Annotated in this window: 80 protein-coding genes, 2 tRNA genes and 1 riboswitch (1 of these 83 running past the window's edge); of the genes, 53 read left to right on the top strand and 29 right to left on the bottom strand. The window is 41.4% G+C overall.

All coding sequences use genetic code 11. The features are described from left to right. The first annotated feature begins 87 nt into the window (after nucleotides 1–87). Nucleotides 88–164: transfer RNA gene (locus L4C37_RS08760), tRNA-Asp, on the top strand. Nucleotides 165–657: 493 nt separating this feature from the next. Here L4C37_RS08760 and L4C37_RS08755 read toward each other — a convergent pair. Beyond that, nucleotides 658–1,932, bottom strand: a complete 1,275-nt coding sequence (locus L4C37_RS08755; RefSeq protein ID WP_429768356.1) for a cation:proton antiporter — start codon at nucleotides 1,930–1,932, stop codon at nucleotides 658–660. Nucleotides 1,933–2,126: 194 nt separating this feature from the next. On the opposite strand from L4C37_RS08755, the gene metH reads away from it, so the two are divergent. Next, nucleotides 2,127–5,804 carry a methionine synthase gene (gene metH / locus L4C37_RS08750; protein ID WP_429768355.1) on the top strand — a complete coding sequence of 1,226 codons (3,678 nt, stop codon included), beginning with the start codon at nucleotides 2,127–2,129 and terminating at the stop codon, nucleotides 5,802–5,804. A gap of 78 nt (nucleotides 5,805–5,882) precedes the next feature. Here metH and lysC read toward each other — a convergent pair whose 3' ends face one another. Then, a complete protein-coding gene (lysC, locus tag L4C37_RS08745; RefSeq protein ID WP_429768354.1) occupies nucleotides 5,883–7,253 on the bottom strand; it encodes a lysine-sensitive aspartokinase 3 in 1,371 nt (456 codons plus the stop codon). A 104-nt stretch (nucleotides 7,254–7,357) separates the two neighbouring features. Further along, nucleotides 7,358–7,534, bottom strand: a riboswitch (Lysine riboswitch). A 174-nt stretch (nucleotides 7,535–7,708) separates the two neighbouring features. Between lysC and L4C37_RS08740 the strand changes: the two genes are divergently transcribed. Then, complete coding sequence (locus tag L4C37_RS08740; RefSeq protein ID WP_429768353.1) at nucleotides 7,709–8,848, top strand: pyridoxal-phosphate-dependent aminotransferase family protein; 1,140 nt, start codon at nucleotides 7,709–7,711, stop codon at nucleotides 8,846–8,848. 126 nt (nucleotides 8,849–8,974) lie between these two features. Here the strand turns inward: L4C37_RS08740 and L4C37_RS08735 are convergent, their stop codons facing one another. The 4 genes from L4C37_RS08735 to L4C37_RS08720 form a co-directional block, all read right to left on the bottom strand. Beyond that, nucleotides 8,975–10,723, bottom strand: a complete 1,749-nt coding sequence (locus tag L4C37_RS08735; protein ID WP_429768352.1) for a PglL family O-oligosaccharyltransferase — start codon at nucleotides 10,721–10,723, stop codon at nucleotides 8,975–8,977. Between the two features lie 110 nt (nucleotides 10,724–10,833). Beyond that, on the bottom strand, nucleotides 10,834–13,662 hold the full coding sequence (gene uvrA / locus L4C37_RS08730) for an excinuclease ABC subunit UvrA (protein WP_429768351.1): 2,829 nt from the start codon (nucleotides 13,660–13,662) through the stop codon (nucleotides 10,834–10,836). Between the two features lie 136 nt (nucleotides 13,663–13,798). Then, on the bottom strand, nucleotides 13,799–14,671 hold the full coding sequence (gene galU / locus L4C37_RS08725; RefSeq protein WP_137374387.1) for a UTP--glucose-1-phosphate uridylyltransferase GalU: 873 nt from the start codon (nucleotides 14,669–14,671) through the stop codon (nucleotides 13,799–13,801). 106 nt (nucleotides 14,672–14,777) lie between these two features. After that, the gene (locus L4C37_RS08720; protein WP_137374388.1) at nucleotides 14,778–15,425 is read right to left on the bottom strand and encodes a LuxR C-terminal-related transcriptional regulator; all 648 of its coding nucleotides are present in this window, start codon (nucleotides 15,423–15,425) and stop codon (nucleotides 14,778–14,780) included. Nucleotides 15,426–15,702: 277 nt separating this feature from the next. On the opposite strand from L4C37_RS08720, the gene L4C37_RS08715 reads away from it, so the two are divergent. The 25 genes from L4C37_RS08715 (at nucleotide 15,703) to tldD (ending at nucleotide 42,379) form a co-directional block, all read left to right on the top strand. Then, the gene (locus L4C37_RS08715; RefSeq protein ID WP_137374389.1) at nucleotides 15,703–16,260 is read left to right on the top strand and encodes a single-stranded DNA-binding protein; all 558 of its coding nucleotides are present in this window, start codon (nucleotides 15,703–15,705) and stop codon (nucleotides 16,258–16,260) included. A gap of 168 nt (nucleotides 16,261–16,428) precedes the next feature. Continuing rightward, nucleotides 16,429–18,420 (top strand): RNase E specificity factor CsrD, encoded by a 1,992-nt coding sequence (gene csrD / locus L4C37_RS08710; RefSeq protein ID WP_429768350.1) that lies wholly within the window; start codon nucleotides 16,429–16,431, stop codon nucleotides 18,418–18,420. Nucleotides 18,421–18,427: 7 nt separating this feature from the next. Continuing rightward, nucleotides 18,428–19,870, top strand: a complete 1,443-nt coding sequence (locus L4C37_RS08705) for an MSHA biogenesis protein MshI (protein ID WP_429768349.1) — start codon at nucleotides 18,428–18,430, stop codon at nucleotides 19,868–19,870. Continuing rightward, a complete protein-coding gene (locus L4C37_RS08700; RefSeq protein WP_137374392.1) occupies nucleotides 19,870–20,517 on the top strand; it encodes a type IV pilus inner membrane component PilO in 648 nt (215 codons plus the stop codon). The genes L4C37_RS08705 and L4C37_RS08700 overlap by 1 nt, the downstream gene beginning before the upstream one ends. A gap of 13 nt (nucleotides 20,518–20,530) precedes the next feature. After that, complete coding sequence (locus L4C37_RS08695) at nucleotides 20,531–20,845, top strand: MSHA biogenesis protein MshK (protein ID WP_429768359.1); 315 nt, start codon at nucleotides 20,531–20,533, stop codon at nucleotides 20,843–20,845. A 15-nt stretch (nucleotides 20,846–20,860) separates the two neighbouring features. Further along, nucleotides 20,861–22,525 carry a pilus (MSHA type) biogenesis protein MshL gene (gene mshL / locus L4C37_RS08690; protein ID WP_137374393.1) on the top strand — a complete coding sequence of 555 codons (1,665 nt, stop codon included), beginning with the start codon at nucleotides 20,861–20,863 and terminating at the stop codon, nucleotides 22,523–22,525. A 16-nt stretch (nucleotides 22,526–22,541) separates the two neighbouring features. Next, complete coding sequence (locus L4C37_RS08685; RefSeq protein ID WP_429768348.1) at nucleotides 22,542–23,381, top strand: ExeA family protein; 840 nt, start codon at nucleotides 22,542–22,544, stop codon at nucleotides 23,379–23,381. After that, nucleotides 23,372–24,571 (top strand): tetratricopeptide repeat protein, encoded by a 1,200-nt coding sequence (locus L4C37_RS08680; RefSeq protein ID WP_429768347.1) that lies wholly within the window; start codon nucleotides 23,372–23,374, stop codon nucleotides 24,569–24,571. Before L4C37_RS08685 ends, L4C37_RS08680 begins: the two co-directional genes overlap by 10 nt. Then, nucleotides 24,561–26,285 (top strand): MSHA fimbrial ATPase MshE, encoded by a 1,725-nt coding sequence (mshE, locus tag L4C37_RS08675; RefSeq protein WP_429768346.1) that lies wholly within the window; start codon nucleotides 24,561–24,563, stop codon nucleotides 26,283–26,285. The genes L4C37_RS08680 and mshE overlap by 11 nt, the downstream gene beginning before the upstream one ends. A gap of 11 nt (nucleotides 26,286–26,296) precedes the next feature. Beyond that, entirely contained in the window at nucleotides 26,297–27,517 is a 1,221-nt protein-coding gene (locus L4C37_RS08670) for a type II secretion system F family protein (protein ID WP_137374397.1), read from the top strand. Between the two features lie 3 nt (nucleotides 27,518–27,520). Continuing rightward, the gene (locus L4C37_RS08665; protein ID WP_273294701.1) at nucleotides 27,521–27,976 is read left to right on the top strand and encodes an MSHA biogenesis protein MshF; all 456 of its coding nucleotides are present in this window, start codon (nucleotides 27,521–27,523) and stop codon (nucleotides 27,974–27,976) included. 79 nt (nucleotides 27,977–28,055) lie between these two features. Beyond that, the gene (locus L4C37_RS08660) at nucleotides 28,056–28,631 is read left to right on the top strand and encodes a prepilin-type N-terminal cleavage/methylation domain-containing protein (RefSeq protein ID WP_273294695.1); all 576 of its coding nucleotides are present in this window, start codon (nucleotides 28,056–28,058) and stop codon (nucleotides 28,629–28,631) included. A 35-nt stretch (nucleotides 28,632–28,666) separates the two neighbouring features. Beyond that, nucleotides 28,667–29,137, top strand: a complete 471-nt coding sequence (locus L4C37_RS08655) for a prepilin-type N-terminal cleavage/methylation domain-containing protein (RefSeq protein ID WP_273294693.1) — start codon at nucleotides 28,667–28,669, stop codon at nucleotides 29,135–29,137. Between the two features lie 130 nt (nucleotides 29,138–29,267). Further along, entirely contained in the window at nucleotides 29,268–29,765 is a 498-nt protein-coding gene (locus L4C37_RS08650) for a type II secretion system protein (protein WP_273294691.1), read from the top strand. Beyond that, nucleotides 29,762–30,130 carry a type IV pilus modification PilV family protein gene (locus tag L4C37_RS08645; protein ID WP_429768344.1) on the top strand — a complete coding sequence of 123 codons (369 nt, stop codon included), beginning with the start codon at nucleotides 29,762–29,764 and terminating at the stop codon, nucleotides 30,128–30,130. The genes L4C37_RS08650 and L4C37_RS08645 overlap by 4 nt, the downstream gene beginning before the upstream one ends. Further along, nucleotides 30,130–30,852 (top strand): PilW family protein, encoded by a 723-nt coding sequence (locus L4C37_RS08640; protein ID WP_429768343.1) that lies wholly within the window; start codon nucleotides 30,130–30,132, stop codon nucleotides 30,850–30,852. Before L4C37_RS08645 ends, L4C37_RS08640 begins: the two co-directional genes overlap by 1 nt. After that, nucleotides 30,842–31,285 (top strand): MSHA biogenesis protein MshP, encoded by a 444-nt coding sequence (locus tag L4C37_RS08635; protein ID WP_273294685.1) that lies wholly within the window; start codon nucleotides 30,842–30,844, stop codon nucleotides 31,283–31,285. Before L4C37_RS08640 ends, L4C37_RS08635 begins: the two co-directional genes overlap by 11 nt. 277 nt (nucleotides 31,286–31,562) lie before the next feature. Then, nucleotides 31,563–32,606: a rod shape-determining protein gene (locus L4C37_RS08630; protein ID WP_017062957.1), complete on the top strand. Its 1,044-nt coding sequence runs from the start codon at nucleotides 31,563–31,565 to the stop codon at nucleotides 32,604–32,606. A 94-nt stretch (nucleotides 32,607–32,700) separates the two neighbouring features. Next, a complete protein-coding gene (gene mreC, locus L4C37_RS08625) occupies nucleotides 32,701–33,588 on the top strand; it encodes a rod shape-determining protein MreC (RefSeq protein WP_137374404.1) in 888 nt (295 codons plus the stop codon). Continuing rightward, the gene (gene mreD / locus L4C37_RS08620) at nucleotides 33,578–34,066 is read left to right on the top strand and encodes a rod shape-determining protein MreD (protein WP_137374405.1); all 489 of its coding nucleotides are present in this window, start codon (nucleotides 33,578–33,580) and stop codon (nucleotides 34,064–34,066) included. The genes mreC and mreD overlap by 11 nt, the downstream gene beginning before the upstream one ends. A gap of 4 nt (nucleotides 34,067–34,070) precedes the next feature. Next, the gene (locus L4C37_RS08615; protein WP_167494060.1) at nucleotides 34,071–34,640 is read left to right on the top strand and encodes a Maf family protein; all 570 of its coding nucleotides are present in this window, start codon (nucleotides 34,071–34,073) and stop codon (nucleotides 34,638–34,640) included. 21 nt (nucleotides 34,641–34,661) lie between these two features. After that, nucleotides 34,662–36,131: a ribonuclease G gene (gene rng, locus L4C37_RS08610; RefSeq protein ID WP_137374406.1), complete on the top strand. Its 1,470-nt coding sequence runs from the start codon at nucleotides 34,662–34,664 to the stop codon at nucleotides 36,129–36,131. Nucleotides 36,132–36,141: 10 nt separating this feature from the next. Continuing rightward, nucleotides 36,142–40,038, top strand: a complete 3,897-nt coding sequence (locus tag L4C37_RS08605) for a YhdP family protein (protein WP_273294668.1) — start codon at nucleotides 36,142–36,144, stop codon at nucleotides 40,036–40,038. A gap of 61 nt (nucleotides 40,039–40,099) precedes the next feature. Then, nucleotides 40,100–40,912: a carbon-nitrogen hydrolase family protein gene (locus tag L4C37_RS08600; RefSeq protein WP_429768342.1), complete on the top strand. Its 813-nt coding sequence runs from the start codon at nucleotides 40,100–40,102 to the stop codon at nucleotides 40,910–40,912. A gap of 21 nt (nucleotides 40,913–40,933) precedes the next feature. Next, nucleotides 40,934–42,379, top strand: coding sequence for a metalloprotease TldD (gene tldD, locus L4C37_RS08595; RefSeq protein ID WP_137374409.1), 1,446 nt, complete (start codon nucleotides 40,934–40,936; stop codon nucleotides 42,377–42,379). A 154-nt stretch (nucleotides 42,380–42,533) separates the two neighbouring features. Here the strand turns inward: tldD and L4C37_RS08590 are convergent, their stop codons facing one another. Then, entirely contained in the window at nucleotides 42,534–43,937 is a 1,404-nt protein-coding gene (locus tag L4C37_RS08590; RefSeq protein WP_429768341.1) for a PhoH family protein, read from the bottom strand. 436 nt (nucleotides 43,938–44,373) lie between these two features. On the opposite strand from L4C37_RS08590, the gene rapA reads away from it, so the two are divergent. After that, nucleotides 44,374–47,283: an RNA polymerase-associated protein RapA gene (gene rapA / locus L4C37_RS08585; RefSeq protein WP_429768340.1), complete on the top strand. Its 2,910-nt coding sequence runs from the start codon at nucleotides 44,374–44,376 to the stop codon at nucleotides 47,281–47,283. Nucleotides 47,284–47,389: 106 nt separating this feature from the next. Here the strand turns inward: rapA and L4C37_RS08580 are convergent, their stop codons facing one another. Then, nucleotides 47,390–48,664 (bottom strand): NRAMP family divalent metal transporter, encoded by a 1,275-nt coding sequence (locus L4C37_RS08580; protein WP_429768338.1) that lies wholly within the window; start codon nucleotides 48,662–48,664, stop codon nucleotides 47,390–47,392. Nucleotides 48,665–48,888: 224 nt separating this feature from the next. Here L4C37_RS08580 and rluA point away from each other — a divergent pair, with 224 nt between their 5' ends. Both rluA and L4C37_RS08570 read left to right on the top strand, forming a co-directional pair. Continuing rightward, nucleotides 48,889–49,623 (top strand): bifunctional tRNA pseudouridine(32) synthase/23S rRNA pseudouridine(746) synthase RluA, encoded by a 735-nt coding sequence (gene rluA / locus L4C37_RS08575; RefSeq protein ID WP_429768337.1) that lies wholly within the window; start codon nucleotides 48,889–48,891, stop codon nucleotides 49,621–49,623. 68 nt (nucleotides 49,624–49,691) lie between these two features. Beyond that, nucleotides 49,692–50,645, top strand: a complete 954-nt coding sequence (locus L4C37_RS08570) for a D-2-hydroxyacid dehydrogenase (protein WP_429768336.1) — start codon at nucleotides 49,692–49,694, stop codon at nucleotides 50,643–50,645. Between the two features lie 90 nt (nucleotides 50,646–50,735). On the opposite strand, the gene L4C37_RS08565 is transcribed toward L4C37_RS08570, so the two are convergent. From L4C37_RS08565 to argR, 4 genes are all read right to left on the bottom strand, one after another. Continuing rightward, nucleotides 50,736–51,173: a universal stress protein gene (locus L4C37_RS08565; protein ID WP_137374414.1), complete on the bottom strand. Its 438-nt coding sequence runs from the start codon at nucleotides 51,171–51,173 to the stop codon at nucleotides 50,736–50,738. 88 nt (nucleotides 51,174–51,261) lie between these two features. Then, nucleotides 51,262–53,841: a TRAP transporter permease gene (locus L4C37_RS08560; protein WP_429768335.1), complete on the bottom strand. Its 2,580-nt coding sequence runs from the start codon at nucleotides 53,839–53,841 to the stop codon at nucleotides 51,262–51,264. Between the two features lie 258 nt (nucleotides 53,842–54,099). After that, nucleotides 54,100–55,068 carry a TAXI family TRAP transporter solute-binding subunit gene (locus tag L4C37_RS08555; RefSeq protein WP_137374416.1) on the bottom strand — a complete coding sequence of 323 codons (969 nt, stop codon included), beginning with the start codon at nucleotides 55,066–55,068 and terminating at the stop codon, nucleotides 54,100–54,102. Between the two features lie 364 nt (nucleotides 55,069–55,432). Then, complete coding sequence (gene argR / locus L4C37_RS08550; protein ID WP_137374417.1) at nucleotides 55,433–55,903, bottom strand: transcriptional regulator ArgR; 471 nt, start codon at nucleotides 55,901–55,903, stop codon at nucleotides 55,433–55,435. A 332-nt stretch (nucleotides 55,904–56,235) separates the two neighbouring features. Between argR and mdh the strand changes: the two genes are divergently transcribed. Then, the gene (mdh, locus tag L4C37_RS08545) at nucleotides 56,236–57,171 is read left to right on the top strand and encodes a malate dehydrogenase (protein ID WP_273296959.1); all 936 of its coding nucleotides are present in this window, start codon (nucleotides 56,236–56,238) and stop codon (nucleotides 57,169–57,171) included. Between the two features lie 177 nt (nucleotides 57,172–57,348). On the opposite strand, the gene ispB is transcribed toward mdh, so the two are convergent. Continuing rightward, nucleotides 57,349–58,320, bottom strand: a complete 972-nt coding sequence (ispB, locus tag L4C37_RS08540; protein ID WP_273296960.1) for an octaprenyl diphosphate synthase — start codon at nucleotides 58,318–58,320, stop codon at nucleotides 57,349–57,351. Between the two features lie 269 nt (nucleotides 58,321–58,589). On the opposite strand from ispB, the gene rplU reads away from it, so the two are divergent. From rplU to folA, 6 genes are all read left to right on the top strand, one after another. Continuing rightward, nucleotides 58,590–58,901, top strand: a complete 312-nt coding sequence (rplU, locus tag L4C37_RS08535) for a 50S ribosomal protein L21 (protein WP_004740823.1) — start codon at nucleotides 58,590–58,592, stop codon at nucleotides 58,899–58,901. Between the two features lie 19 nt (nucleotides 58,902–58,920). Continuing rightward, complete coding sequence (rpmA, locus tag L4C37_RS08530; RefSeq protein WP_004735905.1) at nucleotides 58,921–59,178, top strand: 50S ribosomal protein L27; 258 nt, start codon at nucleotides 58,921–58,923, stop codon at nucleotides 59,176–59,178. Nucleotides 59,179–59,477: 299 nt separating this feature from the next. Continuing rightward, nucleotides 59,478–60,650, top strand: a complete 1,173-nt coding sequence (gene cgtA, locus L4C37_RS08525) for an Obg family GTPase CgtA (RefSeq protein ID WP_372264369.1) — start codon at nucleotides 59,478–59,480, stop codon at nucleotides 60,648–60,650. A gap of 124 nt (nucleotides 60,651–60,774) precedes the next feature. Beyond that, nucleotides 60,775–61,545 (top strand): threonine/serine exporter family protein, encoded by a 771-nt coding sequence (locus L4C37_RS08520; RefSeq protein WP_273295020.1) that lies wholly within the window; start codon nucleotides 60,775–60,777, stop codon nucleotides 61,543–61,545. After that, the gene (locus L4C37_RS08515; RefSeq protein WP_273295022.1) at nucleotides 61,542–62,015 is read left to right on the top strand and encodes a threonine/serine exporter family protein; all 474 of its coding nucleotides are present in this window, start codon (nucleotides 61,542–61,544) and stop codon (nucleotides 62,013–62,015) included. Before L4C37_RS08520 ends, L4C37_RS08515 begins: the two co-directional genes overlap by 4 nt. Nucleotides 62,016–62,076: 61 nt before the next feature. Continuing rightward, a complete protein-coding gene (gene folA, locus L4C37_RS08510; RefSeq protein WP_273295024.1) occupies nucleotides 62,077–62,559 on the top strand; it encodes a type 3 dihydrofolate reductase in 483 nt (160 codons plus the stop codon). A 56-nt stretch (nucleotides 62,560–62,615) separates the two neighbouring features. Here folA and L4C37_RS08505 read toward each other — a convergent pair whose 3' ends face one another. From L4C37_RS08505 to lptD, 6 genes are all read right to left on the bottom strand, one after another. Then, the gene (locus L4C37_RS08505; RefSeq protein WP_372264373.1) at nucleotides 62,616–63,419 is read right to left on the bottom strand and encodes a symmetrical bis(5'-nucleosyl)-tetraphosphatase; all 804 of its coding nucleotides are present in this window, start codon (nucleotides 63,417–63,419) and stop codon (nucleotides 62,616–62,618) included. A gap of 13 nt (nucleotides 63,420–63,432) precedes the next feature. Then, nucleotides 63,433–63,813 carry a Co2+/Mg2+ efflux protein ApaG gene (apaG, locus tag L4C37_RS08500; RefSeq protein ID WP_273295028.1) on the bottom strand — a complete coding sequence of 127 codons (381 nt, stop codon included), beginning with the start codon at nucleotides 63,811–63,813 and terminating at the stop codon, nucleotides 63,433–63,435. Between the two features lie 63 nt (nucleotides 63,814–63,876). Further along, nucleotides 63,877–64,695: a 16S rRNA (adenine(1518)-N(6)/adenine(1519)-N(6))-dimethyltransferase RsmA gene (rsmA, locus tag L4C37_RS08495; protein ID WP_273295029.1), complete on the bottom strand. Its 819-nt coding sequence runs from the start codon at nucleotides 64,693–64,695 to the stop codon at nucleotides 63,877–63,879. Next, nucleotides 64,692–65,699: a 4-hydroxythreonine-4-phosphate dehydrogenase PdxA gene (pdxA, locus tag L4C37_RS08490; RefSeq protein WP_429768334.1), complete on the bottom strand. Its 1,008-nt coding sequence runs from the start codon at nucleotides 65,697–65,699 to the stop codon at nucleotides 64,692–64,694. Before pdxA ends, rsmA begins: the two co-directional genes overlap by 4 nt. Further along, on the bottom strand, nucleotides 65,689–66,984 hold the full coding sequence (gene surA / locus L4C37_RS08485; protein ID WP_429768333.1) for a peptidylprolyl isomerase SurA: 1,296 nt from the start codon (nucleotides 66,982–66,984) through the stop codon (nucleotides 65,689–65,691). Before surA ends, pdxA begins: the two co-directional genes overlap by 11 nt. 45 nt (nucleotides 66,985–67,029) lie before the next feature. Further along, entirely contained in the window at nucleotides 67,030–69,384 is a 2,355-nt protein-coding gene (lptD, locus tag L4C37_RS08480; protein WP_429768332.1) for an LPS assembly protein LptD, read from the bottom strand. Nucleotides 69,385–69,532: 148 nt separating this feature from the next. Here lptD and djlA point away from each other — a divergent pair, with 148 nt between their 5' ends. Together djlA and L4C37_RS08470 are read left to right on the top strand one after the other, a co-directional pair. Next, entirely contained in the window at nucleotides 69,533–70,387 is an 855-nt protein-coding gene (gene djlA, locus L4C37_RS08475) for a co-chaperone DjlA (protein ID WP_137374430.1), read from the top strand. 57 nt (nucleotides 70,388–70,444) lie between these two features. After that, nucleotides 70,445–70,990, top strand: a complete 546-nt coding sequence (locus tag L4C37_RS08470; protein ID WP_429768331.1) for a DUF924 family protein — start codon at nucleotides 70,445–70,447, stop codon at nucleotides 70,988–70,990. 95 nt (nucleotides 70,991–71,085) lie between these two features. Here L4C37_RS08470 and L4C37_RS08465 read toward each other — a convergent pair whose 3' ends face one another. The 5 genes from L4C37_RS08465 to leuA all read right to left on the bottom strand — a co-directional run bounded on the left by L4C37_RS08465 (nucleotide 71,086) and on the right by leuA (nucleotide 76,973). Further along, nucleotides 71,086–71,868 carry a DUF547 domain-containing protein gene (locus tag L4C37_RS08465; protein WP_429768330.1) on the bottom strand — a complete coding sequence of 261 codons (783 nt, stop codon included), beginning with the start codon at nucleotides 71,866–71,868 and terminating at the stop codon, nucleotides 71,086–71,088. A 170-nt stretch (nucleotides 71,869–72,038) separates the two neighbouring features. After that, complete coding sequence (gene leuD, locus L4C37_RS08460) at nucleotides 72,039–72,641, bottom strand: 3-isopropylmalate dehydratase small subunit (protein ID WP_372264386.1); 603 nt, start codon at nucleotides 72,639–72,641, stop codon at nucleotides 72,039–72,041. 14 nt (nucleotides 72,642–72,655) lie between these two features. After that, nucleotides 72,656–74,068 (bottom strand): 3-isopropylmalate dehydratase large subunit, encoded by a 1,413-nt coding sequence (leuC, locus tag L4C37_RS08455; protein WP_429768328.1) that lies wholly within the window; start codon nucleotides 74,066–74,068, stop codon nucleotides 72,656–72,658. Nucleotides 74,069–74,196: 128 nt separating this feature from the next. After that, nucleotides 74,197–75,288: a 3-isopropylmalate dehydrogenase gene (gene leuB, locus L4C37_RS08450; RefSeq protein ID WP_137374435.1), complete on the bottom strand. Its 1,092-nt coding sequence runs from the start codon at nucleotides 75,286–75,288 to the stop codon at nucleotides 74,197–74,199. Between the two features lie 137 nt (nucleotides 75,289–75,425). Next, a complete protein-coding gene (gene leuA / locus L4C37_RS08445) occupies nucleotides 75,426–76,973 on the bottom strand; it encodes a 2-isopropylmalate synthase (RefSeq protein ID WP_137374436.1) in 1,548 nt (515 codons plus the stop codon). Between the two features lie 580 nt (nucleotides 76,974–77,553). On the opposite strand from leuA, the gene L4C37_RS08440 reads away from it, so the two are divergent. From L4C37_RS08440 to L4C37_RS08390, 11 genes are all read left to right on the top strand, one after another. After that, nucleotides 77,554–80,637, top strand: a complete 3,084-nt coding sequence (locus tag L4C37_RS08440) for a thrombospondin type 3 repeat-containing protein (RefSeq protein ID WP_429768327.1) — start codon at nucleotides 77,554–77,556, stop codon at nucleotides 80,635–80,637. A gap of 163 nt (nucleotides 80,638–80,800) precedes the next feature. Then, nucleotides 80,801–81,502, top strand: a complete 702-nt coding sequence (locus tag L4C37_RS08435) for a TetR/AcrR family transcriptional regulator (protein WP_273296971.1) — start codon at nucleotides 80,801–80,803, stop codon at nucleotides 81,500–81,502. A gap of 19 nt (nucleotides 81,503–81,521) precedes the next feature. Beyond that, complete coding sequence (locus L4C37_RS08430; protein ID WP_429768326.1) at nucleotides 81,522–82,841, top strand: efflux RND transporter periplasmic adaptor subunit; 1,320 nt, start codon at nucleotides 81,522–81,524, stop codon at nucleotides 82,839–82,841. Continuing rightward, nucleotides 82,838–85,945: an efflux RND transporter permease subunit gene (locus tag L4C37_RS08425; RefSeq protein ID WP_273295093.1), complete on the top strand. Its 3,108-nt coding sequence runs from the start codon at nucleotides 82,838–82,840 to the stop codon at nucleotides 85,943–85,945. Before L4C37_RS08430 ends, L4C37_RS08425 begins: the two co-directional genes overlap by 4 nt. Nucleotides 85,946–86,122: 177 nt before the next feature. Then, complete coding sequence (locus tag L4C37_RS08420) at nucleotides 86,123–86,647, top strand: phosphatase PAP2 family protein (RefSeq protein WP_273295095.1); 525 nt, start codon at nucleotides 86,123–86,125, stop codon at nucleotides 86,645–86,647. A gap of 95 nt (nucleotides 86,648–86,742) precedes the next feature. Next, complete coding sequence (locus L4C37_RS08415; protein ID WP_137374441.1) at nucleotides 86,743–87,798, top strand: MJ1255/VC2487 family glycosyltransferase; 1,056 nt, start codon at nucleotides 86,743–86,745, stop codon at nucleotides 87,796–87,798. A 347-nt stretch (nucleotides 87,799–88,145) separates the two neighbouring features. Then, nucleotides 88,146–89,105, top strand: a complete 960-nt coding sequence (leuO, locus tag L4C37_RS08410; RefSeq protein WP_137374442.1) for a transcriptional regulator LeuO — start codon at nucleotides 88,146–88,148, stop codon at nucleotides 89,103–89,105. Between the two features lie 201 nt (nucleotides 89,106–89,306). After that, nucleotides 89,307–91,115 (top strand): AMP-dependent synthetase/ligase, encoded by a 1,809-nt coding sequence (locus tag L4C37_RS08405; RefSeq protein ID WP_429768324.1) that lies wholly within the window; start codon nucleotides 89,307–89,309, stop codon nucleotides 91,113–91,115. 458 nt (nucleotides 91,116–91,573) lie between these two features. Beyond that, nucleotides 91,574–93,349, top strand: coding sequence for an acetolactate synthase 3 large subunit (locus L4C37_RS08400; RefSeq protein ID WP_180033731.1), 1,776 nt, complete (start codon nucleotides 91,574–91,576; stop codon nucleotides 93,347–93,349). A 1-nt stretch (nucleotide 93,350) separates the two neighbouring features. After that, nucleotides 93,351–93,845 (top strand): acetolactate synthase small subunit, encoded by a 495-nt coding sequence (ilvN, locus tag L4C37_RS08395; RefSeq protein WP_137374444.1) that lies wholly within the window; start codon nucleotides 93,351–93,353, stop codon nucleotides 93,843–93,845. Nucleotides 93,846–93,970: 125 nt separating this feature from the next. Next, nucleotides 93,971–95,854, top strand: coding sequence for a sensor domain-containing diguanylate cyclase (locus tag L4C37_RS08390; protein ID WP_429768323.1), 1,884 nt, complete (start codon nucleotides 93,971–93,973; stop codon nucleotides 95,852–95,854). A gap of 515 nt (nucleotides 95,855–96,369) precedes the next feature. Here the strand turns inward: L4C37_RS08390 and L4C37_RS08385 are convergent. Both L4C37_RS08385 and pykF read right to left on the bottom strand, forming a co-directional pair. Beyond that, on the bottom strand, nucleotides 96,370–97,029 hold the full coding sequence (locus L4C37_RS08385; protein WP_137374446.1) for a GntR family transcriptional regulator: 660 nt from the start codon (nucleotides 97,027–97,029) through the stop codon (nucleotides 96,370–96,372). A gap of 189 nt (nucleotides 97,030–97,218) precedes the next feature. Then, nucleotides 97,219–98,628, bottom strand: coding sequence for a pyruvate kinase PykF (gene pykF, locus L4C37_RS08380; protein ID WP_137374447.1), 1,410 nt, complete (start codon nucleotides 98,626–98,628; stop codon nucleotides 97,219–97,221). A gap of 430 nt (nucleotides 98,629–99,058) precedes the next feature. Here pykF and L4C37_RS08375 point away from each other — a divergent pair, with 430 nt between their 5' ends. Both L4C37_RS08375 and glmS read left to right on the top strand, forming a co-directional pair. After that, entirely contained in the window at nucleotides 99,059–99,829 is a 771-nt protein-coding gene (locus tag L4C37_RS08375; protein ID WP_429768322.1) for a DeoR/GlpR family DNA-binding transcription regulator, read from the top strand. A gap of 105 nt (nucleotides 99,830–99,934) precedes the next feature. Beyond that, nucleotides 99,935–101,767 (top strand): glutamine--fructose-6-phosphate transaminase (isomerizing), encoded by a 1,833-nt coding sequence (gene glmS / locus L4C37_RS08370; RefSeq protein ID WP_137374449.1) that lies wholly within the window; start codon nucleotides 99,935–99,937, stop codon nucleotides 101,765–101,767. A gap of 326 nt (nucleotides 101,768–102,093) precedes the next feature. Here glmS and L4C37_RS08365 read toward each other — a convergent pair. From L4C37_RS08365 to dnaG, 3 genes are all read right to left on the bottom strand, one after another. Further along, a tRNA-Ile gene (locus L4C37_RS08365) sits at nucleotides 102,094–102,169 on the bottom strand. Between the two features lie 184 nt (nucleotides 102,170–102,353). Then, nucleotides 102,354–104,201: an RNA polymerase sigma factor RpoD gene (gene rpoD, locus L4C37_RS08360; protein ID WP_137374450.1), complete on the bottom strand. Its 1,848-nt coding sequence runs from the start codon at nucleotides 104,199–104,201 to the stop codon at nucleotides 102,354–102,356. Between the two features lie 98 nt (nucleotides 104,202–104,299). Then, nucleotides 104,300–104,351, bottom strand: partial view of a DNA primase gene (gene dnaG, locus L4C37_RS08355; RefSeq protein ID WP_137374451.1) — the final stretch only. It continues 1,700 nt past the right edge of the window; the window shows 52 of its 1,752 coding nt (coding positions 1,701–1,752); its start codon lies off the right edge, out of view — the gene reads right to left on this strand; it ends in the stop codon at nucleotides 104,300–104,302.

Raw genomic sequence — 104,351 nt, 5'->3', positions numbered from 1 at the left:
GAGTAGGACATCGCCAGGCTTTAAATTATAATCTTTAGGTTGACCAACCTGGAGATATGGACGCTCACTTAGTGAGTTGACCACTGCGGAGTGGTAGTTCAGTTGGTTAGAATACCGGCCTGTCACGCCGGGGGTCGCGGGTTCGAGTCCCGTCCACTCCGCCACTATTTGAAAAGCCCTAGTCTTACGACTAGGGCTTTTTTACGTTTAAGGTATTAGTAGTTAAATTCATAATTTTTCTAACGGCACTTTTGCTCTTCAAACAATTTTCTAGGTAGGGGTGATAGCTCTTAGAGGCTTACTAGCTATGAAAGATATATTTTGAATATATACTCGGTTGCTAATTTCTCAGAGCTTAATACCCCGTCTAAATTTACCCACCAGAACGATAGAATTAATTAAGCGCACATGCTTGGCTCTCACTTATTTAAAAAACAGGTACAGTAAAGTTATGGACTTTCATGTGCCCCAAGTTTCGATCGAAGAATTCTTTACCATTAATTGTAGCTGTAGATCTTCTGGATATAAGGGGGATCTTTACACAGACATTTTGCTGTGCCTTTTAAACGATGAATATCTGCTTAGCTAATGGGTTTTAACTATAAGGTTATATGTAACATAGCAGCTCATGGCTGCTATGTTTGTGGTTATCTTACGCTACTCTCTTTCAGCAAGTTTTGCTTTTTCTATCATAGGAGTGATTGTTGAGCCTTGAATCAAAATAGAAAAAACAACAACTGAGTAGGTCATCACAAGAATAATCTCTTTTACATCGATGAGTTTATCAGGAATAACAAGGACTCCTGATGGTATCGATAATGCCATTGCAAGAGCTAATCCACCCCGTAACCCGCCCCATGTCAGTATCTTTACCGCCCAAGGGTTATACTCTCTGTAGCGTTTAAACCCTAAGTATGAAATGTAGACACTTAGGTAACGTGCTCCTAAGACTAACGGAATTGAAAAAGCCATTAATATCCAGTCTTCTTTATGAAAATCAAAAAGCAGCATAGACATACCGATAAGTAAGAATAGGACACCATTTAGGAATTCATCGATGAGCTCCCAAAAATGATCTAAGTGTTCTTCGCTTTCTTTAGAGAAGCCAATAAAGCGTGTCCAATTTCCTATCATAATGCCAGATACGACCATGGAAAGAGGACCTGACACATGTATAACGTCTGCAAACACATACCCAGCAGTTGGAATTCCTATTGTCAGTAACAGTTCCATTGAATGGTCATCAGTTGCACTGATTAGGTAATGGAATAGGAGACCCAATGCGAAGCCATAAACAATGCCACCAATTGCTTCCTGTGCGAATAACATACTGACACTGCCTAGCGTTGGTGTTTCTGTGCCAAAGGCTATGGTGAAAATAGTTACGAAGATCACTAAACCGAATCCATCATTGAATAATGATTCTCCTTCAATTTGAGTTGAAATACGTCTGGGCGCATCCAACTTTTTAACAATGGCGAGAACGGCAATCGGATCGGTTGGCGATATTAATGAACCAAACAATAGGCAGTATATAAAATCAAATTCAATTCCGATGAGATGACAAAATCCATATAGGGCTCCTCCAATGAAAAATGTAGAAAAGAGTGTTGCCCCTAAAGCAAGCACTGTAATTTCCCATTTTTGATCTTTTAGGTTTGGAAGCTTAATGCCTAATCCACCTGCAAAAAGTAAAAAACCTAAAATCCCCTTAAGTAAGAAGTCTTCGAAATTAATACTTGATACTGTTTCTGAGGCGAGTTGGGATAGTTGAAACCAATCGTTTTGCCCTGCAATTAAAATCAGTAGCGACAGCATCATTGACCCTGCTGTAATTGCGATAGTTGTTTGCATCTTACCTATTTTGCTATTTATAAATGCTATGAGCATTGCTGCTGCAGAAAGGAAGCAAAGCGTATAGTAGACCGACATATTGAGCTCTTATTGTGTAACAAATTATTACATGAGATTCTCATTTTTAAGTGAGTAAATAGCAACCACTTTTTGTCATGCTATTGTGAATTTGGCTTATTAGTCTTTTACAAAATTAAAGCTATTTTAGACGTCTAGATTTCTACTTTTTATATGGTAGGATGGATGGATAACTAAAGGAATGAGGCTGTACTGTGGGAAGTAATATTAGACAACAAATTGTTGCTCAATTAGAACAGAGAATTTTGCTGATTGATGGTGGTATGGGCACCATGATTCAGGACTACAAGTTAGAAGAGAATGATTATCGAGGAGATCGTTTTGCTGATTGGCATTGTGATCTTAAAGGTAATAATGACTTGCTTGTGCTTTCTAAGCCTCAACTCATCAAAGATATTCATAACCAGTACTTGGAGGCTGGGGCTGATATCTTAGAAACGAACACATTTAATGCAACTACCATTGCCATGGCTGACTATGACATGGAAAGCCTTAGTGAAGAGATCAATTTCGCTGCGGCAAAACTCGCTCGTGAAGCTGCAGATGAATGGACTGCTAAAACTCCAAATAAACCTAGGTATGTTGCAGGTGTTCTTGGACCTACTAATAGAACCTGTACGATATCTCCGGATGTGAACGACCCTGGATTTCGGAATGTTACGTTTGACGAATTAGTTAAGGCTTACTCTGAGTCAACCCGTGCACTTATTAAAGGTGGTGCGGACCTTATCTTAATTGAAACTATCTTTGATACTCTCAATGCTAAAGCTTGTTCTTTTGCTGTTGAAACCGTATTCGATGAAGATGGTATTATTTTACCAGTGATGATCTCCGGTACAATTACCGATGCTTCAGGGCGAACTCTTTCTGGCCAAACAACAGAAGCTTTCTACAATGCTTTACGCCATGTAAAACCGATATCCTTTGGTCTTAACTGTGCATTAGGTCCGGATGAATTACGTGAATACGTGAGTGAACTCTCTCGTATTTCTGAATGCAGTGTTTCTGCTCACCCAAATGCTGGTTTGCCTAATGCTTTTGGTGAGTATGACCTTTCTCCTGAAGATATGGCAGAGCATGTTAAAGAATGGGCTGAAAGTGGCTTCCTCAACCTAATTGGTGGTTGTTGTGGTACTACGCCAGAACATATTCGTCAAATGGCAGAGGTTGTTGAAGGAGTTAAACCTCGCCAGTTACCCGACATTCCAGTAGCTTGCCGGTTGTCAGGCTTAGAGCCTCTTACTATTTCAAAAGAATCTTTATTTGTTAACGTTGGTGAACGAACCAACGTAACTGGTTCTGCACGTTTCAAACGATTGATAAAAGAAGAGCTGTATGATGAAGCATTGAGTGTTGCTCGAGAACAGGTTGAAAATGGTGCTCAAATCATCGATATCAACATGGATGAAGGTATGCTTGATGCAGAAGCTTGCATGGTTCGCTTCTTAAATCTATGCGCTTCAGAACCTGAAATATCTAAAGTACCAGTCATGGTTGATTCTTCAAAATGGGAAGTAATTGAGGCAGGTCTTAAATGTATTCAAGGTAAAGGCATCGTAAACTCCATCTCTTTGAAAGAAGGCAAAGAGAAATTTGTTGAACAAGCCAAGCTTGTGCGACGTTATGGCGCAGCTGTCATTGTGATGGCATTTGACGAAGTTGGTCAGGCTGATACAAGAGAACGAAAATTAGAAATCTGTACGAATGCTTATAACATTCTTGTCGATGAAGTTGGTTTCCCACCTGAAGATATTATCTTTGACCCGAACATTTTCGCTGTTGCTACTGGTATTGATGAACATAACAATTATGCGGTTGATTTCATTGAGGCTGTCGGTGATATCAAACGAGATTTACCCCATGCAATGATATCAGGCGGCGTGTCTAACGTTTCATTCTCATTCCGAGGAAATAATTACGTACGTGAAGCTATTCATGCCGTATTCCTATATCACTGTTTTAAAAATGGTATGGATATGGGGATCGTTAATGCTGGGCAACTAGAAATTTATGACAACGTTCCTGAAGACTTAAGAGAAGCCGTTGAAGATGTCGTTTTAAACCGTCGTGATGATTCGACTGAACGCTTGCTAGATATTGCGACAGAGTACTTAGAACGTGCTGTTGGAAAAGTTGAAGACAAATCAGCGCTGGAGTGGCGAACTTGGTCTGTGGAGAAGCGTTTAGAGCATTCTCTAGTCAAAGGGATTACTGATTTCATTGTCGACGATACAGAAGAAGCTCGCGTGAATGCTTCTCGCCCTATTGAGGTAATTGAAGGTCCCTTAATGGATGGCATGAACGTTGTCGGTGACTTGTTTGGTGAAGGTAAAATGTTCTTGCCTCAAGTGGTTAAATCCGCTCGAGTAATGAAGCAAGCTGTTGCTCATTTAGAACCTTTTATTAACGCGACTAAAGATGTGGGAGCCACAAACGGTAAGATCCTACTTGCAACAGTTAAAGGTGATGTTCACGATATCGGTAAGAATATTGTAGGAGTTGTGCTTCAGTGTAATAACTATGAAATTATCGATCTTGGTGTCATGGTTTCTTGTGAAAAAATTCTTAAAGTAGCCAAAGAAGAAAATGTCGACATTATCGGTCTCTCGGGGTTAATTACTCCCTCTCTTGATGAAATGGTTCATGTTGCCAAAGAGATGGAACGACAGGGTTTCAAGCTTCCATTGCTCATTGGTGGTGCAACAACATCAAAAGCGCACACCGCTGTTAAAATTGAACAAAACTATTCGGAGCCAGTTGTGTATGTTAACAATGCATCTCGTGCCGTAGGTGTGTGTACTTCTTTGCTGTCGGATGAACTAAAACCTGATTTTGTTGAAAAGTTAGAGTTAGATTATGAGCGGGTTCGTGATCAGCATAATCGTAAAAAACCAAGAACCAAACCAGTATCCTTAGAAAGAGCAAGAGCTAATCGAGTGAATATTGATTGGGCTAACTACACACCGCCAGCTCCGACTAACCCTGGTGTTCACATCTTTGATGACTTCGATATTAAGACGTTACGAGAGTATATAGATTGGACTCCTTTCTTTATGACGTGGTCGTTAATGGGTAAATACCCTGCAATTCTTGATCATGAAGAAGTCGGTGAAGAAGCTAAGCGTTTATATAAAGACGCAAATGAACTGCTAGATCGAGTTGAGAAAGAAAAATTACTCGAGGCTCGTGGTATGTGTGCGATGTTCCCAGCTAATAGCGTTGGTGATGATATTGAGGTTTACACTGATGAGTCTCGAACTGAGGTACTTAAAGTGCTGCATAACCTTCGTCAGCAAACTGAAAAACCGAAAGGCTTTAACTACTGTTTATCTGATTACATCGCACCTAAAGAAAGTGGAAAACCAGACTGGATTGGTGGCTTTGCTGTGACGGGTGGTATTGGTGAACGTGAATTGGCTGATGAATATAAAGCGAATGGCGATGATTACAATGCAATTATGATTCAAGCTGTCGCGGATCGCTTAGCCGAAGCTTTTGCTGAGTACCTCCATAAAGAAGTGCGTAAGAATATTTGGGGTTACTCTCCGGATGAAAATTTAACCAATGATGATTTAATCCGCGAAAAATACCAAGGTATTCGCCCTGCACCTGGTTATCCAGCTTGTCCAGAGCATACTGAGAAGGGAACGTTGTGGGAATTAATGGATGTTGAGAAGGCAATAGATATGTCTTTAACAACTAGTTACGCAATGTGGCCCGGTGCCTCTGTTTCAGGTATGTACTTCTCACACCCTGACTCTCGCTACTTTGCTATTGCTCAAATACAACAAGACCAAGTGGAAAGTTATGCTGATCGCAAAGGTTGGGATATGTTAGAAGCTGAAAAATGGTTAGGTCCGAACATTAACTAGAGTTATCTGGACTGATATCGATTAAAAAGGGTTGCTGATGGGCAACCCTTTTTATTTTTTGAAACGTTTAATCTGAGGTTAGTCTTCAAAAAGCTCTTTGTGTAATTTTTGGATAGCAGCACGAGAAACCGATTCATGAAGCAAGAAGCATAAGTTATGTGGGCTTGCTCCATAGCAAATCATTCGCAAATTAAAATCTTCTAGTGTTCCGAAAACTTGTTTCGCATAGCCTTTACTCTCACTCATATTGTTACCAATTAGAGCAACTAAACATAGGTTATGTTCTATATCTACAGTACATAACTCTTCCAGCTCTTTTCTGGCAATTTCTGGAAGCTCGGGAGCGCCACCTGATGTGTCTGTTTGATCAAGAGTTAAAGATACGCTGATCTCTGACGTGGTGATTAGATCTACAGATATCTTATGTTTTGCGAGAATCTCAAACACTTTGGCTAAAAAACCATAAGCGTGGAACATGTTAGCACTGCGTAAAGTGACCATCGTTTGATTACAACGTAAAGCTAAAGATCTGAATAGAGGAGAGCTTTCCACTTGCTGACGAATCCAAGTTCCTCCTTTTTCAGGTTCTTTAGATGAGCCAACGAAAACAGGTATTTGATGACGTAAAGCAGGTACGAGGGTTGAAGGGTGTAGAATTTTTGCACCAAAATTCGCCATCTCAGAAGCTTCACTAAAGCTAATTTCAGGAATAGGAGAGGCTTTTGGTGCGATTCGAGGATCGGTTGTGTAAATCCCAGGTACATCGGTCCAAATTTCTAGCCCAGATGCTTGAACAGACTCTGCAATTAATGCTGCTGAGTAATCACTTCCACCTCGACCTAATGTTGTGGTGTTTCCGTCGCTGTCCGCACCTATGAACCCTTGTGTGACAACTACTTGAGAATGACACAATGGGATTAGCTTTTCTGTTGCTAATGATGAAATTTCATCTAATAGCGGTTCAGCTTTACCAAAAGCATTGGTTGTTCTTAGTACTTCACGAATATCAAAGCGCACAGCTTGCGTGCCTCTTTCGCGCAATATTTGAGCGAGAAGGTGAGTTGACATTAGTTCACCACAAGCAACAAGGTGATCGGTGAGTTTTGCACTCGACTGGAATGATGCAGCTTCTGCGGCGCTAGCGATGTTATCTAAAATGGTGTGAATATCTTTTTCAACGGCAACAGGATCAGCAAGCTCATCCAAAATTGCATGGTGAATTTCAGTTAATTGGCGGAGCAGTTCTGATCTGCGAGTTTTATCTTGAACACCATTGGCAAGTTCGACTAAAAGATTAGTTACGCCTGAACAAGCACTGCTCACTATGAGTTTTGTATTTGGGTTGTTTTCGATAATAGCAGCACAACGGCTCATTGATTCAAAGTTGGCAACACTTGTTCCACCAAACTTAGCGACATTAAAAGAACCAGCTACATTAATTGCGCTCACGATGTTTCTCCCACGACTTCCTAAATAAAATTACGGTTGGTAATCCAACATCCAATGTTTGAAGAGAGTTTTTGAGCAAATAGAGAGGTATTAATAGAATTGTAAACCTCAGAAGCTCTTCACCATATAGAAATGATGACAGTCGACGGGATTCAACCCAATCAACCGATAACACGAGCCCACATGCTTGTATTATCTCGGCATTGCTCCCCCTGAATATTTTGTATTGGAAATGAGGTTCCACAAAATATCTGCCTGGGCAATGCTCCTCTTCTGCTTGATAGCCATTTCATTGAACGTTTTTGTGCTAAGAATGTCAATCGGTAACTGAATATAAATAGTAAATTAAATTTAACAACTTTGTGACACTGGTTTGACCTCATACTTACGGCTAATTGATGCCTGTGAAAAATTGTTTTAGTGTGGATATCTAAATCACTGACTCAGGGATGCACATGTCTAGTTTTCATTCTCCAAATTCTATCCAAAGCTTTATTCCTCCTCATCGAACGTTAATGGGGCCAGGACCTTCCGATATTTCGCCTCAAGTTCTTCAAGCACTTAGTCGCCCAACTATAGGTCACCTTGACCCTTTATTTATTGGCATGATGGATGAACTTAAGCAGCTATTGAAATATGCCTTCCAAACTGAAAATGAATTCACAATTGCTGTCTCTGCGCCAGGTAGTGCGGGTATGGAAACTTGCTTTGTTAACTTGATAGAACCAGGTGAAAAAGTCGTAGTTTGCCGAAATGGTGTCTTTGGAGAACGCATGCGTGAAAACGTAGTACGTTGCGGTGGTGAAGCCATTTTAGTTGATGATGAGTGGGGTGCTCCTGTTTCTGTTGAAAAAGTCGAGCAGGCACTAAAAGCCAACCCTGATGCAGTTGCAGTGGCATTTGTACATGCAGAAACTTCTACAGGTGCACTTTCTGATGCTGAGGCTATTTCTCAGGTTGCAAGGCAGTATGATGCGCTTTCTATTGTTGATGCTGTGACTTCTCTTGGTGGTGTGCCCTTACTTGTTGATGAGTGGCAGTTGGATGCAGTTTATTCAGGTAGCCAAAAATGCTTGTCGTGTGTGCCAGGGCTATCTCCTGTGACCTTATCTAAAAAGGCAGTGGATAAAATACAAAAGCGTGAGACCCCTGTACAAAGTTGGTTTCTAGACCAAAGCCTTGTCTTAGGCTATTGGAGTGGAGAAGGGAAGCGTAGTTACCATCACACGGCTCCGGTAAATAGCTTATATGCACTACATGAATCCTTAGTTGCGCTTAAAAATGAAGGGCTTGAACAAGCTTGGGCAAGACATCAAAGCATGCACAATAAGCTAAAGGTTGGGCTTGAAAAACTAGGCTTTTCGTTTGTGGTGCCTGAAGGAAGCCGCTTACCTCAATTGAACGCTATTTATATACCTGAAGGCATTGATGAAGCTAAAGTTAGAGGAGACTTACTTGAACAGTACAACCTAGAAATTGGCGCAGGGCTGGGTTCATTAGCTGGAAAGGCTTGGCGTATTGGTTTAATGGGCTATGGTGCTAGAAATGAAAATGTTTCTCTATGCTTGAGAGCATTAGAAGAAGTAATGAACTAGGTGATTTAGCTATTTACATAGTTAGTGTTGGTAAATAGATACGTCACTTAAATAGACTAACCAGTAGAGCTGTCTCGTTTAAAGAAAAGCCCTTCCTACTAGTCATAGAGGAAGGGCTTTTTTGTATCATTTAGCTGAAGATACTGCCGTCGATACTGGTTGGTATTGTATTTGAGAAAAGTCTTTTAATGGGAACAAAAACTCGGCTTCTCTGCGTATTTGCTCAGCTTTACTTACCTCACCTATACCTTGGTATGCCAGGACCAAATTACTGTAGAATGCAGGTCTTGGCTTGCTTTTAATAATCTCTAATGACCAATCAATGTACGGCTGAATTAGCTCAGGATCGTTTTTATACAAACCTATATTTAAGTAAGTACTATAAACATCCCAATCAAACCTATCCTTCCAAACGACTGGGTTGGTGACTTGCTTCAGGATATCTGGGTTTTTAGGGCGTGATTGCTCAAATTTGGTCAATATATAATTCGTGTGCAATGCACTTAGCATGTAAAAGCCAACAAGTATCGGCAAAACTAAACTGGTAACCCGAAATGTTGTCTTATTAATCACACCAAAGCTTTTTTGAGAATAGCGTGAGACGCGTTGATCAACCCAGTAAAGCAAAATGATGAAAGTAATCCAGTGAACAGCTGAGTGATAAAATGGATATTCTAGCTGAGAATGCAAAACAATAGGGATGAAGAGGGCTAACATGGCCAACCGAGTGCCTTTACTCGCACTTGATATTCTAACAAGCACTAGCCCAGCTGCGAGAAAAATACCAATTAAGGGTAAAATTCCACCTTCTGCACCCCAGTAAAGTAATTCATTGTGAGGGTGATCCATTGCAGGTAATCCCGGGCGATAGCTGCTATTTAGCTGGTGCTGGCGTGCAGTATAAAGCGTATATTCAGATTCAAATTTGCCATAGCCGTAACCAGTCAATGGCTTTTCTGTCAGCATATCGAGAGTTTGGGGAAAGGTATAAGCTCTTGGGCTCTCTAAATGAGCTCTCTTAGAAGCTAGGCTGTCCCCTGTGTTTATAATAACAAAACCGATGGTAATCCCAACAACAGCAGAAATACACCATCCCAGAAAGCGTTTTGTTGTTGAAAATCGGTAGAGGTAAGGAAGAATAAGCAGAACCCCAATGATACTCGCTAGCCACCCAGTACGAGAGGCAATAATGATGAGCAGAGGAATAGTGACTGTTGGAATTATGTAAAGAAGGGCCGATTCACTGAGCTTATGGTTGTATTTGTGAGGTTGCCTGGCCAGTAAATAAGCTGAAAGCACAAGCCCTGTAGCAAGAAAACTTGCCATTACATTCGGCTGTTGGAAAATACCATAGGGTCTATTACTTATGGTGTTGTAGCCAAAGATATTCCCAGGCTCAAGGTGGAAAAATTGAACATAGCCAAAAATTGCTTGCAGTAAGACCGCTAGCACAATGAGCCACAGAAGGCGCTGCTTATGTCTATTACTGAAATGAAACTGTTGTAATAAAACGAAGAAAATAAAGCCTGTCCATAGCCCTGCTAGTCGGCCTGCTGCACCGGAAATGTCAGCATTGCTGTATAGGATTGGAGTGGTAAGTATTATACAACTGACAAATAAACCGATGGTCAATTTTGTGTAGCGAATTACACGGTTTGTTGCTAGTTGATAAAAGCCAATCGCCAAGCTGAAGCTGAGAGCGAACCAAGTAGTTGGATTAAAGGAGAGTGCTAAGCCTGAGCCTCCGGGGTTAGGCATGAAAAAATGCATAGCAAGAAGAAACACTACCGCTAAGGAAGCAAGAAATACTCGATTTAAAGGAAGAGCTTGAGTATTACGATCTAATTGTGTCCCGCTTTTATGTATTGTGACCATATATCCTAACCTTGGAAAAAGAAGAGCTTGCCTTATCAAGCAAGCTCTACACACTAACATTTTTTACTATTGCTCGCTGTCGGAGATTTACTCTCGACGATTATAGCTTTTTATAACTTTAACATGGGCTTAAGGAATCGAGCTGTATGAGAACCTTCGACTTGCGCCACATCTTCTGGTGTTCCTGATGCAATGATTTCACCACCGCCTTGCCCACCTTCCGGACCTAAATCAATAATCCAATCCGCTGTTTTGATTACATCTAAATTATGCTCAATGACGACAACCGTATTTCCATGATCTCTAAGCCTGTGTAAAACGACTAACAGCTGTTGAATATCGTGGAAGTGTAACCCTGTGGTTGGTTCATCTAAAATATAGAGTGTTTTTCCAGTATCGCGTTTGGACAGTTCTCGTGCTAGTTTGACACGTTGAGCCTCCCCTCCAGAAAGTGTTGTTGCCGCTTGACCTAATCGGATATATGAAAGCCCTACATCCATTAATGTTTGTAATCTTCTAGCTATTACAGGAACAGGCTTGAAGAACTCATGCGCATCTTCGACAGTCATCGCTAATGCTTCATCAATGGTTTTTCCTTTGTATCTGACTTCTAAAGTTTCTCGGTTATAGCGTTTACCTTTACAAACATCACAAGGAACATAAACATCAGGTAGAAAGTGCATTTCTACTTTGATGACGCCATCGCCTTGGCAGGCTTCGCATCGACCGCCCCTTACATTAAAGCTAAATCTTCCTGGTTTATAACCGCGAGAACGAGACTCTTGAGTGCCTGCAAACAATTCTCGGATTGGAGTGAAGATTCCCGTGTAAGTCGCTGGATTTGATCTTGGCGTTCTGCCTATTGGACTTTGATCGATGTCGATCACTTTATCGAAGTGCTCTAATCCTTTCATTTTTTTATAGGGAGCCGGCACTGCCGTGGTTGCACCATTTAATTGAGTATGTGCAACCTTAAAGAAGGTGTCATTGATTAACGTAGATTTACCAGAGCCCGATACACCAGTGATACAGCTAAATAACCCAACAGGTATCGTTGCGGTAATTTCTTTTAAGTTGTTACCAGTAGCTCCGATGATTTCGACCACTTTCTTTTTATCAATCGGCGTTCTTTTTTCTGGAATCGCAATTTCTTTTTTACCACTGAGATATTGACCTGTCAGTGAGTCAGGGTTTTCCATTATTTCAGCCATTGTCCCTTCAGCAACCACATGACCACCATGCACACCAGCTCCTGGACCAATATCTATGACATGGTCTGCACACCTGATTGCGTCTTCATCATGCTCAACAACCAATACGGTGTTGCCAAGATCTCTAAGGTGGATCAATGTTTTGAGCAAGCGTTCATTATCTCGTTGGTGGAGACCGATAGAAGGCTCATCTAAAACATACATTACCCCCATCAAACCAGCACCAATTTGGCTAGCTAAACGGATTCGTTGAGCTTCACCACCGGATAAGGTCTCAGCACTTCGTGAAAGGTTCAGGTAATTTAAGCCAACGTTAACTAGGAAATGCAGACGATCATTAATCTCTTTCATGATTTTTTCTGCTATTTGAGCGCGTTGACCTTCCAGCTTCAATGTTTGGAAAAAATGAAGTGCATCTGCAATGCTCAATTCTACAATTTCCGGTAAAGCGGTATCCGCAATAAAAACATTTCTAGCTTCTACTCTTAATCTTGTTCCGCCGCAGCTAGAGCAAGACTTAGTCGAAATGTATTTGGCTAAATCTTCACGAACAGCGCTCGATTCCGTATCGTGGTATCGACGCTCTAAGGTATTTAAAATACCTTCGAAAGGATGTCTTTTTAATCTGATATCACCGCGGTCATTGATGTACTTAAATTCAACCTCAGTATGCCCAGAGCCTTTCAAAATGATGTCTTTAGTCTTCTTGGGAAGTGAAGAAAAAGGAGCATAGAGATCGAAACCATAATGCTCAGATAAAGATGTGAGCATTTGGAAATAGTAATAATTCTTTTGATCCCAGCCTTTAATAGCACCTTCAGCAATACTTAATTTTTCATCTAAAATGACTCTGCTTGGATCAAAATACTGTTGAACACCTAAACCATCACATGTACCGCATGCTCCTGCGGGGTTGTTGAAGGAAAAGAGCCTTGGTTCCAATTCTTGCATGCTATAACCGCATTGGTTACATGCAAAGTTAGCAGAGAAGACTATTTCCTCTTGGTCGGTTTCATCCATCCATCCAGCTACTGCTATTCCACCAGAAAGTTCTAGTGCGGTTTCAAAAGATTCTGAAAGTCGCTGCTGTAGATCAGGGCGTACTTTAAAACGGTCAACGACAACTTCGATAGTGTGTTTTTTATGAAGTTCTAATGCTGGTGGATCGGATAGATCGCAAGTCTCACCATCAATTCGAGCGCGAATAAAGCCCTGAGCTGCAAGGTTTTCGAGCGTTTTAACATGCTCACCTTTACGTTCTTTCACAATCGGGGCGAGCAACATCATTTTAGAACCTTCAGGAAGTTCTAAAACTTTGTCTACCATTTGACTTATGGTTTGAGCTGCTAAAGGAGTGTGATGCTCCGGACATCGAGGCTCCCCAACTCTTGCATAGAATAAACGTAAGTAATCATAAACTTCAGTTATTGTACCAACTGTTGAACGCGGGTTGTGGGATGTTGACTTTTGTTCGATAGAGATTGCTGGAGATAAGCCTTCGATGTGGTCGACATCGGGTTTTTCCATGAGAGATAAAAATTGGCGAGCATATGCTGAAAGGGATTCAACATAGCGGCGTTGTCCTTCTGCATAGAGTGTATCGAACGCCAATGAGGACTTACCTGAACCTGAAAGCCCTGTGATAACAATCAATTTATCTCGGGGGATTGTCAGATTAATGTCTTTAAGGTTATGCGTTCTCGCGCCTCTAATTTCTATTTTATCCATCTCTACCGACCCTGTGTTTTTAGTGGGTAAAGTATTACATAGTGTGAGATTTGTGCAAAGTTTTACTGGATAAAAAAACAGTAAAAAGAAAGGCGACCAATTTGGTCGCCTTTATAATATTTATTAAAATATGAGTTTATGCTTCTTTTTTAGTTGAATGCTTATCTAACTCAACTTTTTTCTGGTCTTTTTTATACAAGTTCTCAAAGCAGTAATTAGTTGCTTCGATATAGCCTTCAACGCTACCACAATCGAATCGGTTACCTTTAAACTTGTAAGCAAGGACGCAGCCTGATTTTGCTTGTTTCAATAAAGCGTCTGTTATTTGAATTTCGCCGCCTTTACCCGGTTCAGTCTGTTCTATCAACTCAAAGATATCAGGTGTCAAAATATAACGACCAATTATTGCAAGGTTACTTGGTGCTGTACCTTGTTCTGGCTTTTCCACCATATTTTCAACACGATAAATATCGTCTTTGATCATTTCACCTGAGATCACGCCATATTTGTGAGTTTCATCTTCAGGTACTTCCTGTACAGCAACAATTGAACAGCGAAAGTGTTTATATAAAGCAACCATTTGAGCTAGAACGCCTTGCTGTTCATTTACACATAAATCGTCTGCTAGCACTACAGCAAAAGGTTCATCACCAACGAGTTCACGACCGGTTAAAATAGCATGCCCTAAACCTTTCATTTCACGTTGACGAATATAGGTGAAGTTAGCGGCTTCAATTGTTTCTCTGATATTGACCAACAGTTCTTCTTTGTTGGTACCACTGATTTGATGTTCAAGTTCGTAGTTCTTATCGAAATGATCCATGATCGAGTGCTTACCTCGACCGGTTACGATACACATACCATTAATCCCAGCTTGAATTGCCTCCTCTACGCCATATTCGATAAGTGGTTTATTGACCACTGGCATCATTTCTTTTGGCATAGATTTCGTTGCTGGTAAGAATCGTGTACCGTAGCCTGCTGCAGGGAAAAGGCATTTATTAATCATGGTAAGCTCTTTATCTATGGATGTTTTTATGTCTGAAATTCTAGCATATCCAATGTGAAATTTTCATGAGTATCAGAAAGCATTATTAATATTTCACTTAACTAAATTAAGAAAGTAAATTCTGATTTGCCCACGCAATGGCTTGAACTCGGTTTTTGACTGCTAGTTTTCTAAATATCTGATAAAGGTGCGATTTGACGGTGAACTCACTAATAAATAAATCGTCTGCTATCTGAATGTTTGATGAACCAGCTTGCAGGCACCGAAGTACTTGGAGCTCTCGAATCGTTAAGTCGACATTGGTTGGAGTGGTATTAGTATCCACAATATTTCGGTAATAAAAAAGAAGTTGGCTTGCAACTTGTCTAGGTAGCCAATTTTGACCGTCTATAATGGCATGCAACCCTTTTGCGATATCTTGTTGGTTACTGCCACTGTAAAATAAGCCCTTTAATATCCCAAAGACAATCAACTCCGCGGTTGTTAGCCTTTTCGTTACATTAAATAATATAATTTCATAGTGCTTCCAAATCACCGGAAGGTTTTCATAGTGATTGAGTAAATTATCGAATTGTTTGTGATCGACAAGTAAAATTCTGTTTCTTTGCTTTTGGTTCACTAACAGCAGTTCATTAGGTGTAATCAGTTGCAATGGTACTGACATATGTTTCTTTATTTGATCCACATGCAAATAAACACTTTCAGGGTCTAAACATAAAAAATGAATAGTACGAGCATAACTGGATTGTTTCATTGAATAACCTTTGGAATGAGCAGTCAGAATACGTTGGCATTCAATTGTTCCATTCTCCATACGAGACTTAATGACTTGCGTTGCATATCAATGCGAAAAGTAAATGTGTGGTTTGTTAGTTGCTTTTTGAGTTACACACCTCTGAAAATCATGATTTATTAGGCTTTTATTTTTTGGTTTCTGACAAGTGTCGGATTGCGATTTATCAGTGTAGAAAAGCATGCTATTCTTGGTCGCTAAAAATTTTATGACACTATGAATTTAGACGGAGCAAATCATGGCTAGCCGTGGAGTTAACAAAGTTATATTGGTGGGTAACCTAGGTAATGACCCAGAAATTCGTTACATGCCAAATGGTGGTGCGGTAGCGAACATTACGATTGCAACGTCAGAATCATGGCGTGACAAAGCAACAGGCGAGCAACGCGAAAAAACAGAATGGCACCGTGTTGCTTTGTTTGGAAAGCTAGCCGAAGTGGCTGGTGAGTACTTGCGTAAAGGTTCTCAAGTTTACATTGAAGGTCAACTTCAAACTCGTAAATGGCAAGATCAGAGCGGTCAGGATCGTTACACTACAGAAGTTGTTGTTCAAGGCTTCAACGGTGTAATGCAAATGCTTGGTGGTCGTGCGCAAGGTGGTGCTCCTGCTCAAGGCGGTATGGGGCAACAGCAACAAGGTGGTTGGGGTCAACCGCAACAACCTGCTGTTCAGCAGCAACAACAGCAGCAATATAATGCTCCTGCTCAACAAAAGGCACCGCAGCAAGCACCTCAACAAGCTCAGCCGCAATACAATGAGCCACCTATGGATTTTGATGACGATATTCCGTTCTAAATCTCACATTTTTAATTAAATGTAATCGAAGATTCATTGCTAAGAATGGAAAAGCCGCGTTCATCGCGGCTTTTTGTTATCCAAAGTTGTTCACGCTTTGTTTACAACTGCATCTATAGTATAAGTAGCAATACGGTATAGTGTGAGTTGAAAAGGATTTCGTTATTCATGAGATATACCCCAACGCTGAAGTTGAGCACAAGATTAATTGCATTTGTCACTGTTATCGTTATTAGTGCAATGTTTATCCTCTTTATTGGGGGAACATTATCTTTTAAGCGAATAGGTCAGGAATACTTAAATCATTATTTGGTGGGTATTGTTGAAGTCGTGGATAAAGAAATGGAAGATCCCGATGCCGCCTATTCTATGCAGCGCTGGATGCCTAAAATGTTGCAAGCAAGCAACATTGTTGAAATGACCCTTTCAAACTCAACTGGTATTGTGTACCGGTTCAAAAATACGTCCCCCAGAATTGATTCAAATCGTCTTTATGAAGAAACATTTACCCTAGATCGGAATGAAGGCTATCAAATATCATTTAAAGCACTCCCTCCCTATATAGGTTACAGCTATTCGTTAGAAGCTATGTGGTCTATTACCCTAGCCGTTGCTCTTATCATTTTTTGCTTAGCTCGGGGGGTTCAATGGCTAAAAGAGCAATTACTTGGCTCTGAAATGTTAGAAGAACGTGGTCGTATGATCTTAGCTGGGCAAGTTGAAGCCCATGCCAAAGGAGATTTAAGAGAGTGGCCTTATACTGCTAGTGAAGCTTTAGATGTGCTTATTGATGAGCTACAAGATGCTCGTCAAGAACGAAGCCGCTTTGATACTTTCATACGAACACAAACCTTCCTCGATAAGCTCACAGGAACGGCTAACCGAGTATTGTTTGATAATAAGCTTGAATCAGCACTATTAGAAAGTGGGGCGAGAGGTGGCATTCTCTTAATCCGTCTCGAAGAGTGGGAACAAATCTGTGAAGAAAATGACAAGCATGTCGCGGATGAATTTATTATTGAAGTTGGTGGGATACTCTCGAATATTGTTCAGCGTTATCCTGATGTTATCTTTTCTCGATATTATGATGCAGATTTTGCGGTATTCATTCCCCATCAAGGCAGTAAAGACATTGCTTCATTAGCATCCCAATGTCTAAGGCAGCTTGAAAAAGTAACACCACCTAAGCCTCTAGATTCGGATAATTGGTGCCATATTGGTGTCACTATGTATTGGGAAGGTGAGCGACATAGCTTAATAATGGATGAAGCCGAGACAGCATTAAAAAGTGCTCAGTTAGAACAAGTTAATAATTGGAGTCGTTACCCTAAAAAAAGTAGGAGTGAATTCGACAGAGGCAGTGTTCGCTGGAGAACATTATTTGATACTGCGCTACAACCGAATAATTTAGTCATTTTCACACAACCTTGCTACTTGCTTTCAAATATCAATCAGCCAGTAGAGTTACATCAAGAAGTATTTGCCCGAATTCAAGATCCTGAGAAAGGTCTATTAAAGGCTTCGCGATTTATGTCGGCGATTGAGCAGGTGGGGTATGAATCTCAGATGGATAGATCTATCCTTATGTTATTGCTTAATAAGTTGAAAGATTCACCTCAATCAATATGTTACTCTATAAACTTGAATGTTGTGCCGTTTTCCAACAAACGGTATTTCAAATGGTTTAGAAATGAGTTATTACAGCTAACAACTACAATGCGAAGCCAATTGAGCTTTGAGTTTCCGGAAGGGCGTTTAATTCAGCACCTTGATTACATGAGACCTGTAGTGAAAATGCTTTCAGGGCTGGGCTGTACTGTTATTGTCGGTCAAGCAGGTAGAACGATTGTAAGCACTCATTATATTAAAGACCTAAAGGTTGATTATTTAAAGCTGCATAGAAGTTTGATCAAAAAAATAGATCGCAGACACGAAAACCAATTGTTTGTTAGAAGCCTGATTGGGGCGTGTGGAAGTTCTTCAACTAAAGTTATTGCTGTAGGTGTTGAAAGTAAGCAAGAACAAGAAACTTTGATTGAACTAGGTGTACATGGCTCACAAGGGCGATATTTCTCAGAAGAGAGACAAATTATTCCTGCTCCTCAACTTGAATCTGTGGTTAAGTTAGGGCGAAGAAATCGATGGCGTAAGAGTAAGTAATTAGACAATGAACTTAAAATCGATATTAGATAAAATTAAGCCGACTAAAGGAAAAAGCCAAGCTCAGACCGTTATGGTTCAGCCTGAGGCTGTCTACGCGTCATCGAATGAAGAACCCCCTGCACCTTTAGTTACTTCTACACAAAATGGCGATTGGGAGTCCGCGCTTGAACTACAGTTAAAAAGCGAAGGGTTTAAAGGCAATAAAGCTCGAATAATTCTGGGTTCAACTTTTTATCAAACGTACCAAATTGAAAAGCCAGAAGTTCCAGAAAGCGAATGGCCGGTCGCGCTTCCGTTTTTATTAAAAGATTTGATCAGTGAAAAAGTGACAGAGATTGTTGCTAATGCTGTCGCACTCCCTACAAGCAATAAGTTACAAGTCTATGTCCTGCCTAAAAAGATACTCAATAAACTTGTTCATATCTCAAACGAATCAGGTATTGAACTTGAATGTGTCGTGCCTGAAGATGAGATTTGGGGGCATGCCGCTGGCGAATTATCTAACTTCATTTTACTTCAGCGCAGTAAAAATGGTCACTTTAAACTTGGTGCGTATGTAGAGCATACAGTTTGTTTCCAACGAACTATTCGTAGTGTTACCCCCCCGTTAACTGGTGTTGCGTCGAGTGCACTTCAACTTGATGGTCTAGCTCTTGAGTTACAGCGTTCAATTGATTACCTGTCTTCCCAAATAAAAGGCACGCAGCTTCATCAACTTAAGATCTGTTGTGATGAAGAAGATGAAGAAGAACTACAAAATGTATTAAATGATACGCTGAGTTCCCAAGTATCTCGATTAACAGAAGTGAACAGAGAAAGTTCTGGAAGCTTTCTTATTGCAATTGCTGAGACAATCCCAGATACGAAGGTCAACCTATATCCAACTCACCTTCGTCCTAAGAAAGAATACTTTACACTGGCGAACGTCGTTGGGAGTTGGCTGGCGATCATTATAGTTTCTTTAAGTAGTTATGCTTATGTTCACTTTGAAGCCGAATCTTTAAATAAAAAATTAGTTATTGAAAGGGCTGAATCCCGAAGCCTCAATCAACAAGTGAGCCAATTGAAAGCAGAACTTGTGCAGCATAAACCTTCGCCTGAAAAAGTCGCAGCAGTTGCTCGGTTAAAGCGTGAGATTCAGTCGAAGCAAGATGCGTTAACTGCGGTTGGAGAATATGATGAGTCTCAAAAAATTGGTTACTCTGGAGTGATGACAGCATTGGCTCAGCTTGGTCGTAATGACATCTCGGTTTCACATATTTATATGAGTAGTGATACTTTAGATTTAGCGGGCTACGCTCGAAATGCTGATGTTATTCCTAATTGGGTTGGTCAGTTTAAAGGGCAAATGGACTTAGTCGGTCGTGCCTTTGAAACACTTAAAATAGGCAGAACGGAACAAGATATCATTACTTTTGAATTACGTACTCGTAGGGAGAAACAGTAATGCAGCAGTGGACGGTAATCAGCGATAAGTTTTTAGCATTGAGTTCACGAGAGAAGTGGTTAGTGACATTGTGTGGTGTTATTGGTTTGTCTTTAGTGCTCTTTACTTTGGTGTTTGAGCCGGCTTATAAAAGCTTACAAGCGAGTAAAATTGAGCATCGGAATTTGGTTCAAGGTAACCAAAGGTTACAAGGTGAGCTTTTAGTATTGCAAGCGAAGTTGAAAAGAAACCCCGATAAAGACATTGATATTGAGTACAAAAATCTATTAGTTCAAAGTCAAGACCTATCGATGAAATTAGCTGAAGTGATTGATGGTCTTATTACTCCAACTCAAATGACAGATTTGCTTGAAAGTGTTTTATCTTCAGGCAAAAAATTAAAATTAGTGTCATTGGAATCATTAAAGCCTGAGTCCATTTCAAATCAAAAATCTGCAAGTGATCAGTCAGGGTACTTCCTCCACCCGGTTCGTATGGAGCTCACTGGGAGCTATTTTGATATCGCAGCTTACCTGCAGGCGTTGGAGGCTTTACCTGTTCAGTATTATTGGCGAAACTTTCAATACACAGTTGAAGAGTATCCAAATGCTAGGCTAGTTTTTGAAGTTTATACCTTAGGCACAAGGCAGGAGTTTATCGGTGGTTAAAGTATTAGCATTTATGGTCTTGGTGACTTCTCAAATTGCGTGGGCAGAGCAAGACCCAACTGCACCACTAGGTTGGATGGTACCTAATCAACCCCAATCTAAACCTGTACAAAAGAAATCAGTGAACTATCGACTGCCCATATTACAAAGCATTGTTTGTAAAGGTGAACAACCTTGTTATGCCGTATTGAATGATGAAATACTTTCTCAAGGTGAGGCTGTTCGAGGCTATCGAATAAAAGAAATAAACCCAGAATACGTCACTCTGCAGAGAAACTCTAAACAGTGGAAGTTGGAAATGTTCTCTTTAGATATTAAGAATAATTAAGGTTTGAGTGAAAAAATGCGAAAACTTGTCGTTGCAATCATAATCTCATCTTTAGCTGGCTGTTCAATGGGGCATCGTGATCCTGTTGAAATCAAAGAAGCCCTAAATGAATCTATTAATGAAGCTAACAGTCGAGCACTACAAGAGCTTCCATCGTCTGTACAAGATGATTTAATGCCTGAATTAGAGGCGGATACTGGTGGACGTAATACTGAGCTCGTTAAACGCTTTCGAATCCAAGCAAAAGATGTCGATGCTCGTACATTTTTTGCGAGCTTAGTGAAAGGAACTGAGTTTAGCGCAGCGATTCACCCAAGTGTCTCTGGTCGAGTTACGGTAAACCTAACAGACGTAACGCTTGATGAAGTCTTGAGTGTTATACAAGACATGTATGGTTATGATATTGAAAAGCGTGGCAAAGTCATTCAGATCTATCCAGCAGGCTTACGTACGGTCACTATTCCGGTTGATTACCTGCAAGTAAAGAGAACTGGACGTTCATTAACGACTATAACTACAGGCACGGTAAGTAATTCAGATTCTAGTTCTTCGAGTTCTAGCTCAAGTTCAAACTCGAACTCTTCTAACTCATCAAACTCTTCATCAAGCAGTACCGCTACTGGCGGAACTGAAATTGAAACGACCTCAGAAAGTGATTTTTGGCCTCAGCTAGAAACGGCTGTTTCTCAACTTATTGGTTCTGGTGATGGTCAAAGTGTAGTGGTTACACCGCAAGCGAGCGTTATTACCGTAAGGGCGTATCCAGACGAGATTCGAGAGGTGCGTCAATTCCTAGGTATTTCCCAGAAGCGTCTACAGCGTCAGGTGATACTTGAAGCTAAGATTCTAGAAGTGACATTAAGTGACGGCTATCAGCAAGGAATTAACTGGACGAAAATGTTCTCGTCTGGTGGTACAAATTACACGATTGGTGCTGGATCTATAGTTAAAGATACCGCCGGTGCTATTGTACCTTCAACTCTTCCTGGTCTAGATGCTATTGGCGCGGCACTTGGGGGACAGTCCAATATTGTGATCTCCAGTGGCAGTTTTGAAGCTGTGCTGAGCTTTATGGATACTCAAGGTGACTTAAACGTACTCTCTAGCCCAAGAGTGACTGCTTCCAATAATCAAAAAGCCGTAATTAAAGTCGGTACTGATGAATACTATGTGACTGACCTATCAAGCTCTGTTGGCAGCGGAGATAATGCGAACGTGGCACCTGAAGTTGAATTGACGCCGTTTTTCTCTGGTATATCTCTTGATGTGACTCCGCAAATTGATGATAAAGGGAACGTATTTTTACATGTACATCCAGCAGTTATTGAAGTGGAAGAAGAGACCAAGCAGCTTAACTTAGGTTCATCTACGGGTGATGTTATTTTGCCTCTTGCTAAAAGCTCTATTCGTGAATCAGATTCAGTGATTCGAGCTCGAGATGGTGATGTAGTTGTGATCGGTGGCTTGATGAAATCGAATAACTCCGAAATAGTGTCGAAAGTTCCTTTCTTAGGTGATATTCCAGCTCTAGGGCATCTATTTAGAAATACTTCTCAAATCACTCAAAAAACAGAACTTGTGATCTTGTTAAAGCCGACGATTGTTGGTGTTAATACATGGCAAAAAGAGTTAGAACGCTCTCGTGATTTGCTTCAACAGTGGTTTCCTGATGAAGAGTAGAGGTTAATTCTACTGAATGTATCAATCTCACTTTGGTTTTGAGCGTCAGCCCTTTGCGTTAACGCCTAATACGGACTTGTTTTACGGATTGCCTCCTCATTTTGAGGCAATTCAAACCGTAATCTCAGCATTAAAGATGGGAGAAGGGGTTATCAAAGTCACTGGTGAAGTAGGGACTGGTAAGACAATGGTTTGCAGAATGTTAGTTAACCATCTGCAAGAATCATCAGCACTTATTTACCTACCTAACCCTGTATTATCCGGTGCTGATTTAAGACAAGCAGTCGCGACAGAATTAGGCTTGAGCATTGAGAATGAAGTGACAATTGTCGATGAAATTCAGCACAAGTTGATTGAGCTGCATAAAGTAGGAAGAAGGGCTGTTGCGGTGTTAGATGAGGCTCAGGTTCTTTCTGATGAAACGCTGGAAACGCTGCGATTATTTGGCAATTTAGAAACTGAAGATGAAAAATTACTTCAACTTGTTTTGCTAGGACAACCGGAGTTAGATGAGCGGCTAGAAGCCCATCATTTACGGCAATTTCGGCAAAGGATAAGTTTTAGCTCTAAGCTGAGATCATTAAAACTTGATGAAACGGTAGCCTATATTGGTAACCGTATTGAAAAATCTGGCGGGAATGATGATGTGTTTACGTTGAGCCATAAAAAAGCGATATGGCGCTCTTCTCGTGGGATACCAAGACTAATCAACCAACTTTGTCATAAAGCACTCTTACTTTGTTATAGCGAGCAGAAAGATAAAGTTGAGAATCAACATTTATTTATAGCAATGCATGAAACCTATGATGTGGCTAAGCCTAAATTTAAAACCCCAATGTTGTGGGGATGGGATTAACTATGAGTGTTATTAACAACGCTTTATCTGAGCTATCTAAGAAAGACGCATCGCCCTCGATAGAGGCGGCGGTCATTCCACCAGTGAAAGGGCGCTCTCCATGGGTTTGGGTTGCTGCCGGTTTTGGGATTAGTTTAACTGTCGGAGGGTGGGCGATATCTCAGTCACCAACCATTGACTATACTGATTCAATTTCGAATTCCGCTCCTACTCAATCAAGCATGCAAGTAGAAGAGATTTCAAGTCGTGTTATCACACCTATCACTCAAAAAATTATTGTGCCGGCATCTTTGTCTGATTCTCAAGAGATCGTATTAGCTGCAGACCCTGCTAAAGGTATCATCAAGGAAAATAAAACAACGAACCTTAAACCAGTCGTTGTGGAACAAAAGAAAGCAGAACCCACTTCTAATCAGTCATCTGAAAAAAGAAAAGAAGTGACACCTGCACTTGTGGCAAAAGTGGCTCAGAAAGACACACCTCAAGTCACTTCCCTCACTAAAGCAGCTAAGCCAAAACAAACTTCTGAAGTAACTACAAGCACAGAGGGGCAAAGTAATGCTTCATCCGCAATTCTTATAGAGCAAGTCGAGCTTACACCTGAGCAGTTAGCTGATAATGCGATTGGTCGGGCTAAAAAAGCATTAGATGGTAATGACTTACTCACTGCGCTGACCAGTTATACTGAAGCGCTGCGCTATACGCCTCGTAATGAAGATGTGAGACAAAAGCTTGCCATACTTTATTTTGGTAAAGGTGATACACGTAAAGCTTATGAGCTACTGCAAACTGGTATTCGTTTGAATACAGACAGTGAAGGGTTACGACTCGGCTTATCTAAGTTGTTAATTAAGGCAAATCAGTCTGAAGCGGCTTTAAGCCCGCTAGTCCACCTTCCACCTAAACCAAGTAAAGACTATTTATCAATGCGTGCCGCTTTAAGCCAAAAAGCTCAGCAAGAACAGATGGCGCTAGAAAGTTATCAAGAGTTAGTCAACATTGATGGTGATAATGCGCGCTGGTGGCTAGGGCTAGGCATACAGCAAGAGCGTCAATTTGATTTAACTGGTGCGACTCACTCGTATGAGCAAGCCTTAGTCAGGGTTGGGATCTCATCTCAATCACAGAACTTCGTCCGTGACAGGTTAAAAATATTGAAAGATTTAGAGGGAACGACGAGTGCAAATTAGATTAAGAAAGCGCCTTGGTGACTTATTAGTTGAAGAAGGGATCATCACAGAACCCCAAGTTCAGCAGGCATTAGCTGCTCAAAAGAGTACTGGTCGGAAGTTGGGTGATGCACTTATTGAGCTGGGTTTTTTATCTGAACAACAAATGCTGACTTTCTTATCGCAGCAGTTAGATATTCCACTTATCGATTTAAGTCGTGCCAATGTTGATATTGATGCTGTACAGCTTTTACCTGAAGTTCATGCTCGTCGATTAAGAGCGTTAGTCATTGGTCGTAATGGCGATACCTTAAGAATTGCTATGAGTGACCCCGCCGACTTGTTCGCTCAAGAATCGTTATTAGGTCAACTTGGTGATTATGCTATAGAGTTCGTTATAGCACCTGAAAGGCAGCTTGTTGACGGCTTCGATCGTTACTATCGTCGAACAAAAGAAATTGCTTCATTTGCTGAGCAATTGCAAGCAGAGCATCAGGTAACGGAAGCTTTCGATTTTGATATCACTGATGAAGATAGTGATGAAGTTACCGTCGTAAAATTGATTAACTCTTTATTTGAAGATGCTATTCAAGTGGGTGCCTCGGATATCCATATTGAGCCTGATGCTAATGTATTGCGACTGCGTCAACGTATCGATGGTGTGTTGCATGAAACGCTCTTAAATGAAGTCAACATAGCGTCGGCGTTAGTTCTACGTTTAAAGTTGATGGCAAATCTCGATATATCTGAAAAGCGTTTGCCTCAAGATGGTCGATTTAACATTCGTGCAAAAGGTCAATCGGTTGATATTCGTATGTCGACTATGCCAGTACAGCATGGTGAATCGGTTGTGATGCGTTTGCTTAATCAATCTGCGGGTTTAAGAAAATTAGAAGAATCAGGTTTACCTGCGGATTTACTTGTAAGGTTAAGGTCTCAATTACGTCGTCCTCATGGAATGATCTTGGTTACAGGCCCAACGGGGTCGGGTAAAACAACCACTCTTTATGGTGCTTTAACGGAACTTAACCAAGCAAGTAAGAAAATCATTACAGCGGAAGATCCCGTTGAGTATCGCTTACCACGTATTAACCAAGTTCAGATTAATCCTAAGATCAACTTAGATTTCTCTAATGTGCTACGAACATTCTTACGTCAGGATCCCGATATTATTCTTATTGGTGAGATGCGTGATCATGAAACGGTAGAGATAGGTTTAAGAGCCGCACTGACTGGTCACTTAGTTTTAAGTACTTTACATACCAACGATGCAGTTGATAGTGCTCTGCGTATGATGGATATGGGAGCACCTGGTTACTTGGTTGCAAGTGCCGTTCGGGCAGTAGTAGCCCAGAGACTGGTGAGAAAGGTTTGTACTGATTGTAAAGTTGATGATGAATTAGATGAAGCGAGAAAGCAGTGGCTGAATGTTCGTTTCCCCAATCAATCGTCTGCATCCTTTACTAAAGGTCGAGGTTGTCAGAACTGCAATCTGACAGGGTATAAAGGTCGAATTGGTGTATTTGAAATGTTGGAATTAGAACATCACATGATGGACGCACTAAGAGCAAATGATGCTGTTGGTTTTGCTCATGCTGCTCGCCAATCTAAAAACTACAAACCGTTATTGGCATCCGCAATGGAGTTGGCATTGCAAGGCATTGTGAGTTTAGATGAAGTGATGAATTTAGGTGAAGGAGATGCATCAGGCTCAGCCGATGCTATCTTGCTTTAGGAAGGTAAGTTATGCCAACGTATCGCTATGTCGGTCGAAGTTCAGATGGAAGCCAAGTTTCAGGTCAAGTGGAAGCTAACTCTGAAGATCTAGCTGCAGAAAGCTTGATGGGGAAAGGTATTATTCCTACCTCTATTTCGCTGGGAAGCAGCGGTTCGATGCTTAATATGGATGTATCGGCTTTATTTACGCCGAAGGTACCGCTAGAGGTGCTCGTCTTATTTTGTCGACAGCTATTCAGCTTGACCAAAGCTGGCGTTCCGCTTCTTCGATCAATGAAAGGCTTAACGCAAAATTGTGAAAATAAGCAGCTAAAATCAGCCCTTGAAGAAGTAGTAGCTGAGCTGACAAATGGTCGTGGGTTATCTGCCTCAATGCAGATGCACCCTAAAGTATTCACCCCCTTATTTGTTTCTATGATCAGTGTCGGTGAAAATACCGGTCGCTTAGACCAGGCATTATTACAACTTGCAGGATATTACGAGCAAGAAGTGGAAACGCGAAAACGAATAAAAACAGCAATGCGATACCCAACCTTCGTGATCAGTTTTATTGTGATTGCTTTGTTTGTTTTGAATGTAAAAGTAATCCCACAGTTTTCAAGCATGTTCAGCCGGTTCGGAGTTGATTTACCTCTCCCTACCCGTATTTTGATTGGCATGTCTGATTTCTTTGTAAATTATTGGGGGCTGCTTGTTGGTATTATATTTGGTCTTATCTTTGCTTTTAAAACCTGGAAAGGAACAGATAAAGGCTTAGAAACTTGGGACAAATTCCGCTTAAAAATGCCCGTTATTGGCGGGGTTGTGAATAGAGCCCTATTGTCTCGATTTTCTCGAACTTTTGCTTTAATGCTAAAAGCGGGTGTACCTCTTAACCAATCTTTATCATTATCGGCAGAGGCTTTAGATAACCGATTTTTAGAGTTACGAGTACTCGAAATGAAAGCCGCAATTGAGGCGGGAAGCACGGTTTCTTCGACGGCAATTAATAGTGAAATATTTACCCCTTTGGTTATTCAAATGATTTCGGTTGGTGAAGAAACTGGTCAAATCGATGAGCTACTTTTAGAAGTATCAGATTTTTACGATCGAGAAGTGGACTACGACCTAAAAACATTAACAGCAAGGATCGAACCTTTTTTGCTTGTCATCGTTGCAGGCATGGTATTGATTCTAGCCCTAGGTATTTTCTTACCTATGTGGGGAATGTTAGACGCAATTAAGGGCTAAGCTATTATTTTTGAGCAACGCCGCGCGCGGTTTGTTATATGGTTTTCATTAATCGTTATTTTATTAATGACCTTGATGAGTGCTTGGCAATCTGTTGAAGAAGAAGCAACAAATACTGCTGTGATTGTCGCGAGTAAGCGAATGCTGGAGAGAGCAAATTTATTTAAGCAACAATATTTATTGTATGGAAAGAAAAATATAGCGGAAACTAGCGATGAAATTCACTATAGCAATACGGGGTGGCTTTTACCGATAGCAGAAGACAGCCGGAGCTGTGATTTTTGGCTTTCTCAGCTTTATCCCAAAAAACAGATTTTAGGAGTAGGCTCCCCTATTATCGAAGATATGAGTGATCAAACGCAGTTTCATTGTCGTTATCATTATACAAATAAGTATCAAATTGATGTGCAGCTCAATCAAGAGCGTTTTAATATAAAGGCCAATATATTGGCTTTATGATTTTTTGACAGTATTTGATGTTTCATATACATGCGTAAATGTATAATATGTTATACCAATTAGATGAGTAGGTAGAAAAATGATTAAAAATCAAAAGGGTTTCTCCCTTGTCGAATTAGTTGTTGTGATAGTTGTTGTTGGTTTATTAGCAGTTGCAGCCCTTCCTAAATTTTTGGATGTGACTGATGAAGCAAAAAAAGCAAGCATAGAAGGTGTCGCAGGTGGCTTTGCTACTGGCGTATTATCAGCAAGAGCACAATGGGAAGCCGAAGCTAGACCTTCAGAAACCATTGGTGGTGAAGTGTACAATACGGTAAATTATGATGGTGTCGACTTTTGGTTAACAAGATCAAAAGACAGTGGCAATGTTGATACTGATTTCCGTGATGGCTACCCATGGGCTTTGAATGAGAACTCGACTTCTTTCCCTGGAAGCATTACAGATACAGCATGTGTCGAATTAATGGATAATCTACTTCAAAATCCGCCTAAAGTTGGTACTTTGACTGAAGTAGCAAGTAGTGAAAATTTCAAGTATTCGGCGCAAGCGGATAGTGAAAACTCTTACTGTACTTATATTCAATTAGAAGGCAGTACGGAGCATCAATTCGTTTACGAAATTAAAACTGGTCGTGTGACCGTAACTTTGCAGTAACCCTGCTTATATTGAAACATAGAGAGAGTCCAACTATGAAAAAACAAGGCGGTTTCACCCTAATTGAGTTAGTGGTAGTAATTGTTATTTTAGGTATTTTAGCAGTAACTGCTGCACCTCGCTTTCTGAACCTGCAAGACGATGCTCGTGCTTCTTCTTTACAAGGTTTGAAAGGTGCTATCGATGGCGCTGCCGGTATTGTTTATGGTAAAGCGGCTATTGATGGTGTTGAAGCTTTAGCTGGTGGGGAGGCAAGTGCTGCAGTAGAAAATATTACTACCGCATTTGGCTATCCGACTGCTGATGATGACGGTATTGTTTCAGCTGTAACTGGTCTTAATACAGATTGGTCACAAGTGACTGTATCTGGTGCTTCAGCAACTAGTATTAGTTTCGGTTTCAATACAACTGATGAAACTTGTATCGTGACATATCAACAGGCAACCGGTACAACAGCTGCCTCTGCTGCAACTACTTCTGTTACACAAGGTGCTGGCTGTCAGTAATCTTTAGTAAAAGGCTGGTATTGACCAGCCTTTTCTTTATCTATTCCTTCTAAACATATACACCAGCTTACACGCCTTTTTTCATTTTACCTTATAATCTAGATATACAAATTAATCACTTAGGGCTTATATGGATCTAAAGTCAAACAGCGGTTTCACCTTAGTGGAATTAATTGTAGTGATTCTTTTACTCGCGATTATTTCAGCGGTTGCCATAAGTCGCTTTGGTGGACGTCAGAGTTACGAACTGTATGCTCTGCAAGAGCAGGTTTCTTCTATTGTTCGGCAAGTTCAGTTAAATCGAATGCAATCAAATATGGATATGTCAGCTTCTGGCGCTGAAGATTTACGTTTGGTGGCTGAGAACAATTGCATCGGTTCACAATCTGCTTGTTCAAAATTATCTGAAACGAGAAGTGATGTTATCACTAGTGATAACTATAGCTTTTCATCTGTACCAGCATCGAACTCTTCTTCTCCAATTGAATTCAGCCTTTTAGGCAATCCAGAAAATACAGCCTCGTCAGGCGTTCAAGTTACAATCTCATCAAATAATACTTCAGACAGAGCTTGGGTTTGCATTAATTCTCAAGGGTTTGTTTATCCAAGTAATCAGGTATGCCCATGAACATAAAGAATGGGAAGAGCGGCTTCACACTCATCGAATCCATTATTGTGATTGTACTTTTGGGTTTTGCAATGCTCGCATTCTCAACATTTCTTGCTCCGCAATCTGCGCTTTCAGGGCAAGTGAATTATTCCAATCGAGCGTCTGCACTGGGTCAGAGCATTATGACGGATCTTCTCGCTCGAGATTATGGGTCAGTAAGCTCCGGAACACCGATAGTTCTTGGCAGCTCTTATACTAATTTTAATGTAAATCTAACGGTTGATGACAATAACCCAACGGCTTCAATGCAAAAAATGACGCTAATAATTACCGCCAGTAATAACCCTCCTATTACGTTAGTTGCCTTTAAAGGGGAGTACTAATGAAAGTTAAAGGCTTTACGTTGATAGAGATGATTTTGGCAATTGTGATTTCAAGTATAGTCATGCTTGGGGTTGCTAACTTTACGGAATTAGGGATGAGAGGCTATTTCGGTTCTGTAGAGCGTTTTCGGTTACAAACGGAAGCTAGGTTTGTGCTAGAGAAGCTGTCCCGCGAAGTGAGACATGCAGTACCCAATATATTCCCATCAGCAGTGAGCAGTGGCTGTGTTTCCTTTTACCCGATTGTCGATTCAGGTTTTTATGCGGTTTCAGGAAGTGATATTAATTTTTTAGTTAGTGATGCAGGGGCAACCAGCGCATCATTACAATCCATGTCTTTAGTTATCAACCCTACGCAACCTCACACAGCTGTGAGTGGCGGCGTCAATAATGTATTTTCTCTTAGTGGTATCACATCACTACCCTCGGAAGATTTCTTCACTATACCTAGTGGTGCAACTAGTCTCATTGGTGGATCTGTGAGCAACAGGCATTATGTCTTTGATGAAAATAATCTAGTCGAATACTGCCTTGCTGCTAATAATCTAATGACTAGAAATGGCATAATTATAAGCGACCGAATTGTCGTCGATAATAGTGTTTTGAGTTATCAGCCCGCGACTGTGCAAAGCAATGGGTTGGTAGAAGTGATTCTAGAATTTGAAGAAAATAACGAATCGACAATGTTTGAGCAAGATATACAGGTGATCAATGTCCCGTAAATCAAATCAAGAAGGCAGTATGCTGATCATTGTTATTTTCATCATTGTGGTGCTTGGTTTTCTTGCCGCGAGTTTGAGCCGAACGAGTTGGTCAGATAATGATTCAAATACCAGAACAGTTTTGGGAACACAAGCTTGGCTGTTAAGCCATTCAGTGAATGAGTATGTTATGACGCAATTTTATCCTGATCCCGATCCGTTATCTTCTTCAGCAGTCTCTACTGTTTGTATTGATCCTATGCCGGGAGCTGTTATTACGGTTGCAAACAACATAGTTGCTGAGTCTGCAATGAACTGTTCTCTTAACCAACTACAATGTTCAAGCCGGGGTGAGTTAGATGGTTTGGTTTTTTATGTTTTAGAGTCATCGGTTATTTGTGGTTCAGGAATTAGCCAAGTCCAACGAAATCAAGAAGTGTGGGTGAGGGAATAATAAAGTGATACACCATGACTAAGATACACTTGAGAAGAAGAACCTTGATCTATTGTTACGTTTGGTATTTATCGAGGTAGTGATCGAGTCATTTTCCGTGGAGAAAGTGGGCTCATTGGTCAGTAATAAATATAAAATTTAGCGGTTAAGTAAGGAATCTGTCAGAAATTGCGGGTTTCAGTCCATGTTTATACTTCAATGCCTTGCCGTGACAGCAAGGCATTGGTACATTTAGTGCAATTTTTGTCTTCTAATTCTTGCAGGATGAGCGAAGAATATGTTTAAAAAACTTCGTGGCATGTTTTCAAACGACCTATCGATTGATCTAGGTACAGCCAATACCCTTATTTATGTTAAAGGCCAAGGCATTGTTCTTGATGAGCCTTCCGTTGTAGCTATTCGCCAAGATCGTGCGGGTTCTGCAAAAAGTGTTGCAGCTGTTGGTCACGCTGCTAAGCAAATGCTTGGTCGTACTCCAGGTAATATTTCTGCTATTCGTCCAATGAAAGATGGCGTTATTGCAGACTTTTACGTAACCGAAAAGATGCTTCAGCACTTTATCAAACAAGTGCATGACAACAGCGTACTTAAACCAAGCCCGCGTGTTTTGGTTTGTGTTCCTTGTGGTTCAACGCAAGTTGAGCGTCGTGCTATCCGTGAATCAGCGCTAGGTGCTGGTGCTCGTGAGGTTTATCTTATCGATGAGCCAATGGCCGCAGCGATTGGTGCTGGCTTGCGTGTATCTGAACCAACGGGTTCAATGGTTGTTGATATCGGTGGTGGTACAACTGAAGTAGCGGTTATCTCACTGAACGGCGTAGTTTACTCGTCTTCTGTTCGTATCGGTGGTGACCGTTTTGATGAAGCGATCATCAACTACGTTCGTCGCAACTACGGCAGCTTGATCGGTGAAGCAACAGCAGAGAAGATCAAACATGAAATCGGTTCAGCTTACCCAGGCGATGAAGTAGAAGAGATCGAAGTTCGTGGTCGTAACCTCGCTGAAGGTGTACCGCGTAGCTTTAGCCTAAACTCAAACGAAATCCTTGAAGCTCTTCAAGAGCCGCTATCTGGTATTGTATCTGCAGTGATGGTTGCACTTGAACAGTGTCCGCCAGAACTTGCTTCTGATATTTCAGAAAACGGTATGGTACTGACTGGTGGTGGTGCACTGCTTAAAGATCTTGATCGTCTGCTAACAGAAGAAACAGGTATTCCTGTTGTTGTAGCAGAAGAACCTCTGACATGTGTAGCTCTTGGTGGCGGTAAAGCGCTTGAGATGATCGACATGCATGGCGGCGATCTGTTCAGCGAAGAATAATCATTCAGTGTTAGGCTATTTTGTCTTTAACGTAAATACAAAATAGCCTAGGACCTTGTCTATAGGATCACATATAGCTCTAGGACCCATATAAATGAAGCCAATTTTTGGTAGAGGCCCTTCTCTACAATTGCGCCTGTTTTTTGCTGTAATCGTATCAGCCAGCCTTATGCTGGCTGATAGTCGTTTAGATGCTTTCTCAAATGTCCGCTATCTATTGAATAGCATGGTTGCTCCAATTCAGTACACTGCGAATCTTCCACGCACTATGTTTGATGGTGTGTATGAAAGGTTTAATACTCGTCAAGGGCTTATTGAATCAAGCCACTCTCTAAAGAGAGAGGTTTTACGCCTAAAAAGTGAGCTCATTCTTCTTGAGCAGTACCAAGAAGAAAACCAGCGTTTACGTAAACTCCTTGGATCTCCCTTTGTTCGTGATGAAAGAAAAGTAGTAACTGAAGTCATGGCAGTCGACACCTCACCTTATCGCCATCAAGTAGTGATAGATAAAGGCACTATTGATGGTGTGTATGAAGGTCAGCCTGTCATTAATGAAAAGGGTATTGTTGGGCAAGTGACGTTTGTTGCTGCACACAATAGTCGAGTGCTACTACTTACTGATGCAAATAATGCGATTCCTGTGCAAGTTATTCGTAACGATATCCGTGTTATTGCTTCTGGTAACGGAAAAGTTGATGAAATTCAGCTGGAACACATTCCAACAAGCACTGATATTCAAGAGGAAGACATGCTTGTTACATCAGGACTAGGTGGTATTTATCCTGAGGGTTACCCAGTCGCTTATGTTTCATCGGTTAATTATGATCCTCAGCGTGAGTTCGCGGTGATCAAAGCAGAGCCTGTGGTTGAGTTTGATCGACTTAGATATTTATTGCTGATTTGGCCGGATGAAAATAAACAATTACAAGTCGAGAAATCGAGTATTGAGCAAGTCATGCTAGAGGGTGAAAATGGCCAATAGTGTATTGAGAAGTAAAATCGTTATCGGCTGCTCCTTTTTGGTTGCACTGGTTTTACAAACGATCCCATGGCCTGGCAGTTTAGATTTATTCCGACCATCTTGGTTGCTATTAGTCACTTGCTATTGGGTATTGGCATTGCCACACCGAGTTAACGTGGGAACCGCTTTGATTTTAGGTCTACTCTGGGATCTACTTATTGGTTCTACCCTCGGCATTCGAGGGATGATGATATCCATAGTGGTTTATATCATCGCTTTAAACTTCTTGGTTATTCGTAATTTAGCTTTATGGCAACAAGCCTTGATCATTGCAGCGCTGACCGTTTTGTTCGAAGTATTTATATTCTTTGGTGAATATTTGATCCAGGATGTGGTATTCAACCCATTGTCGCTATGGAGTGCATTGATAAACTGTATACTTTGGCCATGGATGTTTTTGTTAATGAGGCGTGTTCGACGTCATTGGCATGTTAGGTAATGTAATGATTGAGCAACATAAATTAATTTTAGCGTCAGGCTCACCGCGTAGAAAAGAGCTTCTTAGCCAATTGGGTTATGAGTTTTCTATCCTGATTACTGATATTGAAGAAGTAAAACAAGATCAAGAACTTCCGGAAGAGTACGTAAAGCGTCTATCTTTAGAGAAGGCAATGGCTGGTTTAGCTTTATCAGAAAGCGATGCCGTTGTACTTGGCTCTGATACGGTTGTGGTTAGCCATGGAAAAGTGCTAGAAAAACCAAAAGATTACGATGATTCAAAGCGAATGCTTGAGCAATTATCAAATAGCCAACACCAAGTGATGACTGCAGTCTCCGTGGTGACGGGCGAAAAGCAAAAAACAGACGTTGTTATTACAGACGTATGGTTTAAGCCCCTTAGCGAAAAAGAAATAGAACAATATTGGCAATCTGGGGAGCCATGCGATAAAGCAGGTAGTTATGGTATTCAAGGGCTTGGAGGACGTTTTGTCACCCGAGTTGAAGGTAGTTTTTACGCCGTAGTCGGCTTACCTTTATTTGAAACAGACCAACTACTGCAAGAATTCTTATAGTTTTAAAATTTGAGGTGCACCATGAGTGCTGAATTGCTGCTGAACGTGACTCCGAGTGAAACTCGTGTGGCCATGATTGAAGGGGGATCTCTTCAAGAAATCCATATAGAACGTGATTCGAGACGTGGGATCGTTGGAAATATTTATAAAGGTCGAGTAAGTCGAGTCTTGCCGGGGATGCAAGCTGCGTTTGTAGATATTGGGCTTGAAAAAGCTGCATTTTTACACGCGTCAGATATTGTTCCGCATACTGAATGTGTTGCAGAAAATGAAAAGAAGCAATTTCAGGTTCGTGATATTTCAGAACTCGTTCGTCAAGGACAAGACATCGTTGTACAAGTAGTTAAAGATCCGCTTGGAACAAAAGGTGCTCGTTTAACTACGGATATTACTTTGCCTTCTCGCTACCTAGTATTTATGCCTGGTGCGAGTCATGTTGGCGTTTCTCAACGTATAGAAACCGAATCTGAACGTAACCGCTTGAAGAAAGTTGTATCTGGTTACTGTGATGAGCATGGTGGCTTTATTATCCGAACGGCTGCTGAAGGGGCTGATGCCCATGAACTTTCTCAAGATGCAGCTTTCTTAAAACGCTTGTGGTTAAAAGTACTTGAGCGCAAAGGCAAGCATAAAGCCCGTACTCGTTTGTATGGTGAGTTGTGTTTAAGTCAACGTATTTTACGTGACTTTGTTGGTACTGAACTGAGTAAGATCCAAGTCGATTCACGGCAAGAATTTGAAAACTTGAAAGAGTTTACTTCTGAATATGTACCTGAATTAACGGATAAACTCGAGCTATACGAAGGTGATAAGCCAATCTTTGATATGTACGATACGGAAAACGAAATTCAGCGTTCTCTTGATCGTAAAGTAGAGCTTAAATCTGGTGGATACTTGATCATTGATCAAACGGAAGCCATGACCACTGTCGATATCAATACCGGGGCTTTTGTTGGTCGCCGTAACCTTGAAGAAACCATTTTCAATACCAATGTGGAAGCGACTCAGGCGATAGCTCGCCAATTACGTCTTCGTAATTTAGGTGGCATTATCATTATCGACTTTATTGATATGCTCTCTGAAGAACATCGTAAGCGTGTCCTTACTTCATTAGAAGCGGCACTTGATAAAGACCGAGTTAAAACCAACATTAATGGTTTCACACAACTTGGTCTAGTTGAAATGACCCGTAAGCGTACACGAGAAAGTATTGAACATATCCTTTGCTCTAGCTGTCCTACTTGTGAAGGCAGAGGTAGCGTCAAAACAGTCGAAACGGTGTGTTATGAAATATTGCGAGAAATCACTCGTGTTAACCGAGCTTATGATGCCGATAAGTTTGTTGCTTACGCTTCACCAGCTGTGGCTGAAACATTAGAAGGCGACGAGTCTCACGCATTAGCGGAGCTTAAAGTCTTCATTGGAAAAGACGTTAAAATTCAAGCTGAACCTCTATATATTCAGGAACAGTTTGACGTAGTCATGATGTAGTAGGTCTTTTGTGAGTTCAGGTCTTACCCGTTTACTGCGCGCATTATTGTGGTTAGTTGTTACTGTATTGGTCATGTTGGCGATAGCAGTAACAACGTTGCGTGTTGCTTTACCAAATTTAAATAAATATCAATCAGATATCGAATCCTGGGTTAATCAAAATTCAGGTTTTGAATTCTCTATTCAAGATGTGAGTGGATTTTGGCGAAATACTCACCCTTCTATTGCTATTCAAGGCGTTAAAGCCATTTTTCCTCAGTCTGAAAATTTACAGTTTTCAGTTGAACGTGTTGAAGTGGAATTCGACCTCATTCAATCCGTTTTACTTATGCAGCCTGTCGTCACTGATTTGATCATGAACGAAATGGCGGTCGATGTTCGCTCTTTAGATATTTTAGGGACGAAATCAAAAAATGATTCACTAGAAGTAGCGCAAGAAAGTTTGGATTCAGATGAGTCCTCAAAGTCTAAAATGATAAAGGAGTTAGATAACTTCTTATTGAAAACTCTGGTGGATTTTACAGTTAAAGACTCTTCTATCCAGTATGTTTCGATTTCAGGTGAAGAGCGTCAGCTCGATATAGAGCACCTTAAATGGCGAAATTCAGGTGAACAGCATTTAGCTGAAGGTGTCGTAAGCATTAAAGATGCTAACCTGAACTCTTTGTCAGTAAGCGCTAACTTTATTGATGGTGGATCATTAGTTGATGTATCCGGTGAGTTTTATGTAAGTGCTGATAGCGTTTCAATTCAACCATGGCTTACTCACTACATGCAGGCTGAGTCTGGAATAAAGAGTGGAACAATAAGCTTAAATAGTTGGTTGACTCTAAAAAACAGCAAGCCTGTTGATGCTTATGTTGAAGTTCTACCTTCTGAGCTTAGTTGGACAGAAGATGGAGACCACGATTTTTTAGTGGAATCAGGTGTATTTAAGTTATCTCCTACGGAAAATGGCTGGCAAGTAAATGGTCACTCACTTAATTTGAGAACGGATGATACTCAATGGCCTGAACTTGATGTTGCGTTTGATTGGCAACATGACTTATGGCATTTGAATGTGTCTCAGGTTGAGGTTTCCGCCCTTACGCCCTTAATTAAGCTAATGCCTGATTCAGCCACTTCTACTAAATGGATTGAAAAGCTCAATCCTGCTGGTGTTATTGAAGACATTCGAGTTTCGATGGGTGAAGAACTAGAAAGCCTTCGCTATTCTGCAAGTTTTCGTGATATGTCATTAAAACAGTGGGATTTGTTGCCTGGTTTTAATCATGTCTCAGGCAGAATTTCTGGTTCAACAGTTCAAGCATATACCAGCTTATCCGTCATTGATGACGTATTTCCGTATGGTGAAGTTTTCCAAGCCCCTTTAAATATAAAGCAAGGTCAAGTCGACATTGTTTGGCAGCAAGATGAGTCTGGCTGGAGGTTATGGTCAGATAAAGTCACAGCCGCCACACCAGATTTGCAAGTTCTGGGCGCGTTTCGTTTAGATTTTCCAAATGATAGTAGCCCGTTCTTATCATTTTATGGTGAGGCAGACGCATACAATGTAGGTGAAACTTGGCGTTACCTACCGACTCTCGCCTTAGGACAAGATCTTACCGATTACCTTTCAACGGCTATCCAAGGCGGAAAAGCTGAAACTGTAAAGCTGTTATGGCATGGCGAATTAGCTCAATATCCATATTCAAATAATGAGGGTACTTTTCAGGTATGGGTTGGGTTAGAGGAAGCGAAATTTAGTTTTGATACAGCTTGGCCGCTCATTACCGATTTGCAATTGGATCTCTTGTTTGAAAATGATGCCATGTATTTGGATTCTCGTTCAGCTCAATTAATGGATGTAAAAGCAAAGCGAATTACAGGGCGAATTCCTTACCTTGGGGAAGGCGGTCACATAGAAATTGAAGCAAGTGCTGCCGCTTCTGGTAATGCTGTGCGCAATTATATGACCTCTACACCACTGGTTGATTCTGTGGGGGCGGCTTTAACTGCGTTACAAGTGGATGGAAAGGTAGATTCTAAATTTCAGCTGTATATTCCTTTTGACTCCAATGTAGAGTCTAGAGCGTGGGGCTATGCTGACTTAAAAGGTAACCATGTCGATATAAAAGCTCCGCCAATAACGCTGGAAAATGTGACGGGTAGAATTGAGTTTGATAATGATGTAGTGACTGCAAATGGTCTCGCTGCGGAGTTATTAGAACAAGGTATTTCTGTTGATTTTAAAGGTGAAAATGAAGGTACTGGCTATGTTGTTGATATCGATGTTCTAGGGGACTGGGATACCGATCCTTTAGTACCTTATATTGGTGAACGTTGGTTGAGCCGGATTTCAGGGCATGCTCCTTGGCAGACTGGAATCGATATTCAATTAAATGATATTGGTTTTACGTACCAACTCGATCTGCAATCTGATCTTAAATTTATTGCTAGTGAATACCCTTATCCATTAGCTAAGAAATCATTAGAAAATGGTGCTTTAAGGCTTCAGGCTTCGGGGAATCAAGAGTCAATTACGGCCCGTCTACAATTACCTAATAGTAAATATCAAACTGAGATTGATATAACTGGTGAAGTGCCAGTTCTGACCGCGACCAATTTAGTTCTTGGTCGTGGTGGATATAAAATTAGCCCTGTGGTTGGACACCATGCCCTCATTCGTACGGATAAATTCAACCTAGATGATTGGCTTAGTGTCACCGATCACTCTGAAGCGGATAGTAAGGCGGTGTTGAGTACTATGAACACCCCTGAAATCCCAATGCCAGAGCGAGTGACCCTTGAAAGTAAGCAGTTAACATTAGCGGGTATTCAGTGGAATGATGTTGACTTCAAAGCTCGCAAGCAGAACTCGGCTTGGAAAGTACAGCTTAAGAGTCAGGAAGTTGAAGGAGATATTCACTATTTAGAGCCATATGATCTGAGTGTTTCTCTGGATAGGTTGCACGTGTTTGTTCCTGAATGGTCTACAGAGAAGAAATCAGAGCCGTTATTAAAAATTAAAGAAGAACAGGCTCCGTTGATCTCGAATTTTGACCGTAAGATCCATGATCTAATGCCGAATGTGACACTTTTAATCGACGACTTGTGGTTACAAGGTTATAAGGTCGGAGAGGTGAATGTTGAACTCTTACGCCAAGAAGATCGTATTGAATGGAAAAAGATCCAGGTTCGCAGTGGTACAAATAAAGCCGACATTAGTGGTTGGTGGAAACTGGATGGTGATATTAGTCAGTCGACGCTGAATGTTGATATCGAAGGCGAAAATAACAGTGAGTTAATGGAGCGTTTCGGTATCACCTCTGGGATACAAAAAGCTCCATTTGAGCTTCAAGCGAATATGACTTGGGACGGATCGCCATGGGGAATCAAAACCGATACTTTAGACGGTAATGTCGAGACTAAGTTTGGTAAAGGCATTATTTCAGATGTAAGTGGTGCTGCTAGGCTTCTTGGGTTGTTCAGCTTGGACTCGATCATTCGTAAGATGCAACTCGATTTCTCTGATGTATTTGATAAGGGCATGGCATTTAACTCAATTACAGGAACTGGTGAGTTTCAAAGTGGGATTTTCTTAACCAACGATCTGAATATGGATGCCGTTGCGGGTGAAATGCAGATCAATGGTATTGCAAACTTGAATACGAGGTTGGTTGATGCTGAAGTGAATTTCACACCAGATATCACATCCGGTATTCCAGTTTTGACGGCGTTTGCGGTAACCCCACAAACGGCTTTGTATGTACTTGCGATTACAACGGTTATCTCGCCAGTTGTGGAAGTCTTTACTCAAGTAAACTACTCAGTTAAAGGACCTTTAGACTCGCCTACTGTTAGTGAATTATCACGAAGAAAAGGTGAGTTTAAATTACCTGAAAAGTTAAGAAAGCTAGCCGAATAGATAGCCGTTTTAATAACAGCTATTGAGTCAGGCTATACTCAATAAAGAATGGAGCAAACACATGGATAGTGTTGGTTTAATCCAAATGACTTCAGGAGCGGACCCTGAACTAAACTTAGCTTACATCACCCAAGAAGTGATTCGATGTAAAGCTCTCGGCGCTAAATGGGTCGTGTGTCCTGAAAATGCATTAATATTTGGGGCGAAATCCGATTACCACCGATACGCAGAAAAGATCGGCGAAGGTGTTATTCAAAAGCAGTTATCCGAAGTAGCTAGAGAACAGCGAATTTGGATTGTGATTGGAAGTATGCCAATACAGACCTCGAAAGGTGTGACCACTACTACATTAGTGATTGATGATTTTGGGGCGATAGTTGCCCACTATGACAAGCTGCATATGTTTGATGTGGATGTTGCAGATGCGCAAAAGCATTATCGAGAATCTGATATTTTTACGGCTGGAGATAAAGTCGTTACCGCAGAAACGCCTTTTGGTCGCCTGGGTTTGAGTATTTGTTATGATGTGCGATTTCCTAACCTGTATTCGGAATTACGTAAGCAAGGTGCGCAAGTCATGATTGTCCCGGCAGCCTTTACTGCGGTAACAGGTGAAGCACATTGGGAAGCATTGTTAAGATGCCGAGCCATTGAAACCCAATCTTGGGTTGTCGCTGTTGGTCAGGGTGGCATTCATCCGTGCCTAAGAGAAACCTGGGGTCACTCTATGGTTATTGACCCATGGGGAAGAATCGTGACCCAATTAGGACAACAAGCAGAAAGTGTGGTGGTCGAGTTAGATATTACAAGTTGTGAGTCCATCAGAAAGAATATGCCGATAGCGCAACATACTCGTTTTACCAACCAATTTTAATTTAAATAACAAGAGCTAGATATGAGCATTAGTCAAATTGAAGAAGCGCTACTCAACCCTACAGGGCTTACGGAGCAAGATATCGCAGATACATTAGCGAGCATTGCGACCCGCCAGGTTGATTATGCCGATATCTATTTCCAGTCTAGCTGGCATGAATCTTTAGTACTTGAAGATAGCATCATCAAAGATGGTTCATTCAATATTGATTGTGGTGTGGGTGTTCGTGCTGTTGCAGGCGAAAAAACAGGTTTTGCTTATTCAGACCAAATTCAGCTTGAAGGTCTGAAGCAAAGTGCTATTGCTGCTCGTGGTATTGCACAGCAAGGTCAAAGCGCTTCTGTTCAAGCGTTTAAACGTAATCAAAATCAAGCTTACTATGATGCTGTAAACCCGCTAGCGAGTTGGGAAAAGCAGCAAAAAACAGAACTACTGAAATCATTAGATGCGTACATTCGTACTAAAGAGCCAATGGTAACGGAAGTATCGGTAAGTTTGAGTGGCGTGCATGAGCAGATGCTTGTTGCCGCAACCGATGGAACTTACGCAGGTGATATTCGCCCGCTAGTTCGACTATCTATTAGCGTATTGGCACAAAAAGGTGATCGCCGTGAAAGAGGCAGTGCTGGTGGCGGTGGTCGTTTCGGTTACGACTTCTTCTTATCTGATCAAGATGGTTCTAAAGTCGCTTTCCAATTCGCAGATGAAGCAATTCGCCAAGCATTAGTCAACTTAGAAGCGGTTGCTGCGCCTGCTGGCGCAATGCCTGTCGTATTAGGTTCAGGTTGGCCTGGAGTTCTACTTCATGAAGCGGTAGGTCACGGTTTGGAAGGTGACTTCAATCGTAAAGAGTCTTCAGTGTTCTCTGGTAAAGTAGGTGAGCAAGTGACATCAAGCCTTTGTACTATTGTTGATGACGGTACGCTAACAGACCTACGTGGTTCACTGAATGTGGATGATGAAGGTGTGAATGGCCAATACAATACCTTGATTGAAAAGGGTGTACTAAAAGGCTATATGCAAGATAAGTTGAATGCACGTTTAATGGGTGTTGCACCAACAGGTAATGGTCGTCGTGAATCATATGCACATTTACCTATGCCGCGTATGACAAACACGTACATGCTGCCGGGCGAGCATACACCGGAAGAAATTATTTCAACGGTTGAGAAAGGTATTTACGCGCCTAACTTCGGTGGCGGGCAAGTTGATATTACCTCTGGTAAGTTCGTATTTTCTGCATCAGAAGCGTATATGATTGAGAACGGAAAAATCACTCACCCAGTCAAAGGTGCGACGTTAATTGGTTCTGGTATTGAAGCCATGCAGCAAGTTTCTATGGTGGGTAATGACCTAAGCATCGACCGCGGTGTTGGTGTGTGTGGTAAAGCGGGTCAAAGTGTACCTGTAGGTGTTGGTCAGCCAACATTGAAGCTAGACTCTCTAACTGTTGGTGGTACTGAGTAAGTCACTCCAGATATCTGCCTAGTGAAAACTCATTCGCTAAAAATTAATAGATAAGAAGCGCCTCCATTGTGAGGCGCTTTTTTATTGGTTTCGATTTATATCGGCTTTAGGTTAAACCTGTTTAGAGTCTGCATTTTGGGATACAACAGAGCTATTACATATTCTCTTCTGCAAACTCAGCGAGTCGGCTGCGCACTACACCATTTAAATGAATATTCGCGCTGCCTTCAAAGTTTTTAAATCTTTCCACCATGTAGGTGAGACCAGAAGTCACAGGAGTAAGGTAAGCCGAATCAATCTGAGCTAAATTACCAGAGCACACAATTTTGGTGCCTTCACCGCAACGTGTAATGATGGTTTTGATTTGAGATGCGGTCAGGTTCTGGCATTCATCCAAAAGTACAAAGGCATTTTGGATGGATCGCCCACGCATGAAGTTGATCGATTTAAATTGGATGTTGGCTTTATCACAAATGTATTTCATTGAACCTTCCGTGCAGTGATCGTTTTTGTGTAAAGCTTCTAGCGTATCGGTAACCGCTGCTAACCAAGGAAGCATCTTTTCTTCTTCTGTGCCCGGTAAAAAACCGATAGATTCACCAATGTCGGGGGTATTGCGAGTCACTATGATCTTATCGAACTGTTTACGTTCAATGGTTTGTTCAAGTGCAGCTGCCATTGCCAGTAACGTCTTTCCGCTGCCTGCAGCCCCCGTTAGAATGACCAAATCAATATCCGGGTCGAGTAGCGCGTCTATAGCCATGCCTTGGTAAACATTCTTAGGGGTAATATCCCACGCTCTTCGGTTCATTATCCTTTCACGGCTTAAGTCTCTCAGCGTTATTTTCTCTGTGGTAATTTCTTCCACTCGCCCTGCGAAATCACTGTCTTGATCGATGATGTATTGATTAATGAAAGTCGGCTCAAAAGGCTCACGAGCCATGGTATGCAGTGTTTTACCTGCAACATTTCGGCTCTCTACATTATCAATGCCATCCCAAAATACGCCTTCAAGCTGTTGAAACCCTTTCGTTAAATATTGAATATCATCAATTAACTGATCGGTTTGATAGTCTTCAACGAAGCGAACGCCAGCGCCTTTCGCTTTCAGCCGCATGTTGATGTCTTTGGTGATGAGCACTATTTCACGAGGGGCTCGTTTATTCTGTAGGTAGATAACAGCGTTGAGAATTCGATTATCCCCTGCTTTATCATCATTGAAAGCTTTGACCGTTTCTTGAAGCTCATAGTCAGCGAGTATCGAAATGGTGCCAGACGCTTCAGCGCCTTTGTTTCCTGAAGCTTGAATGTCTTTAGAAAAGGGAATGCCTTCTGATATTTGCTCGGGGGTGGCATCGTGAAAGAGATCTTCTAAAGTTCGAATGGCGACTCGAGCATCTCGTGCAACATCGCGCTTACTGTCTTTAATTCGATCGAGCTCTTCGAGGACTGTCATTGGAATGACGACATCATGCTCTTGAAATGAATAAATCGCATAAGGTTCATGAAGTAGGATATTGGTATCTAAAACGAACAGTTTCCGTGTGGTATCGCCCATAGCATCTCCTTGCCGAAAGTCGGCTTGTATTGCATTGATTGAATACGGGTTTAAGTCGTTAAGTATTAGAGTAAGTGTAGATAAATACTTAACCAATGAGGCAAATTTTAAGTATTGGGCTTGGTATTTTTATTTGAAATACGCTCCATACCGTCACTTCTATTAATCTGCTATCTATAGATTAAGCATGAATTTTTTTCAGTTTTATTTCATTTAAGAAAACTAAAAAAAAGCATGGAAATAGCGACCTTTAGACGTGACCTAAATCACAGCATCAAGTAAGATTAGCGACCTTTTTCTATACCATTCTCTAACAAGCTTTATTATCGAGCGTTGATTAGAAAAGTGGCGGAAAGTTAAACGTTTTTTCACTACTATAAAAATAGCCATTTAGAAAAAGACCAAATTACACACATTAAGATGAGGTAGTCGATTCATGACATTTGCTTTGGGGCAACGCTGGATTAGCGATACGGAAAGCGATTTAGGTTTAGGTACCGTTGTAGCAATGGATGCTCGCACAGTTACAATAATGTTTGCGGCATCAGAAGAAAATCGTGTGTACGCACGAACTGAAGCACCCGTAACCCGAGTAACGTTCAATGTCGGTGATGTTATCGAGTGTCAAGAAGGTTGGTCTTTGAGCGTCGAAGAAGTGATTGAAGATAAAGGTCTTCTTACTTACTTAGGCACGCGTACAGACACTGAAGAAGGTGGCATTGTTCTTCGTGAGATCTTTTTGAGCAATCAAATTCGTTTTAACAAACCTCAAGATAAATTGTACGCCGGTCAGATTGATCGAATGGATAACTTTGTTTTACGTTACCGAGCACTAAGCAATCAATATCAACAGCATAAAAGCCCAATGCGTGGTTTATGCGGAATGCGTGCCGGTCTAATTCCTCATCAGCTTTATATTGCTCATGAAGTCGGTCGTCGTCATGCGCCGCGAGTATTACTCGCTGATGAAGTTGGCTTAGGTAAAACCATTGAAGCGGGTATGATCATTCACCAACAAGTGTTGGCTGGTCGTGCTGAGCGAATCTTAATTGTTGTTCCTGAAACGCTTCAACATCAATGGCTTGTAGAGATGATGCGTCGTTTTAACCTGCATTTTTCTATCTTTGATGAAGAGCGCTGCATCGAAGCTTTTGCTGAATCAGATAACCCATTTGATACTCAGCAATATGTACTTTGCTCTCTTGATTTCTTACGAAAAAGCCGCAAACGTTTTGAACAAGCACTGGAAGGTGAATGGGATTTACTGGTTGTTGATGAAGCTCATCACCTTGAGTGGAGCCAAGAAAAACCTAGCCGTCAGTACCAAGTTATTGAAGGTTTAGCGGAGCAAACTGCGGGTGTCTTATTGCTTACTGCTACTCCTGAGCAACTAGGTCGTGAAAGTCACTTTGCTCGTCTTCGTTTATTGGATCCTGATCGCTTCTATGATTACGAGGCTTTTGTTGCAGAAGAAGATCAGTACGCACCCGTTGCAGATGCAGTAACGGCTTTATTCTCAGGAATGAAGCTTGAAGATAGCGCTAAAAACCAAATTACAGAGCTATTGTCTGAGCAAGATGTCGAGCCACTTTTCCGTATTATTGAAGGCGATAGCCGCGAAGAAGAAAAAGCAGCGTCACGCCAAGAGTTGATTGATAACTTAATGGATCGTCATGGTACTGGACGTGTGTTATTCCGAAATACACGTGCTGCGATTAAAGGTTTCCCTAAGCGAAACGTGCATTTATTACCAATGGACATCCCGTCTCAATACACCACCTCGATGCGTGTATCTGGCATGATTGGTGGAAAGATGGCACCTGAAGCTCGTGCCATGAAAATGCTTTACCCTGAAGAGATCTTTCAAGAGTTTGAAGGTGAAGATTCAAGCTGGTGGCAATTCGACTCTCGCGTTAACTGGTTACTTGAAAAAATCCAAGAAAAGCGCAGTGAGAAAGTATTGGTTATCGCTTCTCGTTCTAGTACCGCTCTGCAATTAGAGCAAGCTCTGCGTGAACGTGAAGGTATTCGTGCCACAGTCTTCCATGAAGGCATGTCTATTATTGAGCGCGATAAAGCTGCAGCGTACTTTGCACAAGAAGAAGGTGGAGCGCAGGTTCTAATTTGTAGTGAGATTGGTTCTGAAGGGCGTAACTTCCAGTTTGCAAATCAACTGGTTATGTTCGATTTACCATTTAACCCTGATTTATTAGAGCAGCGTATTGGTCGTTTAGACCGAATTGGTCAATTGCGTGACATTGATGTACATGTTCCTTATCTGAAAGGTACATCTCAGGCGATTCTTGCTCGTTGGTTTGATGAAGGTTTAAATGCTTTCTCTGAAACTTGTCCAACAGGTCGTACCGTGTATGACAAATTCTCAGGTGAGTTGATTTCTATGCTTGCTTCGGGAAATACCGAGCAGCTTGATGAAGTCATTGCCGAGTCTGCAAAACTAAACAAAGCGTTAAAAGCGGATCTTGAAAAAGGACGAGATCGCCTATTAGAAATGCATTCTAATGGCGGTGATAAAGCGCATGATATTGCTGAGAAAATTGCTTCGACTGACGGCGATACTAACCTTGTTGCTTTTGCTTTGAGTCTATTCGATACGATTGGTTTGAACCAAGATGATAAAGGCGAAAATGCGTTAGTAGTAACACCGTCAGAACATATGATGGTACCAAGCTACCCTGGTCTGCCTTATGAAGGGGCAACTATCACATTTGATAGAGAAACAGCGCTTTCTCGTGAAGATATGAACTTCATTAGCTGGGAACACCCGATGATTCAAGGTGGTATTGATTTACTACTGAGCGAAGGTGTGGGCACATCTGCGGTTTCATTATTGAAAAATAAAGCGCTGCCGGTTGGCACCATTTTACTTGAGCTTGTATACCTTGTGGATGCGCAAGCGCCTAAACGAAGTGGGATCAGTCAGTTCTTACCTAAAACGCCAATTCGTCTAATGATGGATGCTCGTGGTAATGACCTATCTGCTCAAGTGGAATTTGATAGCTTTAACCGTCAACTAAGTCCTGTTAACCGACACCTAGCAAGTAAGTTAGTAAGCTCAGTTCAAGCCGATATTCATAGTTTGATTGAAGCTGGTGAAGCTCAGGTATTACCAAAGGTTGAGGAAGTGAGAGAGCAAGCTCAACAAGACATGCTGGCGAATCTTAATGGTGAGTTAGAACGTTTACAGGCCTTGAAAGCGGTTAACCCTAATATCCGCGATGAAGAACTTGAAGCGATTGAGACTCAAATTACTCAGCTAACGGGTTACATCAGTAAAGCGCAAGTACAGCTAGATTCATTACGTCTGATTGTGGTTTCTCATAATTAATCAGTAATAAAAGCATTATGAAATATTAAATAAGGCCTTCATTTGAAGGCCTTATTTGTATCTAGGTTTCAGAGGTTTACTCTAAGTGAGCGGTTTAAAGAACCGATTAAATAAACCATTTCCACCAAACGAATACCGCAAGAAATCCAAAGAGGTAGATTAAGCCTATAATCGAAAGTCCTTTGAGCTTACTACCCATTGCCAGTTCTTCCGGCAACTCAGCTTTGCTTACAAGAATGTAGTTAAGAAGAGCAAAAAATGGCGTAGTCACAAAAGCCATGATCATCGCAAAGTTAAGCATTGGCATAAGTGCTGAAGTGAAAAAGGCAACAATTGCCAAAGCCAGTACTGAAATAACAATGATCCAAGCTTGAGTGAACCCAGGTTTTGCTTCTTGTTTGAAGAGTAAACGTTGAGATTCAGCTAACACACGAGCATAGCCATCAATAACCGTAATTGTACTACCAAAGATACAGAAGAAGGCAATCACGGCAATAAGCGGTCGAGACCATTCACCAATCGTTGTGGCATACATTCCAACAAGCTGTTGAGCAAAACCCATACCTGATCTTGAAAATTCAACACCAGATCCGTGCAGGACTAAAGCACCAAGAGCAAGGAATACAATGGCTAATAACGCTGTGCCGATATAACCGACATTAAAATCAAATAAGGCAGACTTAGCGGTAACGTCCTGTTTGTTCACCTGACTTTTTAACCACATTGAAGTGATACTTGAGATCTCGATTGGCGCAGGCATCCAGCCCATTGTTACGACTATAAAACCTATTGCGGCTAGAGACCAAGGTGATGGTGGAACAAAAGCGTCGGCAGGTTCAACGGGAGAACCAAGAGCCATCGCAACGGCAGCTAATGTCGTAATGGTTAGGGTTGCCATGATCACTTTGGATAGGCTGTCTAAAGCGCGGTAGTGCCCTGCAAATAAAATAATCAGACAGGTGGCTAGGACAATCATACACAGCGTGGTAGTAGCGAGTTCGACAGGAATAAAATAACTGAGCAAACTGGCGCTAAATAACAATAAAGCGGCGGTGTTTACGACAGCAGAAATACTGCTCAGAATTGAGAAAATAATAAGGTAAGGACGGCCTAAGTTTGAGTAGCCTTCAACCAAGCTTTGCCCAGTGCCCATCGTGTATTGAACACCAGCTCGAAAGAATGGGTATTTGAAAACGTTGACTAAAAGAATAAGACCCGCAAGCTGCCAACCATAAATGGCACCTGCTTTCGTTGAAGCGACAAGGTGAGATCCGCCAACCGCCGCAGCTGCCATCATTATCCCTGGTCCTAAAGAACTGAGCAGCTTTGTTATTGCGTTAGATTTTTGGGGTTCTTTTGTCGGGTGAGCCGTATTTTCCATCATCCATCCTTTGATGTGTTATTTTATTGTTAAGGAAACCATCTTTAACACATTTGATTTAGTCGTCAATACATCTGTACGGTTTAATTGAAATTTGGGAAATATTTTCATTGCGTTTGCTCTGCTATACTCCGCGGCTAACATTCTGCAGCCAATATTCCGCAGCTAACTAACATTCCGCAGTTAACTAACATTTCGCAGTTAACATATAAAAGAGAACAATTATGGCGATGCTTGAGTACACTCCACCAACCGAACCTTGGATTGATATTGTCTACCAAGATGACGATGTTTTGGTGGTCAATAAGCCACCTGGTTTGCTTTCTGTGCCGGGGCGTGCGCCTGAGCATTACGATAGTATGTGGAGTCGCCTAGTTGTCGAGTTTCCAGAAATCCAAGTAGTACACCGTTTAGATATGTCGACATCAGGATTGATGCTTTTAGCTAAGCATAAAGAAGCTGAGCGTTCATTGAAAAAGCAATTTCAATACAGGCTTACTCATAAGGTGTATTACGCGAAAGTATGGGGAAAAGTAGAACAGCAAGAGGGAATGATTGATTTACCGCTAATCTGTGACTGGCCGAATAGACCAAGACAGAAAGTGTGCTACGAGCATGGCAAGCCTTCGCAAACCCGCTACCAAGTTGTTCAGTATGATCAGCACACTACGTTACTGCGCTTATTGCCTATCACAGGTCGTTCACATCAATTACGAGTGCATTCCATGGAAATTGGTCACTCAATTGTCGGTGATGAGTTTTATGCTTCACCTGAAGCGTATGCTTTTTCTGACCGCTTAGAGTTACATGCGTGTGAACTGAGTTTTTTTCACCCTGCTGATAATCAATTATTCAGTGCCTTTGTACCGTGTGATTTTTATGAAGAAGCAGAGCCGCAAGTTCGCCAACATTTTGAGATTGCGACAGAGCTACCAGACTATAAAAAGTTAAAAGCTTAACTTTAACTGTTACTGCTCTCGAATTGGGCTGAGTATGAATACGCAAAAATAAGGAATCCTAAGCACAAATGAAAATTGTATTTTTAGATCGCGCAACCATTCCATCTCAGATTCAATTAAAGAAACCCAATTTTGAACATAGTTGGGTGGAATATGATTTTACGGAACCGGAACAAGTTCAAGAACGCGTTATTGATGCAGACATTGTAATTACCAATAAAGTCATTCTAAATGCCAGAAATTTATCGCAAGCGACTCGCTTACGACTTATTGCAATCTCTGCAACTGGCGTGAATAACGTAGACACAGACTACTGTGAGGCTAATGGAATAGGGGTCGCTAATGTTCAAGGTTATGCTACTCGGTCTGTTCCGGAACATGTCATCGCGATGCTATTTTCATTGAAGAGAAACCTAGTGGGTTATCATCAAGATATAGAAAAGGGTGAATGGCAAAAAGATAAGCAGTTCTGTTTTTTTACTCACCCTATTCAAGATGTATCAGGTAGTACGCTTGGAATTATTGGTAGTGGCGGATTAGGTCAAGCCACAGCCTTACTGGCGAAAGCTATTGGGATGAATGTACTTTTTTCAGAAAGAAAAGGCGTTAGTATCTGCCGAGAAGGTTACTTGCCATTTGAAGAGCTACTACAACAGTCAGATGCTATTACTCTGCATTGCCCTTTAAATAAAGAAACTCATCATCTCATTGGTAAAAGTGAGCTGTTGTTGATGAAAAGAAGTGCCGTGTTAATTAATGCAGGGCGGGGCAACTTAGTTCATGAACAAGCATTAGTGGATGCATTACAAACTGGCGAGATTGCAGGGGCTGGCGTTGATGTATTTAGTGAAGAGCCTGCCGATAAAAGTAATCCATTATTGGCACATAGCCATTTACCAAACCTTATTTTGACGCCGCATGTTGCTTGGGGAAGTGACTCCGCAATCCAAGCTTTATCCGACATACTGATAGAAAATCTAAATAGCTTTATGCGGGATGAAAAGCTTAATCGAGTGGTATAAGTTGACGAGTCAGGAAATAAAAAAGGTTGCTGTTATAGCAACCTTTTTTGATATCGAATAGAAATTTTGAGACCTAATAGATAGGTATGTTTAGCCTTGAGGTTTCACGACCAAAACATTAATTGGTGAGTTTTGTACGACTTTACTCGCCACTGAACCAAGTACAACTTTATCGATCTTAGAGCGCTTATGGCTTGGCATGACGATAAGGTCTGCTCCAAGCTTTTCTGCGAAATCCAAAATAGTCGAATAAGCTTTACCTTCCGATACGTGTACTTTGTAGATGATTTCATCATCAATATGCTTGTCAGCAAATTCCTTCAGTTGGTTTTTTACGTCCAACTTCATCTGATTTGCGGCATCTTTCGGAAAATAAGATGCGACCATTGACATATGAATGCCCGGTAGAACATTCAGTAAATGTACTTCTGCATTGCTGTGCTTTGCGTGCCAAACTGCAAGTTCAACGGCTTTATCAGCAAAGCCTTTATCATTAAGATCAACAGGAACAAGGATTTGTTTATACATGTTTTATTCTCTTTTTAACCAGCACCTAGGTTAGGCTAGGTGCTGTAATGATCCTTTCCATAGTATAAAGCCCGTATGGCTAAATACATTACGCACTAATCTCATCCTTACGAGCGCGTCTTCTTTGATTCATCGCTAAGCCAATTAAAATTAGCAATGCTGGTAAAAATACCCATTCTTTCATTGGTCTTTCAGCTGGTTGGATGATGGATTTAATTTCCCAATCAAAATCAATACCAGACGCTTCTGCTGGGCTACCAAATTCAACCATATCAACAATCATCTTGCCGTCAGTTTCCGTTAGCATTAACCCCATTGATGCGATTCGGTCATCCGCTGTTATCGCTGAATCTTCAAATGGAAGACGAACGGTTTTCTCAGAATAGTCACCTTCTAAGTTTTCACCACCAATTCTTAACTCAAGTGATTGTCCCACAGAAAGATTTTCAGTGATTTGAGCAATCTCAACTCCTGGAGAAAGAACTTTAGCTGGGTACACCATGTCCCACCAGAAGCCAGGGCGGAAGAATGTGAAAGTAAGTGCGATCAGAAGGATCGTTTCCCACCATTTATTCTTCGTAAACCACCAACCTTGTGTTGCTGCTGCAAAAATAAGGACAGCTGTAACTGATGAGAAAATTGTGAGTGCTAAGTGCCACCAAGAATCAATGCCCATTAATAGCAGTTGAGTATTGAATATGAACATGAATGGCAAAATCGCGGTTCGGATATCGTAGGTAAAGCCTTGGATACCGGTACGAATTGGATCTGATTTCGCGATAGCGGCAGCTGCAAATGCGGCTAAACCAACGGGTGGAGTATCATCAGCTAGAATACCGAAATAGAACACAAATAAGTGAACCGCAATCAGTGGGATGATTAAGCCATGTGCGGCACCTAGAGTTACGATAACTGGAGCCATTAGAGTCGATACAACAATATAGTTTGCTGTAGTGGGTAGACCCATACCTAAGATCAGGCTGATAACCGCTGTGAACAGAAGCATAAGAATGATGCTTCCGCCTGAGATAAACTCAACGAAATCAGTCATTACAAGTCCAATACCTGTTAGCGTTACTACGCCAACAACAGTACCTGCCGCCGCTGTCGCTACACCGATACCGATCATGTTTCTCGCACCAGACACTAAGCTTTCAGCAAGGTCGATAAATCCGGCTTTAGTTTGGGTCGCAAGATCATCTGACTTGTTCATTAATGCCATTAATGGACGTTGTGTAATCAAGATAAAGATCATGAATACTGTTGCCCAAAATGCCGATAAGCCTGGAGAGAAACGTTCAACGGTTAGACACCAAACCAGTACTACGATAGGCAATAAAAAGTGAAGACCAGATTTTACTGTCGGACCTGGTTCAGGAACTTCAGTTAGGTTTTCATCGATTTCGAGTCCGCCTTCAACTGCATACTTCGCTGATACTCGAACTAAAGCAACGTACGAAATTAGTAGAGCAACCGTTACGATAGGTGTAGCAGCATCGCCGAATACATCTTTTGTCCAACCAACACCGTAGTATACAGCAGCGCTTATTACACATAAGCCTAGAATAGTGCCAGTGAACGACATTAAGCTTTGAACAATAGTTGGTGTACGACGACGAGGAAGTCCTGTCATACCTGCTTTACATGCTTCTAAGTGAACAATGTAAATCAGTGCAATATAAGAAATTAAAGCAGGAAGTAGAGCCGCTTTAATAACTTCAACGTACGAGATGCCTACGTATTCAACCATTAAGAATGCAGCAGCACCCATGATTGGTGGTGTTAATTGACCATTAGTTGAAGCGGCAACTTCTACAGCGCCCGCTTTTTCACCGGAAAAACCCACACGTTTCATGAGTGGAATGGTAAAAGTACCGGTTGTTACTACGTTAGCAATCGATGAGCCAGAAACCAAACCAGACAGACCTGAAGCCACAACCGCTGCTTTTGCAGGACCGCCTTTCATGTGTCCAAGTAGAGAAAATGCGACTTTAATGAAGTATGCACCAGCACCTGCTCGCTCTAGCATTGCACCGAAAAGTACAAACAAGAATACGAAAGAAGTAGAAACACCTAGAGCGACACCAAATACACCTTCTGTCGTTAGCCATAGATGAGACATTGCTTTGTTTAAGCTTGCGCCTTTATGAGCAATGACATCTGGCATATGAGGACCGCCAAATGTGTATAGCAAGAATACGGCAGCTACCACCATCAGCGGTGGACCTAAAGCTCGACGAGTCGCTTCTAAAAGAAGCACCATACCTGTTACTGCAGCAACAATATCAAAAGTGGTTGGAGCACCAGAACGACCGGCAAGCTCTGTGTAAAAAATATAGATATACGCTGCGGAGAAACTGCCGGCTAAAGCCAATATCCAATCCATCGCAGGGATATGGTCTCGCGGGGAGTTTTTTAACGCCGGATAAGCGGTAAATGCTAGGAAAATAGCGAAAGTTAAATGAATGGAACGAGCTTCAGTGTCATTTAAAATAGCAAAGTCGAATATAAACGGTAGCGGTGATGCATACCAAAGTTGGAATAGTGACCAACATAAAGGCACAAACCATAAAATACGACCTTGTAAGCCGCTTGGGCTACGTGCACCAGTGTCGGACTGTGCCACCATTTCTTGCACATCTGAAGACGGTGAAGTTGTCTGCGTCATGTACTTTATCCTTATTATTGATGGTCTCACCTATAAACAAAACAGCAGAACCTCTTAAGCATCTATTAGTGTAGTAAATAGATGGGAAAATGTGTTCTGGTTTTGATTTATCTTAGGCTTGAAACGAAGGTAAGTTATCCAAAATGGATTAACTTAAAGATTGTTTTCTTTTCACGCTGGTTACTTTTTGTTTTATAAAACGTGAAAAACCAATAAGGATGTTAACCACCCTTATTGGCTCGGTAGGCTAAAGCGTTATTACTTTAGAAGACCTACTTCTTTGTAGTACTTTGCAGCGCCTGGGTGAAGAGGGATTGAAAGACCTGCTTTCACCATGTCTTCTTTCTTCAGGTTAGCAAATGCTGGATGTAGACGTTTGAACGTAGAGAAGTTTTCGAAAACTGCTTTTGCTACGTTGTATGCTGTCTCATCTGAAACATCTGTTGTTGTAACCATTGTCGCGGCTACACCAAAGCTGTTTACGTCGTTTTCTGTACCACGGTACATGCCAGCTGGTACTGTGCTGTATGCGTAGTAAGGGTTTTCAGCAACGATTTCATCAATCTTAGGACCTGTAGCTGATACTAGCTTAGCGTCACATGATGTTGTTGCTTCTTTGATTGATCCGTTCGGGTGACCAACCATGTAGATGAATGCGTCAATCTTGTTATCACAAAGAGCTTGTGAACGCTCAGAACCTTTCAGTTCAGAAGCTAGTTTGAAGCTGTCATTCGTCCAACCCATAGCGTCCATTACAACACCCATAGTTGCACGGTCACCAGAACCTGGGTTACCAATGTTTACACGCTTACCTGCAAGGTCAGCAACATTGTTAATACCAGAGTCAGTACGAGCAATAATGTTGAATGGTTCTGTATGTAGAGAGAACATTGCGCGAAGTTTTTTGTACTCGCCTTGTTCTGCGAACTTACTTGTGCCGTTATAGCCGTGATATTGCCAGTCTGATTGAACAACACCAAAATCTAGTTCACCTGCGCGAATTGTATTTACGTTGTAAATAGAACCGCCTGTAGACTCAACAGAACAACGAATGTTGTGATCTTTACGACCTTTATTCACAAGCTTACAAATAGCACCACCAGTAGGGTAGTAAACACCTGTTACTGAACCAGTACCGATAGTGATGAACTCTTGAGCGTTAACCGCGCCAGCGCCCATTACAGCAGCTGCAATAGCGCCAACTTTAATAAGTTTGGTAAATGCCATGAATTTCCCTTCCTTTATTCATTATTAACCCTGAAGTAAGTGTAGTTACTTCTGGAGTTTCCTATTTGGAAACGGCACCTTTTTCAATCCATCTGTTGAAAAAGTGGCTGAATAGTATCAAAAAAATGGCACAAAATTACTCAATTGTTAAAACATATAGCGTAAAAGTCTAAGGGATGCTGCATGGATATTATGCAAATTTTATCGTTATGTATTTTTAAATCAGTAGGTTAGTGGTTTTATGGTGGATGTTTCTGAATATTCTAGGATGTGATTTGGATCACGGTGACGATGAGTGCTCGTGATCCATAAATATAGTAAATAGAGATAAGAAGTTATGAACTTAGTGACTGATCACTACGTGTTAGCCTGCGTATTCAAATAGCTCGCATACCGAGTCAAATAGCTGCTTCGTTGTTACGGCTAAAGTCGGGGTAATAAAGATAGTATCGTCACCAGCCACTACACCAAGAATTCCCTCAGATTTACCTAAAGAGTCCAGTAAGCGAGCAATTAACTGTGCAGCACCTGGCCCGGTATGGATAACAACTAAAGCAGCGTTATGGTCAATATCGAGTACCAGCTCACGCAAAGAACTTGAAACGGTAGGAACGCCAAGCTCTGCTGGTAAACAGTAAACCATTTCCATTTTCGCATTACGAGTTCGAACTGCCCCAAACTTGGTAAGCATGCGCGATACTTTTGATTGGTTGATGCTTTCAAAGCCTTCTAACTTAAGGGCATCGACGATTTCACCTTGAGAGCCAAAACGCTCTTCTTTCAGTAAAGATTTAAAAGCGCGAACTAAAGTGTCTTGTTTTTCTGTATTGCGCATGATGATTTCTTATTCGTTAACATAATTATTGTGCATATTTTCGCATACATATGCAGTTATCGCCAAGTGGGTGCATCAAATTGTTAGTCGTGTCACTGTAAAAAACTAATAGTCTATCGTGCTGTTAGAGCATATTTATTTTGTTATTTCAGGTGATTATTCTCATAATGCTGATGCTCTGTGTAGCACGTTTTTATTGACTTGCGCGAGGTCGCAAAGATAGCGTTAATTGATTGTAATCATTTTGTGATTACTATAGTTTTCTAAGTTAATTAGCTCATTTTATACCCTACAAAAATCTTATAAGAGATAAGTTCTCAAGGAGAATAACAATGAAAGTAGCTGTTATTGGTGCCGCTGGTGGCATCGGTCAAGCCCTAGCCCTACTACTTAAAAACCGCCTCCCTGCCGGTTCTGATTTAGCTTTATACGATATTGCACCTGTTACACCAGGTGTTGCTGCCGATCTTAGCCATATCCCAACGCCTGTTTCGATCAAAGGTTACGCGGGTGAAGATCCAACTCCAGCACTTGAAGGTGCGGATGTTGTGCTTATTTCTGCTGGTGTTGCTCGTAAACCAGGTATGGATCGTGCCGATCTTTTCAATGTAAATGCAGGTATCGTAAAATCTCTAGCTGAAAAAATTGCTGTTACTTGTCCTACTGCTTGTGTTGGTATTATTACTAACCCAGTAAATACAACTGTTCCAATTGCTGCTGAAGTTTTAAAGAAAGCCGGTGTCTACGACAAGCGTCGTTTATTTGGTATTACTACACTTGATGTTATTCGTTCAGAAACGTTCGTTGCTGAGCTGAAAGATAAAGATCCAAGCGATATCCGTGTACCTGTTATCGGTGGTCACTCTGGTGTGACAATTCTTCCTCTTCTATCTCAAGTTGAAGGCGTAGAGTTTACGTCTGAAGAAGTTGCAGCGTTAACTAAGCGTATTCAAAACGCAGGTACTGAAGTCGTTGAAGCAAAAGCTGGTGGCGGTAGTGCAACTCTATCTATGGGTCAGGCTGCGTGTCGTTTTGGTTTAGCACTAGTGAAAGCATTACAAGGTGAAGAAAACGTAATTGAATGTGCTTATGTTGAAGGTGCTGGTGAACATGCTCCTTTCTTCGCACAACCAGTGAAGCTTGGTAAAGAAGGCGCAGAAGCGATTCTTAGCTACGGTGAACTAAGTGATTTCGAGAAATCATCACTTGATAGCATGCTTGAAACACTAAATGGCGATATTGAAATCGGTGTAGAGTTTGCTAAATAAGTAAGCTGAAACCATTTTAATCTTCATTATTAAACAAAAAGCCGCTCATTGAGCGGCTTTTTTAGTGTTTAAGGTGACGACCCTTTAGATAAAAATTTACCATCGTTATATAAAGCAGAAACTTAGTTCCGCTTTATATTAAAATTTAATGAGGTGTTTATCAGAAGTTAGTCTGCTTTATTTAGAACGTTTCACCGCAAGGTGGGCTAGGGTAACCAAAGCTTCTTTATATTCAGACTCAGGAAGCACCTTAAGCTCTTGAATTGCTTTATCAGCTTCTTCATGCGCTTTTTTAGTCGTGTATTCTAGAGAGCCTGTTTCGTTCATGGCAGCTAATATGTCATTCAACTTGTCCATGCCGTTCGCTTTTTCTATCGCTTCACGGATCATGCTAGCTTGCTCTGGCGTTCCGTTATGCATCGCATAAAGTAGAGGCAAGGTCGGTTTGCCTTCAGCTAGGTCATCACCAACATTTTTACCCATCTCTTTACCATCAGAGGTGTAGTCCATCACATCATCAATAAGTTGGAATGCGGTACCTAAGTATTTACCATAGTTCTGCATTGCACTTTCTATTTCAGGTGATGATTCAGTAAGGATTGCGCCTATTTGAGTTGCAGCTTCAAAAAGTCGTGCAGTCTTCGAGTAGATAACTTGCATGTAACTTTCTTCAGTCGTGTCTGGGTTGTTACAGTTCATTAATTGTTGAACTTCACCCTCGGCAATTATGTTTACGGCTTCGCTCATTAGATCAAGGATCTTTAATGATCCTAGTTTGGTCATCATTTGAAATGAACGTGTGTAAATAAAGTCACCGACTAAAACGCTAGCGGCATTCCCAAAAGCTGCGTTGGCAGTTGCCTTACCACGACGCATGTCAGATTCATCGACGACATCATCATGGAGAAGTGTGGCAGTATGAATAAATTCAATAAATGCAGCTGAAGTGGTATGTGCTTCGCCTTGGTAGCCAAGTGCACGGGCAGATAAGATTGCAAGCAAAGGGCGAAGGCGTTTACCGCCACCGCTTACGATATAAAAACCGAGCTGATTGATTAAACTTACGTCAGAATTGAGTTGAGCTTGAATTGTTTCATTCACTTTTGCCATGTCATCGGCAGTAAGCGCTTGGATAGCTTTAAAATCCATTATTCATCCGGCTGAGGTTAGAACCTGTAAGGCTTATTCATTATGTTTTAATGTGTGAATGATACACTAAAAAACGTTGATTAATACATCACTTAAGGGCATGATTGCGGCACTTTTCTTTGGCGAACATGTTTTCGCCAATATTTTAAAAATATGGCTTGTCATAGCGTCATGATTCCCGTAGAATCTGCGCCCTATTGATTAGTTTAGCGCACACCCGAGTTGTACAATTAACAACCATAGGCTGTGCGGAAAAAGCGGAGTAAAATATGTACGCTGTTTTCCAATCTGGTGGTAAACAACACCGTGTAAGCGAAGGTCAAACTCTTCGTTTAGAGAAATTAGACGTTGAAACTGGTGCAACTGTAGAATTTGATAAAGTTCTTCTTGTTGCTAACGGCGAAGAAATCGCTGTTGGTGCACCTCTTGTTGAAGGTGGTAAAGTTACTGCGGAAGTAGTACAACACGGTCGTGGCGATAAAGTAAAAATCGTTAAGTTCCGTCGTCGTAAGCACTCTCGTAAGCAAGCTGGTCACCGTCAGTGGTTCACAGAAGTGAAAATCACTGGCATTAACGCTTAAGTATTAGGAGAGTTTAACAATGGCACATAAAAAAGCTGGCGGTTCTACTAATAACGGCCGCGATTCAGAAAGCAAACGTCTTGGTGTTAAGCGTTTTGGTGGTGAATCTGTTCTTGCAGGTAACATCATCGTTCGTCAACGTGGTACTAAGTTCCACGCTGGCACAAACGTTGGCATCGGTAAAGACCATACTCTTTTCGCTCTTACTGAAGGTAAAGTGAAATTTGCAGTAAAAGGTCCTAAAAACCGTAAATTCGTAAGCATCGAAGCTGAGTAATTTAATCTTTTATTAGATTATAATTACAGTAGCTTTCAAGCTGAATTCAAAAGCCCTGCCTATTCGGCGGGGTTTTTTATTTATAGTGGAATAAAAAAGCAGATACTTTTTGCTTAGAGCTTGAACTATTGCTATGAGGTTAAAGTTTGAATTCTTTTAATGAAGTAAAGAGTGGCTTCTTATTTGTTCCTTATTGCAGATTGGTCGAAGATCTTAGATGATCGATCTAAATACGGATCTGCTAGAATTTATATCAGTCCCTCGCGATTGGTATCGCAACGCAAAGTGCGGAGTAAAAAATGAAATTCGTTGATGAAGCGGTAGTAAAAGTAGAAGCCGGTGATGGCGGTAATGGTACGGTTAGTTTTTGGCGTGAGAAATTTGTCGCTAAAGGCGGTCCAGACGGTGGTGATGGCGGTGATGGCGGTGATGTTTACCTTCAGGCTGACGAGAACTTAAATACACTGATCGATTACCGTTTCCAACGTTTTTATGACGCTGAACGTGGTGAGAATGGTCGTGGTGGTAACTGTACTGGTAAGCGTGGTAAAGATATTACGTTGAAAGTGCCTGTTGGTACCCGTGCTGTTGACATTCACACTAATGAGATTGTTGCTGAAGTTGCAGAACACGGCAAGACTGTCATGGTTGCCAAGGGCGGTTGGCACGGGTTAGGTAACACTCGTTTCAAATCTTCAGTAAACCGTGCTCCTCGTCAGAAGACAATGGGTACTAAAGGTGAAGTTCGTGAACTACGCCTAGAACTGCTGCTTCTTGCTGATGTTGGTATGCTTGGTTTACCAAATGCAGGCAAATCAACGTTTATTCGTTCTGTTTCTGCAGCGAAACCAAAAGTAGCTGACTACCCGTTTACTACCTTAATCCCTAGTTTAGGTGTGGTAAGTGTTGTCCCAGAGAAAAGTTTCGTAGTGGCGGACATTCCTGGTCTGATCGAAGGTGCTGCAGATGGTGCTGGTCTTGGTATTCGATTCCTTAAGCACTTAGAGCGCTGTCGTGTTCTTCTTCATATGATTGACATTTTGCCGATCGATGAATCAGACCCGATCCAAAATGCACTAACGATCATGGATGAACTTGAGCAATACAGTGAAAAAGTGGCACAAAAACCTCGCTGGTTGATCTTCAATAAAGTTGATCTAATGCCTGAGGAAGATGCGGATGAAAAGATCCAAGAGATCTTGGATGCTTTAGGTTGGGAAGGTGAGCACTACAAGATCTCAGCAGTTAATAAGCGTGGCACAAAAGAGCTTTGCTTGAAACTTGCTGAATTTATGGATCACTTACCACGTGAAATCGAAGAGTTTGTTGAAGAAGAAAAAGTTAACTTCATGTGGGACGATTACCATAAAGATGCAATGAGTGGTAAGAATGTTGTTACTGAAGATGACGACGACTGGGATGATTGGGACGACGAAGAAGATGACGGTCATGTTATCTATGTTCGTGACTAATCATTAGTTGATTGAAGAAAGCCGCAATGAAAATTGCGGTTTTTTTGTATCTAAATCATGTTGGAGAGGATGATTTTCGTGCAAAATCGTTTTCTAAAATTTAATAGCCTATGGGAAGGAAATCATGGCATCGAAACAAAGGGCGATTTCTCGATTAGTCGCTCAATCAGGACAAATGCTTTTGGCTCATGGAGCGGAGAGCACACTCGTTGGGGATATCATGCGCCGCATTGGACTTGCGAGTGGTGTTAATGAAGTTGAAGTTGCGTTATCTGCTAATGCACTCGTTGTGACAACCGTTATGGATGATCATTGTATAACGACCACGAGAAGTTGTGCAGATCGTGGCATTAATATGTCTGTTATTACCCAGATTCAGCGAATTTGTATCATGATGGAAAAAGGGATTTTGGATAGGTCTTTAGCCCAAGAAAAGCTTGATGCGATTAGCCCTGATCGTTATAACCGGTGGATTGTTGTAGTAATGATCGGTCTTTCATGTGCTTCATTTAGCCGTCTTGCTGGTGGTGATTGGCATGTATTTATGATGACGTTCTTAGCCTCAGCATGTGGAATGATCGTAAGACAAGAAATTGGACATCGCCATTTCAATCCATTCATGAACTTTGCTGTTACGGCATTCGTGACTACCCTTATTTCAGCTCAAGCTGTTCTTCATCAAATTGGAGACCAGCCAACGATCGTGATGGCTTCTTCCGTCCTTATGCTTGTTCCCGGTTTTCCTCTCATTAATTCTGTAGCGGATATGTTGAAAGGGCACATTAATATGGGGATTGCGCGATTTACGATGGCGAGTTTACTGACTCTTGCAACGAGCTTAGGTATTGTAGCGGCAATGAACATCTCTGGTGTGTTTGGGTGGGTGGGTCAATGATGACGTTTGATCTTTTACTTGGCTTATTGAATGATATGTTCTTTGCCTCTATTCCAGCAGTAGGCTTTGCTTTGGTGTTTAATGTTCCGCAACGAGCTCTAATTTATTGTGCTTTGGGCGGTGCGATTGGTCATGGTAGCCGCTATCTAATGATGGAGTTTGGTATCCCTATCGAGTGGGCTACTTTTTTTGCCGCCACTCTTGTGGGGATGATAGGTGTGGTGTGGTCTCATAAATTATTGGCTCACCCTAAAGTGTTCACCGTCGCTGCTTTGATTCCTATGGTTCCTGGAGTTTTTGCGTTTAAAGCAATGATAGCCATGGTTGAAATTAATAACTTAGGCTATACGCCAGAATTGGTGGCAATGTTGATGGAGAATTTCCTTAAAGCGATGTTCATCATTGCTGGTCTTGCCATTGGATTAGCTATGCCTGGGCTGTTATTCTATCGCCGCAGACCCATTGTTTAATCAATGTATTTTGGGGGTTTGCAAATTTCTTTAATCATAATTGAATAGGACCGACTCCCATATGATCATTAGTATGATTGCTGCTATGGCTGATAACCGTGTAATTGGTAAAGACAATCAAATGCCTTGGCACTTACCTGCTGATTTTGCTTGGTTTAAGCGTTCGACTATGGGGAAGCCTGTAGTGATGGGACGTAAGACTTATGAATCAATTGGTCGCCCTCTACCTGGGCGTCTAAACATTGTTATTAGCCGCGACTCTTCATTGTCTATTGAGGGGGTAACGACCGTAGCTTCAATTGAAGCGGCACTTGAAGCTGTTAATAATGTTGATGAAGTGATGATTATTGGTGGAGGCACAATTTACTCCAGCTGTTTACCTCTGGCGAATAAATTGTATTTAACGCATATAGATCTTTCTGTTGAGGGTGATACTCAATTCCCTGATTGGGGAGAAGGCTGGAATAAGGTGACAAGTGAAGCTTATCAAGCCGATGAGAAAAATGCTTATGATATGGAATTTACGATTTTAGAACGTTTATAGTTTGTTAGTAGCTTGCTTTACCGCTGTAAAGCAAGCTATGCCAATAAGGTTTAGGCTTATATTGCTTTCTGGGTGAAGAATTTTTTATCTTCCCATCTTAGTGCAGTTAATTCACCGCCCCAGACACACCCAGTGTCTAATCCAATGACTTCTTTCCCTGAGTACCCTTCAAGTGCTGCCCAATGACCAAATAGTACGGTTTTATCTAGTTTGATTCGGCTTGGTAACTCAAACCAAGGGATATAAGAACCGTCAGTAACTTCTTTGGGGGGGAGTTTGCATGCCATATCTAAGTGGGCATCATGGGAACAAAAACGCATACGAGTAAAACTGTTGATTATATAGCGATAGCGATCTATTCCTGTATGCTTGGTATCCCAATAATCAGGAACATTACTGTACATGTTTTCTATCAACCAACGCCAATGTTCAGATTGCAATACAGAAGAGACTTCTTCATTGGCAGAGCGAGCTTTAGCTAAATCCCACTGTGGTGATATGCCCGCATGGCTCATAACAAATTCGTTATGCTCTTGCATTAAGGGTTGGTGTCGAAGCCATTCTAGAAGTTCTAATTTATCTGGAGCTTCCAAGATAGGGAGCGTTTTGTCTTTTGCTTTTACTGGGAATAGCTCTAAAGATACCGCCAGAAGGTGTAGATCGTGGTTTCCTAAGACAACTTTTGCTGAATGCTCTAGAGACTTAATAAAGCGTAGAGTTTCGAGTGATTTAGGACCTCTTGCGACAAGATCACCTGCCACCCATAAAGTATCGACTTTGCTGTCAAAATTAATCTTGTTTAATAAAAGTTGTAGTTCATCGAAACAACCTTGGATATCACCAACAATATAGTTAGACACGAAGGCTCTCTTGTTAGTTTAGAATGTTAGGGATCGCTAACCTAAATGGATCAACTTCAGCGAAAAAGTCATTTCCATCTTGATCTGCCATTACATAATGACCCTGCATGACACCTACTGGTGTTTCAATGACGGTTCCACTGGTGTAAGTGTATTCATCATTAGGTTCAATGATAGGTTGTTGACCAACCACACCATCACCTTCAATAGTCAATTGTTTACCATTGGAGTCGGTGATTAGCCAGCGTCGGGTCATTAATTGGACGGTGCTTTTACTCAAATTTTTGATTGTAATGATATAAGCAAAAACATACCGGCTTTTATCTGGCTGCGATTGTTCTTCTATATATTTAGTGTGCACTTGGCACTTAATGCAGGGCGTAGAGATATCCATATTTGCTCCTTGATCCCTCAAATAAAAAATAGGCTCCTCACCGAAGTGTAGGAGCCTTTTTCATTATTGTTTTTCTGCGCTGTGGTTGTCTTCTAGCCAGTTTGCCATATCAACAAATTGTTCTAGAGTCAGGTTCTCAGGGCGCATACCTGGATTCACCCCCAGCTCTTCTAGAATTTCTTTGCTTAGTAAGCTCTTGTAGCAGTTGCGTACCGTTTTACGTCGTTGGTTGAAACCTTCGCGACAAACACGATCAAGCCACTTTAAGTTCTTTGCAGGGTAAGGAAGAACTTCATATGGTTGAAGGCGCACGACTGCAGAGTCTACTTTTGGTGGCGGAACAAATGCGGTTGGTGGCACTTCAAGTACAGGTGTTACTTTACAGTAATACTGTGCCATTACAGTTAAACGACCATAAGTTTTACTGCCAGGACCAGCCGCTAGACGGTTGACCACTTCTTTTTGAAGCATAAAGTGCATATCAGAAATGTCTTTATGGAACTCAAAAAGGTGGAACATTAATGGCGTTGAAATGTTGTATGGTAAGTTACCAAAGATACGCAGTTTGTTATTTGGCTTTACTAATTCATTGAAGTCGAAACGCATTGCATCGCCTTCATGAATGGTCAACTTATCGGCAAGATCCGGATGGTTTCGTAGACGTTCTGCTAGATCTCTATCTAATTCAATTACTGTTAGTTTGTCGACTAATTTTCCAACAGGCTCAGTAATTGCGCCTAACCCAGGGCCGATCTCAACTAGGTTTTGACCTGGAAGTGGGTTAATTCCAGATACGATGCCATCAATAATGTATGGATCGTTTAGAAAGTTTTGACCAAAACGTTTACGCGCTTTGTGTCCTAAGTGGACATCATTTCTCATTGTTTTTTCTCTACTAATTCAATGGCGTGCGTGAGCGCTGTTCTAAAGCTCCCTGTATCGGCTTGACCTTTTCCTGCCAAGTCTAAGGCTGTACCGTGATCGACAGATGTTCGAATAAACGGTAAACCAAGTGTAATGTTCACTGAGCGACCAAACCCTTTGTATTTCAATACAGGGAGTACTTGGTCGTGATACATACCTAAAACAGCATCTGCATCTTGCAAATATTTTTCATTAAAGATGGTATCTGCTGGCAATGGACCAATCAGGTTTATACCTTCTTGTTGTCGAATTTTTTCTAGCGTTGGTGTGATGGTTTCTATTTCTTCACGACCTAAACAGCCATCTTCACCTGCATGTGGGTTTAATCCACAAACATAAATGGTTGGTTTCTCAATTGCGAACTTATCGACTAAATCTTTGTGAAGAATTCTGATGATTTCTTCTAGTCTTTCTTCGGTTACGGCTTGAGATACATAAGCTAGAGGGATGTGTGTTGTTACAAGAGCAACACGCAACCCTTCAGTTGCCAACATCATAACCACTAAGGGAGTATTGGACTTTTCTGCAAAGAACTCAGTGTGACCGCTAAATGCAACGCCAGCACGGTTAATTACACCCTTATGAACAGGGCCGGTGACAATAGCATCAAATTCATTATTCATACAGCCAATTGCGGCGGTTTCTAAAGTATTTAATACATAACGGCCATTCGCTTCATTAAGCTCACCAGCAATAGCGGGTTCTGCCAATGGAATGTGCTTTACCACTAATGTTCCTGAGCGCTGAGCGGTAGCTGGCTTCTCTGCATCGTAATCAATTAGCTCAACATCAATACCAAGCAAAGCGGCTCTTTCTGCAAGCAGGTATTTGTCTGCGCAGACAACGATTTGATGTTCCCAATTTTCTTGTGAAAGAGAAAGGGTAAGATCTGGACCTATCCCTGCCGGTTCACCAGCCGTGACTACGATACGATTAATTACAGGGTTCTTTTTAGTTGTCATCTTGGTTTTCCTGAACCACTTCTACAAAGGCACTTGCTCGTAGCTCTTGTAGCCATGCACCAGCTTCTTCGTTGAATTTTCGGTTAAATAGAATTCGGTATGCTTTATTTTTTAATGCAGAATCCGTTCTATCAACTTCACGGCGGTCTAACACTTCGACAATATGCCAACCGTGTACAGTTTTAAATGGTTCACTAATTTGACCTTTAGCGATGGTCTCTATTTGATGTTTAAACTCGGGAACATATAAATCTGGTGTTTGGTAACCAAGCTCTCCATCTTGAACTGCTGAACCTGGATCTTGACTGTATTGTTGAGCAAGTTCACCGAAGGAAACCTCACCTGCATTAATTCTTTGAACAAATTCAGATAATTGTTGTTTTGCACCGTCATCACTTAGGATAACGGTCGGTTTAAGTAGAATGTGACGAGCATTGACCTCTGTAACCGCAACAGTTTCTAGACCTTTGACATCTTCAATTTGAAGAATGTGGAAGCCGACACCACTACGAAACGGACCAATGATACTGCCCTTGTTCTGCATTTTGATTTGGTCAGCAAAAATTGTTGGCATTTCTTCTTTCCTCATCCAGCCCCAATCACCGCCTTGCAGTGCTTTTGGACCTTTAGAGTAGGTGTATGCCATTGTGCTGAAATCTTCACCTGAATTAAGTTTTTCAACGAGCTCATTAGCTTGCGCTTCAAGTTCTTCTTTCGTTTGGTCATCATTAAATCTTAGTTGAATATGACCAATTTGATACTGCACAGTCGCGTTAGTTTCTTGAGCAAGGATGTCTGCAAGATTATCTACTTCTGCTGGGAGTATATTGATACGGCGGCGAACAAGAGCATTTCTTGCTTCATTTGCTGCAATTTCTTTACGTACTTGTTCTCGGAAGGCTGTGTAAGTTAACCCTTCAGATGCAACTGATGCGGTGAGTTCATCAATGGTTTGATTGTTCTCTTTTGCAATATCTGCGATAGATTGATTTAGGCGAGTATCATCAATTCTAACCCCAATGCGCTCGGCTTCTTGGTTTTGAATTGTATCAATGATCAGTTTCTCAAGGACTTGCTCTGTCAGCACATCTTCAGATGGCAGGGCTTGACCACTTTTTTTCGCATTCGCGCGAAGTGTTTTTAATGATGTATCAATATCACTTTGTAATATGACACCTTCATTTACGATAACCTTCACTTTATCCAATTCAATTGGTGCAGCGTGAGCGGCTGAGAAGCTACATGCAGTCGCAAGAGCAAGTAAGGTTTGTTTCCACAATTTCATTTGTAGTCCTTTGAAACTTATTGATTCAACATCAATAAAGAAAAATTAGTTATTTAAGAAGAATGGGCGACCATACTCAAGAGAGTTACCTGAGCTGTCATAGCCCTTTTCTGTAGAACCTGAGCCGATATTGGTGCCAAAACCAACAATACCAAAGTTAATGCTGAAGTTATTTTCATACTCAGGATTTGAATCTGGATTCGCGTAGCCGGTGTCACCAGACCAATTTCTCAACTCGTTGCTGTATGTCATGCCTACATACCAACAATCAGAGGTGTAGCGCAGATTTGCTAGCCATTCAATCGCAATATCTTCGTTCATATCATGATAGTACTGAGCGCTGGCATACCAGTTTTGTGTGAATTGGTAACCACTGACTATACCTGCTTGGGAAATACCTTCTCGAGTAATTGAATCAATATCAGGAATACTTTCACCGACGTTATCATCAATATACTCTTTCGTTACGTAGCGATAGTTTGTTTGAACAAAACCTTTATCCAGCTTGTATTCAAAGGTGCTATTTGCGAGTTGCATTGACCCTGAATCAATGTCGTACTGAACGCCACCATGATAGAAAAAGTAATCGTCATAATTGAAGTCTACTTCTACAGCCCAAGAAGAATAATTTGATTTTGACTCTTCTGTGTTACTGGCATCTGGCGATTTTGTATCTTTATCAATAAAGAAAATTTGGCCGAAGGAGACATTCAAGCGCTCTTTGTAAGCATCATCATAAAAGCGAGATGATGCACCGTAGCTTAGTTGATTTGCTGCTGCTATTCGGTCTACGCCACTGTATTTTCGGCTACGGAAAAGCCCATAGTAGTCGGTTTGAAGTAAAGTCGTATCGTAGTAGCCAATATCATTTTGATCTTCTTCCGGTACAAAAAGGTACTGTACTTGAGGTTCTAGTGTTTGGGTGTAACCATTTAGAACCGTGGTATCGCGTTCTAAAACAAGCCCAGCATGGCTTCTAAATTCAGGAATAATTCGTGAAACTTTTTCTTCAAGCCCTTCGTAACTTGAACCCGTTGTTGTATCAACACCATTAAGGTCTTGTTGGTAGTAGGTTCCGAGAACTCGAGCCTCAGTTGTCCAGGTACCCCAAGTTGTACTTAGTGGAACTTTAACACCTGGTTCTATATGTACTCTCGTCGCTGACGGCTTACCTGCTGCGTCAGTATCAAAACGTGATAGATGAGACTTCATGTCTATTTCGACGATATCCCATACGATAGGTGCATAATAGTTAAATTTAAGCTGTGGCATCAACCTATACGGTTGGTTACCTTCTTCCGTTAAGACTTGGAAATCACGAACTGCAAGCGATGTATCCCAGTTTTGGGTGCGATAAGCAACTTCTCCGGTTTGCAATAGTTGCCCATCTTCTCGATTACCGATTGAAGAGTCGACATCGGTAAAGTAGTTAACATCGCTAACTTGAGAGTAATCGACATTGAATTTCCAAGATTCTTGGTAAATACCATCAAAGGTAAACTGCCCCCCCCAACGGTTACCTTCTGTTGGGTATTTTTGATCATCATAGAGGTATTCAGATTTTATGCTGCCTTGACCAAAGTGGGTGAGGTAGCGGAATTCGGAATTAAGCTGAGTGCCTCTTTCCTGCATCTGTTTCAACGTGGCTTCAAGGTCGTAATTTGGTGCAATGTTCCAATAAAATGGAATCTCGGTTTCAAAACCATCGCTGGAGCCATAAGAAACGGTTGGATAAAGGAAGCCCGTTTTACGAGTGTCACCCACGGGAACTGTCATGTATGGAAGGTAAAAAACAGGCACACTTTGTATTTCAAAGCGGGGGTTAATAAGAGTGGCTTGTTCCTCATTTTGGTCTAATTGAATACTAGACGCTTTGAGTCTCCACGAATTATCACCTTCAGGACACGAAGTAATTGAGCCATCAGTCATTTCATAGATAGCTTTGCCCGTTTTCGTTATATATATCGCTTCGCCACGACCTTGTTCACATAAAAACTCATATTGTGTATCTTCTAACTCAAATTCATTGGTTGTTAGATTATTGGTCACTTTACTGGATGTGGCTTTAACTTGACCGTCATTGAAAGTAACATCCCCTTCAGCAACGACAATATTTTCCTGCTGATGTAAAGTGACTTTCTCGGCAAGAATAGTTTTGGTTCCTTGCGTGACTTTTACGTCTCCAGAGTAACTGGCTTTTTGACCGTTAATCGCTTCAAGTCGATCGGCTTCAACTTGTGCTGGTAATTGAAGGTCTGAATTATCCGAAGGTGCGATCAAGCATTGATCTGCAGAGGGCATTTCCTGCACACTGTCTTTGGTTGTTTCAGCTTGAGTTGTCGGCACAAATAATGCAGTGCTAATAGAAGCAGCTAACAGAGTGCGGGAGAAACATTGCATGAAGTGAACGATCCTATGTCACAAAAAGAAGGGTTGATTTATTATCAATCCAATGAATAAAGCGCTTTCCTTATGATAAAGGAAATAATGGCATCAGGCACTATAAGACCGCGTTACTCGAAAAAAATTCATTGATAGAGAACACATAATGCAGATATTTGGCAAAATCTTAGGAGCCTTTTTTGGCTTTTTGTTTGGTGGTCCTTTAGGTCTGATTTTTGGGCTTTTTTTAGGGCACCAATTTGATAAAGCTCGACGCTTGAATCAATCGGGGTTTAATTCTTCTGGTTTTGGTCGCGGCCCGAATCAAGCAGAAAAGCAGAATGAGTTCTTTAAAGCTGCTTTTGCTGTTATGGGGCATGTAGCGAAAGCCAAAGGTCAAGTGACACGAGAAGAGATTCAGCTTGCTTCCACTATGATGGAACGGATGAATTTGCACGGCGAGCAGCGTAAAGCAGCACAAGATGCCTTTCGAGAGGGCAAAGAAAGCGACTTTCCGCTTAATGATATTTTAGAGAGAGTAAAAATTTCTTCAGGTGGTCGATTTGATTTACTTCAATTCTTCCTTGAATTGCAAGTGTCTGCAGCATTTGCTGATGGTGATTTGCACCCGAGTGAAAGAGAAGTTCTGCACAGAATTGCGCGAGGGCTAGGTTTTTCTTCTGAGCAATTAGAGCGTCGTTTACAAATGCAAGAAGCTGCTTTTCGTTTTCAGCAGCAAGGTGGAAGCTTTGGTGGTCAGCAAGGGGCTGGTCAATCCTCGGGTTGGCAACAGGCTTCACAGCAAAATCAATTGGCAGACGCGTTTAAAGTTCTTGGTGTAAGTGAAAGTGCCGAGGGTAAAGAGGTTAAGAAAGCCTACCGTAAACTGATGAATGAGCATCACCCAGATAAACTGATGGCGAAAGGTTTACCGCCTGAAATGATGAATGTTGCGAAAGAGAAATCGCAAGAAATTCAGAATGCTTATGACCTAATTAAAAAGGTTAAAGGTTTTAAGTGATCGAACACTAAATCGAGAAATAACAAAATCACTCGGTTGTTTATTAAAGGGAATTATATGACAGTAACTTATCATGGTGTTCTAGAGTTTTGGTTTGATGAACTTACGCCTAAGGACTGGTTTGCTGGTGGCGAAGAGATTGATGCTTTGATTGAATCTCGTTTTTCTGAGCTGCACAAAGCAGCCATTCAAGGTGAACTATTTGAATGGCGACAAACCGCGAAAGGGCGTTTAGCTGAGATTATTGTGCTGGACCAATTTTCTAGGAATATTGGTAGAAATAGCCCTGATGCATTTTTGGCTGATCCAATGGCTTTAGCTTTAGCTCAGGAAGCGGTTGCGGGCGGCTTTGATCATCAGCTTAACCAACAACAGAAAAGCTTTTTGTATATGCCTTATATGCATAGCGAATCTTTGCTTATGCATGAACAAGCTGTTGGGCTTTTTTCTCAATCGGGATTGGAAAATAATCTAGATTTTGAGTTTAAGCACAAGGTGATTATCGAGCGATTCGGTCGTTACCCTCATCGAAATGAGGTATTAGGAAGAACTTCGACTGAGGATGAAATTGAGTTTCTGCAGCAGCCAGGCTCAAGCTTTTAATGGTCGAACTACGGTCCAATAACTGAGAAGAGGCTAATGGTTAATAAAAGCCATTAGCCTCTTTTTTTAGCGTTATCGATATTTTTGTGTTGATATTAGTCTACTTGATTAAGCGACCAATCGTAGTCATAACTGATTTTATTAGTGTTCGTTACCGGCTTTGTTCGATATTGATCTAAGTGTTGAATGAGTTGTTTTTCTGTACCAAAATCCACAGCAAACCATTCGTAAATCGATGATAGTTGAAGCTTATTATTTTCAATCAACACGCCTTTATTGCTATTAATATACTCAGTTGCCGCTTGCTCTAATAAGATCTCAGTGTTGTCTGAGGTAAAAGCTTCAGACTGTAAGTTAGGGCAACCCAAACTTGCACAATTCACTGCATAATGCGTACGCGGATCTTGCCAAATAGGTCTTAGGATTCGATGCTCTATGTCATTGAGTGTTAGTGACTTATCATTGACCACTACCACGTCATCTCCCCAGGGACCGAAACTAAATAGCCCACCGAGTTTAGTGATGGATTTAATTGGGTAAGCATTGAGAATTAAATCGACAGTCACTGCGTTATATAGGTTAACCCAGTAGGCATACTGCTCAGCTTTTGAATAGTCTAGCGGATTTACCTGTTCCAATAGCTTGATGTACTGTTCCAGCTTTGCTTTGCCTTCAGTGCTCACTGCTTGATAATGTACTAGGGTGTGTTGACCTTGCTTAACTAAATAGCTATCGAGGAATTGCTGCCAATCTTGGTGGGAGATTTGTGTTGGGTTTGCTTCATTACTTTGCTTCCAGTATGACCACAGTTCGGATTTAGGCGCAGACCAAGCTAAGGTTGAGAAAAGTAGGCTGACAATTAAAAGTAGTTGTTTCATGGCATTCTCCTGATGACTGACTACTAAGACCTTACGGCCCACTATTTTCTTTCAGGCTCAGTTAAATAAAGATGTTGGTCTAATTAAAGAGGTTAAGCTAAATAAAAAAGGCTGGCACTAGGCCAACCTTTTGTGTGTACACAGAACCGCGCAACTCTATCTTAGGTTTCTTATTTCAGGAAGCTTGGGATCTTAGCTTCAAACTCTGAAATCTTATCGGCATGCTGAAGTGTTAGACCGATATTATCTAAGCCATTCAGTAAGCAGTGGCGACGGAACTCATCAATTTCAAACGAGTATTCTTTGCCGTTAGCGCTGACTTTCATTGCTTCTAAATCAACGTTGATTTTAGCACCTTCAGTCGCTTCAACGAACTGGAAAATCTCATCAACTTCTTGCTCCGTTAGTCGAACAGGAACCATCTGGTTGTTGATTGAGTTGCCGTAGAAAATATCGGCAAAGCTTGGAGCGATCATCACTTGAATGCCGTAATCGGCAAGTGCCCACGGTGCGTGTTCACGAGATGAACCACAACCAAAGTTCTCACGAGCCAATAGAATCGACGCCCCTTGGTAGCGTGGTTCGTTCATCACAAATTCAGGGTTTGGTTGCTGACCAGCATCATCTAGGAAGCGCCAGTCGTGGAATAGGTGTTTACCAAATCCAATACGATTAACTTTCTGTAAGAACTGCTTTGGAATGATTGCATCTGTATCAATGTTGGCCGTATCTAGAGGAACGACTAATCCGGTGTGTTGTTGAAAACCTGACATGTTAAATCCTCTAATTAAAGTTCACGAATATCGACAAAGTGACCAGCGATAGCCGCTGCGGCTGCCATTGCTGGGCTAACTAGGTGTGTACGACCATCACGGCCTTGACGACCTTCAAAGTTACGGTTTGATGTAGAAGCACAGCGCTCTTGTGGACCTAAGCGGTCGTTGTTCATTGCAAGACACATAGAGCAGCCTGGTAAGCGCCATTCGAAGCCGGCTTCTTTAAAGATCTTATCTAAGCCTTCTGCTTCTGCTTGTGCTTTTACTTGCTCAGAACCTGGGACGATTAATGCTTGAACATGTTTCGCAACTTGACGACCTTTCGCTACCGCTGCTGCTGCACGCATATCTTCGATGCGAGAGTTAGTGCAAGAACCAACAAACACTTTATCGACATTGTAGTCAGATAGAGATTTACCCGCCTCAAGCCCCATGTAAGCTAAAGCTTTTTCTGCCGATGCTTTTTCTACAGGGTCAGCGAAGCTTTCTGGTGCTGGAATCGGTGTGTCTACCGAAATAACCTGACCTGGGTTAGTCCCCCAAGTAACTTGTGGTTTGATGTCTGCTGCTTCTAACGTTACAACGGCATCGAATTCAGCATCAGCATCGGTTTTCAATGTGTTCCAGTATTCAATAGCTGCGTCTAAGTCTTCGCCCTCTGGAGAGAACTTACGGCCTTTGATGTATTCGTATGTCGTTGCATCTGGAGCGATTAAGCCTGCTTTCGCGCCCAGTTCGATCGCCATGTTACATACCGTCATACGACCTTCCATCGTAAGGTCAGTGATAGCTTCACCACAGAACTCAACCACGTAGCCTGTACCGCCGGCTGCCGTTGTCTTACCAATGATCGCTAGTACGATATCTTTAGCTGTGATACCTGGAGTAACCTTACCTTTTACTTCGATCTTCATAGTTTTAGCGCGAGCTTGTTTTAGCGTTTGAGTTGCCAGAACGTGCTCAACTTCAGAAGTACCGATACCGAATGCCAATGAACCAAATGCACCGTGAGTCGCGGTATGCGAGTCACCACACACAATCGTCATGCCCGGAAGAGTAATGCCTAGCTCAGGCCCCATCACGTGCACAATACCTTGGTATTTGTGGTTTAGGTCGTAAAGCGTCACACCAAACTCTTCACAGTTCTTCGATAGCGTTTCCATCTGAATACGAGCCATCTCACCAGAAGCGTTGATATCTTTAGTTTGTGTCGATACGTTGTGATCCATAGTCGCGAAAGTCTTGTTCACTTGGCGAACTTTACGACCTTTTTCACGTAGACCATCAAAAGCTTGTGGCGACGTAACTTCATGGACTAGGTGACGATCGATATAAAGAATTGGAGTTTCGCCTTTAGCTGCAACTGCAACATGAGCGTCATAAACTTTTTCGTATAAGGTTTTTGCTTGCTGGTTTGTCGACATAGCTTTTCTTCCTTGGGGCATCAGTCCCAGTGTTTGTTTCAAGCCAAATCAAGATGTTTATGATTTGGCTTGATATTATTCTTATGTGCTTGCTTTAATTTTAGAGCTTAGAGCTTAGAGCTTAGAGCTTACGAAGCTAAAATGTACTCAGCGATCTTATCGCCCATTTCTGAGGTTGTAAGTGCTTGGTTATCACCTGCAAGATCAGCAGTTAACTCGCCAGCAGACAGAGCTTTAGATACTGCTGTTTCGATATCTTGTGCCGCTGCTTCTTCGCCTAGGCTGTAACGTAGCATTAGAGCAGCAGAAAGGATTTGTGCAACAGGGTTTGCGATATTCTTTCCTGCAATGTCAGGAGCACTGCCGCCTGCGGGTTCGTATAGACCGAAGTTACTTTCATTTAGGCTAGCAGAAGGAAGCATGCCCATAGAGCCTGTGATCATTGCACACTCATCAGAAATGATGTCACCGAAGATATTTGAACATAGCATTACATCAAATTGAGAAGGGTCTTTGATAAGCTGCATCGTTGCGTTATCAATGTACATATGGCTCAGTTTTACATCTGGGTAATCTTTTGCGACTTCCTCTACAACTTCGCGCCATAAAATAGAGCTTTGTAGTACGTTTGCTTTGTCTATTGAGTAAACGTTTTTATTGCGTAGACGTGCAGATTCAAAAGCAATTTTTGCAATACGTTCGATCTCGTAGCGGTGGTAAACCTCAGTGTCGAATGCTTTTTCATTCGGACCTTCGCCTTCACGACCTTTTGGCTGACCGAAGTAAATACCACCTGTCAGTTCGCGAACCACAACGATATCGAATCCTCGACCTGAAATATCAGCACGTAAAGGCGAGAAATCTTCTAAGCCGGCATGGATCTGCGCAGGACGTAGGTTACAAAACAGTTGGAAGTGTTTACGCAGTGGAAGTAGTGCACCACGCTCAGGTTGATCATTCGGTGGAAGGTGCTCCCATTTAGGACCGCCAACAGAACCAAACAACACGGCGTCGGATTCTTCACAACCTGTTACTGTACTTTCAGGTAGTGGGCAGCCGTGGTTATCAATTGCAATGCCACCTACATCATACTCTTCACGAGAGAAGCTAATCGCGTGCTTCTTTTCAATTGCATTTAGTACTTTGTTTGCTTGTTGCATTACTTCTGGACCGATACCGTCACCAGGTAAAACAGCAATTTTGTATGATTTTTCAGTCATGTTAATCCTTTAATTCTAATACTGAGCTTAGTGTGCTCACTTTATTCTTTGTCCTTAGTGCCAAATAACCCCTCTTATTTAAAGCGTTTATGTCGCTCAACAGAGGTTGACACTAAGGTGTCTGTTATTTGGTGTGTCTATTCTGCCGCGGCTTTATTTTGTTTCATTTCCGCAATTTGATCGGCACGGTGAATGCTATTGATTACATGTAATAGGGCTTCACCTGACGCTTCAACGATATCTGTTGAAATACCCGTTCCGTGGTATTTACGACCTTTGTAATTAGCGATGATATCGGCTTGACCTAAACCATCTTCACCTTCGCCTTTTGCTGTAAGGTCAAACTTATCTAGGACAATTTCATAACCAGTTACACGGTAGATACATTGGTAAAGTGCATCAACAGGGCCATTACCCACAGCCGCTTCGCACTTCTCTTCATCACCACATTGAAGCTTGATACTCGTTGTAGACATAACACTACCAGATTGCACGCTTAGGTAGTTAAGTTTATAAAAGTCATCTTCATCACGAAGGTTAGAGAAGTACATTAGAGCTTCTAAGTCGTAGTCAAAGACTTGCCCTTTTCGGTCTGCTAGTTTTACAAAGTCATCATATAGTGAATTTAGGTTGTACTCAGTTTCTTTATAACCCATTGCGTCCATATGGCTTTTCACAGCTGCTCGTCCAGAACGGCTGGTCAAGTTCAATGCTTTATTCTTAAGGCCAATAGACTCAGGAGTCATGATTTCGTATGTGTTTTTATTCTTTAGCATGCCATCTTGGTGGATACCTGAAGAGTGGCTAAATGCATTAGCACCGACAATCGCTTTGTTGTCTTGAATTGGCATATGACAAAGTTGACTAACTAACTTACTTGTACGGTGGATTTCGTCATATTTCAAACCAGTCGTTACGCCTAAAAGTTCTTCGCGCGTCTTGATGATCATCGCAATTTCTTCTAGTGAACAGTTACCCGCACGCTCACCGATACCATTTATTGTGCCTTCTACTTGACGAGCACCTGCTTGAACTGCGGCGATAGAGTTCGCAACAGACATGCCTAGGTCATCGTGACAGTGAACCGAAATGATTGCCTGGTCGATGTTTGGAACACGATTGAAAAGCGTTTGAATAATGCCACCAAATTCGTTAGGCACGGTGTAACCAACGGTGTCTGGAATGTTGATCGTTTTAGCACCTGCGTTGATCGCGGCTTCAACCATACGACATAAATTATCGATTGGTGTACGCCCTGCATCTTCACAAGAGAACTCAACGTCATCAGTGTAGTTACGAGCGTGTTTAACGGCTTTTACTGCCATCTCGACAACATCGTCGTAGCTACGGCGTAGCTTATCTTGAACGTGAACCGTTGAGGTTGAAATGAAAGTGTGGATACGGAACTGCTCTGCAACTTTTAATGCTTCTGCTGCTGCGTCAATATCTTTTGCTACGGCACGAGAAAGAGCACAAATACGGCTACCTTTAATATTTCGTGCAATCGTTTGAACGGATTCAAAATCACCTGGAGAAGAAACTGGGAATCCAGCTTCGATAACATCTACACCCAGTCGTTCAAGCGCATATGCAATTTGTAACTTCTCTTTTACCGTTAGGCTTGCAGCCAATGCTTGCTCACCATCACGTAAGGTCGTATCAAAAATTATCACTTGATCGTTCATGGGTGCTTCCTTATTTCGATATTAAATCGATTGCTATCCAGATTATTATTAAGAATGATGTTCTTTAAGTGTCGTTAGTTACAAAAAAACCCGCTTAGCGCGGGTTTCATATTTGTGTGTATCTTTACCCACAACTTACCCACGCGATTGGTTCACGATAAGGAGAAGTTTCAGCAGTAGAGTAAAAGAAAAAGGCATTACACAAATATCCGTAAATAAACTGTTAACACCATATTTACCGCAATTTATTCTAGTCGTCAAACGGGAAAATCTAATTTCTTTAAGCATAGTAGTGGTTGAGCTTTTGGTTATCCTGTTTGTTTTTGTTTTTACAGTTATTTATTCTTTAAGTTTGTTTTGTGGTGGTTTCTTAGTTTGCTGCTATGTTAATGGATAGGTAAAAGCTTTGTACTATTTATTTTTAACTACAGAATGAAAGCGTAAATTTCTTAACTGCCATTGTATGAATCTTTCAATGATTACTAATTAATCAAAATTTAAGAATACTTGCAATATACAGTTTCACATTCTGTAATTTTATGTATACAATTCGCCATACTATAAATCACATGGTGAAGTTATGATTAATAAATCTCGTTTAGCTGTCGCTATTGGCGGTGCCTTATTACTTTCTGGCTGTGGTGGAGGGAGTAGTGATTCTTCTACACCAGTTAATCCAAACCTGTTAAAGGTGACTGTTATTGACGGTTACTTGGAAGGTGCGAAAGTTTGGTTAGATAAAAAAGACCAAAATGGTTCTCTGAACTACCGTTTAGATAGTAGGGAGCTGTTTGCTTTTACAAACTCAGAAGGCATTGCTGAAATTAATATTAGCGATATCGGAGATTTATCTGATTATCAATTAGTAGCTAAAGCGATTGCAGGTAAGGCCGTAGATAAAGATCACGGTAAAGCAATCACTAAAGATTTGTTGATGACAGCGTTTGAAGGCGATGTGATTACTCCCTTAACTACCTTAGTTGAAGCCAAGGTTCGCACTTCGGTATCTGTTTACCAAAGTGATTCTGAAAAGTATCAACAAGCTGTGGAGGAAGTGGCATCTGATTTAGGGGTGTCATCTGAAGCTGTCATTTCTGATTACAAAAAATCACAGTCAGAAGGTGCTCTGAAAGTATCTCAAAGTGCTGTTTCATTGGTTGAGTCAGGTATTGTTCCTGATGATATAGAAGATATGACAACACCTGAAGCTTTAGTGAATGAAGCTAAGATCATTAACGATGTTGTAAAAGACACGCCGATTGGAAGTATTGTTATTGATGACCCTTCAGATCAGCTGCCGCCAGTTCAAGTTATTAATACAGATACTGATGGCGATTGGATTATCGATGAATTGGATGCATTTCCAGAAGATTCTACGGAATGGTATGACACAGATAAGGATGGTTTAGGCAACAACTCTGATCTTGATGATGATGGTGATGGTGTTGAAGATGAAAAGGATGTATTTCCATTAGACTCAAAAGAATCAGTTGATACGGATAAAGATGATATAGGTAACAATTCCGATCTTGATGATGACAATGATGGCTTATCTGATATTGAAGAAAGCAAGCTTGGTACGAATCCATTAATTATTGATACTGATGGTGATGGGGTTGGTGATAAAGAAGATGCTTTTCCACTGGATCCGGAGGAAAACACTGACACAGATAAAGATGGCGTTGGTGATAATGAAGATGCATTCCCAGAAGATCCTAATGAGTCATTAGACTCCGATAACGATGGAATTGGTAATAATGCTGACTTGGATGATGATAATGATGGTGCTGTGGATGAGGAAGACGCATTCCCATTAGATCCATTAGAATCTGTTGATACAGATAATGATGGAATTGGTAATAATGCAGATACTGATGATGATGGTGACGGTGTTGCTGATGAGTATGATGCTTTCCCGCTAGACCCGTCTGAGAATAAAGATACGGATGGCGACGGTGTTGGGGATAATAAAGACGCTTTTCCTACCGATCCAACAGAAGATTTAGACACCGATAATGATGGGATGGGTGATAATGAAGATGCCTTTCCAAGTGACCCATCTGAAACAGTAGATACTGACGGAGATGGCATTGGTAATAATGCTGATAATGATGACGATGATGATGGTTATAATGATGATGAAGACAACAACCCATTAGAGCCTATTGTTATCCCAGAGACTCTTAGTCAATGTATTGATAGCTTGCCTCATTTTGAGTTCGGTTCTCCTGTAGCAGACAGAATGAATGGAAAGGTGTATGCAGTTTCTAGAGTTGATGTTGGCTCTCATGTATCAACGCAATATATGCAAAGTGAGCTTTATATTAAAACTCAGCAAGGTATGCCTAAAGGGTTGCATGCTGGTAAAGCCATTATTGTGAATCAAATTACAGTTGATTCTGGTGATGAGCCAAGTGAATGGAGTCTGGTTTCAGAATTAGAGTACATAGATCAAAGCAGCGGTATTTATCTTGGGTTTAAAGATACTTTCCAGCGTTGGTGGGCTTTTGTGACAGAAACAAATGCTGACCAGACATTAACTTTAAATCAATCAGCTCCGCATTATGTTGAGCGTTTAGATAAATGGTCACCAGATGTACCTGTCCGCTATGAGCAGCTATCAACCATTTACTTAGGTAAAGACATCATTGAAACCGTAAATGGTAAGCGTGAAGTCTGTGTTACAGAATATTCAGGATATTACGATTTAGTAAATTCGACTGATGATGAGTCTGTTGCTGATATTTATGTCGAAGAAGTATTTAAAAGTTATTTAGATCATGATGAAGTTGTACAACGCTCAGAGCGCAGCTACATCGAATTCAACCTAGCAGATAAGGATAAATCTGATAGAGAGCCTATATGGGGTTACGAAGACTATGTTAAGACGTTAACTGGTTTTGTTCACAACGGTGAACTGTTCGGAGTTGACCCTGTTTCTGGAAATAAACCTGCAGAACAACCCGTGACATTAGAGCAGTGTTTAGCTGAACTAGAACAAGGGCTAAATCCAATACAATCAGGTGATACTTTAGAGTTTGATATAGAGAAAGCACCTGTTTGGGGAGAGACTCAAACTGGTCACTATCGTTGGGACTTGTTAGTTAATGATAATGTTTCGTGGCAAGGTCTGGATAATTTGCTTGAAAGTGGTCTTTCAGGTCAATTGTTCTGGGAAGGTCAAGTTGAACAGTACACGTTTGATGAGCGCTACTTTGTGAATCAAGATGATATCTGGCAAGGAATGGAAGCCACAGAAAATGGTGATAGTGCTATTAAATGGGGCAATGTTAATACTGGAAGTGAATTAGCATCATTAGAATCGACTTACCGAATTCCAGAAATTACTCACATTGAAGTTCGAGCCGTTGATAGTTCCACTCAGTATGGTGATTGGGAGACGGCAGAGTACGCTAAGAGTACTGTTTTTGCAGGAAAAGAAACGGTGGAATATTTTGTAGATGGTAATACATATACCCAAGAGGCTTGCCGTTTATACAGCCATGAAAAAGGTAATCTTTATAACTCTGAAAATGTTCAAACAATCCAAGAGTGGACTTCTCAGAATGATTGGTATGACAACAACGGGTTAGTTTACCGTGAGCGTCGAAACCAAGATATGCATTATGAGTACTGGAAGAGAACCTCTGTTAACCACCAGTAAAAAAGACAACTGATGGATAAAGCAGCTACCAAGGTAGCTGCTTTTTTTGTACCTAATTAATCAATTGATTAACTTTTGGTTAATTATTCTGCTTACCATTTTATATTGATAGTCTAGAATTAATCATTGATTAATTAATTTAAAGATTAGTGACATGGCTGAGATGGTATCGAGAAAAGCGGGTCGACCCCACCATAAAACGGAAGCGAGAGAATTACTGATTAGTAGTGCTCGTGACTTATTCGTCATTCACTCTTATGACAAAGTATCGACCCGGTTGATAGCCGAACGGGCTGGGGTCAATGTTGCGATGATCCGTTATTACTTTGGCAATAAAGCAGGGCTGTTTGAAAGTATGGTCCGTGAAACGCTTGAGCCAATGAAAGTGCAAATGGATAAGTTGGTGCAAAACAGCAACCAAGAAAACTTCATAGGCTTAATGAGAACGTATTACCGAGAAATGGTTAAAACACCTCGATTCCCACGCCTTATTGCTCAAGTCATGAATATGCCACCTTCCGATATACAGCGTGGATTACTGGAAAAAGTATTCCTAGATGTCACCAAACCTTGCCAAGATGCCATTTTTGGTAAGTTGCTAGAAAGTGGAGTCTTAAAAGAGGGGATGGACCCAAAACTGTGCAGAATATCTTTTGTCAGTTTAATGGTTTTTCCTTTTATAGCACCTCCACCATTGCTTGCTTTACATGGTGTCGAGCTTAATGATGCTTTTTTGAATCGCTTAATCGAACACAATATTCAACTGATGACTTCGGGGTTTATTAATACTGAATCATCATCTTACTCTGACACAGCATCACCTTTGACATCTCAACCTTCTGTACATGAAAAACCATCTGCGTAGTTATTAAAGGACTATAACAATGAAATTAAACCGTAAACTCCTGTTTTTTCCTGCGCTAGCGGTAGGTGTCGTGACTCTTTTTATTGCATCCAATTTACGACCAGACTTACCAACCAAACCAGCAGGTGACCGGGCTAGACTCGTCGATACTGTGATGTTGGAAAAACAGCCAATGGCACCATTGGCGATTGGTTTTGGAAAGGTCACACCTAAGGTTGAGTGGAAAGCCATTGCTGAAGTGACAGGTAAAATTGTGTTTCGCCATCCTAACCTTGAAAAAGGTCAGGTGATCCCCGCGGGCACTGAGGTGCTTAGGATTGATCCTTTAGATTACGAACTGAAGCTGATTCAAGCTCAGGCAGATCTAAAATCCAGCCAAACATCTTTAGCAAAACTAACCCTTGAAGAAAGTAATTTAAAACAGACGCTAAAGATCGAAAAGAATCGATTAGTGATCAGTAATAAAGAGCTGCAACGAAAACAAGATCTTCGTAAAAAAGGGCTCACTTCTCAATCTGATGTTGATCTCCAGGAGCAAAGCGCTCTGTCTCAACGCAAGTTAGTACTTGATGTCGAAAACCAAATTGCATTGATGCCTGATGAAAAACGCGTAGCTGAAGCGGTTGTGAAGGTTAATGTATCTAAAGTACAAGAAGCTCAGCGATCACTTGATAAAACTAGCGTGACATTGCCTACAGCAATGCGCATTGCACAGGTCGATATTGAACAGAACCAAGTCGTGAATTTGCAACAAACCATGGTGATTGCGCATGGTATTGATGTAATGGAAGTGGAAGCGCAGTTATCAATCCATGACATGCAAGTGTTGGCATCAAGCTTGAGAGTTTTCAGCCGAGATGAATCTGGTATTCCAACTCCGGATACTTCACCAATTTCTGCCATTATTGAATTAAGTAGTGGTAATTTGCATGCGCAGTGGAACGCTAAAGTGGCTCGTATCAGCGAAACGGTTGATGAAAATCAAGCCACGGCGGGGGTGATTTTAGAGATCCAGCAAGACTATACGCAGCTTATGCCTAACAGCGTGCCCCCATTAGTCAATGGTATGTTTGTAAGAGCTGAAATTGAAGGTGTGGCAAACCCGAGTTGGGTGATACCTGAACGAGCATTACATGGCGATACCGTGTATATGTTTGGTCAAGACAACCGGTTGAAGATGCAGTCGGTCTCTGTGATTTATCGCCGAGATAATACCGTGGTAGTGGAAGGTGATTTTGAGCAAGGCGATAAGCTGATCCTCAATGATATTTTGCCAGCGATTGATGGAATGCTGTTGCGTGAGTCTACCCTTAATAGTGAAGAGGACAGCTCACTATGATTAAGTTTTTCTCTCGCCACCCAACCGCAGCCAATTTGTTGATGCTGGGTCTATTAATTATGGGGATAAGCTCGTTATCCACGATCAAACGAGAAACTTTCCCCGCTTATGATCCTCCTTACATTATGGCTGGGGTCGTGTATCCCGGAGCTTCTCCTCAAGAAGTAGAAGAAAGCTTATGTATTCGTATGGAAGATGCGGTAGATGGTTTATCTAATATAGAAGAGACGCAATGTGAGGCAATCGAAGGCAGTGCTCGGCTGATTTTAAAGCTCAATGAAAAAGCCGATATTGGTCGTATGCTGGTGGACGTTCAAACCCAAATCAATTCTATTAATGATTTTCCTTCTGAAATCGAGTCTCCTATTGTTCAAGAGCTGGACTGGAATGAGCCTGTTGTAGATGTTGCTATTACTGCGGATACCTCTTGGCCTGACTTGAAAGCTTATGCGGAAGATCTGAAGCGGATCATGAAGCTGGATTATGAGGTTTCGTTGGTTGAAGTCAGTGGGTTTTCTGATCACCAATATCGTGTGGAATTAGATGGACAAGCAGTTCGGCAGCTTGGGTTAACGGTCGGTGATATTGCAGACCAAATTGGCAGGCAAAATATTAAATTGCCGAGCGGTAACATTGAAACGCCGGATAAACACTTCCTTATTCGTTTTGATGAAAGAAAAGTGACCCCTGTAGAGCTTGAAAATATTGTAGTGGGCTCTGCTGCAAATGGTTCTGTGATTCGCTTAAGAGACATTGCTACGATCACTGACCGGTTTGAGCTAGATGAACAGAAAGTATTGTTTGATGGTAAACCGTCGGCACTACTTAAAATTAGTAAGAACAAAGAAGATGATGCGCTGCGTATAAAAGAACGTGTGAGTCAGTTTGTTGAAGATCAACGTGCTGTTGCTCCTGACGGCGTGACATTACAGATGACCAATGATTTATCATCAGTGCTTTGGGACAGGCTGACCATGATGGTCAGTAATGGTTGGCAAGGTATTGTTCTTGTGTTTGCCACTATGTGGTTGTTCTTCAGTTTACGTTATTCATTTTGGGTCGCAGCAGGTCTTCCTGTTGCTTTCTTAGGTGGCTTATTTCTGATGGCTAACCTAGGCTTATCCATCAATATTATGTCTCTTGTCGGTCTATTAATGGCTATCGGGATCATGATGGATGACGCCATCGTAATTGCAGAATCAATAGCTTCCCATCTCGACAGAGGGCAGAAGGTCGATGATGCGGTTTATAACGGCGTTAAAAAAGTCTTTCCCGGTGTATTGTCTTCATTCTTAACAACCGTCTGTATTTTCGGAAGTTTACTGTTTCTTGATGGAGAAATGGGGGCGGTACTTAAAGCGGTACCACAGGTTCTGATTTTGGTGTTGTCATTAAGTTTAGTCGAAGCATTTTTAATTCTGCCAAATCACCTTTCCCATTCTCTGCATAAAGAGAAAAAAGAAAAACCAGCGTTACGCTTCAAAGTGGTATTACTTGAGAAGTTTGAGAACTTCAGAAATACAACTTTGATGAATGCCGTTGAAAAAGTGGTGGCATATCGTTATGCCTTCATGGGAGGCGTGCTAGCACTCTTACTGATATCCATTTCATTAATTGTTGGTGGCTTAGTTAAATTCCAACCTTTCCCTGAACTTGATGGGGACATTGCTGAAGCGCGCATTATTCTTCCTCCTGGCTCTTCATTAGCACAAACTGAAAAAGTGGTGGATAGAATTGTCACTTCAGCGCAGCGACTAAATGAGGAATGGAGTGAGCAAGTTGAAGATGGTAACTCATTAGTTGAACATATCACGAGTCAATTCAATGCCAATGCGGATGCCAATGAATCGGGACCTCACCTTGCGACGGTTCGACTGGACTTACGAGGGTCAGAAAGCCGTAACACTGTCATTGATGATTTTATTGATGCTTGGCGTGAAGATATAGGCGAGCTTGCTGATCCAATATCCCTTGTATTTAAACAACCGACAATGGGACCTGGTGGACGCGCAATTGAAATCAGAGTGAAGCATGATGATTTAGATGAATTGAAATCGGCGTCTATCGATATACAAAACTACCTGAATCGATTTGATGGTGTCCATGGTGTACTTGATGACATGCGCATGGGTAAAGAAGAGGTGTTGGTTAAATTACGTGATGGTGCAGAAACTTATGGCGTAAATGGACAAATGATCGCATCACAACTGCGTGCTGCATTCTTCGGACAAACCGCTGATGAAATTCAATTAGGGGTTGAGAATATCTCTATTGAAGTGCGTTTAGATAAAGCCCAAGCGGGTGACTTACAGCAACTTGCTAACTTCCCGATCATAACCAGTGATGGCAGCCAGATTCCGCTAGCAACGTTAGCGACTCTTGATTTCCAAAGAAATTACGTTCGAATTCAACGTATTGATGGATTAAGAACGATCAGCGTTTTTGGTGACATTGATAATAAGAAAGCCAGTTCATCGGCAATTTTACTTCAGTTCCAAAAAGAAGAGGTTGGCAAGCTCATAAGTAAATACCCTGGATTACGTTTTGACTTTGAAGGGGAAGCTAAAGATGCGGCTAAAACAGGTGCCTCAATGGGGAAAGGTTTCTTACTCGGACTGTTTGGTGTTTTCGCTATTCTTAGTTACCAGTTTAGAAGTTACTTAGAACCAGTAGTGGTGATGCTTGCTATTCCACTCGCGTTCATAGGTGTGGTTATTGGGCACTGGCTGTTGGGACATGCTCTTAGTATGCCTAGCATGATGGGTTTTGTTTCTTTAGCGGGTATTGTAGTGAATGACTCTATCTTGTTAGTGCAATATATAAGGCATCATGTGGATGAAGGGGATAGCGTGCATGACTCGGTAGTGAAGGCGAGCCGTGAACGCTTTCGTGCAGTATTTTTGACATCCATGACTACGGCGGCTGGTTTATTACCATTACTAACGGAAACAAGCTTACAAGCCCAGGTTATCCAACCTTTGGTCATATCTATAGTGTTTGGTATTTTTGCTTCAACTCTACTTGTGCTGTTTATGATCCCCGCTGCTTATGCCATTTTGGCGGATTTCGGAATGGTTAAAAAACACGAGCCATTGGCGGCATAGCCTATTAACGAGTAAAAAAAGCGACCGAGAGTCGCTTTTTTTGTTTTATCACTTTTCAAATTCTCATCTTCAAAGTTTGAGTGATGTTCATTTTTTATCCTCATAATCGTCACTCAACTGTCACTTTTTGCACCTAACTTTAGCGTTAATGGAATCAAAAACGCTAAGGAAGATCGCATGCGCACTATCGAGCCAATCGTCCGCTGGGATGTGGCATTTTCATTATTTTGCCTAAGAAGTCGCTATTGCAACCAAAGTGCAATGGTCAGTAAAGCTATCTCACATACGGGGGATGGGCACTTATATCTATTATTTGCGTTACTCGCTGTACTTATCGATAGCCAGCATGGAGGGGACTTCCTAGCGGTGGGCTTAACTGCTTTTGCTGTTGAACTGCCTATCTACTGGCTAGCCAAAAATACGCTTAAACGGCGTCGCCCTGCTGAGTTTTCAGATTTACTTCAGTCTCACATTGTTCCATCCGATAAATACAGTCTGCCCTCTGGGCATTCTGCTGCAGCTTTTCTAATGGCGACGGTTATTGGTCACTTTTATCCAAGCTTATATCCAGCTTGTTTAATTTGGGCATTGGCTATTGGAACGTCTCGAATTTTACTCGGAGTACATTTCCTTACTGATGTGTTAATTGGTGCCGCTTTAGGCATCGCGTGCGCCAACTTGGCGATAAACAGCGTTTTATAGTTAGATTTCTACATGACAGATTTATATAGCAAGAGCTTATATAACAAAGCTTATATAGCCTAAATTGATAACAAGAAGAGTGGTCGACGTTAAAAATGAAAATTCTCTATGGTGTACAAGGTACAGGAAATGGTCATATCGCCCGAGCTCGCGCAATGGCAATCGCGTTTCGTAAGCAGAATATTGATGTTGATTTCTTGTTTTCAGGTAGAGATACCAATAAATATTTTTCAATGGAAGATTTTGGTAATTACCAAACAAGAAGTGGACTTACGTTCTATTGCGAACAAGGGCAAGTTAAGTACTCAAAGACCTTTAGGAAAAATAATCTATGGCGATTTGCGAAAGAAATAAACCAGCTCGATTTAACGCAATATGACTTGGTGTTGAATGACTTTGAGCCTGTGACTGCATGGGCTGCACGAAAGCAAAAAGTCCCTTGTATTGGTATTAGTCATCAAAATGCTTTCCGATTTGATGTACCCAAAGCTGGTGGAAACTGGATAGAGCATTCAGTTATACAGCACTTTGCTCCAACGGAACATTATATAGGCTTACATTGGTATCACTTCGATCAGCCGATTCTTCCTCCTATAGTTCATACCAATCAAGAGAGCGTGAAAATAGAAGAGCAACAACATTTCACTTTGGTTTATCTACCATTTGAAGATGTAGAGGCAATTTCTGAATTATTGATGAAATTTATCTCACACCAATTTGTCTGTTATCACCCTGAGGTTATTGAGCAAAATACAATTGAAAATGTCGTATTCAAACCATTGAGTTTCGGTCACTTCCAAATGGACTTAAAGAAATGCTCTGGGGTGGTTGCTAATGGTGGGTTTGAATTGCCATCAGAAGCATTAACTCTAGGTAAAAAATTGCTTCTGAAACCCTTAGATGGGCAGTTTGAACAGCGTAGTAATGCCGCTACTTTGGAAGCTTTAGGTCTGGCTCAAACCATGAGTTTTTTAGACCCTGCTATTTTGCGTAGCTGGCTCAATGAAGAACAAGCGGAAATCGTGACTTACCCAGATGTTGCCAGTGCCATCGTTGAATGGGTCTTAGCGGGTGACTGGACGAATCAAGACAATCTTAGAAAGCAACTTTGGGACAAGGTCGATTTCCCAAGTTATGCATCAATAAATTGATTCATAGCTGAGGTTTTTGAATGGGGCTATCCATTAATACACAGCCTCAATGGCTTGTAACAAATGTAACCAATAATCTAAGTGGTAGCTCAAAGGATATTTAAAACCAAAATTGAACAATTTTATATTTTTTTATGATTATATAAGATGCTGAAATTTAATGGTTATTTAATGTGTGAGGTAAAATTACATTATTCTTTATCAATCTAGTTGGTGGCCTGCAAAGTATTGGTTAATAGTAGAAGTCAGCCGAGAAATATCGACCTGGCAAATATAAGAATCAGTGGTTATCTATTCCCACACCATTACAAATTTAACACTGTCGAACATGACAAGAGGCAACCTAAATGTTAGAGAAAAAAGACGCAATGAGTGCTATTGCAAGCTATAGAATGGAAAGCACATTACGTGGAGTAGATTTAAACCTTTTAACTGTTTTTGATGCCGTAATGCAAGAACAAAACATTACACGAGCAGCTCATAATTTAGGGATGTCTCAACCAGCAGTAAGTAATGCTGTTGCGCGTCTTAAGGTAATGTTTAATGATGAGCTGTTTATGCGTCAAGGTCGTGGTATTCAACCGACTCAACGAGCTCGTCAATTATTCGGTCCAATTCGTCAGGCTCTACAGCTTGTGCGTAACGAATTACCAAGCTCTGTGTTTTCTCCAGAAACGTCTTCACGCATGTTTAAGCTCGCAATTTGCAGCCCTTGTGATATGCGCTTTGCACCTAAGATTATGTCGACAATTGGTACTCAAGCACCAAATGTTCAGCTGCATATGGATGCGGAATTTGATCGTCAACTCTCTGAGCGTATGCGTTACCAAGAGATCGATTTTGTCATCGATTATGCTCGATTTGACGAGCAAGGTTTCTCTAGCACAGAGATTTTTCAAGATGAATTAGTGGTTGTTGTTGCTAAATCTCACCCACGCATCAATGGTGAAGTGACAAAGGCTGAATTGCTGGATGAAAAGCATGCGAAACTTTCTCGTATTCATGGCCAACGCAGTTTCTCTGAGCAAGCGTATCGAGATCTTGATTGCTTGGCATATTACGAAGGTACAAGTTTAAGCAATGTGTTGTACGTAGTAGGTCAATCTGAACTTGTGACGATTGCTCCTCGTTGGATGGTAGAGAACGCTGCGAATAAAGAGCAGCTACAAGTGATTGATTTCCCATTCGATAATGCTGCGATTTCAGGCTACTTAAGCTGGCATGAATCAAGTGAAAAAGATAAAGGTCACATTTGGTTACGAGATCAATTGATGATGATTTGCGGTGAGGTAGTCGCACTTAATTAAGTCGCTATCTTATTGATATTAAAGCCTCAAGTTAATGTTTAGCTTGGGGCTTTTTTGTTTGTTAAGTGATAAATGCATCATTAAGTTAAAGTTGAGCATACTATTACTTATAACTTTGAGCTTCATCAGTTGCCTTTTCTATGATCAAAGGTACACTTGTGCGCTCAAAAAAGCTTACAGGTGTAAGCCAAAGGTATAGACATGGCCAATTTAGATTTTCATATCGTAAAAAGACTTCGTGACCAAATTGCCCAAGGTGGCAGCCGCACTGCTTTAAAACATAAAGTAAACAACGTGTGGGAAGGCATTAGCTGGCAGCAGTTTGGTGAGCAAATCGATACGCTATCATTAGCGTTACTGGCTCAAGGGCTGAAAATCCAAGATAAGATCGGTATCTTTTCAAATAACATGCCTCAGTGGACAATCGCTGACTTTGCATCATTACAAGCTCGTCTTGTTACCGTACCGATTTATCCAACTAATACGGCTGCTCAGTCGTCTTACATTATTCAAAATGCAGATGTAAAGGTTCTGTTCGTTGGTGAGCAAGCTCAATTTGATGCCGCCGTGGATATTTTTGAAGAATGTGAGCAGCTTGAAACTGTTGTTGTAATGTCAGAAGGCATCGACACTCAAGGGCATGATTTTGCTCTGTCTTGGGCTGAATTCATGGCATGCGGCGTTGAAGCTCAACAAGCTGAATTAGATACTCGTTTAGCTGATGCGCAAATGGATGACTTGCTGACGCTGATTTATACATCAGGTACCACAGGCCAACCAAAAGGCGTAATGCTTGACTACACAAACATTGGTTCTCAACTTGAAGGACATGATGAGCGTTTGAGTCTAAGCCAAGATGATGTGTCTTTGTGTTTCCTTCCGCTTTCTCACGTATTCGAACGTGCGTGGACGTTTTATGTCTTATATAAAGGTGCAACAAATTGCTACCTACAAGACACCATGCAAGTACGTGATGCATTAAGCGATGTTAAGCCAACGGTGATGAGCGCAGTTCCTCGCTTCTACGAGAAAATCTTCTCAGCTATACATGAAAAAGTATCTAAAGCGCCTTTCATCCGTAAAGTGATGTTTACTTGGGCAGTCAACATGGGGGCAAAGCTGTCTGTTTGTCACCAAGAAGGTCGCACACCATCGTTCATGCTTAGGAAGAACCATGCGCTAGCGGACAAGCTTGTTTTGTCTAAATTGCGTGCATTGCTTGGCGGTAACATCAACTTTATGCCATGTGGTGGTGCAAAGCTTGATGAGACGATTGGACGCTTCTTCCATGCAATTGGAATTAACGTGAAGCTTGGTTACGGTATGACAGAAACTACAGCAACAGTTTCATGCTGGGACGACCGATGCTTTAATCCTGATTCTATCGGTATGGCTATGCCAGGCGCTGAAGTAAAAATTGGTGACAAAAACGAGATTTTAGTTCGTGGTCCAATGGTGATGCGTGGTTATTACAAAATGCCAGAAGAAACCGAAAAGACATTTGATGAGCAAGGTTTCTTAAAGACGGGCGATGCGGGTCAGTTTGATGAAAATGGCAACCTATTCATTACTGATCGTATTAAAGAATTGATGAAGACATCTGGTGGTAAATACATTGCTCCTCAAGTTATTGAAGGTGCGATTGGTAAAGATCACTTTATTGAACAGATCGCGGTGATTGCTGACACTCGCAAGTTTGTTTCTGCATTGATTGTGCCTTGTTATGACTCGCTAGAAGAGTATGCCAAAGAACTGAATATCAAGTATCACGACCGCGTTGAGCTTATTAAGCATCACCAAATTGTTGAGATGCTAGAAAAGCGTGTGAATGGATTACAAAATGAGTTAGCTAAGTTTGAACAAGTCAAACGATTCAAGCTATTACCTAAAGCGTTCTCTATGGATGATGGTGAATTAACGCCAACCCAGAAATTGCGTCGTAAGGTCATTCATGACAAGTATCAGGACGAAATCGAAGAAATGTATACTGAAAAGTCGAAAGAGAAGTAATTTTTCTTAAGTTAATTTTTTAGTTGTATAAAAATCCCCCAGTGAACGTAAGTACGTTTATTGGGGGATTTTTTGTATCTAGGCATTAAAGAAATGTGCGAAAGCGCACAGATAAAATAGGGACAAAAAATTAAAACAGGTCGGCATATTGGATATTTTATTCTTTTTTGTTGACTGGTTGTGGCTTTTAATTTTGCTTAGTGAGTTATTCTAAGCCTTATATGGTGGTTTTATGGTATTAAGCAGTAGATTGATGAGATAAAAGATTAATCAGGGTTAGACCATATGATAATAAAAAGTTACAGTTGTTTCGTACCGCTGCTTCTTGTTACCACAAAGAGCAGCCATAGCCGAAAAAGTGGAAGTATTTCGAATTAGGCTACGAATAAGACCTAGACTATGTAAAACCAGCCCACTCTGCTCAACAGGCAGTAATGGAAACTGGTAAGGAGAGCAATATGACAACAAAACCTGAAGCTGCTGTGTCATCAGAGACCTCAGTATCATCTGAAACAGCAATGTTATCTGGCGCAGAGATGGTTGTGCAGTCTCTAATTGAAGAGGGTGTTGAACAAATCTTTGGCTACCCAGGTGGTTCTGTGCTTGATATCTATGATGCCCTGCACGCCAAAACAGCCGAAATTAAACACGTATTAGTACGACATGAGCAAGCTGCAACCCATATGGCGGACGGTTACACCCGCTCAACGGGTAAGCCTGGTGTTGTGCTGGTATGTTCAGGTCCAGGAGCGACCAATACCGTAACAGGTATTGCCACCGCTTATATGGACTCAATCCCAATGATTGTTATTTCTGGTAACGTACCAAATAACTTAATTGGTAATGACGCTTTCCAAGAATGTGACATTGTGGGTGTATCTCGCCCGATTGTTAAACACAGTTTCCTAGTAAAGAAAGCAGAAGACATTCCTGAAGTCGTTAAAAAAGCTTTTTATATATCCACTACCGGACGCCCTGGCCCTGTGGTTATTGACCTGCCTAAAGATATTTTAAACCCGCAGATCAAACTTCCATATGAATACCCAGAAACCATCAAAATGCGTTCATATAACCCAACTCTGACTGGTCATAAAGGCCAAATTAAAAAGGCACTAAAAGCGCTTTTAGAAGCGAAAAAGCCAGTGCTTTATGTGGGTGGTGGAGCTGTTATCTCAGAAGCCGATAAGCAATTGCTTAAACTGGCAGAAACGTTGAACTTACCTGTCGTGAGCACTCTGATGGGGCTTGGGGCATTTCCAGGTACACATAAAAATTCTCTGGGCATGTTGGGCATGCATGGTTTGTATGAAGCCAATATGGCAATGCACAATGCAGACTTAATTTTTGGTATCGGTGTTCGTTTTGATGACCGCACGACCAATAATCTAGAAAAATACTGCCCCGATGCGAAGATCATGCATATTGATATCGATCCATCATCGATCTCTAAAAACGTAAAAGTCGATTTACCTATCGTTGGTTCTGCCGAAAAAGTGCTAGAGAGCATGGTTAACTTGCTGATTGAGCAAGGTGGAACGAATGATGAACAAGCACTGGAAAGCTGGTGGAGTGAAATTAAGCAATGGCAAGATCGTGATTGTCTTGCATACGAGAAATCATCAGAACGTATTAAGCCACAACAAGTTATTGAGACACTCCATAAAGTAACCAATGGCGATGCATATGTTGCTTCAGATGTAGGTCAGCATCAGATGTTTGCTGCTCTGTACTATCCATTTAATAAACCACGTCGTTGGATTAACTCTGGTGGTCTTGGCACTATGGGCTTCGGTCTGCCTGCTGGTATGGGTGTTAAATTCGCTAAACCGGAAGAAGAAGTCGTTGTCGTAACGGGTGATGGCAGTATTCAAATGAATATCCAAGAGCTTTCTACGGCTCTTCAATACAATATTCCAGTTAAGATCATCAACCTAAACAATCGATTCTTAGGAATGGTGAAGCAGTGGCAAGACATTGTTTATCAAGGTCGCCACTCAAATTCATATATGGACTCAGTTCCAGATTTTGCTGCAATCGCAGAAGCGTATGGTCATGTCGGTATGCGTATTTCTTCTCCTGATGAGTTAGAGGCAGGTTTAGAAAAAGCACTATCAATGAAAGATCGTTTAGTGTTTGTCGATATTAGCGTGGATGACACCGAGCACGTTTACCCAATGCAAATTAAAGGCGAGGGTATGGATAATATGTGGTTAAGCAAGACGGAGAGAACATAATATGAGACACATTATTTCGCTATTAATGGAAAACCAACCTGGTGCGCTTTCTCGTGTGGTTGGCTTGTTTTCTCAGCGTGGCTATAACATTGAATCTTTGAACGTATCACCAACGGATGATCCAACATTATCGCGTTTGAACGTAACGACTAATTCTAATGAGATGCAATTAGAGCAAATTCAAAAGCAGCTGCATAAGTTAATTGATGTACTCAAAGTCCAAGAAGTCTCGGAATTTGAGCATATCGAACGTGAGCTTATGATGGTAAAAGTTAAAGCCAGTGGTTTTGCTCGTGCGGAAGTTAAGCGTACCGCTGATATTTTCCGAGGGCAGATTGTTGATGTTACTGCCTCTCAATATACGGTTCAAATGGCAGGTACCAGTGAAAAGTTAGATGCATTCATTCAAGCTCTCTCTGAAGTGACTGACGTTGTAGAAGTCGCCCGAAGTGGCGTTGTGGGCATTGCTCGTGGTGAAAGGTCACTTAAAGGTTAGATACCTCATTAGTATTGGTTATTTATAAAATTGACAATAAAGCCGCTTTTTTCTAGCGGCTTTTATTTTGTTCAAACTTTACGGTGGTATACTCCTTCCCCAATTCATAGAGCAGAGAGAAAAAGATGAGAAATAAAAAATTAGTGTTTACGCTTCTCATCATCAGTATTACTTTTTGCTCTGTTGTTAGTTTGTATTACTTACAACGATATCAAAATGTTAAACATCAAAGCTTCAACAACACTGCAAAACAAGCTCTGCACCAATTAGTCTATACCGAACGTGAATATAGCGTTTGGCGAGACCAACTTCTTTCTGTTATGGAACTACTTAGCCATAGCCAGCGTTTGATCGAATTTTCTACTTCTCCATCAATTCAAAACAAGAAAGTGTTAGAGGAAGTATGGGAGTCAGTATTAAGGAATCAGAAGTGGTATACCCAAATTCATTTACTTGATTTGAATGGTATTGAACAAGTTCGAATGAATTATTCCTTCTCTGATGGAATTGTGACGGTACCTGGTCGTTTGCAAGATAAGTCTCAAGAAAGCTACTTTAATTATGCGAAAAGTTTGCAAGCAGAAGAAATCGGGGCTTGGGGAATAGAACTTGAAACTGACCATGGTGAACTGGTTTATCCATATAAGCCTATTTTAAGGATTATCACACCTGTATCGGCGAAAGGTCAGGTTGCAGGTTACCTGGTGATTAATATCGATGTTTGGAATTTAGCTTCAAGACTAAACTTCTCTCCAGATCATGATGTCAGAGCAGAAGTGGTTAACGAGTCCGGTTATTACATTGCCAGCCATAACAATAGCAAGTTATTTGGTGACTCGATCCCAGAGCGCAAAGAATTCAACCTTAAAAAAATAGCACCGAAGTTGTGGGATCATATTTCTCAGGAGCAAACGGGTTATATTTTTGAAGATGATAACTTATTTGCATTCAATAAAGTTAGCTTAGCTGCAAAGCAAAAGCTATTTCTTGTGGTACAACTGAATGAAACGCAGCTTTTACAAAGGGCTGAACGTGACTTGGATGACCTGGCTAAAGAACAGGTCATTGTACTTTTTGCGATGCTGATCTTTGCTATACCTTTTGCTTTTGTCGTAGTTCATTTTCGTCGCCGAAATATTGAAAGTAAGCTGGCGCGTGCAGCTTTGAATGGTATGTCGGCTGTTATGATTTCCGATAAATCTCATCGAACGCTTATGATTAATAATGAATTTGAGAGTATGACGGGGTATGGCGGTGCGTCTCTAGAAGGGAAGAATGCACTTAAGATCTTATTTGAAAATACTGATGATCTTGATGCTATGAAACGTATTTGGACCCATTTAGCCGATGAGGATATTTGGGAAGGCGAGGTGACGTGTAAAACAAAATTACGTTTGCCTTTTACTGCCATCATGCGCGTTCATGCCATTAAAAATGCATCGAATAAAACGAGCTACTATATTACTTCATTAGTTGATATATCGGTACGTAAGGAGCTAGAGGATAGGCTGCGTATCTTAAGTGAGCGTGATTCGTTAAGCCAGCTGTGGAATCGTAGAAAGTTTGAAGAGCAACTTGAACGCCATTCTCTTTTATGTGAACGCTACCCAAATGAAGCAACCTGCTGCTTAGCACTCGTAGATATTGATCATTTCAAACGGATTAATGATGAACTCGGTCACGATGAAGGAGATCGAGTAATACAAGCGGTCGCACAATTGTTAGTGACAAGCCTGCGCACTACTGACTTTGTTGCTCGAGTTGGAGGTGAGGAATTTGCTTTGCTCATGCCTCATACATCGTTAGCTGAGGCGCAGTTGGTACTCAATCGTTTGAGAGAACAAGTTGAGCAAACTGATGGGACGAAAGTTACGATCAGCATAGGCTTTACTGACTTAACGAGTAACAGCACCCGTTCTTATAAGTGTGCAGATATAGCGCTGTACGAATCTAAATCTTCAGGCCGAAACTTGGTTTCTCTTTGCGGCAGCCAAGACGATATCGCCTAGCTTATTCTTTAGCTAAGTCACTTCATTTTTTGATTTTACCAGCCTATTTTTACCTCTGCATGCGATTGTGTTTATCAATGTTCTCTCTCATAAAGTTAAGGATATTAGACTAAAGTCTAATGCTTCACTAAACTGAATTATGGGAAAGATCCTGAGCTTTTATTCTGTTGTTGTAGTTGATGATTAGTTTTACTTGTATGGAATAACGTTAATCAGTACATGACTAATCAATTCTAATAAGCCATGAATAACGTTAGAGAGTTTGGATTATTGCTTATTGGAATTGTTTAAGGTGAATAGATTTGGGGATCATACTATCTGGTTTTGAGAGGCTTGGTATGTATGTTGATTGTTTAGTGAGGATCACAATAGGTACATTGTTGATACTTGGGTTTAAACTTAGTGCACTGTACTTCTTATTAATGGTATTGCTACTGAATACTCACCACAAAGAGTTTTTTGGTTGGTAATAAAAAACGGAGCCGAAAGGCTCCGTTTTAATATCAACTTGATTTTTAAGCAGCTTCAATCACTTGCTCAATGCGCTTCATTGAACCATGAAGGTGGCGGTCAAGCAGCTCAGCTGCTTGTTCAGAGTTCTTTGCTAGTACTAACTTCATGATCATCTCGTGCTCATCGATGTTAAACAAATCATCGGATAAAGAGTTTTCAGATAGTGCTAGGAAGCGGTATCGCTTAACCTGATTAATCAAATCGCTAAAGAATTCAAACATATTTTTAGAGTCTGCGCCTTCAAGAAGAGCAATATGAAATTGTTGGTGGCGCTCTTCCCATTCTGCACTGTCGAATTCTTCTACTACGTTCTGAATACGTGAAAGCTTGTGATAAGACGTTAGTACTTCCAATTCCCAAGTTTCATCGCCCATAGCAATTGCTTTTTTCAATAGTACGGAAGATACAACACGTAAGCTTTCGTATAAGTCGTTCAACTCTTCTTTTGAGACAGGAGCGACCCAACACCCTTTTTGTGGCTCTAGCTTAACGTATTTACTCCAAGATAATTGAACTAAGGCCTCACGTATTGGTGAAGCGCCAACGCAATATTTTTCTTTTAATTCTGCTACCACAAGCTTTTGACCAGGGCGTAAATCACCTTTCAAAATATCTTGGCGAATCATTTTTGCTACTTTGTCAGTTAGTGTTGGACTAGACATTACATGCTCTCAATCTTTTTTGGATTTTTGTCTGTCAATTTTCTGATTTGTAATGAGTAGAATAGGAAAATAACAGTACGGAGTTCTGGGTTGGATAATACAGCGTACTGAAAAGTTAGGCAAGATTTGATTCATAAAAAAAGAGGGCCGAAGCCCTCTTTTTATATTCTATGTGAAGTTATTTACTTTTTATAGAACTTGTACAGACGCAGTGTTAGTGCAAGAAGAAACTAGAGCACCAGAAACCATTACTACGATATCGCCTTTTTTACCAAGACCAGATTGTAGAGCAATTTCTTTACCGTCGATGTAGAAAGCATCAGTGCTTGCAATAGATTCAACAACTACAGGTGTAACACCTTTAGTTAGAACTAGCTGAGCAGCTGTTTTTTGGTTTGTAGTAAGAGCCAGAATGTTTGCTGTAGGGAAGTACTTACGTACTGAACGTGCAGATTTGCCGCCTTCAGTTGCAACAACGATTAGAGGAGCAGCTAGCTTCTCTGCTGTGTCTACTGCACCTTTACAAACTGCTTCCGTGATACGTAGGCGAGGGCTGTCTAGGCGAGAACCAAGTTCTGCTTTAAGAGCACCGTCAGTACGGTTCGCGATTTGAGCCATGATAGTAACAGCTTCAACTGGGTACTTACCTTTAGCAGTTTCACCAGAAAGCATTACAGCATCAGTGCCATCCATGATAGCGTTCGCAACGTCACCCGCTTCTGCACGAGTTGGACGTGGGTTGCTGATCATAGAGTCAAGCATTTGAGTTGCAGTGATAACCATCTTACGTGCACGGTTACATTTCTCGATCATCATTTTCTGAGCGAAGATTACTTCTTCAGCTGGGATCTCAACACCTAGGTCACCACGAGCAACCATGATGCCGTCAGAAGCTTCAAGGATTGAATCGAAGTTATCTACGCCTTCTTGGTTTTCAATCTTAGAAATGATGTGGATGTTCTCGCCGCCGTTAGCGTTTAGAAGCTCACGGATTTCTTTAACGTCGTCTTCTTTACGGATGAAAGAAGCAGCAACGAAATCAACGCCTTGCTCACAACCAAACTTAAGGTCAGCTTTGTCTTTCTCAGAAAGAGCTGGAAGTTGAACAGAAACGCCAGGAAGGTTAACACCTTTGTTTTCGCCTAGAGCACCGTTGTTAAGAACTTTACACTTAACTTCAGTTTCTGTTGTTGCGATAACTTCCATTTCGATTAGGCCGTCATCAACAAGAATTGTGTTACCTGCTGTTAGGTCTTTTGCAAAACCTAGGTAAGTTACTGCTACTACGTCTTTGTTACCAACAACTGTTGAGTCAGTTGTGAAAGTGAACTCTTGACCAGCTACTAGATCTACGTCATTACCATCTTCTAATTTGATAGTACGGATTTCTGGACCTTTAGTATCTAGAAGGATAGCAAGTTGCTCACCTTTGTTTTCCATTACTTTACGGAAGTTCGCGATACGTGTGCCGTGCTCTGCGAAATCACCGTGAGAGAAGTTAAGACGCATAACGTTCATGCCAGCATCAACTAGTTCAGTTAGCTTCTCTACAGATTCAGTTTTAGGGCCAATCGTACATACGATTTTGGTCTTTTTCATGGAAGGTACTCTCCGGTAAGTATTGTTACAATTTGAAATTTGTTTATTGCCTAAAGGTGCTCATCTATAACTCCAACATTTTGTGCCTGTTAGTAAAACTATAGTGTGTTGCTTTTAACCTTCAGAGTTGTAAGTCTTTCATCAGTTTTAGTCATTTTATGACCAAACTGTTTTGATTCAACATCGGGTTTCTGTGACTTACACCAACATAACAGGTGTAAGTTGCAGAAAAATAACGGTCAATTCTGTAATTTTTTTTCTTTTAGGGTGCGGATTCTACCACCGAATCACTTCAATATCACTGCTTAACAATTGTCTTAGGACAAGGTTTTATCTCAAAAGATTAATTTTTTAGATCGAAATAAATAGACTAAATAGTTTCGATGTAACTATAATAAGTTTCAAATCGAAACTATTTGGTCTTTCTTAAATGTCGAAACGAAACACTCAGCTTAGAAGGCATACAATTTCTAGCCTCGTAAATGAAAAAGGTGAGGTTAGCGTCGATGAATTGTCCGCTAAGTTTGAAACCTCTGAAGTCACAATTAGAAAGGATCTTGCGTCTCTTGAGAAAAATGGTCAGCTTTTACGCCGTTATGGCGGAGCGATTGCCTTACCTAAGGAAGTTGCAAGTGACGAAATGAGCCATAAGGTTTCGAATCGAAAGATTTCTCTTGCAAGTGCTGCTGCAAACCTGATCCGTGACCATAATCGTATTGTTATCGATAGTGGCAGTACGACAGGGGCATTGATTGAGCAATTAAATGGTAAGCGTGGTTTAGTAGTCATGACTAACTCATTACATGTTGCGAATGCTTTGAATGAATTAGAAAGCGAACCCACTTTATTAATGACGGGCGGAACATGGGATACCCATTCTGAATCTTTTCAGGGGCAAGTCGCTGAGTCAGTGTTGCGAGCTTACGATTTTGATCAGCTTTTCATCGGTGCTGATGGCATTGACTTAGAGCGTGGAACGACCACTTTTAATGAATTAGTTGGGCTTAGTAAAGTCATGGCTGAAGTTTCTCGTGAAGTTATCGTCATGGTGGAATCAGAGAAAGTTGGAAGAAAAATACCAAATTTAGAATTGGCTTGGCAGCATATAGATGTATTGATTACAGACGCAGAATTAGCCCAAGAAGCTAAAGCGACCATTGAGTCGCATCAAGTTCGAGTGATCTTAACCAAGCCGGTTTAAATCAATTTAAATAACAATATAAATTTAATGTCCTACATTTAATCTTTATAGATATAGCCTTTGCTTGCTGCTGTAGGAATAACCAAAAATTAATGGAGTATAACCATGTGTGGAATAGTCGGTGCTGTAGCACAACGTGATGTCGCTGAAATTTTAGTAGAAGGCTTACGTCGTTTAGAATACCGCGGATACGATTCAGCAGGTGTAGCGGTTGTTGATTCTGATAATAACCTAACTCGCGTGCGTCGTTTGGGTAAAGTGCAAGAGCTTGCTGATGCAGTCAATTCTCAAGATGTTATTGGTGGTACAGGTATCGCTCATACACGCTGGGCCACACACGGGGAGCCATCTGAAGCGAACGCACACCCACACATGTCTGGTGATATCGCTGTTGTACATAATGGTATTATTGAAAACCACGAAGCACTGCGCGCTATGCTGCAAGAGCGTGGCTACGTATTTACTTCACAAACTGATACTGAAGTTATTGCTCACTTAGTTGAATGGGAACTTCGTACTTCAGCTTCTTTGGTTGAAGCGCTACAGAAAACAGCAACACAACTAGAAGGTGCATACGGTACTGTAGCTGTAGATCGTAAAGATCCAAGCCGCGTTGTTGTTGCTCGCTCTGGTAGCCCTATTGTTATTGGTTTTGGTGTGGGTGAAAATTTCCTAGCATCTGATCAACTTGCACTTTTAAGTGTAACTCGTCGTTTCATGTACTTAGAAGAAGGTGATGTTGCTGAGGTGACTCGCCGTGACGTGACAGTATTTGATGTAGCGGGTGAGCGTGTTGAGCGTGAAATCGTTGAGTCAAATGCAGAACACGACGCAGGTGATAAAGGTAAATACCGTCACTTCATGCAGAAAGAGATCTTTGAACAGCCAACGGCGCTAATCAACACTGTGGAAGGTCGTATTTCTGACACTTCTGTTATCACTAACGCAATTGGTGTTAAAGCTGAAGAGATCCTAAGTAAGGTTGAACACGTGCAGATCATCGCGTGTGGTACATCTTACAACTCTGGTATGGCAGCACGTTACTGGTTTGAGTCTCTAGCTGGCGTAAGCTGTGATGTAGAGATTGCCTCTGAGTTCCGTTACCGTGATTTCGTTGTTCGCCCGAACAGCCTTTTAGTGACTTTGTCTCAGTCTGGTGAAACCGCTGATACACTTGCTGCGCTTCGTCTTGCAAAAGAGAAGGGTTACATGTCTGCAATGACTATCTGTAACGTTGCAGGATCTTCGTTGGTTCGTGAATCTGATTTTGCTTTCATGACTCGCGCAGGGACTGAGATCGGTGTTGCTTCTACTAAAGCATTCACCACTCAACTAGCTGCAATGCTGATGATGGTAACGTCAATTGGTCGCCTGCAAGGTCGTATCAATGAAGAGAAAGAAGCGGAAATCGTTCAAGCACTTCACCAACTGCCTGCTGATATCGAGAAAGCACTAGCGTTTGATAAAGAGATTGAAGCACTGGCACCAGATTTTGCTGATAAGCACCACACTCTGTTCCTGGGTCGTGGTGAGTTTTACCCAATCGCGATGGAAGCATCTCTTAAATTGAAAGAGATCTCTTACATTCACGCAGAAGCATACGCTGCTGGTGAGCTTAAGCACGGTCCTTTGGCTCTTATCGATGCAGACATGCCAGTAGTTGTTATTGCACCAAGCAACGATTTGCTAGAGAAGCTGAAATCGAACGTTGAAGAAGTACGTGCTCGTGGCGGTTTACTTTACGTATTCGCTGATGAAGATGCGGGCTTTGAAAGCGATGAGAACATGAAGATCATCAAGATGCCTCATGTGAATGAAGTAACCGCACCTATCTACTACACGGTACCAATGCAATTGCTGTCTTATCATGTTGCTTTGATTAAAGGTACTGATGTCGATCAGCCTCGTAACTTAGCGAAAGCTGTAACAGTAGAATAATATCTACCGAAAATGCAAAGGTGCCTATTCATTGCTCGATGTAATATTACATTTATTTGTGGTGTTAAATAATTTATTGGTCACAGCTTATGGAATTTTCAATTTGAATAAAGCCTAGAGCTGCTAACTTTATAGATGCAGGTAATCAACTACTAATAAAGTCGATACCACCTTTGCTTTTTGCTGACTGGAATAAACGAGAGCCTAAGTGCTCTCGTTTTTTATTTCTAAGTTAGCTTCGAGTATGGATATTGTAATGCAGTCGAATACCTACCTTAGAAAAGCAAAAAGCCAGAGCAGCGTAAACTGTTCTGGCTTTTTTAATTTGGTGGCCCCTCCCAGATTTGAACTGGGGACCGAACGATTATGAGTCGTGCGCTCTAACCACTGAGCTAAGGGGCCGATAGGGGATAGATTATAGGGGATGCTTTTTACTGTGTCTAGCTTCGATATAGCTGTTATAGAGACAAATTGTACGGATCGCGATTATATATTAACCACTTAAATCAGTGGGATACAAAAAAGGTGAGCCAGTGCTCACCTTTTGTATTTTATGATTAAAAGTTAATCACACTTTAATCTGTAATTATTCGTCTAAGAAGCTGCGCAGAGTTTCTGAACGGCTTGGGTGACGAAGCTTACGAAGTGCTTTAGCCTCAATCTGACGGATACGTTCACGAGTAACGTCGAACTGTTTACCAACCTCTTCTAGAGTGTGGTCTGTGTTCATATCGATACCAAAACGCATACGCAGTACTTTTGCTTCACGAGGTGTTAGACCTGCAAGAACGTCTTTAGTTGCGCCACGTAGACTGGTTGCTGTCGCTGAGTCTAGTGGAAGCTCTAGAGTTGTATCTTCAATGAAGTCACCTAGGTGCGAATCTTCGTCATCACCGATTGGTGTTTCCATTGAGATTGGCTCTTTAGCGATTTTCAGTACTTTACGAATCTTGTCTTCAGGCATCTGCATGCGTTCAGCAAGTTCTTCCGGTAGTGGTTCACGACCCATCTCTTGTAGCATTTGACGAGAGATACGGTTTAGTTTGTTGATCGTTTCGATCATGTGAACCGGAATACGGATAGTACGAGCTTGGTCGGCAATCGAACGAGTGATTGCTTGACGGATCCACCACGTAGCGTAAGTTGAGAACTTGTAACCACGACGGTATTCAAACTTATCTACAGCTTTCATCAGACCGATGTTACCTTCTTGGATTAGATCCAGGAATTGTAGACCACGGTTTGTGTACTTCTTAGCAATCGAGATTACTAGACGTAAGTTAGCTTCAACCATTTCTTTCTTTGCACGGCGAGCTTTTGCTTCACCGATAGACATACGACGGCTAATATCTTTAATGCTTTGAACTGTTAAAGATGTTTCACGTTCAATAATGTCTAGCTTTTGAATCGAACGACGGATGTCATGCTCATTACGTCTGATTTTTTCAGCGTATGGTTTATCTGAAGCTAATACTTCATCCAACCATGCTTCGCTAGATTCGTTGCCTGTAAATAGTGCAATGAAAGATTTCTTCGGCATTTTGCCGTACTCAACAGTTTGACGCATGATTAAGCGTTCTTGAGTACGTACTCGATCCATTGAAGTTCGAAGTTGGGTTACTAGATAATCAAATTGCTTCGGCGTTAGACGGAACTCTTTGAAAACGTCTTGCATCATTGTTGTTGCAAGTACTGCTTTCGGGCTGTCATTACCGTATTCATTGATTGCAAGCTGACGATTTTGGTAGCTAGTGCGTAAAGCAGTAAACTTCTCAAGAGCAAGCTCAGGGTCGATACCTGTGTCTTCTTCTTCCTCTTCCTCGTCATCGCCTTCTTTGTTTTCGCCGTCTTCATCTTTTAGATCAGTTTCAGCAAGCTCAGAACCGATGTGAGTCGCAGTTGGTGCTGCAGTGCCATCATCGTCTGGGTCAACGAAGCCGTTGATTAGGTCAGTTAAGCGTAATTCTTCAGCCTGAACCTTGTCGAACTGCTCCAAGATGTATGGAATAGTGCCAGGGTATTCAGCAACCGAAAGCTGAACTTGATTAATACCATCTTCGATACGCTTAGCGATATCGATTTCGCCTTCACGAGTTAGTAGCTCAACAGTACCCATTTCACGCATGTACATGCGGACAGGGTCAGTTGTACGACCAATTTCGTTTTCTACGCTTGATAGAGCTGCGGCAGCAGCTTCAGCTGCATCTTCATCTATATTGGTATCGTCATCATTCAGAGCAAGATCATCAGCATCAGGAGCAGTTTCAACTACTTTAATACCCATGTCATTGATCATCTGAATAATGTCTTCTACCTGTTCAGAATCAACAATTTCTGCAGGTAGGTGGTCGTTTACTTCGGCGTAGGTCAGATAGCCTTGTTCCTTGCCTTTAATAACAAGTAATTTTAGCTGTGACTGCGGATTTTGATCCATAGATGATATCCAACTTCAGGTCTGGTGAAGGACGTTGCATTCTTGATGCAAACCATAAATTCTAACAAATTGATTGATTTCTGACTAACCAAGTAGGGTTACGCTTTTAAATCTAGCATAAGTGCTAGCAGCTCCCTTTTTTCTTCGGCT

The sequence above is a fragment of the Vibrio kagoshimensis genome (assembly GCF_050337535.1).
In the GTDB taxonomy this organism is placed as follows: domain Bacteria; phylum Pseudomonadota; class Gammaproteobacteria; order Enterobacterales; family Vibrionaceae; genus Vibrio; species Vibrio gallaecicus.
Note: the sequence above shows the minus strand (reverse complement) of the source record. Positions and strands in the feature narration are given on the sequence as shown.

Excerpts from the sequence above, each read along its gene's own strand:
- L4C37_RS08635 (WP_273294685.1), top strand. The coding sequence starts at position 30,842 with ATGTCCCGTAAATCAAATCAAGAAGGCAGTATGCTGATCATTGTTATT.
- leuC (WP_429768328.1), bottom strand. The coding sequence starts at position 74,068 with ATGTCGACAAACCAGCAAGCAAAAACCTTATACGAAAAAGTTTATGAC.
- surA (WP_429768333.1), bottom strand. The coding sequence starts at position 66,984 with ATGAAATTGTGGAAACAAACCTTACTTGCTCTTGCGACTGCATGTAGC.
- L4C37_RS08435 (WP_273296971.1), top strand. The coding sequence starts at position 80,801 with ATGGTATCGAGAAAAGCGGGTCGACCCCACCATAAAACGGAAGCGAGA.
- L4C37_RS08715 (WP_137374389.1), top strand. The coding sequence starts at position 15,703 with ATGGCTAGCCGTGGAGTTAACAAAGTTATATTGGTGGGTAACCTAGGT.
- mreD (WP_137374405.1), top strand. The coding sequence starts at position 33,578 with ATGGCCAATAGTGTATTGAGAAGTAAAATCGTTATCGGCTGCTCCTTT.
- csrD (WP_429768350.1), top strand. The coding sequence starts at position 16,429 with ATGAGATATACCCCAACGCTGAAGTTGAGCACAAGATTAATTGCATTT.
- ilvN (WP_137374444.1), top strand. The coding sequence starts at position 93,351 with ATGAGACACATTATTTCGCTATTAATGGAAAACCAACCTGGTGCGCTT.
- L4C37_RS08565 (WP_137374414.1), bottom strand. The coding sequence starts at position 51,173 with ATGTATAAACAAATCCTTGTTCCTGTTGATCTTAATGATAAAGGCTTT.
- uvrA (WP_429768351.1), bottom strand. The coding sequence starts at position 13,662 with ATGGATAAAATAGAAATTAGAGGCGCGAGAACGCATAACCTTAAAGAC.
- folA (WP_273295024.1), top strand. The coding sequence starts at position 62,077 with ATGATCATTAGTATGATTGCTGCTATGGCTGATAACCGTGTAATTGGT.
- djlA (WP_137374430.1), top strand. The coding sequence starts at position 69,533 with ATGCAGATATTTGGCAAAATCTTAGGAGCCTTTTTTGGCTTTTTGTTT.
- L4C37_RS08470 (WP_429768331.1), top strand. The coding sequence starts at position 70,445 with ATGACAGTAACTTATCATGGTGTTCTAGAGTTTTGGTTTGATGAACTT.
- L4C37_RS08515 (WP_273295022.1), top strand. The coding sequence starts at position 61,542 with ATGATGACGTTTGATCTTTTACTTGGCTTATTGAATGATATGTTCTTT.
- L4C37_RS08630 (WP_017062957.1), top strand. The coding sequence starts at position 31,563 with ATGTTTAAAAAACTTCGTGGCATGTTTTCAAACGACCTATCGATTGAT.
- L4C37_RS08405 (WP_429768324.1), top strand. The coding sequence starts at position 89,307 with ATGGCCAATTTAGATTTTCATATCGTAAAAAGACTTCGTGACCAAATT.
- leuO (WP_137374442.1), top strand. The coding sequence starts at position 88,146 with ATGTTAGAGAAAAAAGACGCAATGAGTGCTATTGCAAGCTATAGAATG.
- L4C37_RS08385 (WP_137374446.1), bottom strand. The coding sequence starts at position 97,029 with ATGTCTAGTCCAACACTAACTGACAAAGTAGCAAAAATGATTCGCCAA.
- tldD (WP_137374409.1), top strand. The coding sequence starts at position 40,934 with ATGAGCATTAGTCAAATTGAAGAAGCGCTACTCAACCCTACAGGGCTT.
- L4C37_RS08430 (WP_429768326.1), top strand. The coding sequence starts at position 81,522 with ATGAAATTAAACCGTAAACTCCTGTTTTTTCCTGCGCTAGCGGTAGGT.
- leuA (WP_137374436.1), bottom strand. The coding sequence starts at position 76,973 with ATGAACGATCAAGTGATAATTTTTGATACGACCTTACGTGATGGTGAG.
- rpoD (WP_137374450.1), bottom strand. The coding sequence starts at position 104,201 with ATGGATCAAAATCCGCAGTCACAGCTAAAATTACTTGTTATTAAAGGC.
- L4C37_RS08440 (WP_429768327.1), top strand. The coding sequence starts at position 77,554 with ATGATTAATAAATCTCGTTTAGCTGTCGCTATTGGCGGTGCCTTATTA.
- L4C37_RS08390 (WP_429768323.1), top strand. The coding sequence starts at position 93,971 with ATGAGAAATAAAAAATTAGTGTTTACGCTTCTCATCATCAGTATTACT.
- L4C37_RS08520 (WP_273295020.1), top strand. The coding sequence starts at position 60,775 with ATGGCATCGAAACAAAGGGCGATTTCTCGATTAGTCGCTCAATCAGGA.
- L4C37_RS08465 (WP_429768330.1), bottom strand. The coding sequence starts at position 71,868 with ATGAAACAACTACTTTTAATTGTCAGCCTACTTTTCTCAACCTTAGCT.
- L4C37_RS08600 (WP_429768342.1), top strand. The coding sequence starts at position 40,100 with ATGGATAGTGTTGGTTTAATCCAAATGACTTCAGGAGCGGACCCTGAA.
- leuD (WP_372264386.1), bottom strand. The coding sequence starts at position 72,641 with ATGTCAGGTTTTCAACAACACACCGGATTAGTCGTTCCTCTAGATACG.
- L4C37_RS08685 (WP_429768348.1), top strand. The coding sequence starts at position 22,542 with ATGTATCAATCTCACTTTGGTTTTGAGCGTCAGCCCTTTGCGTTAACG.
- L4C37_RS08375 (WP_429768322.1), top strand. The coding sequence starts at position 99,059 with ATGTCGAAACGAAACACTCAGCTTAGAAGGCATACAATTTCTAGCCTC.
- L4C37_RS08590 (WP_429768341.1), bottom strand. The coding sequence starts at position 43,937 with ATGGGCGATACCACACGGAAACTGTTCGTTTTAGATACCAATATCCTA.
- apaG (WP_273295028.1), bottom strand. The coding sequence starts at position 63,813 with ATGGATATCTCTACGCCCTGCATTAAGTGCCAAGTGCACACTAAATAT.
- L4C37_RS08735 (WP_429768352.1), bottom strand. The coding sequence starts at position 10,723 with ATGGTCACAATACATAAAAGCGGGACACAATTAGATCGTAATACTCAA.
- L4C37_RS08650 (WP_273294691.1), top strand. The coding sequence starts at position 29,268 with ATGGATCTAAAGTCAAACAGCGGTTTCACCTTAGTGGAATTAATTGTA.
- rluA (WP_429768337.1), top strand. The coding sequence starts at position 48,889 with ATGGCGATGCTTGAGTACACTCCACCAACCGAACCTTGGATTGATATT.
- L4C37_RS08755 (WP_429768356.1), bottom strand. The coding sequence starts at position 1,932 with ATGTCGGTCTACTATACGCTTTGCTTCCTTTCTGCAGCAGCAATGCTC.
- mdh (WP_273296959.1), top strand. The coding sequence starts at position 56,236 with ATGAAAGTAGCTGTTATTGGTGCCGCTGGTGGCATCGGTCAAGCCCTA.
- mreC (WP_137374404.1), top strand. The coding sequence starts at position 32,701 with ATGAAGCCAATTTTTGGTAGAGGCCCTTCTCTACAATTGCGCCTGTTT.
- cgtA (WP_372264369.1), top strand. The coding sequence starts at position 59,478 with ATGAAATTCGTTGATGAAGCGGTAGTAAAAGTAGAAGCCGGTGATGGC.
- L4C37_RS08680 (WP_429768347.1), top strand. The coding sequence starts at position 23,372 with ATGGGATTAACTATGAGTGTTATTAACAACGCTTTATCTGAGCTATCT.
- argR (WP_137374417.1), bottom strand. The coding sequence starts at position 55,903 with ATGCGCAATACAGAAAAACAAGACACTTTAGTTCGCGCTTTTAAATCT.
- pykF (WP_137374447.1), bottom strand. The coding sequence starts at position 98,628 with ATGAAAAAGACCAAAATCGTATGTACGATTGGCCCTAAAACTGAATCT.
- L4C37_RS08720 (WP_137374388.1), bottom strand. The coding sequence starts at position 15,425 with ATGAAACAATCCAGTTATGCTCGTACTATTCATTTTTTATGTTTAGAC.
- mshL (WP_137374393.1), top strand. The coding sequence starts at position 20,861 with ATGCGAAAACTTGTCGTTGCAATCATAATCTCATCTTTAGCTGGCTGT.
- L4C37_RS08645 (WP_429768344.1), top strand. The coding sequence starts at position 29,762 with ATGAACATAAAGAATGGGAAGAGCGGCTTCACACTCATCGAATCCATT.
- rapA (WP_429768340.1), top strand. The coding sequence starts at position 44,374 with ATGACATTTGCTTTGGGGCAACGCTGGATTAGCGATACGGAAAGCGAT.
- rpmA (WP_004735905.1), top strand. The coding sequence starts at position 58,921 with ATGGCACATAAAAAAGCTGGCGGTTCTACTAATAACGGCCGCGATTCA.
- L4C37_RS08670 (WP_137374397.1), top strand. The coding sequence starts at position 26,297 with ATGCCAACGTATCGCTATGTCGGTCGAAGTTCAGATGGAAGCCAAGTT.
- L4C37_RS08705 (WP_429768349.1), top strand. The coding sequence starts at position 18,428 with ATGAACTTAAAATCGATATTAGATAAAATTAAGCCGACTAAAGGAAAA.
- L4C37_RS08415 (WP_137374441.1), top strand. The coding sequence starts at position 86,743 with ATGAAAATTCTCTATGGTGTACAAGGTACAGGAAATGGTCATATCGCC.
- glmS (WP_137374449.1), top strand. The coding sequence starts at position 99,935 with ATGTGTGGAATAGTCGGTGCTGTAGCACAACGTGATGTCGCTGAAATT.
- L4C37_RS08560 (WP_429768335.1), bottom strand. The coding sequence starts at position 53,841 with ATGACGCAGACAACTTCACCGTCTTCAGATGTGCAAGAAATGGTGGCA.
- lptD (WP_429768332.1), bottom strand. The coding sequence starts at position 69,384 with ATGCAATGTTTCTCCCGCACTCTGTTAGCTGCTTCTATTAGCACTGCA.
- L4C37_RS08740 (WP_429768353.1), top strand. The coding sequence starts at position 7,709 with ATGTCTAGTTTTCATTCTCCAAATTCTATCCAAAGCTTTATTCCTCCT.
- L4C37_RS08695 (WP_429768359.1), top strand. The coding sequence starts at position 20,531 with ATGGTCTTGGTGACTTCTCAAATTGCGTGGGCAGAGCAAGACCCAACT.
- L4C37_RS08700 (WP_137374392.1), top strand. The coding sequence starts at position 19,870 with ATGCAGCAGTGGACGGTAATCAGCGATAAGTTTTTAGCATTGAGTTCA.
- galU (WP_137374387.1), bottom strand. The coding sequence starts at position 14,671 with ATGATTAATAAATGCCTTTTCCCTGCAGCAGGCTACGGTACACGATTC.
- L4C37_RS08640 (WP_429768343.1), top strand. The coding sequence starts at position 30,130 with ATGAAAGTTAAAGGCTTTACGTTGATAGAGATGATTTTGGCAATTGTG.
- L4C37_RS08570 (WP_429768336.1), top strand. The coding sequence starts at position 49,692 with ATGAAAATTGTATTTTTAGATCGCGCAACCATTCCATCTCAGATTCAA.
- L4C37_RS08580 (WP_429768338.1), bottom strand. The coding sequence starts at position 48,664 with ATGGAAAATACGGCTCACCCGACAAAAGAACCCCAAAAATCTAACGCA.
- L4C37_RS08615 (WP_167494060.1), top strand. The coding sequence starts at position 34,071 with ATGATTGAGCAACATAAATTAATTTTAGCGTCAGGCTCACCGCGTAGA.
- L4C37_RS08660 (WP_273294695.1), top strand. The coding sequence starts at position 28,056 with ATGATTAAAAATCAAAAGGGTTTCTCCCTTGTCGAATTAGTTGTTGTG.
- L4C37_RS08420 (WP_273295095.1), top strand. The coding sequence starts at position 86,123 with ATGCGCACTATCGAGCCAATCGTCCGCTGGGATGTGGCATTTTCATTA.
- leuB (WP_137374435.1), bottom strand. The coding sequence starts at position 75,288 with ATGACTGAAAAATCATACAAAATTGCTGTTTTACCTGGTGACGGTATC.
- rsmA (WP_273295029.1), bottom strand. The coding sequence starts at position 64,695 with ATGAGAAATGATGTCCACTTAGGACACAAAGCGCGTAAACGTTTTGGT.
- L4C37_RS08400 (WP_180033731.1), top strand. The coding sequence starts at position 91,574 with ATGACAACAAAACCTGAAGCTGCTGTGTCATCAGAGACCTCAGTATCA.
- ispB (WP_273296960.1), bottom strand. The coding sequence starts at position 58,320 with ATGGATTTTAAAGCTATCCAAGCGCTTACTGCCGATGACATGGCAAAA.
- L4C37_RS08425 (WP_273295093.1), top strand. The coding sequence starts at position 82,838 with ATGATTAAGTTTTTCTCTCGCCACCCAACCGCAGCCAATTTGTTGATG.
- rng (WP_137374406.1), top strand. The coding sequence starts at position 34,662 with ATGAGTGCTGAATTGCTGCTGAACGTGACTCCGAGTGAAACTCGTGTG.
- L4C37_RS08555 (WP_137374416.1), bottom strand. The coding sequence starts at position 55,068 with ATGGCATTTACCAAACTTATTAAAGTTGGCGCTATTGCAGCTGCTGTA.
- rplU (WP_004740823.1), top strand. The coding sequence starts at position 58,590 with ATGTACGCTGTTTTCCAATCTGGTGGTAAACAACACCGTGTAAGCGAA.
- L4C37_RS08655 (WP_273294693.1), top strand. The coding sequence starts at position 28,667 with ATGAAAAAACAAGGCGGTTTCACCCTAATTGAGTTAGTGGTAGTAATT.
- pdxA (WP_429768334.1), bottom strand. The coding sequence starts at position 65,699 with ATGACAACTAAAAAGAACCCTGTAATTAATCGTATCGTAGTCACGGCT.